Source organism: Geojedonia litorea, from assembly GCF_042654525.1.
GTDB lineage: Bacteria > Bacteroidota > Bacteroidia > Flavobacteriales > Flavobacteriaceae > Geojedonia > Geojedonia litorea.
The window spans coordinates 1-115,343 of the sequence record NZ_JBHSGP010000008.1; the positions used below are offsets into that span (position 1 = coordinate 1).

Annotated in this window: 103 protein-coding genes and 3 tRNA genes (1 of these 106 running past the window's edge); 39 read left to right on the forward strand and 67 right to left on the reverse strand. The window is 35.8% G+C overall.

The genetic code is table 11. The features are described 5' to 3' along the window. The 3 genes from ACFO5O_RS04525 to ACFO5O_RS04535 form a co-directional block, all read right to left on the reverse strand. Window positions 1-1,719: HYR domain-containing protein (locus ACFO5O_RS04525; RefSeq protein WP_387961349.1), on the reverse strand; the 1,719-nt coding region annotated here is incomplete at its 3' end. 496 nt (window positions 1,720-2,215) lie between these two features. Then, a complete protein-coding gene (locus tag ACFO5O_RS04530) occupies window positions 2,216-2,479 on the reverse strand; it encodes a T9SS type A sorting domain-containing protein (RefSeq protein ID WP_387961350.1) in 264 nt (87 codons plus the stop codon). Window positions 2,480-2,501: 22 nt separating this feature from the next. Then, on the reverse strand, window positions 2,502-3,041 hold the full coding sequence (locus tag ACFO5O_RS04535) for a hypothetical protein (protein WP_387961352.1): 540 nt from the start codon (window positions 3,039-3,041) through the stop codon (window positions 2,502-2,504). Between the two features lie 519 nt (window positions 3,042-3,560). On the opposite strand from ACFO5O_RS04535, the gene ACFO5O_RS04540 reads away from it, so the two are divergent. From ACFO5O_RS04540 to ACFO5O_RS04585, 10 genes are all read left to right on the forward strand, one after another. Next, on the forward strand, window positions 3,561-4,418 hold the full coding sequence (locus ACFO5O_RS04540) for a TolB family protein (RefSeq protein ID WP_387961353.1): 858 nt from the start codon (window positions 3,561-3,563) through the stop codon (window positions 4,416-4,418). 685 nt (window positions 4,419-5,103) lie between these two features. After that, on the forward strand, window positions 5,104-6,708 hold the full coding sequence (locus ACFO5O_RS04545; protein ID WP_387961355.1) for a tetratricopeptide repeat-containing sensor histidine kinase: 1,605 nt from the start codon (window positions 5,104-5,106) through the stop codon (window positions 6,706-6,708). A gap of 3 nt (window positions 6,709-6,711) precedes the next feature. Further along, entirely contained in the window at window positions 6,712-7,377 is a 666-nt protein-coding gene (locus ACFO5O_RS04550; protein ID WP_387961357.1) for a response regulator, read from the forward strand. A 738-nt stretch (window positions 7,378-8,115) separates the two neighbouring features. Continuing rightward, the gene (locus tag ACFO5O_RS04555) at window positions 8,116-8,841 is read left to right on the forward strand and encodes a hypothetical protein (protein WP_387961358.1); all 726 of its coding nucleotides are present in this window, start codon (window positions 8,116-8,118) and stop codon (window positions 8,839-8,841) included. A gap of 63 nt (window positions 8,842-8,904) precedes the next feature. Further along, window positions 8,905-9,078 carry a hypothetical protein gene (locus ACFO5O_RS04560; RefSeq protein WP_387961360.1) on the forward strand — a complete coding sequence of 58 codons (174 nt, stop codon included), beginning with the start codon at window positions 8,905-8,907 and terminating at the stop codon, window positions 9,076-9,078. Between the two features lie 156 nt (window positions 9,079-9,234). Continuing rightward, entirely contained in the window at window positions 9,235-9,873 is a 639-nt protein-coding gene (locus ACFO5O_RS04565) for a ribonuclease H1 domain-containing protein (RefSeq protein WP_387961362.1), read from the forward strand. 3 nt (window positions 9,874-9,876) lie between these two features. Next, window positions 9,877-12,030 (forward strand): UvrD-helicase domain-containing protein, encoded by a 2,154-nt coding sequence (locus ACFO5O_RS04570; RefSeq protein ID WP_387961364.1) that lies wholly within the window; start codon window positions 9,877-9,879, stop codon window positions 12,028-12,030. A 183-nt stretch (window positions 12,031-12,213) separates the two neighbouring features. Next, entirely contained in the window at window positions 12,214-13,572 is a 1,359-nt protein-coding gene (gene dcm, locus ACFO5O_RS04575; RefSeq protein WP_387961366.1) for a DNA (cytosine-5-)-methyltransferase, read from the forward strand. 4 nt (window positions 13,573-13,576) lie between these two features. Further along, window positions 13,577-14,995, forward strand: a complete 1,419-nt coding sequence (locus ACFO5O_RS04580; protein ID WP_387961368.1) for a Sau3AI family type II restriction endonuclease — start codon at window positions 13,577-13,579, stop codon at window positions 14,993-14,995. Between the two features lie 702 nt (window positions 14,996-15,697). Beyond that, entirely contained in the window at window positions 15,698-16,420 is a 723-nt protein-coding gene (locus ACFO5O_RS04585; protein WP_387961370.1) for a tetratricopeptide repeat protein, read from the forward strand. Between the two features lie 417 nt (window positions 16,421-16,837). Here the strand turns inward: ACFO5O_RS04585 and ACFO5O_RS04590 are convergent, their stop codons facing one another. The 3 genes from ACFO5O_RS04590 to ACFO5O_RS04600 form a co-directional block, all read right to left on the reverse strand. Further along, window positions 16,838-17,149: a hypothetical protein gene (locus tag ACFO5O_RS04590; RefSeq protein WP_387961372.1), complete on the reverse strand. Its 312-nt coding sequence runs from the start codon at window positions 17,147-17,149 to the stop codon at window positions 16,838-16,840. 207 nt (window positions 17,150-17,356) lie between these two features. Next, window positions 17,357-17,563: a hypothetical protein gene (locus ACFO5O_RS04595; protein WP_387961373.1), complete on the reverse strand. Its 207-nt coding sequence runs from the start codon at window positions 17,561-17,563 to the stop codon at window positions 17,357-17,359. Between the two features lie 225 nt (window positions 17,564-17,788). After that, window positions 17,789-17,862 (reverse strand) — tRNA-Met (locus ACFO5O_RS04600). Window positions 17,863-18,001: 139 nt separating this feature from the next. On the opposite strand from ACFO5O_RS04600, the gene ACFO5O_RS04605 reads away from it, so the two are divergent. Then, complete coding sequence (locus tag ACFO5O_RS04605; protein WP_387961375.1) at window positions 18,002-18,394, forward strand: START-like domain-containing protein; 393 nt, start codon at window positions 18,002-18,004, stop codon at window positions 18,392-18,394. Between the two features lie 54 nt (window positions 18,395-18,448). Then, window positions 18,449-19,297 carry an aminotransferase class IV gene (locus ACFO5O_RS04610; protein WP_387961377.1) on the forward strand — a complete coding sequence of 283 codons (849 nt, stop codon included), beginning with the start codon at window positions 18,449-18,451 and terminating at the stop codon, window positions 19,295-19,297. Here the strand turns inward: ACFO5O_RS04610 and ACFO5O_RS04615 are convergent. From ACFO5O_RS04615 to ACFO5O_RS04635, 5 genes are all read right to left on the reverse strand, one after another. Beyond that, entirely contained in the window at window positions 19,294-19,854 is a 561-nt protein-coding gene (locus tag ACFO5O_RS04615) for a YqgE/AlgH family protein (RefSeq protein WP_387961378.1), read from the reverse strand. The genes ACFO5O_RS04610 and ACFO5O_RS04615 overlap by 4 nt on opposite strands. Window positions 19,855-19,966: 112 nt before the next feature. Further along, the gene (locus tag ACFO5O_RS04620) at window positions 19,967-20,239 is read right to left on the reverse strand and encodes an HU family DNA-binding protein (RefSeq protein ID WP_119028640.1); all 273 of its coding nucleotides are present in this window, start codon (window positions 20,237-20,239) and stop codon (window positions 19,967-19,969) included. A 194-nt stretch (window positions 20,240-20,433) separates the two neighbouring features. Next, entirely contained in the window at window positions 20,434-21,384 is a 951-nt protein-coding gene (fmt, locus tag ACFO5O_RS04625; protein WP_387961381.1) for a methionyl-tRNA formyltransferase, read from the reverse strand. Beyond that, window positions 21,381-23,282: a RecQ family ATP-dependent DNA helicase gene (locus tag ACFO5O_RS04630; RefSeq protein ID WP_387961383.1), complete on the reverse strand. Its 1,902-nt coding sequence runs from the start codon at window positions 23,280-23,282 to the stop codon at window positions 21,381-21,383. Before ACFO5O_RS04630 ends, fmt begins: the two co-directional genes overlap by 4 nt. A gap of 2 nt (window positions 23,283-23,284) precedes the next feature. Next, complete coding sequence (locus ACFO5O_RS04635; RefSeq protein ID WP_387961385.1) at window positions 23,285-23,824, reverse strand: AAA family ATPase; 540 nt, start codon at window positions 23,822-23,824, stop codon at window positions 23,285-23,287. A gap of 91 nt (window positions 23,825-23,915) precedes the next feature. Here ACFO5O_RS04635 and ACFO5O_RS04640 point away from each other — a divergent pair, with 91 nt between their 5' ends. From ACFO5O_RS04640 to murA, 3 genes are all read left to right on the forward strand, one after another. Next, window positions 23,916-24,209 carry a DUF493 family protein gene (locus ACFO5O_RS04640; RefSeq protein WP_387961387.1) on the forward strand — a complete coding sequence of 98 codons (294 nt, stop codon included), beginning with the start codon at window positions 23,916-23,918 and terminating at the stop codon, window positions 24,207-24,209. Between the two features lie 87 nt (window positions 24,210-24,296). Beyond that, entirely contained in the window at window positions 24,297-24,950 is a 654-nt protein-coding gene (locus ACFO5O_RS04645; RefSeq protein WP_387961389.1) for a DUF4290 domain-containing protein, read from the forward strand. Between the two features lie 8 nt (window positions 24,951-24,958). Then, window positions 24,959-26,266 carry a UDP-N-acetylglucosamine 1-carboxyvinyltransferase gene (murA, locus tag ACFO5O_RS04650; RefSeq protein WP_387961391.1) on the forward strand — a complete coding sequence of 436 codons (1,308 nt, stop codon included), beginning with the start codon at window positions 24,959-24,961 and terminating at the stop codon, window positions 26,264-26,266. 26 nt (window positions 26,267-26,292) lie between these two features. Here murA and ACFO5O_RS04655 read toward each other — a convergent pair whose 3' ends face one another. The 8 genes from ACFO5O_RS04655 to ACFO5O_RS04690 form a co-directional block, all read right to left on the reverse strand. Next, window positions 26,293-27,180: a PIG-L family deacetylase gene (locus ACFO5O_RS04655; RefSeq protein ID WP_387961393.1), complete on the reverse strand. Its 888-nt coding sequence runs from the start codon at window positions 27,178-27,180 to the stop codon at window positions 26,293-26,295. Between the two features lie 30 nt (window positions 27,181-27,210). Next, a complete protein-coding gene (locus ACFO5O_RS04660; protein WP_387961395.1) occupies window positions 27,211-28,653 on the reverse strand; it encodes an amidohydrolase in 1,443 nt (480 codons plus the stop codon). A 70-nt stretch (window positions 28,654-28,723) separates the two neighbouring features. After that, the gene (locus tag ACFO5O_RS04665) at window positions 28,724-30,028 is read right to left on the reverse strand and encodes a cryptochrome/photolyase family protein (protein ID WP_387961397.1); all 1,305 of its coding nucleotides are present in this window, start codon (window positions 30,026-30,028) and stop codon (window positions 28,724-28,726) included. Then, window positions 30,025-30,489, reverse strand: coding sequence for an SRPBCC family protein (locus ACFO5O_RS04670; RefSeq protein WP_387961398.1), 465 nt, complete (start codon window positions 30,487-30,489; stop codon window positions 30,025-30,027). Before ACFO5O_RS04670 ends, ACFO5O_RS04665 begins: the two co-directional genes overlap by 4 nt. Continuing rightward, window positions 30,489-30,953, reverse strand: coding sequence for a TspO/MBR family protein (locus ACFO5O_RS04675; RefSeq protein ID WP_387961400.1), 465 nt, complete (start codon window positions 30,951-30,953; stop codon window positions 30,489-30,491). Before ACFO5O_RS04675 ends, ACFO5O_RS04670 begins: the two co-directional genes overlap by 1 nt. Further along, window positions 30,950-31,465, reverse strand: a complete 516-nt coding sequence (locus ACFO5O_RS04680; RefSeq protein ID WP_387961401.1) for a glutathione peroxidase — start codon at window positions 31,463-31,465, stop codon at window positions 30,950-30,952. The genes ACFO5O_RS04675 and ACFO5O_RS04680 overlap by 4 nt, the downstream gene beginning before the upstream one ends. Before the next feature lie 30 nt (window positions 31,466-31,495). Beyond that, window positions 31,496-32,179 (reverse strand): SDR family NAD(P)-dependent oxidoreductase, encoded by a 684-nt coding sequence (locus ACFO5O_RS04685; protein ID WP_387961403.1) that lies wholly within the window; start codon window positions 32,177-32,179, stop codon window positions 31,496-31,498. A 21-nt stretch (window positions 32,180-32,200) separates the two neighbouring features. Continuing rightward, on the reverse strand, window positions 32,201-33,625 hold the full coding sequence (locus ACFO5O_RS04690) for an SDR family oxidoreductase (protein WP_387961405.1): 1,425 nt from the start codon (window positions 33,623-33,625) through the stop codon (window positions 32,201-32,203). Between the two features lie 162 nt (window positions 33,626-33,787). On the opposite strand from ACFO5O_RS04690, the gene ACFO5O_RS04695 reads away from it, so the two are divergent. The 4 genes from ACFO5O_RS04695 to ACFO5O_RS04710 all read left to right on the forward strand — a co-directional run bounded on the left by ACFO5O_RS04695 (window position 33,788) and on the right by ACFO5O_RS04710 (window position 38,807). After that, complete coding sequence (locus ACFO5O_RS04695) at window positions 33,788-35,050, forward strand: NAD(P)/FAD-dependent oxidoreductase (protein WP_387961407.1); 1,263 nt, start codon at window positions 33,788-33,790, stop codon at window positions 35,048-35,050. 104 nt (window positions 35,051-35,154) lie between these two features. Further along, window positions 35,155-35,997 carry a DUF2911 domain-containing protein gene (locus ACFO5O_RS04700; RefSeq protein WP_387961408.1) on the forward strand — a complete coding sequence of 281 codons (843 nt, stop codon included), beginning with the start codon at window positions 35,155-35,157 and terminating at the stop codon, window positions 35,995-35,997. A gap of 176 nt (window positions 35,998-36,173) precedes the next feature. Next, the gene (locus ACFO5O_RS04705) at window positions 36,174-38,075 is read left to right on the forward strand and encodes a helix-turn-helix domain-containing protein (protein WP_387961410.1); all 1,902 of its coding nucleotides are present in this window, start codon (window positions 36,174-36,176) and stop codon (window positions 38,073-38,075) included. Window positions 38,076-38,282: 207 nt separating this feature from the next. After that, window positions 38,283-38,807: a nicotinate-nucleotide adenylyltransferase gene (locus ACFO5O_RS04710; RefSeq protein WP_387961412.1), complete on the forward strand. Its 525-nt coding sequence runs from the start codon at window positions 38,283-38,285 to the stop codon at window positions 38,805-38,807. A gap of 138 nt (window positions 38,808-38,945) precedes the next feature. Here ACFO5O_RS04710 and ACFO5O_RS04715 read toward each other — a convergent pair whose 3' ends face one another. From ACFO5O_RS04715 to ACFO5O_RS04750, 8 genes are all read right to left on the reverse strand, one after another. Beyond that, on the reverse strand, window positions 38,946-39,929 hold the full coding sequence (locus tag ACFO5O_RS04715) for a Gfo/Idh/MocA family protein (RefSeq protein ID WP_387961414.1): 984 nt from the start codon (window positions 39,927-39,929) through the stop codon (window positions 38,946-38,948). Beyond that, the gene (locus ACFO5O_RS04720; protein WP_387961416.1) at window positions 39,913-41,601 is read right to left on the reverse strand and encodes a sodium:solute symporter family protein; all 1,689 of its coding nucleotides are present in this window, start codon (window positions 41,599-41,601) and stop codon (window positions 39,913-39,915) included. Before ACFO5O_RS04720 ends, ACFO5O_RS04715 begins: the two co-directional genes overlap by 17 nt. A 116-nt stretch (window positions 41,602-41,717) precedes the next feature. After that, entirely contained in the window at window positions 41,718-44,249 is a 2,532-nt protein-coding gene (locus ACFO5O_RS04725) for a PIG-L family deacetylase (RefSeq protein ID WP_387961418.1), read from the reverse strand. Window positions 44,250-44,329: 80 nt separating this feature from the next. Then, entirely contained in the window at window positions 44,330-44,866 is a 537-nt protein-coding gene (locus tag ACFO5O_RS04730) for a mechanosensitive ion channel domain-containing protein (protein ID WP_387961420.1), read from the reverse strand. Between the two features lie 120 nt (window positions 44,867-44,986). Further along, window positions 44,987-45,577, reverse strand: coding sequence for a Maf-like protein (locus ACFO5O_RS04735; protein ID WP_387961422.1), 591 nt, complete (start codon window positions 45,575-45,577; stop codon window positions 44,987-44,989). Further along, complete coding sequence (locus ACFO5O_RS04740) at window positions 45,577-46,494, reverse strand: geranylgeranylglycerol-phosphate geranylgeranyltransferase (protein ID WP_387961424.1); 918 nt, start codon at window positions 46,492-46,494, stop codon at window positions 45,577-45,579. Before ACFO5O_RS04740 ends, ACFO5O_RS04735 begins: the two co-directional genes overlap by 1 nt. 48 nt (window positions 46,495-46,542) lie before the next feature. Beyond that, entirely contained in the window at window positions 46,543-47,073 is a 531-nt protein-coding gene (locus ACFO5O_RS04745) for a KdsC family phosphatase (RefSeq protein WP_387961901.1), read from the reverse strand. Continuing rightward, window positions 47,063-47,821 (reverse strand): Rossmann-like and DUF2520 domain-containing protein, encoded by a 759-nt coding sequence (locus tag ACFO5O_RS04750; RefSeq protein WP_387961426.1) that lies wholly within the window; start codon window positions 47,819-47,821, stop codon window positions 47,063-47,065. The genes ACFO5O_RS04745 and ACFO5O_RS04750 overlap by 11 nt, the downstream gene beginning before the upstream one ends. A gap of 61 nt (window positions 47,822-47,882) precedes the next feature. Here ACFO5O_RS04750 and ACFO5O_RS04755 point away from each other — a divergent pair, with 61 nt between their 5' ends. Together ACFO5O_RS04755 and ACFO5O_RS04760 are read left to right on the forward strand one after the other, a co-directional pair. Then, window positions 47,883-48,275, forward strand: coding sequence for a group III truncated hemoglobin (locus ACFO5O_RS04755; protein ID WP_387961427.1), 393 nt, complete (start codon window positions 47,883-47,885; stop codon window positions 48,273-48,275). 101 nt (window positions 48,276-48,376) lie between these two features. After that, window positions 48,377-51,574, forward strand: coding sequence for a cytochrome c biogenesis protein CcsA (locus ACFO5O_RS04760; protein WP_387961429.1), 3,198 nt, complete (start codon window positions 48,377-48,379; stop codon window positions 51,572-51,574). A gap of 1 nt (window position 51,575) precedes the next feature. Here the strand turns inward: ACFO5O_RS04760 and ACFO5O_RS04765 are convergent, their stop codons facing one another. From ACFO5O_RS04765 to ACFO5O_RS04775, 3 genes are all read right to left on the reverse strand, one after another. Continuing rightward, the gene (locus ACFO5O_RS04765; protein ID WP_387961431.1) at window positions 51,576-52,292 is read right to left on the reverse strand and encodes a DUF3307 domain-containing protein; all 717 of its coding nucleotides are present in this window, start codon (window positions 52,290-52,292) and stop codon (window positions 51,576-51,578) included. Beyond that, complete coding sequence (locus ACFO5O_RS04770; protein WP_387961433.1) at window positions 52,286-52,888, reverse strand: transcriptional regulator; 603 nt, start codon at window positions 52,886-52,888, stop codon at window positions 52,286-52,288. The genes ACFO5O_RS04765 and ACFO5O_RS04770 overlap by 7 nt, the downstream gene beginning before the upstream one ends. Window positions 52,889-53,024: 136 nt before the next feature. After that, window positions 53,025-53,699, reverse strand: coding sequence for an HAD family hydrolase (locus tag ACFO5O_RS04775; RefSeq protein WP_387961435.1), 675 nt, complete (start codon window positions 53,697-53,699; stop codon window positions 53,025-53,027). Window positions 53,700-53,894: 195 nt separating this feature from the next. On the opposite strand from ACFO5O_RS04775, the gene ACFO5O_RS04780 reads away from it, so the two are divergent. The 4 genes from ACFO5O_RS04780 (at window position 53,895) to ACFO5O_RS04795 (ending at window position 57,463) form a co-directional block, all read left to right on the forward strand. Further along, window positions 53,895-55,301, forward strand: a complete 1,407-nt coding sequence (locus tag ACFO5O_RS04780; RefSeq protein WP_387961437.1) for an MATE family efflux transporter — start codon at window positions 53,895-53,897, stop codon at window positions 55,299-55,301. Window positions 55,302-55,341: 40 nt separating this feature from the next. Then, the gene (locus tag ACFO5O_RS04785) at window positions 55,342-56,514 is read left to right on the forward strand and encodes a trans-sulfuration enzyme family protein (RefSeq protein ID WP_387961439.1); all 1,173 of its coding nucleotides are present in this window, start codon (window positions 55,342-55,344) and stop codon (window positions 56,512-56,514) included. Between the two features lie 91 nt (window positions 56,515-56,605). Continuing rightward, window positions 56,606-57,328 carry a bacillithiol biosynthesis deacetylase BshB1 gene (gene bshB1, locus ACFO5O_RS04790; protein WP_387961441.1) on the forward strand — a complete coding sequence of 241 codons (723 nt, stop codon included), beginning with the start codon at window positions 56,606-56,608 and terminating at the stop codon, window positions 57,326-57,328. Window positions 57,329-57,387: 59 nt separating this feature from the next. After that, window positions 57,388-57,463, forward strand: a tRNA-His gene (locus ACFO5O_RS04795). Between the two features lie 149 nt (window positions 57,464-57,612). Here the strand turns inward: ACFO5O_RS04795 and ACFO5O_RS04800 are convergent. From ACFO5O_RS04800 to ACFO5O_RS04820, 5 genes are all read right to left on the reverse strand, one after another. Beyond that, entirely contained in the window at window positions 57,613-59,205 is a 1,593-nt protein-coding gene (locus tag ACFO5O_RS04800; protein ID WP_387961443.1) for a M28 family peptidase, read from the reverse strand. A gap of 149 nt (window positions 59,206-59,354) precedes the next feature. Further along, on the reverse strand, window positions 59,355-60,386 hold the full coding sequence (locus ACFO5O_RS04805; protein WP_387961445.1) for a M28 family peptidase: 1,032 nt from the start codon (window positions 60,384-60,386) through the stop codon (window positions 59,355-59,357). Window positions 60,387-60,466: 80 nt separating this feature from the next. Then, window positions 60,467-60,796: an FUSC family protein gene (locus tag ACFO5O_RS04810; RefSeq protein WP_387961446.1), complete on the reverse strand. Its 330-nt coding sequence runs from the start codon at window positions 60,794-60,796 to the stop codon at window positions 60,467-60,469. A gap of 7 nt (window positions 60,797-60,803) precedes the next feature. Then, window positions 60,804-61,580, reverse strand: a complete 777-nt coding sequence (locus ACFO5O_RS04815; RefSeq protein ID WP_387961448.1) for a DUF3108 domain-containing protein — start codon at window positions 61,578-61,580, stop codon at window positions 60,804-60,806. Window positions 61,581-61,693: 113 nt separating this feature from the next. Then, window positions 61,694-61,778 (reverse strand) — tRNA-Ser (locus ACFO5O_RS04820). Window positions 61,779-61,930: 152 nt separating this feature from the next. On the opposite strand from ACFO5O_RS04820, the gene ACFO5O_RS04825 reads away from it, so the two are divergent. Continuing rightward, complete coding sequence (locus ACFO5O_RS04825; protein WP_387961450.1) at window positions 61,931-62,560, forward strand: NAD(P)H-dependent oxidoreductase; 630 nt, start codon at window positions 61,931-61,933, stop codon at window positions 62,558-62,560. Between the two features lie 16 nt (window positions 62,561-62,576). After that, window positions 62,577-63,770, forward strand: a complete 1,194-nt coding sequence (locus tag ACFO5O_RS04830; RefSeq protein ID WP_387961451.1) for a DegT/DnrJ/EryC1/StrS family aminotransferase — start codon at window positions 62,577-62,579, stop codon at window positions 63,768-63,770. A 5-nt stretch (window positions 63,771-63,775) separates the two neighbouring features. Here the strand turns inward: ACFO5O_RS04830 and ribB are convergent, their stop codons facing one another. The 5 genes from ribB to ACFO5O_RS04855 all read right to left on the reverse strand — a co-directional run bounded on the left by ribB (window position 63,776) and on the right by ACFO5O_RS04855 (window position 70,432). Continuing rightward, entirely contained in the window at window positions 63,776-64,924 is a 1,149-nt protein-coding gene (gene ribB, locus ACFO5O_RS04835; RefSeq protein ID WP_387961453.1) for a 3,4-dihydroxy-2-butanone-4-phosphate synthase, read from the reverse strand. A 29-nt stretch (window positions 64,925-64,953) separates the two neighbouring features. Continuing rightward, on the reverse strand, window positions 64,954-66,936 hold the full coding sequence (locus tag ACFO5O_RS04840) for an LptF/LptG family permease (RefSeq protein ID WP_387961455.1): 1,983 nt from the start codon (window positions 66,934-66,936) through the stop codon (window positions 64,954-64,956). 11 nt (window positions 66,937-66,947) lie between these two features. Continuing rightward, a complete protein-coding gene (gene lolA1 / locus ACFO5O_RS04845; protein ID WP_387961457.1) occupies window positions 66,948-67,598 on the reverse strand; it encodes an outer membrane lipoprotein periplasmic chaperone LolA1 in 651 nt (216 codons plus the stop codon). A 14-nt stretch (window positions 67,599-67,612) separates the two neighbouring features. Beyond that, on the reverse strand, window positions 67,613-70,000 hold the full coding sequence (locus ACFO5O_RS04850; protein ID WP_387961459.1) for an FtsK/SpoIIIE family DNA translocase: 2,388 nt from the start codon (window positions 69,998-70,000) through the stop codon (window positions 67,613-67,615). A gap of 63 nt (window positions 70,001-70,063) precedes the next feature. Then, a complete protein-coding gene (locus ACFO5O_RS04855) occupies window positions 70,064-70,432 on the reverse strand; it encodes a diacylglycerol kinase family protein (RefSeq protein WP_387961903.1) in 369 nt (122 codons plus the stop codon). A gap of 152 nt (window positions 70,433-70,584) precedes the next feature. Between ACFO5O_RS04855 and ACFO5O_RS04860 the strand changes: the two genes are divergently transcribed. After that, on the forward strand, window positions 70,585-72,027 hold the full coding sequence (locus tag ACFO5O_RS04860; protein ID WP_387961461.1) for a pyridoxal phosphate-dependent decarboxylase family protein: 1,443 nt from the start codon (window positions 70,585-70,587) through the stop codon (window positions 72,025-72,027). A gap of 39 nt (window positions 72,028-72,066) precedes the next feature. Here ACFO5O_RS04860 and pheT read toward each other — a convergent pair whose 3' ends face one another. Further along, window positions 72,067-74,493: a phenylalanine--tRNA ligase subunit beta gene (gene pheT, locus ACFO5O_RS04865; RefSeq protein ID WP_387961463.1), complete on the reverse strand. Its 2,427-nt coding sequence runs from the start codon at window positions 74,491-74,493 to the stop codon at window positions 72,067-72,069. A gap of 158 nt (window positions 74,494-74,651) precedes the next feature. Between pheT and ACFO5O_RS04870 the strand changes: the two genes are divergently transcribed. Then, window positions 74,652-75,863, forward strand: coding sequence for a peroxiredoxin family protein (locus ACFO5O_RS04870; RefSeq protein ID WP_387961465.1), 1,212 nt, complete (start codon window positions 74,652-74,654; stop codon window positions 75,861-75,863). Between the two features lie 5 nt (window positions 75,864-75,868). Here the strand turns inward: ACFO5O_RS04870 and ACFO5O_RS04875 are convergent, their stop codons facing one another. Then, on the reverse strand, window positions 75,869-76,285 hold the full coding sequence (locus ACFO5O_RS04875) for an SRPBCC family protein (RefSeq protein ID WP_387961467.1): 417 nt from the start codon (window positions 76,283-76,285) through the stop codon (window positions 75,869-75,871). Between the two features lie 202 nt (window positions 76,286-76,487). On the opposite strand from ACFO5O_RS04875, the gene ACFO5O_RS04880 reads away from it, so the two are divergent. After that, window positions 76,488-77,591 (forward strand): DUF2911 domain-containing protein, encoded by a 1,104-nt coding sequence (locus ACFO5O_RS04880; protein ID WP_387961469.1) that lies wholly within the window; start codon window positions 76,488-76,490, stop codon window positions 77,589-77,591. Between the two features lie 50 nt (window positions 77,592-77,641). On the opposite strand, the gene ACFO5O_RS04885 is transcribed toward ACFO5O_RS04880, so the two are convergent. Then, window positions 77,642-78,079, reverse strand: coding sequence for a DUF4440 domain-containing protein (locus ACFO5O_RS04885; RefSeq protein ID WP_387961471.1), 438 nt, complete (start codon window positions 78,077-78,079; stop codon window positions 77,642-77,644). Window positions 78,080-78,099: 20 nt separating this feature from the next. Then, on the reverse strand, window positions 78,100-80,202 hold the full coding sequence (recG, locus tag ACFO5O_RS04890; RefSeq protein ID WP_387961473.1) for an ATP-dependent DNA helicase RecG: 2,103 nt from the start codon (window positions 80,200-80,202) through the stop codon (window positions 78,100-78,102). Window positions 80,203-80,297: 95 nt separating this feature from the next. On the opposite strand from recG, the gene ACFO5O_RS04895 reads away from it, so the two are divergent. Continuing rightward, complete coding sequence (locus tag ACFO5O_RS04895) at window positions 80,298-81,203, forward strand: patatin-like phospholipase family protein (RefSeq protein ID WP_387961475.1); 906 nt, start codon at window positions 80,298-80,300, stop codon at window positions 81,201-81,203. Next, window positions 81,200-82,111: a patatin-like phospholipase family protein gene (locus tag ACFO5O_RS04900; RefSeq protein ID WP_387961477.1), complete on the forward strand. Its 912-nt coding sequence runs from the start codon at window positions 81,200-81,202 to the stop codon at window positions 82,109-82,111. The genes ACFO5O_RS04895 and ACFO5O_RS04900 overlap by 4 nt, the downstream gene beginning before the upstream one ends. Here ACFO5O_RS04900 and ACFO5O_RS04905 read toward each other — a convergent pair whose 3' ends face one another. Both ACFO5O_RS04905 and ACFO5O_RS04910 read right to left on the reverse strand, forming a co-directional pair. Continuing rightward, window positions 82,112-82,633 carry a DUF7935 family protein gene (locus ACFO5O_RS04905; protein WP_387961479.1) on the reverse strand — a complete coding sequence of 174 codons (522 nt, stop codon included), beginning with the start codon at window positions 82,631-82,633 and terminating at the stop codon, window positions 82,112-82,114. Between the two features lie 11 nt (window positions 82,634-82,644). Beyond that, on the reverse strand, window positions 82,645-83,916 hold the full coding sequence (locus tag ACFO5O_RS04910; RefSeq protein ID WP_387961480.1) for an amidohydrolase: 1,272 nt from the start codon (window positions 83,914-83,916) through the stop codon (window positions 82,645-82,647). Between the two features lie 152 nt (window positions 83,917-84,068). Between ACFO5O_RS04910 and ACFO5O_RS04915 the strand changes: the two genes are divergently transcribed. Both ACFO5O_RS04915 and ACFO5O_RS04920 read left to right on the forward strand, forming a co-directional pair. Further along, complete coding sequence (locus tag ACFO5O_RS04915) at window positions 84,069-86,378, forward strand: ATP-dependent helicase (RefSeq protein ID WP_387961482.1); 2,310 nt, start codon at window positions 84,069-84,071, stop codon at window positions 86,376-86,378. Between the two features lie 7 nt (window positions 86,379-86,385). Continuing rightward, window positions 86,386-87,006 (forward strand): L-threonylcarbamoyladenylate synthase, encoded by a 621-nt coding sequence (locus ACFO5O_RS04920; protein WP_387961484.1) that lies wholly within the window; start codon window positions 86,386-86,388, stop codon window positions 87,004-87,006. Window positions 87,007-87,080: 74 nt separating this feature from the next. Here the strand turns inward: ACFO5O_RS04920 and ACFO5O_RS04925 are convergent, their stop codons facing one another. The 4 genes from ACFO5O_RS04925 to ACFO5O_RS04940 form a co-directional block, all read right to left on the reverse strand. Then, the gene (locus tag ACFO5O_RS04925) at window positions 87,081-87,938 is read right to left on the reverse strand and encodes an OmpA/MotB family protein (RefSeq protein ID WP_387961486.1); all 858 of its coding nucleotides are present in this window, start codon (window positions 87,936-87,938) and stop codon (window positions 87,081-87,083) included. Between the two features lie 94 nt (window positions 87,939-88,032). Then, window positions 88,033-89,022 (reverse strand): glycosyltransferase family 2 protein, encoded by a 990-nt coding sequence (locus ACFO5O_RS04930; protein ID WP_387961488.1) that lies wholly within the window; start codon window positions 89,020-89,022, stop codon window positions 88,033-88,035. Beyond that, window positions 89,019-89,645, reverse strand: a complete 627-nt coding sequence (locus tag ACFO5O_RS04935) for a DUF998 domain-containing protein (RefSeq protein WP_387961490.1) — start codon at window positions 89,643-89,645, stop codon at window positions 89,019-89,021. The genes ACFO5O_RS04930 and ACFO5O_RS04935 overlap by 4 nt, the downstream gene beginning before the upstream one ends. 13 nt (window positions 89,646-89,658) lie before the next feature. Then, the gene (locus ACFO5O_RS04940; protein ID WP_387961492.1) at window positions 89,659-90,102 is read right to left on the reverse strand and encodes a type I restriction enzyme HsdR N-terminal domain-containing protein; all 444 of its coding nucleotides are present in this window, start codon (window positions 90,100-90,102) and stop codon (window positions 89,659-89,661) included. Between the two features lie 103 nt (window positions 90,103-90,205). On the opposite strand from ACFO5O_RS04940, the gene holA reads away from it, so the two are divergent. Beyond that, the gene (holA, locus tag ACFO5O_RS04945; RefSeq protein ID WP_387961494.1) at window positions 90,206-91,210 is read left to right on the forward strand and encodes a DNA polymerase III subunit delta; all 1,005 of its coding nucleotides are present in this window, start codon (window positions 90,206-90,208) and stop codon (window positions 91,208-91,210) included. A gap of 23 nt (window positions 91,211-91,233) precedes the next feature. Here the strand turns inward: holA and ACFO5O_RS04950 are convergent, their stop codons facing one another. From ACFO5O_RS04950 to ACFO5O_RS05000, 11 genes are all read right to left on the reverse strand, one after another. Further along, entirely contained in the window at window positions 91,234-91,704 is a 471-nt protein-coding gene (locus ACFO5O_RS04950) for a DUF1572 domain-containing protein (RefSeq protein ID WP_387961496.1), read from the reverse strand. A 4-nt stretch (window positions 91,705-91,708) separates the two neighbouring features. Continuing rightward, window positions 91,709-92,401 carry a class I SAM-dependent methyltransferase gene (locus tag ACFO5O_RS04955; RefSeq protein WP_387961498.1) on the reverse strand — a complete coding sequence of 231 codons (693 nt, stop codon included), beginning with the start codon at window positions 92,399-92,401 and terminating at the stop codon, window positions 91,709-91,711. A gap of 37 nt (window positions 92,402-92,438) precedes the next feature. Further along, window positions 92,439-92,918, reverse strand: a complete 480-nt coding sequence (locus ACFO5O_RS04960; RefSeq protein WP_387961905.1) for a hypothetical protein — start codon at window positions 92,916-92,918, stop codon at window positions 92,439-92,441. Next, window positions 92,918-93,301 (reverse strand): DoxX family protein, encoded by a 384-nt coding sequence (locus ACFO5O_RS04965; protein ID WP_387961500.1) that lies wholly within the window; start codon window positions 93,299-93,301, stop codon window positions 92,918-92,920. Before ACFO5O_RS04965 ends, ACFO5O_RS04960 begins: the two co-directional genes overlap by 1 nt. A 63-nt stretch (window positions 93,302-93,364) precedes the next feature. Continuing rightward, complete coding sequence (locus ACFO5O_RS04970) at window positions 93,365-94,966, reverse strand: class I SAM-dependent methyltransferase (RefSeq protein ID WP_387961502.1); 1,602 nt, start codon at window positions 94,964-94,966, stop codon at window positions 93,365-93,367. A gap of 85 nt (window positions 94,967-95,051) precedes the next feature. After that, window positions 95,052-97,460, reverse strand: a complete 2,409-nt coding sequence (locus ACFO5O_RS04975) for an alpha-ketoacid dehydrogenase subunit alpha/beta (protein WP_387961504.1) — start codon at window positions 97,458-97,460, stop codon at window positions 95,052-95,054. Window positions 97,461-97,614: 154 nt separating this feature from the next. Then, a complete protein-coding gene (locus ACFO5O_RS04980) occupies window positions 97,615-100,398 on the reverse strand; it encodes a gluzincin family metallopeptidase (RefSeq protein WP_387961506.1) in 2,784 nt (927 codons plus the stop codon). Window positions 100,399-100,629: 231 nt separating this feature from the next. After that, a complete protein-coding gene (locus ACFO5O_RS04985; protein ID WP_387961508.1) occupies window positions 100,630-101,319 on the reverse strand; it encodes an LOG family protein in 690 nt (229 codons plus the stop codon). 184 nt (window positions 101,320-101,503) lie between these two features. Then, complete coding sequence (locus ACFO5O_RS04990; protein WP_387961510.1) at window positions 101,504-101,671, reverse strand: lmo0937 family membrane protein; 168 nt, start codon at window positions 101,669-101,671, stop codon at window positions 101,504-101,506. Window positions 101,672-101,783: 112 nt separating this feature from the next. Then, window positions 101,784-104,615, reverse strand: coding sequence for an excinuclease ABC subunit UvrA (gene uvrA / locus ACFO5O_RS04995; RefSeq protein ID WP_387961512.1), 2,832 nt, complete (start codon window positions 104,613-104,615; stop codon window positions 101,784-101,786). Window positions 104,616-104,775: 160 nt separating this feature from the next. Further along, window positions 104,776-105,141 (reverse strand): hypothetical protein, encoded by a 366-nt coding sequence (locus tag ACFO5O_RS05000; RefSeq protein ID WP_387961514.1) that lies wholly within the window; start codon window positions 105,139-105,141, stop codon window positions 104,776-104,778. 133 nt (window positions 105,142-105,274) lie between these two features. Here ACFO5O_RS05000 and ACFO5O_RS05005 point away from each other — a divergent pair, with 133 nt between their 5' ends. Then, entirely contained in the window at window positions 105,275-105,799 is a 525-nt protein-coding gene (locus ACFO5O_RS05005; RefSeq protein ID WP_387961516.1) for a hypothetical protein, read from the forward strand. A 22-nt stretch (window positions 105,800-105,821) separates the two neighbouring features. Here the strand turns inward: ACFO5O_RS05005 and ACFO5O_RS05010 are convergent, their stop codons facing one another. From ACFO5O_RS05010 to ACFO5O_RS05030, 5 genes are read right to left on the reverse strand one after another with little or no spacing between them, the layout of a single operon-like run. Beyond that, window positions 105,822-106,931: an AbiH family protein gene (locus tag ACFO5O_RS05010; RefSeq protein ID WP_387961518.1), complete on the reverse strand. Its 1,110-nt coding sequence runs from the start codon at window positions 106,929-106,931 to the stop codon at window positions 105,822-105,824. Between the two features lie 27 nt (window positions 106,932-106,958). After that, window positions 106,959-107,675, reverse strand: coding sequence for a hypothetical protein (locus tag ACFO5O_RS05015; RefSeq protein ID WP_387961520.1), 717 nt, complete (start codon window positions 107,673-107,675; stop codon window positions 106,959-106,961). After that, a complete protein-coding gene (locus ACFO5O_RS05020; RefSeq protein ID WP_387961522.1) occupies window positions 107,675-108,574 on the reverse strand; it encodes an ATP-grasp domain-containing protein in 900 nt (299 codons plus the stop codon). The genes ACFO5O_RS05015 and ACFO5O_RS05020 overlap by 1 nt, the downstream gene beginning before the upstream one ends. Before the next feature lie 6 nt (window positions 108,575-108,580). Further along, entirely contained in the window at window positions 108,581-110,293 is a 1,713-nt protein-coding gene (ggt, locus tag ACFO5O_RS05025; RefSeq protein ID WP_387961524.1) for a gamma-glutamyltransferase, read from the reverse strand. Beyond that, complete coding sequence (locus ACFO5O_RS05030) at window positions 110,277-110,885, reverse strand: acyl carrier protein phosphodiesterase (protein ID WP_387961526.1); 609 nt, start codon at window positions 110,883-110,885, stop codon at window positions 110,277-110,279. The genes ggt and ACFO5O_RS05030 overlap by 17 nt, the downstream gene beginning before the upstream one ends. Before the next feature lie 78 nt (window positions 110,886-110,963). Between ACFO5O_RS05030 and glmM the strand changes: the two genes are divergently transcribed. Together glmM and ACFO5O_RS05040 are read left to right on the forward strand one after the other, a co-directional pair. After that, entirely contained in the window at window positions 110,964-112,352 is a 1,389-nt protein-coding gene (glmM, locus tag ACFO5O_RS05035) for a phosphoglucosamine mutase (RefSeq protein ID WP_387961528.1), read from the forward strand. Window positions 112,353-112,377: 25 nt separating this feature from the next. Continuing rightward, on the forward strand, window positions 112,378-113,880 hold the full coding sequence (locus ACFO5O_RS05040; protein ID WP_387961530.1) for an aminotransferase class V-fold PLP-dependent enzyme: 1,503 nt from the start codon (window positions 112,378-112,380) through the stop codon (window positions 113,878-113,880). On the opposite strand, the gene ACFO5O_RS05045 is transcribed toward ACFO5O_RS05040, so the two are convergent. Further along, window positions 113,881-114,771, reverse strand: coding sequence for a lysophospholipid acyltransferase family protein (locus tag ACFO5O_RS05045; RefSeq protein ID WP_387961532.1), 891 nt, complete (start codon window positions 114,769-114,771; stop codon window positions 113,881-113,883). A 62-nt stretch (window positions 114,772-114,833) separates the two neighbouring features. Between ACFO5O_RS05045 and ACFO5O_RS05050 the strand changes: the two genes are divergently transcribed. After that, window positions 114,834-115,343 carry the 5' portion of a rhomboid family intramembrane serine protease gene (locus ACFO5O_RS05050; protein ID WP_387961534.1) on the forward strand. The gene runs 141 nt beyond the window's last position, so the window shows 510 of its 651 coding nt (coding positions 1-510); it begins with the start codon at window positions 114,834-114,836; the stop codon falls past the right edge of the window.

Genomic DNA, 115,343 nt, shown 5'->3' on the forward strand with positions numbered 1-115,343 from the left:
AGTTCCAATAGGGAATGTTGCACCCGAATTATGTGAGCTTGTAAAAGAAGTCACGCCACAGTTATCTGCAGCGGTTGGTGCTGTCCAGTTTACAACGGCATTACAACCAGAAGCGTCTGTACCTTGTAAGATATTTGAAGGACATCCAGAGATTACTGGATTAATGTTATCAGAAACAACAAGGTCAAAATTACAGTTTACCGAATTAGAGTTTCCATCGGTAACCGTAAGGGTAATATTAGTAGTGCCTGTAGTAACCACCGTTCCGGCAATAGGAGATTGCGTAACAGTAGCAGTTCCACAATTATCGGAAGCCGTAGCTAATCCGGTATAATCAGGAATCGTAAAGTTACAAGATGCATCTACATTGCCTGTTTGATTTCCAGGGCATGTGATTGTTGGGTTTGTATTGTCAACTACGGTAATTGTAAACGAACAATTTGTAGCGACAGAATTACCAGCGGCGTCAGTATAAGAATAGACGACTGTGTAAGGCGAACCACTTACATTCAAGGAAGTGCCACTTGCAGGTCCAGAGACTAAAGTTGCAGTTCCAGTTCCGTCACAATTATCATTAAATGTAGGCGGGGTATAGTTTACAGTGACTTCACAATTTGCACCGCCATCATCATTTGTATTAAGAGTTATATTAGAAGGGCAACCAGCTAAAGTCGGCGCAATGTTATCAGAAACAACAAGGTCAAAATTACAGTTTACCGAATTAGAGTTTCCATCGGTAACCGTAAGGGTAATATTAGTAGTACCTGTAGTAACCACCGTTCCGGCAATAGGAGATTGCGTAACAGTAGCAGTTCCACAATTATCGGAAGCCGTAGCTAATCCGGTATAATCAGGAATCGTAAAGTTACAAGATGCATCTACATTGCCTGTTTGATTTCCAGGGCATGTGATTGTTGGATTGACAGAGTCTTCAACTGTCACAGTTGCTGTGCATGAGTCTGTTTGACCAACAGTGTCTTCAACAGTTAAGGTTACCGTAACAGGTGTTCCTAAATTAGAGCAGTTAAAAGTATCGATATCTATACTCCAGCTTACAATTCCATTATCATCGGTACTTCCATTGTCAATGTCACTTGCAACAATACTTGCATTTCCTGAAGCATCTAATTGTACCGTAAGATCTTGGCAAATTGCAGTTGGAGGATTATCTACGCTAAAAGTGGCCGTATAGTTTGAACCTCCAGCATTGGCGAAATGGGTTGAGGACCCGGCAATATAAGTGAAATCAGCATGTGTATAAATCTCTAGATAATAAGTTCCAGAAGGGAGACCATTAAGAACGTCAATATTTGCCCCTGAACTTTGCCAGGTCTGGTCAAAGCTAGTGCCACCACAATATAGTGTTGTGCCATCGTTATTAAAATGAAATAATTCTGTTGAAGAGAAACCAGGTGGAGTATCAGTAGTTAAATAAATCCTGTAATTTAACCAACCATTTAAGATGTCGTCAGTATCGCATTTATAAGTTTTGTTCTGACCACCATTTAAGATTAAGGAATTAGTAGGCGTGAAAGTTCCTAAATTTAATCCATTAAAATCTGTATTACCTGTCGTCGCTTGCAAATCGTAATAGGTGTTACCACTACCATTAATATTTAAAATTGCGTAACTCTCAAAAATATTAGACTGGGTAAAACCAAGATTTGCTATAAAGGTAAAAATTACCAGGAGAACGTAGTAGGTGTAATGTTGTTTCATATAGCGTTCTTTTTAAACGTAATCCATTAATACTTAATTCAATGTTTTTAAACTAAAGATTAATTAATGATTACTACTGCTATTAATTTTCAATGAGGGGTATAACAAACTTACAATGACATTCGTTTAAAATGAAAAATTATCGTTGAACTACTAATTTTTACTTTAATCGAATTTTATTATTCAATCTAGTTTAATTCATTCTCTTACAATTGATTAAAATAACACAAATGTCAACGTAATCTGTCATAATATTTGAGCTAATATAGAAAATTATTTTACAAAATATCTATGAAATGCAAAAAACATCGACAAAACGCATATGTCCTTGCAGAATTCATGTCTAATTACAAATTAAAGTGGTTATAATCAAGTACTTACTGATAATAAAAAATTTTAGGACTATGAAATTGACAGAAAATGTAACTTTTGAAGTTTATTTTCCTACAAAAGTTAAAACAAAAACAGCTAAATTATAGAGCAGCGAATAAAAGAATTACAAAACCAGCTTCTTTTTTAGTACAGCATTAGAATTTGTATCCTTAATCTCAAGAACATAAATGCCAGTGGGCAGTGTTTCGTTTTCAATGACATACGTATCTTGATTTGTGGAGCCTTCTTTGATTTTTTGTCCGGTTATGGTATATAAGGTAAAATCGGTAGCATCTGGTAAATTATATAAGGCAATGCTTTTGTGTAAGGCGACAATTTTTAATTTGTTTAGGGACAGATCATCATTACCAAGGGTATTATCTGTCATGATCGCAGTATTTGGAGTTGCCTCATAAGCATAACCTGTGATCGCCCAGCCTGAACCTAGGGTAATTTCCAGAGCTAGGTAAATTGTAAACCGACACTCTGGCCCAACCATAATGGATTTGACCGCTTATACTAAAACGCAGACCTAAAAATTTGTCAGTTGTTGGGTTGCACCAATCACTATTATAAAATCCGCAATTTTGAAAATTCAATATTTGTGATCCTAAAGGATCTGCAGGAAACCAAGTGGCCTGAGCACTACTCACCATCACACCAGAATTTAAGGCAAAAGGATAAATAAAACCACTAGAACTACTCCCTAATATGGCTGCATTAACCGAGGTTGGTTGTACAAAAAGATTATTGCCAGCTTGATTAAACTCGAACTCATTTGGTGCCTCGTTATTCATATCTAATGCGTAAGTAGCAGCGTCTGCATGTGTTGTTCCTAAGGGGGTGTAGACTACTTGACCTGAAGCATCTGCAATACCAGTTATAGCCGCTGTTAGGGCTCCGTATTGTGAGAGTTTTTTGGAGTAGTTTTTTGGAGTAGTTTTTTTCATAATCACAATAATATAATTAAAATATTTTAGTCTAAAAATTGGTTTGAGCACACAAAATTTGATATGCAGCACTAAAGTATTGATTTATTAGCGATAATACAAATTCGATTAATGAACCACTAAAATAATCGACAAAAGGAACCGAACTTTTGAAATCCCAAAATGGGTTTAATAGAATTTTACAAAAGTTAAAATATGATTATCAAATACAGAACATAAGTTGTGCTTCTATTTCATTGACTGAACAGATCTTTTATTTTACGAGTACAATTAAAAAACAATAGATTAGTAATGAGTAAAAAATGTACAACAAAACAGTGAATAATTTATTTAATATGTTGTTTAAACTTTTTGAATTCTTAGTCTTTAGCCTATAAATTCATGCTTTTACAATAAAGACTTCGGTCATCGTCTAATTTTTTCATATTTTTAAAAACCCATCACAATAACCACCACTAAAACAAGGATTAGGTAACATATATGAATTGCGTCAAACGATATTCCCTCACTATCTTCATCATGCTGTTTAGCGGCTCTAGTTTTTTACAGGCCCAAGGTTTTAAGGAAGAGCAATTAACCAATTCGGCTTATGACAATCGTTATGCCAGTTACAATCATGAGGGTAAACAAATCATCTTCGAATCTAATCGCAGTGGGCGCTGGCAAATCTATAGCATGGATATTAACGGTAACAGCCAAACGCGTGTTGTTTCTAGTAATGCTAACGATCGCCGACCCAGCTGGCATCCCTATGAAAATAAGATTGTTTTTGAATCTGACCGGAGTGGTGTCAACCACATTTACACCTATGATTTTGACACCAGGGAACTCCAAAAAGTGCCTATCCCCTTAAATGGTAATAAGTCGCATGCCTATTTTGCCCCTAATGGCAAAGAAATTGTGTTCAATTATAAAGTAAGTGATCAAAATTTTAATATTCATAAGGTGGGCCTCAATGGCAAACGCTTGCGGACTTATGTCAACAATGCCTACCAAAATATGTATCCGCGCTATTCACCTATGGGAGATGCCATTCTGTATTTTTCCAGAAAACATACCAAACGTGAGGCTGACGAAATTTATGTGTTTAATATCTATGCCCGAAAGGAAAACCGTTTAACCAACTCACCATTGCATCAAACCTATGCTTCGTATTCTAATGGTGGCACCCAAATTGCTTATGTGGCTTCTATGGAAAACGCCCCAACAGAGATTTATATGATGACCAAGGAAGGCAAGAGCCAACGCCGCATCACCTTTAATAGCCATCCCGATACCTTGCCTAATTGGTCACCCCAAGATTTTAATCTGCTTGTTACCCGTACCATTAATGGCCATGATCAGATTATTAAGATTCTTTTAAAAGAAGAACTTTAAGCATCATCAGGCCTTTACATACACTCTTCATAGAGTATCCATAGGGTATCTATAAGGTAGCTATAGGGCAGCTATAGAAAAGGTATAGAGTAGCCTGCTATTGATTGGGCTTATGTTCGGCTTATGTTCGGCTTATGTTGGGCGTATCTATACTGAAACTTTAGCCTAGTTGTTCCATATTCTAATCCTCCTTGAAACTTTAAGGTCTACCAATTTTAAAGATGTAGATTCAGGAATAACCCATCCTAAATTGCCAACCCACTTGTAGTTCCGACACCGTCGGAATTTTGGCGATTTGCAGACCTAACGAGCGGGAGCCTTTACTTAATAATTAAACACAAGAATTAAAGAGCGATTATAATTAATAACCAAAACCCTCATGTATCAACGCGAGAGGTACGCAGTAAGGTCCTTAAATCGACTTGATGTTTTGGTTCATTTTGCATCAAGGTAAAATGAACAATAGAACAGAAATTAATCATTATTTAATCTTGACTTTTTTGGTGCGTCACACCAAATCTTACCTGCCCCGAGCCTAGTCTCGGGGTCAAAGGGTGATCAAGCTAAAAAAACCGAAAAGAAGCCTCACAAAAACCTATACAGATTACAAATTAACTAGTATTTTAGAGGGATGAAATGGAAACACCTAACATCCCTCTTCTTATATAGTAAATTATTCATTCTAATGGTCTTCACCATGACCATTCTACATGCCCAAACGCCAACAGATAGCGTGGTTTATTATGAAAATCTGGTGACACATCCACAAGACGTCAACCATCTCCCAAAAGCTTATGTCTTTTTCAATACCCAAAAAGAACAGGCAGAGCAACAACAGGACACCATGTCGCAAATGTTTAGCCTATTTCAGTTGGCCCGAATTGCCTATAAAAGCGGTTCCTATTTTGATAGTGAAAGTGCAGCGGTAGATGCTTTAAAATTATTGGATACCCAAGAAGAAAATGAGTATAACAGGCACTTCCGCAAAAGTCTTTACACCCAATTGGGCATCCTGTATCGCGAACAAAACAATAATGCCAAGGCCATTGACTTATATCATAAAGCACTCGCCATAGCCAACACTACCCGCGATAGCACAGTGATCTATAACAATATATCCAACATCCATAAAGATGCTGACGATTATAGCAATGCCAAAAGTGCTATTTCTGCTGCCTTTCAATTATTGCCACGGTTAAAGGATAGCCTTATGTATGCTTTGGTTTTAGATAATATGGGATTTTTAAAATTCAAACTTCAGGAACCGGATGCTTTAGAATTAATGTTACAGGCCTTGGACTTAAGAACACAACTCAACAATAAAGCGGCACTTTACCCCAGTTATAAAAATTTGGCACTGTATTACGCTGAAAGTGATAAGGTTCAGTCCAAACACTATGCCCTAAAAGCCTATGAAGTAGCCAAGGCCATTAACAGTGCATCCTACAAAGAAGATGCCCTAGCCTTATTGGTAAGCATGAGTTCAGATCCTTATAGTCTAGAATATAAAACTTTAAACGATAGCCTAACAGCGGCCAATACACTCCGGCAAAATAAGTTTGCCCTCATGAAATATGATGTGTCCGAAAAGGAACGTCAGGCACAGGCAAGTGTTTTACAATCACAGCAAGAGAAATCTAAACGTCAGCTCTTTCAAATCATTGCTCTAGCTATTGCCTTAATTTCGGTGTTGCTCTATTTAGCTCTTAAAGCAAAACATAAAAAGGACAAACTCCAGCAAGTGTATCACACCGAGTCGCGCATTTCGAAAAAAGTACATGACGAAGTTGCAAATGAGGTGTATCATGTCATTACTAAAATACAGGGTACTGCTAAAAGTGACGAGGTATTAGACGATTTAGAGCAGATCTACAACAAAACTCGCGATATTTCAAAAGAACATAGTGCCCTAGATGTCACCGATAAGTTCAGTGAGCTGCTTAACGACCTGCTCTTAAGTTATAAAACCGATACTACCACCATCATTACCAAAAACCTTTCAAAAATCCATTGGGAGCAAATTCCCGACCTCAAGAAAACGGCGCTGTATCGGGTTCTTCAGGAACTAATGACCAATATGCGAAAACATAGCAAGGCCAAGGTGGTGCTGGTTAGTTTTGAGCAAAGCAACAAAAACATTCACATCCTGTATAAGGATAATGGTATTGGTAGCCAACTGCAAAAAGGCAACGGACTCACCAATGCGGAAAACCGTATTAAATCTATTAATGGAACGATTATTTTTGAGTCAGAAGTCAATAATGGCTTTAAGGTTAAAATCAACATATAGAGGATGTTTACAAAAGTTTTGGTAGCAGAAGATATGGACGATATCAACAAGGGGATCTACAATGCCCTTACCGATTTAGGCGTGGCCAAGATTCACCAAGTACAGTACTGTGATGATGCCTATCTCAAATTCAAAAAGGCCAAATTAGAACAAGAGCCTTACCAGTTACTCATTACCGATATGTCCTTTAAAACGGATCACCGCCAACAGCAGTTAACTACGGGTGAAGCACTCATCAAAAAATTGCGGGACGAAGACCCCAACCTCAAGGTGCTGGTCTATTCCATTGAAGACCGACTGCAAAAAGTACGTATGCTTGTTAACCAGCAACATATCAATGCCTATGTGTGCAAGGGCAGGCGAGGGCTCACCGAACTTGTTAACGCCGTAAGCGCCATCGCCAATGACCAGCGTTACCTTTCTCCCGAAGTTAAAAATGCCCTCAACCCAAACAACGATTTGGAAATTGACGAGTACGACATTCAACTCCTTACACAACTAGCACAAGGCTTATCCCAAGACGAGATCAGTCATCTTTTTTCTAAAAATAATATCACCCCAAGCAGTTTAAGCTCCATTGAAAAGCGACTTAACAAACTCCGTATTCAGTTTAAGGCCAATAATGCCATCCATTTAGTAGCCATAGCCAAAGATTTAGGGCTTATATAGCCTTTTTAGTTTTTATCCCGTTGATAAATCAAGCTAATGCGAAGCAAACAAGTATCAACAATTCAGTAATTAATCAACCCACTTGCAGTTCCGACACCGTCGGAAGAATGACGATTTGCAGACGTAACGAGCGGGAGCATTTATTTAATAATTAAACACAAGAATTGAAGAGGGATTATAATTAAGAACCAAGAATATTCATGTAATAACGCGAGAGGTACGTAGTAACGTCCTTAAATCGTCTTGACTTTTTTGGTTCGTTTTTTGGTCAAGCAAAAAATGAACATAAAATATTAAGAATAAGAATAATGGTTAAGTCTTAATATGCCTCACCCAAAACTTACCTACCGAAGCATAATCTAGGAGTCGAACGGCGGTCAAACAAAAAATTTTCACACCTCTACGGTTACCCGTAAGGAAACCTAGCCCCTTTAGTATAATATTGTAATGCTATTAATTTAATAATAAGGGTTATCCTTTTAGAACTCTGTGTAATAAAAAAACACAGAGTTTTTTTATGCCTTATACTGTGGTAAACCGTAAGGTTGACAACAACCAATGCTATAATTTCACACTGTTGTTTATTAATTCATGAGGGTGAATGGAGTTTGCAGGTCCTTAGCTATGGGGACCTGCTTTTTTTTGTAGCTACGGGTTTCCGTAAGGAGACTTCCCGTATTCCTTTTATTTTTAGACGTCATAAACAATGCAATGTAATAACCCTTTAAAATATCTATCATGCGCAAACTCATTCTACTATTATTAATTACAACTTATTTTACACCGCAACACATAAAAGCTCAAAACGATGGAGCCGCAGTGGCAGCCGTTGCCGGTGGTCTTTTAGCTATTGGTGCAGGTATTGCTGCTATAGAACAAATGAAAGAACAAGCCGAATTAACAGCAACCGAATGGGTGCTGTCAAATCAGGAACAGATGACTAGCTTTTCTTTAAAAACGTTAGACTTCGATGGCAAAAAATTAAAAGATATGTCATCAGTCTCTGTAATTTCCTTTAAAATTCAAGAGTTTGAGCCAATGGATAAACCAGAACTTAATGGCAAAAAACAGGTGTTGTTTGGGTTTACTAGTCATGGATGGATCAATGAATACGGTATCGATTTTAATAAAGTGAGATGGTTTTTAATTGATGATGCTGAATGGATGAATATGATGGTGGCATATGCACAGGTGGCCTCTGGCGAAAAGGACAAAGCCCTGTTACAAAAAACCTTAAAAACTGGAAAAGTGGTCAACAAGGGCGTAAAAGCAAAAGGAGGCATGGAAATTCCCTTCTACAAATTGGAAGGTGATATGTATGTGGTGACCGATTATTCTCAAGACATGAAATTGTTGTACAACGAACGCTCCTTGGGGATTTATTTAAAGGAAACACATGATCTGGTCCAAATAGGGCGTGGTGATATCATTAAAATACATGAATTCTTTTTTGAGGAAGATTAAACAGCTTTAAAGAGCTTAGTGATGAATTACTAGTACCTAAACCAAACCCACTATGAAAACAATATGCATTGGTTTAATGCCTCTCAATTGGAGTTTTATGTCAACACCTCGGCCATAGGCAAGTTGTTTATACGCTATAATTTTATTACCGAATTAGAAGATTGGGATAATAATTACTCACAATTTCAATTTGGCTATTCCTTTTACCTCCTTAAACAAAATGGGAAGATAAAATAACCAATTTTGATTATCCTACTAAGTGGAATTTTTTACTAAAAAATATTAAATGATTTTCTATTTTTACAACGAGTCAATTAACAAACTCATCTAACTTGTAAGTATGATTAAACGGGTTTGTTTATAACATTTTGAATGCAAGTTTGATATAAAATAGTGAGTAAAAAGAAGAAAAAATATTACGTGGTTTGGAAAGGTGCTAAAACAGGAATATTAGAATCATGGGAAGAATGTAGAGAGTCGATTCATGGTTTTAAAGGTGCAGAATACAAATCTTTTACAACTCTTAATTTAGCACAAAAAGCGTTTTCTGAAAATTATAGCAATTATAAAGGTAAAACTATATTTGAAAGCACATTATCAAAAGAACAATTGGAATTAATCGGAAAACCTAACTTAAATTCGGTTTCAGTTGATGCTGCTTGCAGTGGCAATCCAGGAACTGTTGAATATCAATGTGTAGATACAAATACTAAAAAACAAATATTCCATTTTGGCCCTCTTCACGAATCAACTAACAATATTGGAGAATTTCTTGGTTTAGTTCATACTTTAGCACACCTAAAGAAAACTAATGATAAAAGACCAATATATACAGACAGCAAAACGGCTATAAGTTGGGTGAAAGATAAAACTTACAGAACAAGTCTTGAAAAAAATGAAAAAAACTCTAAATCATTTAAACTCTTAGATAGAGCTGTAAAATGGTTAGAAGAGAATCAGATTGAAAATAAAATTCTTAAATGGGAAACCCAGGCTTGGGGAGAAATTCCAGCTGACTTTGGAAGAAAATAAATTATGCAAAACACTAAAACCAATTTAAGCGGGCTAAGCGAAAAACAAAGACAAGCAGTTGTTTCTGAATGCAAGAGGCTTCTTGTCCTTGCAGGGGCAGGTTCAGGCAAGACCAAAACTTTACTTCAAAAGCTAATTTATCTTATTGAAGAGAAGGGAGTGAATCCAAATAATATTTTGGCAATTACTTTTACAAAAAATGCTGCAAATGAAATGCTTGACAGATTAATTATTTCAGCAGACGACACTGAAGAATATGTTGAGATTCTGGCTGATAAAAATCGGACCTCTAAAGAGAAAGAAACTGAACGTTATTTTTTTGCCAAAAAGCATAAATGGATTGACAATCTAACTTTAAAGACCTTTCATAGTCTTTGCTACGGTATAATTCGAAATTTTGGTGTAAACGAGTTTGACAATAAGTTTAAAATAATTGGAGACACAAAAGCAACAGATGATGAATTCGCTAAATATTCAGCTACAGAAACGGCTTTTGAAGTAATTCATAAAATCATTATTGAGAATTGCGAATCCAATGAGTATCTGCTTAATTTAAAACGATATATTTTGGACTATATGATTGACAAAATACATATTGAGAAAGACAATTCCCTTTTACTGCCTAAAGATGGAAAGTTTTATACAACATTAAATGGGGATAAAGTTCGTTCAAAATCAGAACAATATATCGCTGATTGGCTGTACCGGCACAGTATTAAATTTGAATATGAACCAATTGTAAATTTCAGGGATTTTAATTTTAGACCTGACTTTTTCATTCCTGAAGCTAATCTATATTTGGAGCACGTTAGTGATAAAAGCTATCCAACTAAAGGTAAGGAACAACAATTCAACAAAGCCAATAAACTATTAGTCAAAACATTTGAGCACCAAACGAAGGATTCTGCTTTATTCAATTTGACGTTAGATAGAATTGTTAAGAATAGACTTCCCTCAAATTACCATTTCTCAACAGCATTATCTTTTGAAGAAGAATTCAATTCATACCATAAAGAAGTTAAAGACTTTTTACGTCAAACAATGCGAGTTATTGATATGGTTAAAGTTGAAAACTTACCGACTAAAATCATATTAGAAAACTCACAAAAAGATCAACATGAAAGAGTGCGAGATTTTTATAAACTATCCGTCCCAATAATTGAACAATACCGATCATATTGCACTAACAAATCATATTTAGACTTTAATGATATGATTACTAGAACTATATCACTTTTTAAAAATCATAGGGAAATAGCCGAAAAGTTTAGAGAAAAATATGAATACATTTTAGTAGATGAATTCCAAGATGTTAATAATTTACAAGTAGAATTAATCAAACTTCTACTTAATGACAACAATCAGCTGTTTTGTGTTGGTGATGACTGGCAAAGTATATACGGTTTTAGAGGTTCAAATGTTGATTATATTGTGAATTTTGAGAGGCATTTCAAAAATTCTGAAACGATAAAATTGAGTATGAATTACAGAAGTTCCGAACACATAGTAGGGGCAAGTAATGAGGTTATCAAACACAATAAATTCAAAGTTGATAAAGATATCCGTTCAAACAAGAAATCGAGTAGCAAAATTCATATTTATGCAGGAAAAGATGAAGCCGAGAATATAAACTATGTAATAGATCAAATTCACAAACTAAAAGATAAGGGTTATACAAAAGAAGACATTCTTTTTTTGTATCGCAGAAGCAAAATGTTTAGTCCATATTTTGAAAGATTCAAGCAAGAACGGATTTTTGTAACAGGCAAGACAATTCACGCTTCTAAAGGACTTGAAGCCAAAGCTGTTTTCATAATCGGACTAACTGAAGGAAATGGGGGATTCCCAGATATTTGGATGGAGGATAGAATTTACCAGGTCATAAAGGAGTCAAATCATAATTTATTACTAGAAGAAGAAAGGCGGTTGTTTTATGTTGCAATCACAAGAGCAAAAGACGATTTATTTATAATTACAGAAAAAGGTAATGAGTCAAGTTTTTTAAAAGAAATTCCAGAAGACTTTACTTTTAAAACGAGTGTTCCATTTAAGTCTGTAATCGAGGAAATTAAGCTATGTTCTAAATGTAATAATCGATTAGACGAAGGATTTGCTTTCTGTCCATATTGTGGTGAAGAACAAAAATTAAATGAATAAAAAATTATTTAAAATCCAACAATAGGTATTAGCTATTGAGTGAAGGAATAATAAAAATATATAGACAAAGAGTATCCTACATAGCTGTATTTGTCAACATCTATAAAAAAAAATAAATGTTAATATATTTCGGTTGTAATTCGACATAAATAATCATATTTTGGTCATCAAAATTATAGATTAATGAATAATAAATTACGGGTTGTAGAGCTATTCGCAGGAGTCGGGGGATTTAGGCTAGGTTTAGAAGGTTGGAAAGGACTATCATCTACATCTAATTATAAAAATAAACTTAATCAACATTACGAAATTGTTTGGTCGAATCAATTTGAGCCCTCCACTAAAAGACAGCATGCATCAGAAGTTTATGAAGAAAGGTGGGGTAATAAACATCATTCTAGGGAAAATATAGAAGTTGTTATAGAAAAAAAGTTTAAGAACATACCTCAACATGATCTTTTAGTTGGAGGCTTTCCTTGCCAAGATTATTCAGTTGCTACAACTCTAAAAAACTCTAAAGGATTAGTTGGAAAAAAAGGTGTGCTTTGGTGGAGTATTTACAACATTCTAAAAGGTCAAGGCGATAACGCACCAAGCTATTTGTTTTTAGAAAATGTGGATAGGTTATTGGTTTCTCCAGCTTCGCAAAGAGGGAGAGACTTTGCAATTATGCTTTCTTGTTTAAATGAATTAGGTTATGCTGTTGAATGGAGAGTTATTAATGCAGCAGATTACGGGATGCCACAAAGAAGAAGAAGAGTCTATATTCTTGGATATAGAAAAGGCACTTCAATTTACCAAAGAATAAAAAATACTTCAATAAAGAATTTCATTTTTCAAAATGGGGTTCTTTCAAAGGCATTTCCAATAAAGAATTTTGAATATTCAATCGTATCTAGAGGAATAGATAATGATATTCAATTATTAACCAAAGAATTTAATTTAGAGAAAATTAAGAATCCATTTTTTAATACAGGCTTAATGTTGGATGGAACGTATCATACTGCAAAAACAGAACCGAATTATTATGGTGAAATAACTAACCTTGGAGATATTGTTATAAGACCATTGAGTGAAATCGATAAATCATATATTATTAATCCTAGAAAAAAGCTAAAAGAACCTCTTGTCAAAGTGCAAATTGATGGTCGAAAAATGGTGTTAAATACGGAGCTCGATATGTGGAAATATTTAAAAGGTACAAAAAAAGAGTATAGACGAAATAAGGCACTTGGATATGATTATCAATATGCTGAAGGAGCAATGTCATTCCCTGATGAACTAGATAATCCGTCAAGAACAATTATTACGGGAGAGGGAGGTTCAAGTCCTTCACGCTTTAAGCATGTTATAGTTCAAGAAAATACTTATCGTAGATTAATGCCAAGTGAACTTGAAAAATTAAATATGTTTCCAAAAAATCACACTAAATTAGATGGTGTTTCTGATACAAAAAGAGCTTTTTTGATGGGTAATGCTTTAGTTGTTGGTGTTGTTGAGAAAATAGGACAGGAGTTATACAAACAAATCAATTTATATTAACTAAATGTATAATATAAGTTCTTCAGAGTCCATTATTAGTTATGCCAAAATGCTTAAAGATAAAACTTTGAGACAAATTTGTGAACCCGAAATTGAAGAGCATCATTATAAAGGCAAAGGTAATTTTGGTCAATTATTAGAAAAGTATTATTTCGGTTATGAACCAAATTCAGCTTCTGAACCAGATTTTTTTGAGGCTGGTATTGAATTAAAATCAAGTCCTCTTAAAGTATTAAAAAACGGAGAAATTCGTTCAAAAGAAAGACTCGTCTTAAATATCATAAATTATTTAGAAGTCCATAAAGAAGAATTTGAATCAAGTACTTTTTGGAAAAAAAATGCCCATTTACTTCTAATATTTTATCTGTACGATAAAGATTTAGATATACTTGACTATTACATAAAGCTAGTCGATGAATGGAAATATCCATTAGAAGACTTAAATATCATTAAACGTGATTGGAAAATTATATCTCAAAAAATAAAGGATGGGAAAGCACATGAATTATCAGAAGGTGATACATTCTATCTTGGGGCTTGTACTAAAGGATCCACTTCATTAAAATCATTTAGGGAACAACCATTTAATAGTCAAAAAGCAAAACAGAGGGCTTATTCTTTAAAACAAGGTTATGTTAATCATATTATCGCGAAAATTGCTCACGAGGAAATAGCTGTTTATGGAAAAATAATTAAGAAGATTGAAATTTTAAATAATGAGAATTCGATTGAAGATATTGTAATTTCAAAGTTTCGGCCCTTTTATGGAATTAACGACTCAAATATTGAAGCTAAATTAAATCTGAAAGTAAAAAAATCGAAGCAATATTATTCATCATTGTCGAAAGCAATACTTGGTGTTGAAATAGATAAAGAAATTGAAGAATTTCAAAAAGCTGAAATAGAAATTAAAGCAATAAGAGTAGAGGAGAATAATTGCATAATTCAATCTGTATCTTTTCCTGCTTTTAAATTCAAGCAGATTTATGAAGAAAGTTGGAGAGATAGTGAATTAAAAGATTTGATTGAGAAGAAATTTTTATTTGTATTTTTTAAAAAAAATAAATTTGGATATTATCTAGATAAAGCTAAGTTTTGGAATATGCCTTATAAAGACAGAAATGAGTTTAGAATGATATGGTTGAAAACAAAAAAAGTGATTCAATCTGGAAACATTTTTAAAGATTATGCTCGTGATAAAAATGGAAATATTCGATATTCTAAAAAGGGTCATCCAATAAGAAAAAATAATCTACCTAAATTAAAAGAAAGTAGAGTTTGTCATGTAAGACCCCATGGAACAGATTCAACTTTCACATACCCTTTACCAGTAGAAGACAAAAAACTTAAAATAATCGAATATAGTAGACAATGTTTTTGGTTAAACGCAAGTTATGTTCGAGATGAAATATACTTGAAATAATATTATTTAATCTCTCATACTAGTCCTGTTGACACCTACCTCAAATCCTTAAAACAAAACCCCTCCAGCACTTCTCCTTGACGCTTTTGGATTTTATTAAAGAAAATAACGCTTAAGTTTAAAACTTTAGTCCAAGAAAAGTGTGGGTCAACCCTATAGCTCATGTATAGCTAGTGTATGGCTAGTGTATGGATAATGTATGCTAGAGGCATTTCGGCATAAAGGGTTAAAAGCGGCATAGACCAACAAAAAACGGCAAAAACCGGCACATTGTTGCAATGGAGATGCTTCAGGCGCTTCGCCCTCTGTATGACAACAAAACGCCCTGTCATGCCTGCGCAGGCAGGCATCCACTTGATAAGAAGATTTACCCTTGGTTAATCAATCGGTTGCTTCACTACTAAAACCCATTCAACACCGCAAAAAGGGACTTCAGAAGTAACAACATTATTGTATCTTTAACAAGACTAACTAATGCTCACCATTATGTCAAAACACCTTATCATCTTTAGTATAGCCCTGCTGCTTTTCAGCTGCAACTACCAAGAAAAAACCATGACCCCAAACGATGTTAAAATAGATACCCTCCAAGGCACCTCCTTTTTACAAAAACCCTTACTACGTCGGCAGGTCAATCCAGAGCAGGATTCGCTCGCCATTGCCAAGTATCTCACAGCCTTGACCAACTATACCAAAGATAATATGAATCCCGATCACATCATCTGGCTGGGGCGCCGCAAGGCCTATTTGGGCGATTATAAAGCCGCCATTAATGTGTTTACTGAAGGCATTGCCAAGTTTCCAAATGATGCACGCTTTTACCGCCACCGCGGACATCGCTACATTAGCACACGACAACTCGATTTGGCCATCACCGATTTAGAAACGGCAACACAGCTCATCAAAGGTAGTGACGATGTGATAGAACCTGATGGCATTCCCAATCGCTTGAATCAACCCCTGTCTAGTTTGCACACCAATACCTGGTACCATTTGGGTTTGGCCTATTATCTCAATAACGATCTAAATAAGGCGTTAGGTGCTTTTGAGCAATGCCTTAAGGCCAGTAAAAATGACGATATGATCGTGGCGACCTCACATTGGATGTATATGATACTTCGCCGTTTGCAGTTACCTGACGAAGCAAATAGGGTGTTGCAAGACATCCATCAGGATATGAACATCATTGAGAATGTGGCCTATTACCAATTGCTGCTCTTTTATAAGGGTGAATTAAGCGAAGCCGAGCTCACAGGAGCAGACAGTCTGGGATCGAATGAGGCCGTACATTATGGTGTGGCCAATTGGTATCATTATAATGGCGACATAGAGGAAGCACGAAAGCGGTATCAGCAACTTGTCGATACGGGTAACTGGGCTGGTTTTGGCTATATCGCTGCAGAAGCCGATTTGAGTAGGATGTGAGACATGGTCACATTGAGCCTGTCGAAATGTGATTCCGAGAAGCAAAATTGTATTGAGAAGCGTGCCTAGTGCTAAAGTTCTCGATACATCCCGCCAAGGGCGTACCACTCGAACTGACAAAAATCGATTTCATTGTCACATTGAGCCTGTCGAAATGTAGTGAACAATCAAAACTCATTGTCACATTGAGCCTGTCGAAATGTAGCCAACAATCCAAAATCATTGTCACATTGAGCCTGTCGAAATGTGATTCCGCGAAACAAAATTGTATTGAGAAACGTGCCTAGTGTCAAAGTCCTCGATACATCCCGCCATGGGCGTGCCACTCGAACTGACAAATATCGATCTCATTGTCACATTGAGCCTGTCGAAATGTGATTCCGCGTAGCAAAATTGTATTGAGAAGCGTGCCTAATGCTAAAGTCCTCGATACATCCCGCCATGGGCGTGCCACTCGAACTGACAAATATCGATCTCATTGTCACATTGAGCCTGTCGAAATGTAGCCAACAATCCAAAATCATTGTCACATTGAGCCTGTCGAAATGTAGCCAACAATCCAAAATCATTGTCACATTGAGCCTGTCGAAATGTAGCCAACAATCCAAAATCATTGTCACATTGAGCCTGTCGAAATGTGATTCCGAGAAGCAAAATTGTATTGAGAAGCGTGCCTAGCGCTAAAGTTCTCGATACATCCCGCCATGGGCGTGCCACTCGAACTGACAAAAATCGTTCTCATTGTCACATTGAGCCTGTCGAAATGTGATTCCGAGAAGCAAAATTGTATTGAGAAGCGTGCCTAGCGCTAAAGTTCTCGATACATCCCGCCATGGGCGTGCCACTCGAACTGACAAAAATCGTTCTCATTGTCACATTGAGCCTGTCGAAATGTGATTCCGAGAAGCAAAATTGTATTGAGAAGCGTGCCTAGCGCTAAAGTTCTCGATACATCCCGCCATGGGCGTGCCACTCGAACTGACAAAAATCGTTCTCATTGTCACATTGAGCCTGTCGAAATGTAGCCAACAATCCAAAATCATTGTCACATTGAGCCTGTCGAAATGTAGCCGACAATCCTAAATCATTGTCACAGAGATTTGCCTCCGGTAATCCAGTAGGATGCTTCGACAGGCTCAGCATGACAAAATAGACCAGTGTGTCATGCCTGCGCAGGCAGGCATCCATTATAGTTTGTTGATATTCTAAAATAGAGAGATTTACCTTCGGTTATTCCATTGGGGGAAGATTTTACTCTAAAGCCCAATAATGCTTTGATACTTTTTTATGCCAAGCCTTTTAGACCATAATCGGCCTTCAGTTTTAAACATAAAAAAACCCATCACGGCTGTAATGGGATTTTTTGTGTAGCGAGAACGAGACTTGAACTCGTGACCTCCGGGTTATGAATCCGACGCTCTAACCAGCTGAGCTACCTCGCCAAGGATTTTTCAATGCGGCTGCAAATATAAAAACAAAATCATAGACATCAAACATTAAACTGCTAATTTATTTTTTGTGAAATAAGTTTTAAACTATCTAATTTAATGTATATATTGAGCAAGATAATTTATGTTACCTATGGAAGATAAAATCAAATTTGAGATGGAGTTTCCAATCCATGCCTCACCACAATTATTGTTTCAATACATTTCAACGCCTTCTGGACTATCAGAGTGGTTCGCAGATAATGTGAATTCCCGCGGCGAATTGTTTACATTTATCTGGGATGGCAGTGAGGAACAAGCTAGGCTCTTAAGCAAAAAATCTGGCGAACGCATCAAATTTAGATGGTTAAGTGACGAAGAAGACGAGGCTTCGTATTATTTTGAAATCCGCATTCAAGTGGACGAAATCACCAAAGACGTCTCCTTGATTGTTACCGATTTTATTGACGAAGATGAAATTGAAGAAGCTAAAATGCTGTGGGACAACCAAATTTCAGGTTTAAAACAAGTTCTGGGATCGGCCTAGCCATGCTGCAAATAAATGATATCTTTGTCTCGATTAAAACTCGAGACTTTTTTTATGCTGAATCTAAACGGAACACTGGTCAATACGGCTACGGGGCAACTGTCTATTAATAATCGCGGGTATGCTTTTGGGGATGCACTATTTGAAACCCTAAAGGTTCTAGATGCTAACATTTTATTCTGGGAAGACCATTACTTTCGCCTAATGGCCTCTATGCGCATTTTACGTATGGAAATCCCCATGAATTTCACCATGGAATTTCTAGAACAGGAAATCCTAAAAACCGTTGAAGCCAATGGTTTATCGTCGCAAGCAGCACGTGTAAAACTTACGGTAGATCGGGGAGAAGGTGGGAAATACAAGCCTTTAGAGCAAGTGGTAAATTATAATATCGCTGTGGAAGCATTAGATGCCCCCATGTATGGTATTGCAGATCACTTCAACTATACGATAGACTTGTATAAGGACTTTTTTGTAGCTCCAGGTCTCTTGTCAACCCTAAAAACCAACAATAAAATCACCAATGTGCTGGGTAGTATTTATGCGCAGGACCATCAATTAGATAATTGTTTGCTTTTGAATACCAACAAACAGGTGGTAGAGGCCCTTAATGGGAATCTGTTTTTGGTGAAAGGACAAACCGTTAAGACACCACCTTTAGCAGACGGTTGCTTAAAAGGCATTATGCGAGGGCAAATCATGGATTTTATTACTAAAGATGCACATTTAGAATTGGAAGAAGCCTCTATTTCTCCATTTGAATTACAACAGGCTGACGAATTGTTTATTACCAACGTTATTACAGGTATACAGCCCATTACGAACTACCGTAAAAAAAGCTATACGCAAGAGGTATCAAGAGCCTTGCTCACTAAATTAAATGCAAAAATTAGATTGGCCTAGTTGTAACTAGGGTTTTCGGGGGCATTAGACCATATGGAATAGTCACCACCAAGCTCTAGCATTTTTTCTTTCCAGAACAGATGTTCAGACTTGCTGATGATATCGCTTTTGTAGACGTTTTCAGAAACAATCCATGAATTCAGCTCTAATTCCTTTTCTAATTGGTTAGGCTCCCAACCAGAGTAGCCCAAGAAAAATCGGATTTCAGAATCGGTAATGCGACCTTCATTGATGAGGTCTAATACGGTATCAAAATCACCTCCCCAATAAATACCCAAGGAAATTTCAATGCTGCCCGGAATCAATTCAGGGATTTTATGAATGAAATAGAGGTTGTCCTGCTCTACGGGGCCACCGTTATAGACCTTAAATTCGGCTTCGGTTATAGGTACCAAGTCTGAAAGGGTATATTCTAAAGGTTTATTAAGTATGAACCCAATAGAACCTTCAGTTGTATAATCGGCTAATAAAATAATAGAGCGATTAAAGGACATATCACCAATAATGGAGGGTTCAGCTATAAGTAAATGTCCCTTTTTTGGCTTTGAGGTAATCATAATTACAATGATTTTGAATTAAATCTAAAACTTTTTATTCTAAAAACCAATATTTTTAAAAAATAAAAGGCCTGCATAATTGCAGGCCTAATCTATAAGTTTTCAAATATTACTAGTTTACAGCACTACTTAAATCAGATCCAGCTTTAAACTTTACAACGTTTTTTGCTTTGATTTTTATTGCCTTACCAGTTTGTGGGTTTCTTCCTTCTCTTGCAGCTCTTCTAGACACTGACCAAGATCCAAATCCTACTAAAGATACACGTTTTCCTTTTTGTAATGCGCCTTCAATATCAATTAGTAATGAATCTAATGCTTTCTTAGCAGCCGCTTTAGTAATTCCAGCGTTTTCTGCCATGCCATTGATTAAATCTGTTTTGTTCATAAAATTTAATTTAAATGATTAATAAATAGTTGGGTTCAAACCATTTGCTTAAACCGTATACAAATTTATACGGATAATCCGTTCATGCAAGTAATAGCAAGGGAAATGCGGGGTTTTGTTGATAACTTGGGGCATTTGTTAATAACGGGAATGTATTTCGTCGATGTTTTCAAAAACCTACTAAAAACAGGGGTTTAGAGCAGTTTGGCATCGGCTTCAAATTGAAAACCGTTTAAAAGCGATTTGCTGTCCATTTTTCGCTTTCCAGGCAACTGAAGTTCTAACACCTTCATATAGCCACCATTAACCGCTACAAATAAGGCATGCTCTTTAATTTGAATGCAACCAGGTTCTAATTGGTGATGGGCTTCCTCTTTTTCAATTGCAAATAGTTTGACCGTTAATAAATCATCGCCATTTTTGAGATAGCACCATGCCGAAGGGAATGGGTTAAGGCCTCGAATCTTATTGTAAATAGTATCTAAAGGGGCGCTCCAATCGATTTTACAATTATCCTTGTTTAACTTGTAGGCTGTTTTTAATTCGGCAGTTGGCGCCTGTAGGGTGGTGTTCACTTCTCCACTGGCAATGTGGTTTACAGTTTTGAGCACTAGGGCGCTTCCTAGATGCATTAATTTATCATGTAAACTGCCCACAGTTTCATCAGGCTCAATGCTAGTGCTCTCTTGCAGGATGATAGCACCGGTATCAATTTTGTCATCAATAAAGAAGGTGGTGACGCCTGTGGTCGTTTCGCCATTAATAATCGCCCAGTGAATAGGCGCCGCACCACGGTAATTGGGAAGCAATGAGGCATGAAGATTAAAGGTGCCATATTTGGGCATTTGCCATACCACTTGTGGTAACATTCTAAAGGCTACGACAATTTGAAGATTGGCTTGCAAGGCCTTTAATTCTTTTATAAAACCCTCATCCTTTAAATTGGTAGGCTGTAAAATGTTTAGGCCTTTAGATCTAGCAAATTGCTTTACCGCCGACTCTTGTAGTTGACGGCCACGTCCTGCAGGCTTATCAGGTGCGGTAATCACACCTACAATGTTATAGTCATGTTCAATAAGTGTTTTTAGGCTTTCAACAGCAAAGTCAGGTGTGCCCATAAACACAATTTTTAAGGGATCTCTCATGTGTGTTTTAATTTATACAAATTACTTGCCGTTAATTCAATAATCTCATGTTCAAGCAAGGTCTTTAAAACGTCCAAAATTACAGCTTCTTCATGAATTAATTGATTCACCATAGCTCGCGACGAGAGGGGGGTCGTTTCTAAAGCTAAAATTATATCTCGTTGCACGGTTTTAAAGTCTGGCTGTACTTGTTTTTTTTTGGTGAGGCATACCGAGCATATCCCACAATTTACAGTATTTTGCTCACCAAAGTAGTCCAATAATTGAATGCTTTTACAAACACTATCATTATCCACATAGTCAAGCACTGCTTGTAATTGCTGGGCTTTTAATTCGTGTTGCTGCTCCACAATCTTGGCAATTCTATGGATGGTTTTATCGTCTTCACGAGGTTGTAGAAAGGTGATTTCGGAGTCGGTATTGGAGAAACTAAAATCTACCATACCGTCTTTTTCTAGTCGTTTCAAGGATGCGATCACCTCATTTTCGGCCAAACCTGTCTTTTTAGTGATCAGTGCAATATCAATGTTTAAAAGATGCTCAAAAATACCGCCATAGGTTCTTAAAATGGTTTTAATTAGGAGTTCTAAACTGGGATAGGTTTCTAAATACTGAAAGAGGACCATGTTACTAACCTTAAACTGTAACTTGGTACTGTAATTAAATTGCTGTGATAATTTTAAGATACTCGTTCGGTCCAAGACTTGTATGGCATTATAGGCAATTTTAGTGTTGAATTGATAGGTGGTACAAAAGGCATTAAAATTGAATTGATGCGTGGTTAACTCGCCTTCACCATAAGAGATCTGAAAATAATTACAGAGTTTACGATAGATGGTTTTTAGAATATCGACCGTTGGGAGGCTCTTTAAAAACTGATTTTTTAAGCTATTCGCATCAGAAGCGTTTTTCAAGATCACCGCATAGGCCGTTTCATTATTTCGTCCGGCGCGTCCAGCTTCTTGATAATAGCTCTCCAAACTTTCGGGTAAATTGATATGAATAATGGTCTTAACATCGGCTTTGTCAATGCCCATACCAAAGGCGGTAGTGGCCACCATTACTTGCGTGCGATCACTTAACCACGCTTGGAGTCGCTCCTGCTTTTGTGCATTGGGGATACCACCATGAAAAAAGGTGCTCGAGATGTTTTTTGAGGCCAGCTGATTACTCATCTCTACAGCAGCTTTTCGGCTTCTAACATATATGATGGAAGGACCTGGGTAAGCCTTTAATATTTGCTCTATTTTATAGGTCTTATCTTCGGTGTTTAATACCTGATACGCGATATTGGGTCGGTTAAAAGAGGCCTTAAAAACTTTTGGAGAAAGTAGATCAAGCGATTCTATAATATCTGCAATAACCCTAGCCTTTGCGGTGGCTGTAAGGGCAATTAGGTTGACGCTAGGGTGCAGCTGTCTCAAGATGGCAATATGCTTATAGGCGGGCCTAAAATCATTTCCCCATTGCGAAATACAATGGGCTTCATCCACAGCGATTAAGTTTACGGGCATTTGTTCAATACGTTGCTGTACAATGTCCTGCTGTAAGCGCTCTGGAGAGAGGTATAAAAACTTATAGTTACCATAAATGCAATTGTCCAAGAGGGTATCCAGCTCGGCATAGCTGATGCCACTCGTTATGGCCATGGCTTTAATACCTTTCTGGTTGAGGGTATTCACCTGGTCTTTCATCAAGGCAATTAAGGGAGAGACCACAATACATAGCCCATCTTTGATCAATGCCGGAATTTGAAAACAAATGCTTTTTCCGCCTCCAGTGGGGAGTAGCGTAAATACATCTTCATTGTCAAGTACAGCATTAATGATATCCTCCTGCAAAGGTCTAAAGGAACTGTGATTCCAATAGCGTTCTAAAAGGGAGAGCGGATGTGCCATGGTTACAGAATTAAAGCCTCTAGAATGAAATCGGTACGGCGCTCAATGCTCCCAAAAGGCACATCAATTAACTCATACTTAAAACCAGCGTAGGTCTTTAAAAGGTGTTCGTGTATGGCAATGGCCTGTTCAAAGTTTTCGTAGCGTTCGGCATCACTGGTAAAAATGTCTTGCCAAGGAGCAAGTACAAATACCTGATCATAGCGGTGCGTTTGACAAGCTTCATTAAAGGTAGATGGGTAGTCTAAATGAACATAGTCCATATAGGCCAGTACATCTGGAAGCCCACGATCTAAAAATACCTGTTTGGCTTTGGTTTCCCCTGCGGCCTTAAATTGTTGAAGGCGACCTTCTAAAAGGAGTTCGCTAAACAATAAAGGCTCGGTTAAAAACAACTGTTCAACCCCATTGGCACGGGCTTCTAGAGTCACCTGACGTGAAATCTCATCAAAACATACAAAGCCGCGTTGTTTAAGTGCGTTGATGAGTGAGGACTTCCCCGTTCCCGGACCTCCGGTGATGACAATGCGTTTTGTGTTCAAATTGGCAAGATTTTGGATGTAAAATTCGGAATTATATTCATGAATAAAAAATGTAAAGTAAAATGTATCTTTGCAAAATATAAATCCACATATGAGCAATTCACAAAACCCCGAAGAATTTTATAAAAAATTAAGAGCACAATTATATGAAACCGCGAGCTGGCCATCAGAGTATTTGTATAAATTTATTGTACCAACCCGTAAAGATAAGATTGAACAAATAGAAGACCTTTTTAATAATATTGGCGCAGTGATTAATACTAACGAGTCCAAAACTGGTAAATACACCAGTGTTTCGGTGAATGTCACTATGGAAAATCCAGATGCTGTGATTTCAAAATATAAAGAAGTAGCCTTAAAGGTTGAAGGCGTAATTTCTCTTTAAAAATTCATTAGGCTAAGTATTTTTTTGTATTTTGCACACGTGCAGAAGGACTTCATGCCACATTTATAAATACTACACAAAACTTACATGTTAATAGACGATTTAGAATATAATACAGAACGGGAGCATTTAATTATTCCCGAATACGGCAGGCATTTACAGAAAATGATCAATTATGCAAAGCAATTGCCTACCAAAGAAGAACGCAATAAAGTATCAAAAGCCATTATTTCGGTTATGGGAAATCTGCAACCACACTTACGTGATGTGCCAGATTTTCAGCATAAGCTTTGGGATCAGTTATTTATTATAGCCGATTTTGAGTTAGATGCCGATTCTCCCTATGAAAAACCATCAAGAGAAGAATTGCAGGCCAGACCAGAGCCTTTAAAATATCCGCAAAACCATCCCAAGTACCGCTTTTATGGTAATAATATTAAAACCATGATTGATGTTGCTAATACTTGGGAAGATGGTGATCTCAAAGACGCTTTGATTTACACCATTGCCAACCATATGAAAAAGTGCTTTTTAAACTGGAATAAGGATACTGTAGAAGACGATGTTATCTTCAATCATCTACGAGAACTCTCTGGAGGAAAGATTGATTTAAAAGAAAGTGAGGAAGATTTAACCGATGCCACAAGCCTCATGCGCAGTAAAAAGAAGCATAGTTCTGGAGGTAGTTCCAACAAAAAATCCCACCACAAAAAAGGCAACCGTAACCGTAAACGCTACTAAATTTTTTCATGGCAACATTTATCATTGAAGGAGGTCACCAACTCAAGGGTAGTATTCAACCTCAAGGTGCAAAAAACGAAGCACTTCAAATTCTGTGTGCAGTATTATTAACGCCCGAACTTGTCACCATTCATAATATTCCTGACATTGTTGATGTCAATAAACTTATCGCTTTATTGCAAAATTTGGGAGTAAAAGCTAATAAAATAGCTAAAGGATCTTATACATTTAAGGCCGATGAGGTTAATTTAAAATATCTTGAATCTCCAGAATTTAAAGTCGATGGCCGTGGGCTGCGTGGGTCTATCATGATTGTTGGGCCGCTTTTAGCCCGCTTTGGTAGAGGTTATATTCCTAAACCCGGCGGTGATAAAATTGGACGTCGTCGTTTAGATACTCATTTTGAAGGGCTCATAAATTTGGGAGCCAAATTTAGATATAGCAAGGAAGAACAATTTTACGGTGTTGAGGCCAAGCGTCTTAAAGGCACCTATATGTTGCTAGAAGAAGCCTCCGTAACCGGAACCGCCAATATTGTGATGGCAGCGGTTTTAGCAGAAGGTACAACCACTATTTACAATGCTGCCTGCGAACCTTATTTGCAGCAATTATGTAAAATGCTGAACCGAATGGGCGCCAAAATTTCGGGCGTAGGTTCGAATATGTTAACTATTGAAGGTGTAGAAGCCCTTGGCGGTACAGAGCACCGTATGTTACCCGATATGATTGAAATTGGTAGTTGGATTGGACTTGCGGCCATGACCAAAAGCGAACTGACTATTACTAACGTAAGCTGGGATGATTTGGGAGTTATACCTAATGTATTCAGAAAACTAGGAATTACAGTTGAACGTCAGGGTGATGATATTCATATTCCGGCGCATAAAAACGGTTACGAGATTCAAAGTTTTATTGACGGCTCTATTTTAACCATTGCCGATGCCCCTTGGCCAGGTTTCACACCCGATTTATTGAGTATTATTTTGGTAGTTGCCACCCAAGCTAGAGGAAGTGTTTTAATCCATCAAAAAATGTTTGAAAGCCGTTTGTTCTTTGTAGATAAATTGATCGATATGGGCGCCAAAATTATTTTGTGTGATCCACATCGTGCAACCGTTATTGGTCATGATTATAAATCGACTTTAAAGGCAACTACGATGACCTCTCCCGATATTAGAGCTGGAGTTTCCTTACTCATTGCAGCCTTATCTGCTAAAGGAACGTCAACCATCCATAATATTGAACAGATTGATCGAGGTTATGAAAATATTGACGAACGTTTGAGAGCCATTGGCGCTAAAATTAAACGTGTTTAGTTAGAAGATAATTCGCCGTATTGCGATTAATCGTTTTCTAATTCTGCAAGCCGGACCTCTCTAAAATATTGCCGTCCAATCCATGCATTATGACCTGCATCCCAAGTGCTGTTATGAAAATGGTCGGAAAGCCCAGAGGCTGTGGCGCCCCAAGTTCCTGCACTGATAAGAAAATCGGCATCAAAACTGTTTATAGGTTTTTTATTGGTGGCGTATTCTTCATACAACCTTACCGATTCAAGACCTAATTTTCGAGCCACCTTTTGCATGATAAAGGAAGACGTAAGATGATCGGAATGGTCTTCAGGATTACGTTCAGCATTCGTTTCTGCTATATTTAAGGAGACTTGACCTAAACCATTAGATTCATAGTTTAATAGCTCACTTAAGGTAGTTACCAAATCATCTAGAGACTGATATGCTGTACTTTGATCAATTGCTATTAACTCTGGGACAGAACCCTCGTAAAAATATTTTAAACTGCTATGCTGATGCAAAGGATAGCCAACACCAGTATAATTCCCATCGGGTAATCGTAAAAAGTAGGCCACAGCGTTAGCATAACTGTATCGTAAAATGAGATGCCCATTGATTAAGACATGAGTTTTGTTCATGTCAGTACCTTGCTTTAACTGATGGTTTATAGCATTACACATAAACCGAATAGCGCGTAAACTGCCTTCTTCACGCGCTTTATAATAACTTGTACATCCTGTGCCACAGCCTGCATCACCAGCTGTAGTGTGTAAAAATATGACCTTATTTTCTGGATTTTGTAAATCCTTGTAAGCATTTGGATTCATGAATAACTGCCAATCGTCAGGATGTGCAGAAACATAAACTTGGGTGTTTTGTGAATGAAGAAAACCTGTGCCCAAGGCTAGGAACAATAAAATACAGATCATTCGAATCATAAGCAAGGAAGTATTTGTGTTTTAAATAAATTAATTCCCTTTTTGATCAATTGGCGGCGGACCGTCTGGAACCATAGCTTCATACACTTCATCACCTTTTCGTTCTTTGTATTCCGCCTTTACTTTAGCTATGAGTTGAGGTTGCTCAAACAAATCGGCCATAGTCATAGCCATGGCTTTTGAGGCATAGATCATGCCTTTGTGACCAATGCTCATGCCACCACATGCCACTACGGCCCAAGAATGCCACGGTGTATCTTTAGGCGCCGTAGTAACCTTTAAATTGATGTTGGGAACATTCCAACTCACATCGCCCACATCGGTTGAACCACCACCAGGATGCTCTTTAGTGGCTTCTAAAGGATGTATTGCACTGTCCATGCCTATCTGTGGTTTACCGGTCGATTCCTGTATTTTTTTACCAAAGGCAATTTCTTCGTCTGTATAAGTAATGGGGCCTAAAAGTTCTAAATTAGATTGCATGATTTTACCGCCTTCACGATTGACCAAAGTTTCATAGATTCCTGAAATCAAGGAGACTTTATAATCAACATTCGCCATGATTGCGGCTCCTTCAGCCATCTTCTTTAAATGTTCATAAACAGGAAGCATTCCAGAGCGTTTGGTATCTCTTACACGCATCCACAGTCGCGCATAATCGGGTACCACATTTACTACTTGACCACCATCTTGGATGTGGTAATGCATACGAACCGTAGGTTGTACATGCTCTCTGTAATAATTAACACCTGTGGTGTATAACTCAAGAGCATCAGAAGCCGAACGTCCGTTCCATGGGTCAGCTGAAGCATGCGCTGCCTGCCCGTAAAATTCAATCTTAAAATCAACCAAGGCTAAGGTGCTTTGCACATCAGCTTCAATGTTAGCCATAGGGTGCCAGCTAATATTTACGTCAACATCGTCCCAAAGTCCAGCTCGCACCATCCAAATCTTTCCAAAATATTTTTCTTCACTAGGAGTACCAAAGAATTTGACTGTGCCTTTAAAAGTCCCATTTTCTATCTGTTCCTTGATGGCAATTGCGGCTCCTAAACTGGCGGCGCCAAATAAGTTATGGCCGCATCCATGTCCAGGATCACCTTCTCTGATTGGGTTTTTGGTAGGAACGGCTTGTTGTGATAAGCCCGGAAGCGCATCAAATTCGCCTAATACACTAATTACGGGTTTGCCTGAACCATAGGTGGCTACAAAGGCCGTAGGCTCTTCAGCTACGCCACGTTCTACTGTGAAGCCTTGTGCTTCGGCATAGTCTGCCAATAATTTTGAGGATTGATTTTCTTCAAAAGCAGTTTCGGCCAAAGCCCAAATCTCGTCACTGATTTCAATGAGCTTAGCTTTGTGTTTTTCAACAGAGGCAATAATGGCCTTTTTAGTTTTGTTGAGTTTGTTCTGTGAAAAGGAAAATCCAGTAGTTAGAAGTAAGAGGATAATCAGAGTTTTTTTTGCTGTCATTAGGTGATGGATTAAATTTCTTAAAGATAAGATTTATTCCAAAACTATAACACTTATTGAACAGGTGTGATTAATCTAAAGCAGCTTTATAAACCTGTAAACAGCGTTCTCTTGCCATTTTATGTTCCACAATGGGCTGCGGATAGGTGAGTTCTTGATATTCGGGCACCCATTTTTTGATATAGATGTGTTTTTTATCAAACTTATCAATTTGGGTTGTGGGATTAAAGATTCGAAAATAAGGTGTCGCATCTACACCGCTGCCAGCAACCCATTGCCAGTTTCCGATGTTACTAGCTAATTCATAATCATGTAATTTTTCGGCAAAATAGGCTTCGCCCCAACGCCAGTCGATCAATAAATGCTTGCATAAAAAACTGCCAACCAACATACGCACACGGTTGTGCATGAACCCAGTTTGATTAAGCTCCCGCATTCCAGCATCAACCAATGGGTATCCAGTTTTACCTTCGCACCAGGCGTTAAACTCTTCTTCATTGTTGCGCCATTCAATACGGTCATATTTAGGTTTGAAACTTTGGTGGACCGTATGGGGAAAATGCCACAGAATTTGCATAAAAAATTCCCGCCAAATCAATTCTTGCCAAAATATTTCATTAGATTCAGCTATGGCTTTTTTTATCATTTTACGAACACTCACAGTGCCAAATCGTAGGTGTGGACCTAATCTAGAGGTGGCATCCTTTGCCGGAAAATTTCGTTTGGATTCGTAGTCCTGAATAAGAGTAGGTGTTACGGTGTAATCCTCGATACTTTGATTAGACGTTTCAAAACCGATATCTGTCAAACTTAAGTTAGGCAACCGCGAATGTTTTACGAGATTGTTTAGATACGAATTGGTATAGTAAATCTCCAAATCGATAGTTTGGAATTTAGCCTTCCAGGTTTTCATATAAGGCGTATACACCAGATACGGGTCACCATTAGCTTTTACAACCTCGTCTTTTTCAAAAATGACCTGATCTTTGTAGGATTTAAATTCAATATTGTTTTTTATAAGAAATTCCTTTATTTCGGTATCCCGTTGGGTAGCATAAGGCTCATAATCGTGATTGGTAAATACCGTTTTAATAGTATAATCACTAATAAGTTGCTTGAAAATTTCTAAAGGTTTTCCATGGAAAAGGGCTATGCTGCTTTCATGCTCGTCTTGAAGCGTTTGCCTCATAACTTGAAGCGTGTTATGAATAAAGGTCACACGAGCATCATCCTTTGGAAGGTGATCCAAGATAGTGGTGTCAAAAATAAAAATGGGCATTACGGGATATTCCGCATTTAAGGACTTGTAAAAACCTAAATTGTCATCGAGCCTCAAATCGCGTCTAAACCAGAATATGTTAATGGATTGTTTCATTTATAAGTTCCAAATAGCTCTTCCAGTTTTTGAGTTCTGTAATTAAATATTTCTTCTAGTTTAGGCTTCACTAAAATAGGATGTACCATTTGACCTATAAATCCGAGAGGTAATTTATAATCTATGATATCTTCCATTTGCACACCGCCTTCAATTTCTTTTAAAAAATGTTTGTGATGCCAAAGTGCATATGGGCCAAAACGTTGCTCGTCAACAAAATAGTTATGGTCTATAACATGCGTGATTTCGCTTACCCATTTGGTTTTAATGCCTAACACAGGAGTAACCATATACTGAATGATTTGACCTGCATACATAGGCCTATCTGCTCCTGATTCAATATTAAATCCCATATAATCAGGGGTGATTGTTTTTAAGTTTTGCGGATAAGTGAGAAACTCCCATGCACGTTCTAAAGAAATGGGTAAGTTTTGAGTTTTGTGTAAGGTGTAGATTTTCATTAATTATAGAGTAGGATATAGGCATTTAAAGAGGTTGCAATACATAACCAAATCATATACGGCAGCAAAAGATATCTGATATATTTAATAGAATCTATTCTGTATTTAAAGAAAAAATAAAAGAGGACTAGGGTTAGTGCGCCAATAACCAACAGTCCTAAACTTACTTGATGAAGGTTAAAGAACAAATAGTTCCAGATAACATTTAATAATACCTGAATAGAAAACAAGAGGCGTAAATATCTTGAATTATAATCTTTAAAAAGAAATGCTAGATAAATTGAAAAGCAGATCATTATTGTAGTCCATGCGACTCCAAAAACCCATCCAGGAGGAGTCCAAGGTGCTTTATTAAGATCCAAATACCATTGAGAACTAGGGCCATTATCCATTAACCAGCGTCCTAAAGCCAGACCTCCAAAATTAATAATAAGAAACACCACTAAAAATTTTACTATTTTCATTTTAAATGTTTAGTGATTTTACTGCTTAAAATTCTTGATGTTGAAAGGTAATAACCAATTAACTCCCCAGTTTTCCCAACCAGATATTTTTGAAAATTCCACTGAACTTTTGAGCTTGAACTACTATTTTTGTTTTTATCTGTTAACCATTGATAAAGTGGGTGTTGCGCTTTTCCTTTAACGTCTACTTTTTCGGTCAATAAAAAGGAAACCCCATAGTTTTTTTCACAAAACGTCTGTATTTCAGACGCCGATCCTGGTTCTTGACCACCAAATTGATTGCAAGGCACTCCAATAATCATTAATTGGTCTTGATAGGTGTCATATAATTTTTGTAAATCTTCATATTGACCTGTAAAGCCGCATTTTGAAGCCACATTAACAAATAAGATGTATTTCCCTTTAAATTCTGAAAGGTTAATAGATTCTCCGTTTAGGGCATTTATTTTGATGTCATAAATGGATTCTGATGGTTGGTTTTTTGACGTTGCAGTGTTGGACATTGAAAACATAAGGTACGATAGTATTAAAAAATTGATGGTTTATAGTTTAAAGGTAACAATGCCGCAATCCATTTCAAAGACTTGACCTGAAATTGAGGCTGCTTTTTTTGATAATAAGAAATCGGCCATTCCAGCCACTTCTTGTGGGTTTAAATATTTTTTTAACGGATGTCTGTCGGTTATGGCGTCTTTCATCTTGTCATTTCGAAGTAATTTTGATGCTAAATCGGTATTAGTAACCGTTGGTGCAATGGCATTAATACGAATGGTTGGAACTAGCTCCGCTCCCAAGGATTTAACCAAGCCCTCAACTCCTGATTTCGCGGTAGCAATGCTAGCATGAAAAGGCATTCCTAATTTAGTAGCTACAGTACTAAATAGAAGGATAGAGGCCTCTTTTCCATTTTTTAAACTGGGTAAATAGTTTTGTATGCTCTTCACCGCTCCGAGCACATTGATTTCAAAATCGTCTCTAAAATCATCAAGATTTAATCGGGAAATTGGTTTGAGATTAATACTACCGGGGCAGTAAATGAGGCCGTCTGCTGTTTCAATAACAGGCAAGTCGTCTATAAGTACATCACAGCTGTGATGCTCTAAATTTTGATGACTTATACGCGGATAATTTCTGCTGATATTGATTACCTTATGCTTAAGGAGTAACATATTAGTAATGGCCCTTCCAATACCTCTACTGCCTCCAATGATAATAAATGTTTTCATTTGTGTATTGTATTCAAATTATTAAACGGTAACTAGTTTTTTAATCATTCCATTGAATATCATTCCATGAAATGGAAGTACGCTATACCAATAAAGACGCCCCGCTAACCCTCTAGGTCTAAACGTTGCCGTTTGTTTTAAAATGCCGTCTTCAATTACAAATTCTAACCAGGCTTCTCCTGGTAATCGCATTTCGGCATAGAGTAGAAGTTTTTGTTTGGATTTGTCAGCAAAAATAACGCGCCAAAAGTCAAGGGCATCTCCTGCCTGTAATTCGGTTGGACTGGTTCTTCCTCGACGTAATCCAATACCTCCGACTAATTTATCGATGTAACCTCTAAATTTCCATAGAAAATTGGCATAATACCAGCCATTGTCGCCTCCTATAACCCAAATTTTTTCCATGGTTTTGAAGGGTGATGTTACTTTAGCTGCCTTATGGTCTTTATAACATCCGTAGGTAGGTACATTGACATACTTATGTAGACTATTTTTTAATCGTCCGCTGCTAACCATAGAGTCTTTCCAACTAGAAATAATACTATTTTGTTCAATTTTTTCAAAAGCATGTCTAACGGCTTCCTTATAAGAAATAGGTTGAATACCTAAAAAGCTGTTAATGGCACTAGGTTTTCCAATAATTTGTACTCCCATACTATCAACCAAGGTTGTAGCTAATTTGTATGAAGTTGAGGTTACAAAATATAACCAATAGGACGATAATTTTGGTGTCATTACAGGAACCGTAAGGATATAACGTTTTAATTGGCGAACATCGGCGAATTGTAATAACATTTGCTTGTAGGTTAATACTTCAGGTCCAAAGATGTCGTAAGACGAATTATACAGTAATTTGTTCCCAACAGCTTTGGAGAGATATGACAAAACATCCCTAACAGCTATTGGTTGTGTTTTTGTATTTAGCCATTTTGGGGCAATCATTACGGGTAATTTTTCTACTAAATCTCTAATAATTTCAAACGACGAACTACCTGAACCTACAATTATTCCTGCTTTAAAAATAGTAGTGGCGTAGAAATGGGAATGCAATAATTCTTCAACATTTTTTCTTGATTGTAAGTGTTTGGAGAGACGATCTTCGTTAGTAATGCCACTTAAGTAAATAACTTGGCGTACCTGTGTAGTTTCTATATAAGCTTTAAAATGTTTGGCGCAAGTCTCTTCCAAGGTTTCAAAATCTTTAGAAGAATTAGACATAGAATGAATGAGATAGTATGCTACTTCAATGTCCTTTGGGATATTTTTTAGGGTTTTGGGCTTCAAAAAATCGGCTTCTACAATGTCTATATGATCCTCCGTTAAATAGTTGCGATCAGCCCTTAGTTGATCTCTTACTGCACAAACAACATGATGACCCTCGTTTACTAACAATGGTATTAAACGTTTTCCGATATAGCCTGTGGCTCCTGTAACAAGAATTTTCATACTTGAATTTATAATGATATGGCAAAGGAGGGGGTAACAAAGATACAATAATGTTTAACAAAAACTAATAAAAGTTAAACAAAAGTGAATTTTGGGCTTCTATAATTTCAATAGTTATAAGTCATTTTTATTAATATCTTTAGGCAAATTAAGATTGAAACAATGAACAAAAAACCAAGAATAGTGGTGATTGGTGCAGGATTTGGAGGGATAGCCATGGTAAAAGCTTTTAAAAATAAAGCGGTCGACGTGTTATTAATAGATCAAAATAATTATCACAATTTTCAACCTCTAATGTATCAGGTGGCCACAGGAGGTCTAGAACCGTACAGTATTGCTTATCCGGTTAGACGCATATTTAGAGGCTATCCAAATATAAAATTTCGAATGGCTAAAGTCGAGGAAGTGGATTGTGAGTTTAAACTGGTTAAAACAAGCATTGGTGATTTTCCATATGATTATTTGGTTCTGGCGACAGGCAGTGAAACCAATTTTTTCAATTTTGATCCCATTAGAGATCAACTCATGACCTTAAAATCGATTCCTGATGCTTTAAATATTAGAAGCTTTATTTTTCAGAATTTGGAAAAAGCACTGGCCAAGCCAGCTAATGAAACATTAGATGAGATATTAAGTGTAGCTATTGTTGGAGGTGGACCAGCGGGAATAGAGATTGCAGGTGCTTTGGCAGAAATGAAACGTTATGTGATACCAAGAGATTTTCCAGATTTAGATATTTCTAAAATGAAAATTAATTTATATGAAGCCAACAGTAAGTTGTTAAAAGTGATGTCTGAAGAGGCCTCTGCTAAAAGTTTGGCGTATTTATTAGACCTAGGAATAAATGTGCATTTAAATTCTAGAATTAATTCGTACGATGGGGATCAGCTTATTGATGTGGCCGGTAATGTATTTTATACAGATACGGTTATTTGGACCGCAGGTGTTAAAGGGGCTCCCGTTAAAGGACTACCTCTGGATAGTATTGTTCCTGGGAATCGCATAATGGTTGATGAGTTTAACAAAGTAAAGCATACAGATGCTGTTTATGCTATTGGTGATGTTGCCTGTTGTATAACACCCGAAAACCCAAGAGGTTTACCTATGTTGGCTCCCGTAGCCCAACAGCAAGGACGACATTTAGTTAAAACCTTATTAAATCTAATTCATAACAGACCAATTCGAGCATTTAAATATAAAAATCGTGGCTCTATGGCTACTATTGGTCGAAAACGCGCTGTTGTAGATTTACCTCGTTGGAAATTCCAAGGCGCATTTGCCTGGTTTGTTTGGATGTTTGTCCATATTATGTCTTTAGTGGGCTACCGAAATAAAGTAGTGGCCTTTTTAGATTGGGTAGCAAATTACTTTACCTATGACAAACCGCTAGGGTTAATTATTAGACCATTTAAGCGTATGCCATAACTTAAAACCATATCTTACCTATTTTTAAGGTTTTGTTAACAAATAAAGGACCTTACAATTCGTAAATTTATAACCATTAATCTAATCAATAATTCAATTATATTATGAAAAAATTACTATGTATCATTGCTGTGTTGGCAGTATCTTTTACTGTAAATGCACAGATTCAAACACCCGCACCTAGTCCGTCTGCAAAGGTGGAACAAACAGTTGGTTTAACCGATGTCACTTTAGAATATAGCCGCCCAAATATGCGCGGACGTACTATTTTTGGCGATTTAGTGCCTTACGGGAAAGTATGGCGAACAGGGGCCAATGCTCGTACCAAGATAACATTTAGCGATAATGTAACTGTTGGAGGTAAAGAACTTAAAGCAGGTTCGTATGCAATATTTACAATACCTCAAAAGACTTCTTGGGATGTTGTATTTTATTCAGAAACTGGAGGCGGTATTCCATCTGAACTTGATGAAAGTAAGATTGCAGCAAAAGTTAACGCAGAAGTGTATGAAATGCCTATGAAAATAGAAACATTTACCATGACTTTTGATGATCTATCCAGTGGTTCGGCCGTTTTAGGAATGCTTTGGGAAAATGCCTATGTTGGCGTAGAGTTTAAAGTACCTACAGATGCTAAAGTATCGGCAGCTATTGATAAAACTATGAAAGGTCCTTCAGCTGGCGATTATTATTCAGCGGCAGTGTATTATGCCGATGAAGGTAAAGACATCAATCAAGCCAAGACATGGATGGAAAAAGCCATTTCAATGATGGAAACCCCTAGATTTTGGCAATTAAGACAACAGTCATTAATTTATGCCAAAGCAGGTGATAAAAAAGCAGCGATTGAAACTGCAAAAAAATCATTAGCTGGTGCTAAGGAAGCGGGCAATGACGATTATGTTAAAATGAACATGGATTCTTTAAAGGAGTGGGGAGCGATGTAAAATTTATTGTATAAATATTGAAAACGCAACTATTATAGTTGCGTTTTTTTTTGACATCAACTCTCAATATTATTATTAATCGATTAAAATTTAGTATCTTACAGTAATCTCTCCAGCTCTATTATTTGAATTTTATCTTCTTTTATTAGTAAAGCAAAATAACCAACCGGCTTTCCATGGACCAGACGTTTTTAAAGCAGTTAGATGAGCTTATCGAAACCCATTTGGAGGACGAGCAGTTTGGCGTGGAGCAGCTGGCAGATGCAATGAGCTTAAGCCGTTCTCAACTTCACCGTAAGTTAAACAACCTTACAGGAAAGTCTACAAGTCAATATATACGTGAATTTCGATTAGAAAAAGCTATGGAAATGTTGCAGCAAAACGTTGCCACCGCTTCAGAAATAGCGTATCGCGTAGGGTTTAGTAGCCCTACTTACTTCAATACAAGTTTTCATCAATACTATGGTTATCCTCCTGGAGAAGTCAAGTTCAGGATTCCATTGGAAGAAGAAGATGAGAATGAAGTTCAATCTTCAAATGAAACCTATGATACTGTTACTATAAAAAAAAGGTTTTATAATTTGAGAACCTATATTATCGGTGCATTGGCTCTAGTGTTGGTCGTGACTTTTAGTTATTATAATTTCATAACTTCTGAAAAATCAACAACAGAAGAAGAAAATAAACCAGTAATTATACCTGAAAACTCCATAGCCGTATTGCCATTTAAAAATATGAGTGGTAGTCCCGAAAATGAGGCTTTTTGTGACGGTATGACAACAGCCATTATATCGCGGCTTTCAAAAATAAAGGGCATCAATAGAGTAATTTCGCAGACTTCAATGATGAACTACAAGGACCAACAAAAGTCGATGACGGTAATCGCTAACGAATTGGATGTACACTATATATTGGAGTCAGGATTTCAAAAGTTTGGAGACTTAATAAAGATTAATCTGCAATTGATTGAAGGCAATTCAGATAACCTGGTATGGTCTGAAGTATATGAAGGGCAATTTGATTCTATCTTCCAAATTCAGGCTAGGGTTGCTGAAATGGTGGCCAATCAATTAAATGCAGGAATTACCGATTCTGAGAAAATTCAAATCCAGCAGAAAATGACCAACAATATTGAGGCCTATGAAAATTATCTTAAAGCAGAGCACCTACATACGGTATACTCACTAAATAATATTATAGCATCTCGAAAATATTATGAAAAGGCAATAGCATTGGATTCCTTGTTTGTTGAAGCCTATGTTAGATTAGGAACGACTTATGCCTGGGAAGGTTTATGGTTTGGTAATCTTAAAAAGAATGTTGCTGATAGTTTGGCGGCTCCCTATTTTGAGAAGGCTTTAAAAATAGATCCAAATAGTAGAGCCGTTTTGGGTCATTTGTCTGGCAAGAATTTTTTTAATTGGAATTTTAAAGTTGTAGATTCTTTAACCAATGTCATAAAACTAAGTGATCCAGATTATCAGTTTTATTTTTTTGATATCACACAAGGTCGCTTCAAAAAAGTCATTGAAACCTATGATAAGGTCAGAAAATCTTATAATTCTTCCTTTACAGGAGATTTTTGGGTAGTCTATGCTTATTTGTTAGAGGGCCAACCCGATATAGCGTTGGAACTCATGGACGAAGCTTTACAATTTACTCCCTTAAGGGAACAATTTTATGATCACTTTGGTAATGTATATTTGGCCATGGGAGATTATAATATGGCCGTAGATTTGTTGGAAATTGGGCTTCAGATTTCCGACAAACGTCATGCTTCCATGGTAATTCATCTAGCATTGGCAGAGCATTATCTTGGAAATAAGAACAAGTCGTTAAAATTATTAAAAGAGGTAATCGATAGAGCTAATGCGGGAGAACCAAATATCAATGTTATGGTAGCTCATTATTATGCGCGTCTTGGAAAAAATGATGAAGCTTTTAAATGGTTAGACATTGCCTATAAGAAACGTGAAGTCGATTTGATTTGGTTAAAAGCAGATCCTAACCTTAGACATTTAAAGGACGATTATAGATATAAAGACCTAGTCAAAAGAATTGGATTTTTAGATTATTAATTAATTTCTTGGTTATACAATTTATTTATTATAAATAACACATAATCAAATATTTACATGTGTTATGCAACATAACTTATAATCTTTAAATTATGTCCTAAACACTTCAAAAAATACTTTATAACATTTGCAACATGACTGTTAAGTGGAGTATTCTAGATTATAGCATCTTTGAATAAGCTATTAATAATCTTAAAATTTAAAGTCATGAAAAATTTTGTAATTGGTTTATTTTTAATTGGTTTAACCAGCCTAGGGTTTTCTCAAAACAAGAATGAAGAAACCGAAGAAGTAAAATTAGAAGATGTTGTGGTGTCCACAAATGTAAATTTGGAGTACCTCAGTAAAGTGCAAGACAAAACAATGTCAGAACATGTAAAATCTTTGGAGAATGAAGCTTCAAGATTCGATGTAAAAACAACTGATAAATTTGATGGTAGACGTGAATCCTTTAAAACTATATTTAGAGGCACGAAAGGATATATTATTGCAACCTACGATAAAGAAGGGAAAATCATAAAAACTTCAGAGAAGTACAAAGACATCAAACTTCCAGTTCCAGTTAGAAACTCTTTATTTATTGAATTTCCAGATTGGGATGTGGATAATACTACCTATGTTGTTTCATACTATGATAAAAAGGACCCAAAGAAAGTTTACAAAGTAGAAATCAATAAAAAAAATAACATTAAAACGCTTAAAATCGATTCTGATGGTACTATCAAGGATTGATGACCGCCTAAAGTCGTTCCTATATATATTTATGAGTAGTTAATTAATATTTTTTAAGTGAATGGCATTAAACAAAATCCCGCATAAATTGCGGGATTTTTACTTAGTATTCAATGTATTAATGATCTCATCTATTCGTTAGTCATACTTCAAATTTATGACCTTACGTACATCATCTAAAGTTCTAATCAACTGTTCACTAATTTTAAAAGTCATGATATCACTTTCTGTTTTCCCATCTCTTAATAGTTGATTAAAATGTTCAATTTCATAATTGTAACCAAAGGTTTGAGTTGGAAAGTCAAGTGTATTGGTAGTACTGTTTAATAGTGTTGTTATTGAAGTTGGTTCATGAAATCGCTTATTCAATAGTAATGTTCCATGTTCGCAATGAATGTGAGCCTCGGTTGGCGTTTCTTCTAACAGGGTGCTTTTTAAATGTGCTGTTAAACCATTTTTATAATGAAATGTAACAGTACACGATGCGTCTGCTCCATTTTCAAAAAAAGTAGCTTGTGCTTCAATATGATGAGGAGATCCTAAAATAGAAAGTGTAGCGAAAATGGGATAAATCCCAATATCCAAAAGGCTTCCTCCACCCAATGATTTTTTAAATAATCTGGAATTGTCATCAAAGGGTCTACTAAAACCAAAATCCGCCTCTAAACTTGTAATATCTCCTAATGTTTTTTCTTTTAAAATTTTTAAGGAATGTTGAAAATGTGGCAGAAATGCTGTCCAAAGTGCTTCCATGAGAAGTACTTTCTCCGCTTTTGCCACCGAAATCATTTCAGAAACTTCTTCGAGATTCATCGCGAAAGGCTTTTCGCATAAAACTGCAATACCCTTATTCAAACATAATAGACTATGTTCTTTATGGAACGCATGGGGTGTAGCAATGTAAACCGCATTAATTTCTGGATCTTCAGCTAAATCGCTGTACGAATTATAGGCTTTTTTTGCTTGAAATTTTGTGGCAAACTCATCAGCTTTCATCTGTGACCTTGACGCAACTGCATAAAGCTCACAATTAGAAATAGTATTAAGATCTTGCGCAAATTTATGAGCTATTTTACCTAGACCTATAATTCCCCATTTAATCTGTTTAACCTTGTTTGCCATTAAGCTTGTGAGTTGATTGCAGAATTAAAGCCAACACCATGACCATAATACAGCCCAACAAATTTAACCATAAATAAGGAAGCCAATCTAAGTACCACACCATAATTATTAATACTTGGGTGATGATGGCCGCAACAAATACAGCGCGCCCTTTGACATAATTAACAAAAAATGCTAGAAGAAAAATTCCTAATACATTGCCATAAAAGATGGAGCCGATTATATTGACCAATTGAATAAGGTTGTCAGCTAAATAAGCCACACAAGCAATTATAATAGCCAGAATTCCCCAACCAAGGGTAAACCATTTTGTGGCTTTTACATAGTGAGATTCGTCTTTGTCTTGAGCAAAATTTCGCTTGTACAAATCTAAAGAAGTGGTTGAAGCCAAGGCATTAAGCTCACTTGCTGTGCTAGACATTGCTGCACTTAAAATTACAGCTAAAAGCAAACCAATTAAGCCTCTTGGAAGATTGTTGAGGATAAAATGAATAAATACATAATCCTTATCATTAGTTTCAATACTCACAAATTTTTCATCGGCTGATTTTTGAATCAATAGTTTTGCAGCTTCACGATTAGCTTTATCAGCTTTGTTAGCCATATCAATTGCTTCTATGTAGCTGGCATCGTTGGTTTCGGCATAGGCTTCAATCAATGTTTTTTTATCATTAAAAATTTTGGCCTGTTCTTCTTGAAGGATTTTATAGTCCTGAGCAAAACTCGAATCTAAAATTGCGTTTTCGGCTGCTGGATTAAAGTTGATAGGCGAAGTATTAAATTGATAGAAAACAAACACCATTATACCAACAAGCAAAATGAAAAATTGCATTGGAACTTTTAGAAGACCGTTAAAGATCAATCCCATTTGCATTTCCTTTACAGATTTGCCTGACAGATATCGCTGTACTTGGCTTTGGTCGGTACCAAAATAAGATAGTGCTAAAAACGTTCCGCCAATTATACCACTCCATACCGTATAGCGATTCTCTAAATCGAAAGAAAAGTCAAGAACATCCATTTTACCACTTGCACCAGCAATTTCTAATGCTTTTGTGAAGGTGATATTCGCCGGTAGATAACTAATGATTAAAAAGAAGGCCACAAACATTCCTGTAAAAATCACAGCCATTTGATGCTTTTGCGTAATACTCACTGCTTTAGTACCTCCTGAAACGGTATATATAATAACTAATATGCCTATAATGATATTAAGGTAGGTGAGATTCCAACCTAATACTGCCGACAAGATTATGGCAGGCGCAAAAATGGTAATTCCTGCTGATAATCCCCGTTGAATTAAGAACAAAATTGCCGTTAAGCTTCGTGTTTTTAAATCGAATCTATTCTCAAGAAATTCATAGGCCGTATATACTTTTAAGCGATGGTATAAAGGAATAAATACCATGCAAATAATAACCATAGCCAAAGGCACACCAAAATAAAACTGAACAAAACCCATCCCGTCATGAAAGGCTTGTCCAGGGGTAGATAAAAACGTGATGGCACTGGCCTGTGTAGCCATAACCGATAAGCCAATGGTCCACCAACTAGACGAGTTCCCACCTCTTACATAATCTTGTACGTTTTTACGTCCTCTCGTTTTCCAAGTTCCGTAACCAACAATGGTTAATAATGTTCCTGCTAATACAATCCAATCTAATATCTGCATGCTCTAAAAGGATTTCATGATGAGGTAAAACACAACGAAATAAAGAATATTTGCGATAAGTACCAGTGAGTATAATTTTAACCAGGGTTGTTTTCGTGGTGTATGTGCATTCATAATTAGTCGTTTAGTTTTTGGGTTGTATTGATATTGTCTTTTCCAATGGACAGCATATTAGCAAATAGGCGATAAGCACCTGAAACGCCTTCAGGAAATTCCCTAAAGAAACTTAAGCCTGTATAGATGTAGTGACCTTTTCCATGTTTAGCTACTAGCAAGCTTCCATTTTTTGCAGACTCACCAGTATCATTCATTGATAATAGTGGTGTGAATTCATTGGACCACTCATCTGGAAAATACAAACCACGTTCTTGAGTCCATCCCTCAAAATCGGCTTCAGTGATTTTATTAGGGAAATTAAGTAATTCGTGATTTGGGTTTAAAAAGCGAACTTTGGATTGTTCATCTGTGACCCGATCTCTGGATATTTTTAAATCATAAGGAGCTAATTGATCAACTTTTAATCTAAAATTGGTATTGTACTGCACTATTAAATTACCGCCGTTTTCAACAAAATCAAAAAGCTGTTGTTGTTTGTACTTTAAGGCATCTACCGTATTATATGCGCGTATGCCCACAACAATGGCATCGAATCTACTCAATACTTCAGGAGTGATTTCTTCAGGTTTAATTATGGCAACATTATAGCCAATTTGACGCAAACTCTCCGGAACCGTATCGCCAGCACCTTCAATATAACCTATATTTTCACCTTTTTTTGCAATGTCTAATCTTACCACTTTACTTTCACTTGGTAATAATACCGTTTGAAATGGGATATGATCGTAATCAATTTCAACCAATTCTCTAGTGTAAACGGCATCACCGACGTGAACCATAGGTGTTATTAAGCCTTCACTTTGAACTTTAGGTGGAATTACTGTAAATACTAAAGTTTGTTCTTGACCCTTATTGGCGATGGCTATTTTTTGTTGTTCGGGATAAACATTCCAATCCTTTGGATGCGCAAGTTTTACATAGCCTTCAAGATTGTCTTTTCCTGCTTTTACAGCCACTTTTATTTCTTTTTGTTGATCATTTTCAAAAATGATCACCTTTTCTACCGCTTTGGCGGTTGCCTCCGGAATAATCTCAAACGGCTTATACACTTCTCCTTTTACAGGATCATTAGTTTTGTAAACAAGGGGTCTGATGAATTCAATAGGGGTTTTCTCTATTTCCAAAGTAAAGGTGGCAGTATAGGCTCTAGGTGTTTCTGGAAGGCCAATGAGTTGCTCATCTTTTACGGCATACATTCCTAAAGTTCCTTTGCTCGTTAGCCAGTAAGGTGTGGTTGGCGCCTGATTTTTGGAAATTAAAAGTGTATCCTTGAGTTGTTCTCTTTCATTATTAGCTAATGTGAATTGCTTATAGAGCTTTTTGTCTAGTCGATCAGTGATTTTCAAATTTGTAAAAACAATAGTTGCAGCGCTTCTGTTGATCATTTCAATAGTAACAGGAACTTTTGAATTGTTAGTTGCTTGATTGGTGTTTGCCACGACCTCTAAATAGAGTCCAGCACAGGCCGCTATAATAGATTTGATTTCTTCAGTTTTTATAGCTCTCCAATGCTCATTATCTAATTGTTGGATTAATTTATAAGCTTCCACCAATTTTGGAATAGATGCAGAAGGATTTCTAAAATCGAAATTATTTTGAACTTCAGAAAGTATTTCACCAATCACTTTTCCGCCTTTTACACGATTCCATGACGTATCAATTCCGTCAAATACGTTGGTTTTGTCCTTTGGCAAATCGCCTTTAATAAGTTCAATATATTCGAGTTCTTCACCACGTGATCCAGTACTTCCAAAGCCTTGCGATTTGTGTGCACTTCTACTTAATGCGGCTATTTCTGGGTTACTCAATCCACTTGAAGGAAAATAAACACCTGTGTCTAACTCCAGCAAGTTGGATTTATCGGCCTTTTCAAAATTTTCTTCACTTCCATAAAACCACCAGCTAGTATTAAAAAAAATGCGTTTGGGTTGCCAAGGTTGAAGGTTTTTCAATTGATTAGGATAGGCTGTAGATTTTCCAGCTAAATCAAAAGCTTCTACGCTTAACATCGCCGAACCTGTATGGTGACCATGCGTGCTTCCGGGCGATCTGTGATCAAATCTATTTATAATAATGTCAGGCTGAAACTTTCTGATAAACAAAACGACATCACTCAAAACTTCATCTTTATTCCAGATACTAAAAGTTTCGTCGGGGTGTTTTGAATATCCAAAATCATTAGCTCGTGTAAACCGCTGTTCTCCGCCATCAATACGTCGTGCTGCCAATAATTCTTGGGTGCGAATAACACCTAATAATTCCCGGAGTTCAGGTCCTATTAAGTTTTGACCTCCGTCACCTCGTGTTATGGATAAGTACGCCGTTTGCGCTTTTACTGCGTTGGACATGTAGGATATAAGCCGTGTGTTTTCATCATCAGGATGTGCCGCAACATATAATACCGATCCTAAAAAATTAAGTTTTTTTATGGATTCAAATATTTCGGAACTACTAGGTTTATTGGGTTGTTGTGCGTTTAAAAGAGAAGATGAAAAAAGAAATAAAAATAAAAAACGTAAGGTGTTTTGCATGATTCATTCAGTTAGCCAAAAACCAAATATAGCAAAGTAATACTGCCCGAAAGCCTGTTTTAATGTTTCTTTAACGTTGCTTAAATTAAGTCAGTGCCATCTTCAAAATCTTCAATTGCATCCTTTTCCACTAAGGTTACAGCTTTCTGAAGCATAAGATTGTTTGGGTAAGTAACGAGATCTCTATTGTCTAAACGAAGATGTAATTGAAATGCTCTAATGTCTTCTATAACACCTTCAATAGGAAAATCCTTATCATGAATTTTTATCTTGTCACCCACTTTATATGGAAAGGAGAAAAACATGATAATACCCGAAGTAATGTTGCTTAAAATAGACCAAATTGCAAAAAGACCAATTCCTATAACCGCAAATACTGATGAAAAAATCACACCCCAGTCTTTCATTTCGGCGCCAAAAATAAAGGATTCAATAATAATGGCGATAAGGAATAAGGTTACTGTAACGTAACGGCAAATCAAATGAATTCTGGCTTCATTTACACCACTTTTTCGACCTATTTTTTTGATGAGTGTATTGACAATAAGTCTAACAATGACTAGAAATAATAAAACAAATCCACTTACAATAAGTTCCGTTTGAATTGATTCGAGCATTTAAATGGGCTTTAAAATTAGAAGCACAAAGATACATTAGAAAGTTGAAAAAAATTAGTTTAAAACTAGTGAATATCTTAAACTTTTATTAATTATTGGCCTTGAGTTTTATACTATATTCTATGAGTTGGCGATGCTTATTAGGGTTTTGTAAACCAAATGCGTAGGTAAGCCCATCACATTAAAATAAGAACCTTGAATGGCGGTAATTCCTATTTGGCCAATCCATTCCTGTATACCATAAGCACCAGCTTTATCAAAGGGTTGGTAATTAAGGATATAGTAATTAATTTCTTCGTCAGATAATTCCTTAAAGGTTACTTGAGTTGTTACATTCACCGTTTTTTGAAGTTGCGTCGTCGTAAAACACACCGATGTAATGACCTCATGGGTTTTTTCACTCATGGACTTGATCATCGCAAAAGCTTCAGAAGCATCCCGCGGTTTCCCCAAAGCTTTATTTTCATGCCACACAATGGTATCGCTGGTAATGAGAATATCATTAGCATTGAGAGTGTCCTTGAATGCCAACGCCTTGAGTTGTGCCAAATAATCACTGATTTCAAAATGTCGTAATCGTAAAGGGTAATCTTCTTTTACTGGTTTCAATCGTACCACAAAATCCAAACCTAAATCCTTGAAAAATTGCTGGCGTCTTGGAGAGCTAGAAGCTAATATGATTTGATATTTGGAAAGGCTGTCGTTTAGCATTAAGTTATTAAAATGTATTTGTACAACACTAATGACAACATGCCAAAAAGCATAACTAATTTTAACATGCTACTAATATGATGAAACTCTTTTTTTGTTTCGGCATTAAACGATTTAATGCTGGTATAAATCAATGGCGCTATGATGAACACTAAAAAATAAACTAAAGCAAGTTGCTGTTTATATAAATAGGTGAGCATATAATACACCACAGCTAAAATAGGCAGGAGCGTGAGTGTAAACAATATTTTAGTGGCACGTTCACGTCCAATAGCTATAGGCAGGGTATTCATTCCAGCTTTATAATCGCCATCAATATCTTCGATATCTTTTGCGAGTTCGCGAACCAAATTGATGATAAATGCAAAAACAGCATAGTCTAAAAGTATTTTGAAAAAGGTGAGTTGGGTTTCCTGATTTTCGGGCGTTATAACGGGGAGCAATTCAAACAATCCTACTATAAGAATACTCAAAGCAACTAACAACGAAATGACAATATTGCCAACCAATAGAATTTGTTTTAAGTAGGACGCATAAACATAAAGCAATGCCGATATCACCACAAAAAGGGCGAAAAATCCACTTTTCCCAACCATATGTGATAAGTAATACCCTATACCAACACCAAGGAAATTAAAAATTATAAAAAGGTAATTTGCTGTTTTTTCGGAAATGGTTTTTCCAATGATGACCATGTTGGGTTTATTTACTTTATCGGTTTCAACATCATAAATATCGTTGATAATGTTTCCTGCCGCTGCGATGCAAATTGTTGAAAGAACCAATAAGGAAAACCCAAATCCATTTAAGGTTATGGTTACTCCAAAAGGCTCAAACAAAGCATACTTGATGAGGATTTGCACCAATGCAATCATAAGTAAATTTCTCCAGCGAATGAGGTTTAGAATGTTCAGCATTTAGTTTTTGGTTTGTAGTTGTATGCAGCTTTTAAAATGGAACTAAATTTAATCATATTTAGCATCAAAATTACCATTCCATTTTCCTTGAACCTTAAGCACTTGTTCAATCACATCCCTTACTGCGCCCTTGCCGCCGTTTTTGTGGGATACATATTTTGAAATTGCCTTAATTTCGGGAACAGCATCTTGTGGACAGGTAGGTAACCCTATGAGTTTCATGACTGGGTAATCTGGAATATCATCACCCATATAAAGTACATTTTCAGTTTTTATATTATTAGCGTTGAGGTATTCGTGTAACTGATTTATTTTGTTGTGAGCGCCTAGGTAAATATCCGTAATCCCCAATCCTTCTAATCTTACCCTAACACCTTCATTGGTGCCTCCAGAGATTATGCAGATTTTAAATCCGGCTAATAATGCAGTTTTCATTGCAAAGCCATCCTTGGTATGCATGGTCCGTAGCATTTCACCGGAAGTGGTTAATAGAATAGTACCATCAGTTAACACGCCATCGACGTCAAAAATGAAGGTTGTTATATGTTCTAAATATTCTTTATAGCTTTTATCTTCCATGAGTTTTTTTAATAGCATTGGTTAAAAGTTGGTATATCGCTTTGTGATCTTGATGTTCTAATAGCTTGAGATGTTTTTTAATTGTTTTTTTATCATTACGTTTTGCTGGGCCTGTTTGCGCCATGTAGGGTGATATATGTTGCACCTTTTTTGCTGTTTCTAGGATTAGCGGTTTTAAAATATCAAAATCAATACTTTTGGCGTCACTAATTTCATGTGCAACCCTATAAAGCTGATTGGTGAAATTATTCACAAATACGGCCGAAAGATGTAGCGTTTGTCGCTGTTCGGTATTGATTTTGTAATAAGTACTACCAAGGGCTTTGGCTAAAGTTGATAATGTTTTGAAATCTTCTTTTTCAAGTGTTTCAATACATATAGGAACATTTGAAAAATCCAATTCAGAAGATTTTGAAAAGGTTTGCAGCGGATACAATACACCACGTTTATGTTTTTTATCGAGGTCATGAATGCCAACACTTCCAGAAGTATGAACTACCAAGCGGTTTTCAAAAGGCAAAGCTATTGACAGTGGTTTTACCGCATCATCACTTACAGCTATAATGTAAACGTCAGCTTCAACCAAATCATTAAGGTTATTGGTAATTGAAACTTGATTTTTATAGGATTCAATAGATGGAAGACTTCGGTTATACCATTGACGAAGGTCCACGTTTTTGGCCTTATTTAACGCATGGTATAAGTGAGTAGCAACATTGCCGGCACCGATAAGTACAACTGAAATCATGATGCTAAAATAAGTAAGTATTGCATGATATAAAAGCAACAAAGTTTATCTTTGAGTAATTATGAGTAAAAACGATATCAGAAACCGCGAGGATGTATTTCTGCTAGTTACAAAATTCTATGAAAAAGTAAGGCAGGATACTATCTTAGGACCATTTTTTAACGAAACCATAACCGATTGGGATAGCCATTTAGACCAACTTACTACGTTTTGGGAATCGAGCTTGTTTTTGAAAACAAAATATTTAGGAAACCCATTAGAAACTCATATAAAAATAGATAGAGACCATAATCATACCATAACCGAATTGCATTTTGGCATTTGGCTCAATATATGGTACGAAACCATAAATAAATATTTTGAAGGTGATTATGCTGAAAATGCTAAACGTAGAGCCAGAAAAATGGGAACTTTTCTTTATCTCAATATCTTTCAGGCACGAACAAATAATTAAGAAAATAGATTGTGATTTTGTTTGTTTTTTGGATACAATTAACATGTTTAACCCAACAAAAAAGCTTAAATTTGCACGATTAAAATTAGAAGCTTCTCAAAATGCCTAAAACACTTTCTAATATTCTATTTTCAACGCGACTTACAGCTATTTTATTTATTGTTTTCGCAGTAGCCATGGCTACAGGAACATTTTTAGATGCTGGTCAAGAAACTTCACCAACTCCATACACTAGAGAACTTATTTATAATGCCTGGTGGTTTGAAGCAATAATGGTGTTTTTTACCATAAACTTTATAGGTAATATTTCAAGGTATAAGCTCTATAAAAAAGAAAAGTGGGCAACCTTAACGCTTCATGTTGCGTTTATCTTTATTCTAATTGGGGCATTTGTGACACGTCATATAGGTTATGAAGGTATGATGTCCATTAGAGAAGGTGATACTGAAAACACTTTTTTATCTCGTGAAAATTATATAACGGCTTATATTGATGGCGATTATATGATTAATGGTGTACAACAGCGATTAGTGCGTGAGTTTCCTGTTGACTTTTCTGAACGTTTGAATAATGATTTTAAAGAAGAAGCTAGCTACAATGGTCAGATAGTCACGTTTGAATTAGAAAAATTTGTAGCAGGTGCTGAAAAAGATATTGTTCCTGATGAAAATGGTGAGGCTTACTTAAAAATTGTTGAAACCGAGGGAGGACGACCACACAATCATTTTTTAAAGGATGGTGAAGTACAAAGTATCCATAATATCTTGGTGTCGCTCAACAAACCTGAGATTGGTGCTATCAATATCACATCAACAAACGAAGGTTTGTTTATTGAATCGCCGTTTGAAGGTGAGTATATGACGATGGCTACGATGGCTACAGGCAAATTAGTGAAGGATTCACTTCAGCCTTTAGTTTTAAGATCACGTTATGTGATTGGAAACCTTCAAATGGTATTTCCAAAGCCTGTAGTAAAAGGTACTTTTGATATTGTAAAAAAGCCCGAAATCTTAAAAGGTGATGAAGAAGGTTTGGTGCTTAAAGTAACTTCTAACGGTGAAACCAAGAATGCATTGCTATTGGGAGGTCAATATATAAGCAATCCCTTCGAGCAGATTGAAGTGGGCGGTTTAGAAATCGCACTTAAATATGGCCCTAAAGTTAGAGAACTGCCATTTAGCGTGAAACTTAATGATTTTATAGCCGAACGCTATCCAGGGACAGAAAACAGCTTTTCTGCTTTTGCGAGCGAAGTCACTGTTTATGATTCCGAAGAAGGCGATTTTAACTACCGTATTTTTATGAACCATATTTTGGAGCATAAAGGTTATCGTTTATTTCAGGCAAGTTTTGACTCTGATGAGAAAGGTTCAAAGCTATCCGTCAATCATGATTTCTGGGGGACTTGGATTACCTATTTTGGGTATTTTATGCTATACTTTGGTCTGATGGCTATTCTTTTTGATAAGCATACACGGTTTGCCGATTTAAAACGCTTTTTAGAAAAGGTAAAAGCTAAAAAGGCTAAAATGCTAACGCTTATTGTGTTGTGTATTGGACTTCAAGGGTTTTCACAACACACTCCAGATGATGGGCACGATCATCAGGCGCCAACCAAACCAACAAAAACCCAAATAGATTCCATAATTAGAGCGAATATTACCCCTAAAGCACATGCTGATAAGTTTGGGAGTTTGGTAATTCAAGATTATGGTGGGCGAATGATGCCCATAAATACCTTCGCATCAGAAGTGTTACGCAAAGTAAGTAAACAGGATACTTATGAGGAATTTGATGCCAACCAGGTGTTACTCTCTATGCAAGAAAGCCCGTTGTTTTGGTATAACGTTCCCATTATTTATTTAAAACCAAAAAAAGGAGATTCCATTAGATCGATTATAGGTGTTGATAAAAATGCAAAATATGTAGCATTAACCGATTTTCTTACTGAAGATGGAACCTATAAACTAGGTCCTTATTTAGAAGAGGCTTACGCAGCTCAAGTTCCAAATGGGTTTCAAAAAGAATTCAAGGAAACCGATCAAAGAGTCAATTTGTTGTATAACACCATAGAAGGGCGTTCTATGAAAATATTTCCGGTACCTAATGATGATAATAATAAATGGATTTCGCCAGTAGAATATCGTGAGGAAGGGTATAAAGAAAGCCTAAAAGACACACTTTATGGAACTTTTATCAACAACGGATTTAATTATTACATTTCGGAGTTGTATAGAGCAAAAACAACCAAGGATTTTTCTTCAGCCGATAATTTATTACAAGGATTTAAGAAAAATCAGCAAAAATTAGGTGCTGAGGTTATGCTTTCTGACCAAAAAATAGAAACAGAGATACTCTACAATAAGTACGACATCTTTAAAAAGCTATTTAGTTGGTATCTATATGCAGGTACGTTTTTATTTCTAGCCTTAATAATCCAAATATTTAAAGAGCGTAATAAACTTATTAATTTAAGTGTTGCTGTTTTTAAGTGGATTATTTTAGGCTTATTCTTGTTGCATACTGCAGGCTTAATTGTGAGATGGTATATTTCTGGTCATGCGCCTTGGAGCGATGCTTATGAATCGATGATTTATGTAGCCTGGGCAACTATGTTTTTTGGTTTGGCGTTTGGACGCAAAAGTGACCTTACCATTGCATCAACAGCCTTTGTAACGGCCATGCTATTAATGGTTGCGCACTGGAGTTGGATGGATCCTGCCATTTCAAATCTGCAGCCTGTATTGGATAGCTATTGGTTAATGATTCATGTGGCGGTTATTGTAGCGAGTTACGGGCCGTTTACATTAGGAATGATATTAGGAGTAACATCTTTATTGTTGATGATTTTTACCACGTCTAAAAACAAGGAAAAGATGGCCATCAATATTAAAGAACTTACCATCATCAATGAAATGGCCTTGACAGTTGGTTTGGTGATGCTTACCATAGGAAACTTTTTGGGTGGAATGTGGGCAAATGAAAGCTGGGGGCGTTATTGGGGATGGGACCCAAAGGAAACTTGGGCCTTAATTAGCATCATGATATATGCCTTTGTGATTCACATGAGATTGGTGCCAGGACTTCGCGGACGCTTTGGTTTTAATTTAGCAACTATTGTGGCGTTTTCAAGTATTATGTTTACGTATTTTGGGGTTAATTTTTACTTGTCCGGGTTGCATTCATATCAATCGGGACAGCAAATAGCAAGTTTTCAAATAATCTCGATTGCTGTTGGGTTAGTGGCAGTATTAAGTATTTTGGCTTACAGAAAATATGCTAAATATTACCAAAAGTAATCTAGATGAATTCCAGAACATAGAGGTAACAAAGGCCAAATGCAATGGCTAGTCCAAAGCTAATCAGAGTTCCAATTAAAATGTATTCTGTTAGTTTTCGGTCTTTGGCTCTAGATAAGTCTCCAAATCTAAACACGGATTTGGCCGCTATTAAAAACCCTATGCCTTCCCAATAGTTCATGATGATGAAAGCAAATACAAAAAGACGCTCGAGAATACCGATGTAGGCACCTGCATCTGCAAGGGATTCCTCATTCATATCTTCCTCTAATTTCCATTTTGAAATAATCACTTTCATGATAATTGAAGATACTTTTGTGATACAAATTATACAGGTCACAAACAAAAGTAGTTGCGTTGTGAATAAAGTATCCAAATCAATAGTATATGGTTCGTATAATCGAACTACTAGTGCGATGACTATGAGATGTGCAAGCTGATCAAGTCCAAATAATAAGCGCTGTTTACCTTTCGTACTGAGATGGAGTTTTAAAACATCTATCCCAAAATGAGTTACAATAATAATCAGTATTCCTAACCAGTAGTAGAAGTCAGCCTTTAGGACCACTATTACTGCTAATAAATGCACCAGTATATGCCAATACAAATATTTAGAACGGTGCTTATTTGCTTCCTTGTCTTTTACCCATTTTAAAGGTTGAAAAACAAAGTCGCCAATTACATGAGCGAGGAGAAGTTTAATAAATAAAGCTAACATAAGGACTGTATTTGAGCATTATAATATTGAATAAGTTTAGTTAATTCATCATACCCCGCTCGCTTCAAGACTTGACTAATATTGCCCTGAGTTTCTCCAAACAACTCAGCAAGCTGTTGTTGGTTGAATGAAGGATGTTCTAAGCTTGCTTTTACCAAAAGCGACATTTTTGGTGTCCAATTGGTTAAGGTAAGTAAGGCTAATTCTAACATTAAATTTAGCTGAATGTCGAATTCATTAAAGGGTGATTTAATAGCTAGTGTTGTTTTTTTTAACTGTTCAAAACACTCTCCTGAATTTACAAAAGCACTCCCATTAGACTCGGTAATGTGTTTAGAGCTATATGTTTTTTCTCCAATACCAATCGCTAAACGCACATCCATTTTTTTGAATTGTTTTAGACTGGCTTTAATTAGAATGGCAGCTTCGAGCGCGTTATCTGGATTTAACTCCAATTGAAAACTGTCACCTCTATAGATTTCCCAATGTTCAGGAGTATCTCCATAACGTGTTAGTGTTTTTTTAAGAGCGTCAAGCCATATTTTTGGCTGATGTTCTTTAGAGTTTATGATATCTCCTGTAATTACACTTGTCATTATAATGGCTTCTTATATCAAATGTATCTTTTTTTTATGAGAAATACAAAAATATTATTAAATAAGCTAATAATGATAAATATTATTAAATAAGCTAATAATTAAAAATATTAGATGTTATGTATTGAATTTCAAATTAATGAACAGAGGCGTTGTTAAAAAGCTTACGTAAATTTTCAGATCTAATGGTATTGAAGTTGTCAATAACCAAATCGGCTTCAGAATAATCCTGATTTTTAGAATTCGGACTTTTAAAGCCAACACAAAATAAATCCGCCGCTTTTGCAGCTTTTATACCATTGGTTGAATCTTCGATAACCAAACATCTCGAGTTTTTATACCCTGTGGCTTTTGCAGCGTTGATAAAAATTTCGGGATGCGGTTTAGAGGCTTTTAAATCTGCGCCACTCATTTTGGTCTTAAAATAAGCATCAAGGTCAAAGCGTTTAAAAATTTTATCAATATTAGGCATAGAAGCCGAAGAGGCCAAAACTAGCGTCATACCGTTTTGGTGGTAATCTTTTATGAGTTCAAGAACACCTTCAATAAGCTTCAAATCTTTATCATTTTCAAACAGGAAATTAAAGTGGTCTCTTTTAATGTCCACTAAAGTTTGAGGGCATAAAGGAAGTTTGAAATGCTCACACAAGCGATTACAAATATTATATGTAGATTGTCCGGTAAACGACTCATAAAGTGAATCGGACACATCAATATTCACATCTTTAAACATTAAACGATAAGCTTTGTGATGAAGAGGTTCGGTGTCAACAATAACCCCATCCATATCAAAAATGACTGCTTTTATCATGGGTTGGTTTTTTACGAAGATATTAGTTTTCTGAATAAATGATGGCATCCATTTTGAAGTTTTGGAATTATTTCCCACTTTTGTAAAACTATGATTGTTTAAATTATATTTCAGGAATTAAGTCACAACACTTTCGTGACATTAACTGCCAGGTCATTTCTAACCTGGTAATGTCTATTTTTTAATATAATTAGTATGCAATCAGAACGACTTTCCATAAAACAAATTTTTAAACATTTTATTAGTGCTATAAGAGGTAAAGAACAGGATTTTACTACAATCAGTATTAGACGGGCCATTTTTATGCTCTCTATACCCATGATCTTAGAGATGCTCATGGAATCGATTTTCGCTATAGTGGATATATTATATGTATCTCAAGTAAGTGTTAACGCTGTGGCCACTATTGGTTTAACTGAATCTGTAATTACTTTAGTTTATGCAGTTGCTATTGGATTAAGCATGGCGGCGACTGCTATCGTCGCTCGCAGAGTTGGTGAAAAAGATATTAAGGGTGCGTCTCAAGCTGCAGTTCAGGTTATTTTTCTTGGCGTAGTTGTCGCTGCTATTGTTGGGGTAATTGGTGTGATTTATGCCAAGGATATTTTGGCATTGATGGGTGCTGAACCTGATTTAATAGCCGAGGGATATGGCTATACTCAAGTGCTTTTAGGAGGAAACGTTACCATAATGCTCCTGTTTTTAATCAATGCTGTTTTTAGAGGTGCAGGAAATGCATCTGCGGCCATGTGGACATTGATTTTGAGTAATGGATTGAATATTATACTCGATCCTATATTCATTTTTGGCTTTGGACCTGTACCTGCTTATGGGGTAGAAGGGGCAGCAATAGCTACTACAATTGGTAGGGGAACAGCAGTAGTATTTCAACTAGGAGTGCTTTTTTACGGATACACAAAAATTAAAATTCATTTCAGGGACTTGGTTTTGCGTGTTGGGGTCATGTTCAACCTTATTAAGGTGTCGTTAGGAGGAATAGGACAATTTTTAATTGGTACCTCGAGTTGGGTGTTTTTAATGCGAATTATGAGTGAATTTGGCAGTGAAGTGCTTGCTGGTTATACTATAGCTATTAGAGTAATGATGTTTACACTGATGCCCGCATGGGGAATGAGTAATGCTGCTGCCACACTTGTAGGACAAAATCTTGGAGCAGATCAACCTGAACGCGCCGAGCAGTCGGTGTGGAAAACAGGAAAATACAATGCTTGGTTTATGGGCTTGGTTTCAATAGTTTATCTTGTGTTTGCACCTCAGATTATTTCGTTGTTCAATACAAATCCAGATGTTCTTAAATACGGTAGTCTTTGCTTAAGGGTAATTGCAGCCGGCTACATTTTTTATGGTTATGGTATGGTTGTGATCAATTCTTTTAATGGAGCAGGAGACACCAAAACACCAACTTATATCAATTTTATCTGTTTTTGGCTGTTCCAATTGCCGATAGCCTATCTTATGGCCATTACTTTTGAAATTGGTCCTGTAGGCGTATTTTCTGCAATTACACTTGCCGAAATCGCTATTGCTGTTATCGCCATTATATGGTTCAAGAAAGGTCATTGGAAGTTGGTTAAAGTTTAAAGATTATTTGTAATTTTAAATCGAATAAACATATTATATTATGTCTAAAAGTAAATTTGGAACCAATACCATTTGCACTCATGTTGGCGAAGTGTTAGATGAGCAATTCAAAGGGACGGTTTCACCAATTTATATGTCTACGGCCTACGCTTTTGACGAGGTAGATATAAAGCGCTATCCACGTTATTTTAACACTCCTAATCAGGAACAACTTGCTAAAAAAATAGCGGCCTTGGAACATACTGAAGCTGCTTTGATTTTTGGTTCGGGAATGGCGGCCATTAGCACCATGTTTTTAGCCTTTCTTCAGAAGGGTGATCATGTCGTAGTTCAAAACACGATTTACGGAGGGACCAACAACTTTATAAAGGAAGAACTACCTAAATATGGCATTGAGTATACGTTCACTAACGGATATGAAGTTTCTGAATTTGAAACGGTGATTCAATCAAATACAAAATTGATTCATATTGAAACACCTTCAAACCCATTATTAACCATAACCGATTTAAGAGCTATTGCGAAACTGGCAAAATCAAAAGGCATTATTACAACTATTGATAACACATTTGCTAGTCCAATTAATCAAAATCCAATTGATTTTGGTATCGATGTCGTAATGCATTCTGCAACCAAATACCTTGGAGGGCACAGTGATATTTTGGCTGGTGTAGTAACCAGTTCAAATGAAAACATGGAAAAAATTTGGCAGGTAGGACGAAATTTAGGTGGCAATTTGAGTGACTTTATGGTTTGGATGCTAGAACGAAGCATGAAAACTTTAGCTTTGCGGGTTAAAGCTCAAACTAGAAATGCTAAACGATTAGCAAAATACTTAAATCGTCATGAGGACGTAAAATGCGTCTATTATCCAGGTCTTAAAAGTCATCCGCAATATGAATTGGCAAAATCCCAAATGAAGGGATTTGGAGCCATGCTATCTTTTGAATTGGCCGATGGTTTGGATGCTTTAGCTTTTCTAAAAGAATTAAAGTTGATAAAATCTGCCATGAGTTTGGCTGGTGTAGAAAGTACAATGGTGTCACCGTATTTAACTTCGCATGCACTATTAACACAAGAGGAACGAGATGTTATTGGAATTAGTGATCGTTTGATTCGATTTTCTGTAGGTATTGAAAATAAAAAAGATTTAATTTCAGATATTGAGCAAGCGATTTTAAAGGTTAAAACTTCAAAATTAAAATTGCACTGATGAGAAAAGAACGCTTTAGGGCGCTTGTCGAAGATATTTCAAAAATATATTGGCTAGTACCTATTATAAAATTTAATAAGGAAGGACATTCATGAAATTAGATATATTGGCTTTTGGAGCCCATCCAGACGATGTAGAACTTGGTTGCGGGGCTACACTTGCAAAGGAGATTGCCAACGGAAAAAAAGTTGGAATTGTTGATCTCACTAGAGGTGAGTTAGGTACTAGAGGTACTGCCTACATAAGAGATCAAGAATCTCAAGATGCAGCTAAAATTCTAGGAGTTGCTATTAGAACTAATATGGAATTTGCCGATGGTTTTTTTGTCAACGATAAAGCACACCAAATAGAACTTATTAAAATTATTCGTAAGTATCAGCCTGAACTCGTTATTTGTAATGCTATTGATGATCGACATATTGATCATGGTAAAGGAAGTAAATTAGTAAGTGATGCCTGTTTTTTAAGTGGATTATTAAAAATTGAAACTAAATTTAATGATAGCGCAGAGCCACAAAAACCTTGGAGGCCAAAACAAGTCTATCATTACATACAATGGAAAAATATAGAACCCGATGTGGTGGTAGATGTGTCGCATTTTATAGATACCAAGATGGAAGCAGTTTTAGCTTATAAAACGCAGTTTTATGACCCAAAAAGCCAAGATCCTGAAACCCCAATATCTAGCAAAAATTTTAGTGATAGTATTGTATACAGAGCAAGAGATTTGGGAAGACTAGTAGGCGTTGAATATGCTGAAGGCTTTACAGTTGAACGGTTTCCTGCAGTTAATAGTCTTTTTGACTTAAAATAATATTTAAAAATCTTTGTAGAAAAAAGGAAATCATTTACATTTGCAGTCCAATTGAAAATGGTGGTTGTAGCTCAGTTGGTTAGAGCATCGGTTTGTGGTACCGAGGGTCGTGGGTTCGAGCCCCATCTTCCACCCAAAAGTTTAAAGCCTTTCGAGTTATCGAAAGGCTTTTTTTGTGAAGAGATCTTATAGTATTTAAGAGTTTAAGCCTTAGTAACTATAGAAAACAAAAAAGTCTTTCAATGTTAATTTTTGAAAGGCTTTTGTTTATCTAAAATAAAAGTTTAATTCACTTCTTGAGCCTTATCAACCACGACTTTATTAGCTCTATTAGCAACTTCCCAAGCGGTATAAAACACTAATCGTGTTCTATTTTCTAATAAATCATATTCAATTTTATCTGGTGTGTCGCTTGGTTTATGATAATCGGCATGAGTTCCATTAAAATAAAATATAATGGGAATGTTGTTTTTAGCGAAGTTGTAATGGTCAGATCTGTAATAAAAACGATTAGGATCGTTTTCATCATTGTAGGTGTAATCTAAAGTGATATTAGTGTATTTTTTGTTAACGGTTTCAGATAATTTGTGTAAGTCGGTACTTAACTTATCTGAACCAATAAGGTAAATATAGTTTCTGTCACCATTACGTTTAGGGTCGATACGGCCAATCATATCAATATTTAAGTTAGCCACAGTATTCTCTAACGGGAAAATAGGATCATAATCGGTGTAATATTTTGAGCCTAAAAGTCCTTTTTCTTCCCCAGTAACGTGTAAAAATAAAATGGAACGTTTTGGACCATGTCCTGCATCTGCTGCTTTTTTAAAGGCTTCAGCAATTTCTAATATAGCTATAGTTCCAGAACCATCATCATCAGCACCGTTATAAACTTCACCATTCTTGATGCCTTCATGGTCTAAATGTGCCGAAATCACCACTATTTCATTTGGAAAATCTGTTCCTTTTATAAATGCCACTACATTTTCTGAAGAAACTTCTTCACTATTTCCTTTTACATCAATACTTATTGAAGTTTGGATTGTTTTTGGTGCAGCGTCATCGAGGATTTTAGCGTAAAGGGCTTTTCCTAATTTCTCTGTTACTAAAAACTGATATAACTCTGCTTCATTACTTTTAAGAGAAATTCGACCTGCATTTGATGATTTAGAGGCTGCTTCGTAGTAATACGCTAATCTTTTAAAGGAATCGTTGTCATCCATCAAGATTATAGCTTTAGCACCTTTTTCCTTGGCTACGTTTCCTTTAGATGCTCTTGCTTGTCTTCCATTAACCCACTTTGTAGTTTCTTTTGTTCCAGATGTCACATATGTGCCATCAGCATTTTTGGGTTCTCCAGATTTAATCAACACCACTTTTCCTTTAACATCTAAATTCTTGTAACTGGAGTAATTTTCGTCTTCAATTCCATAGCCTGCATATACAATTTCTGAAGCGTCTATAGTTGTTGAAGCAGCACTACCTATAGCAATGTAATCTTCATAATTTTTGAACTCTGTACCATTTATAGAAATTGCAACTTCAGGCAATTTTTGCTTTTCTAAAGGGACTTCCTGAAAATAATCATCACCAGACAAGGGCGAAGCTATTCCCATATTCATATATTGTTCTTTTAAATAATTGACCGCCTTTTTTTGACCAGGCTCGCCTGTTTCACGACCTTCAAATTCATCTGAGGCATAAACGTAGAGCATTTCTTTAAGCTCCTCGGCCGTAATGGTATTACCATAAATAGTGGGATTAGTACCTACAACTTCTGGAGTTTGAACCGCAACATCATTGGTAGAGTTTTGGCGGGTTGAACTACAGCTTAAAATTAAGGCTACTAAAAAAATAGGAAAAATTACTTTTTTCATTGTTAAGACAAGGTTTATTATTTGATGACTATTAAGTCTTAGATGTGCGAATTAAGTATTTATTTTAATCGCAGTCGCGATAATACAAAAAACATAGAAGACTGTAAATTGTTTGTATACTCTTTTAACAAACTTTAACAGCTTAAATACTAAATTTTGTCAACCGAAATACGATTGTTGGAATTTGCTAAATACCATGCTGTAGTAAAAATAAGTTGTGTTCGCTTTTGTAAAAGCGCGTAATCCAATTTGTCAGGAGTATCAGTAGGTTGGTGGTAGTCTTCGTGTTCTCCATCAAAATAAAAAATCACTGGGATATTATGCTGGGCAAAATTGTAATGGTCAGATCTGTAATAATAACGATTGCCATCATTTTCACTGTTGAATTTGTAGTCTAAATTGAGATGTGTAAATAGATTGTTAGCAGCCTCAGAAATGTAATGCAATTCAGTGCTCAAACGGTCGGCACCAATAATATAGACATAATTAGGGTCTTCTTGGTGAAATTTATCAACTCTCCCAATCATATCCATATTTAGGTTCGCGATTGTATTTTCAAGTGGAAAAATGGGATATTTTGTATAATATCTAGAGCCTTCAAGACCCTCTTCTTCACCAGTAAAATGTAAAAAGAGAATACTTCGTTTAGGGCCGTAGCCATTTTGTTTTGCTAATTGAAAGGCTTGGGCCATTTCTAATAGGGCAGCAGTACCAGAACCATTGTCGTCTGCGCCATGATATACCTGATTGTTCTTCATCCCAAGGTGGTCGGCATGACTAGAGATAATGAGAATCTCATCAGGATATTTAGAACCCTCAATATAGGCTACAATATTTTGTGAGCCTTCAATATCGCTAAAAAAGAAAGATTTTGGGATATGCTGAAAATAGGTATCTCCTAATGGCGATAAAATGCCTTCATTTAGATAAAAGTCTTTAAGATAGTTTGATGCTTTGTTAAAGCCAATATCTCCAGTTTTACGGCCGTAGAAAGAATCCGAAGATAATATGTAAACGTGATCTTTGAGTTCTTCAGAAGTTATTGAGTTGGCATAATTACCTATACGTTCTACATTTTCAAAGACTATACTGTCTTTAATGTTTTGAATCTTTTCCGTATAACGTATGGTTGCACATGAACCCACAAGTGATAATGCAGATGCAAAAATGAATACTTTCATGTAATAATCCCCTAAATTTCAGCCAAATAAAATAAAAAAAACACTAATATCGAAGGAATACCTTGTTTATTTTAGAGTAATTATTCATCTAGTTCAATTTCCTCTAATATCTCTAAAGCGTCTTGTTCTGATTCAGATTCTTTTTGAATCATCTCTTCAGTATCGCCAACTTCAGCTACTGTAAACACACTTTTATAGGTAGAAAGTGAAATAGCGATAATAGTCAATAAAAATACAAGCTGAATAGACTTTTTAGGCAATTGTTTTTGCTTGGCAAAATAAAAGGCAATTAGCCCAAACACTAATGCTGCAATAGATGGGATATAAGCGATTTTGAATAAAGGTGTCACTGATAAAATCACCGCCAAAATTGAGGCTATAAATCCTAATACTACAAACAGATTTCTCATAATTAAATTAGTTTTTTAACCCAGTTGCCGACTTTATTTTAAGCTCTCCGCTACCAACCGCTATTTTAAATTTAGCATAAACAGGTACTTTATTCGCATCTGCTGTTAACCATAGTAAATTGTCATTACTTCCCTTTAAAATAGTGCTGTTGTCCAAAGATATGGCCAGTTTATAACATTCTTTTTCACCTATACTTGTTGAAATAGTTTCTTTACCAATAAGCTTAACTTTTATGGTCTTTTCTTCATTGTCAAATAGAAAAGTAAAATTTTGTGTGTCGCCAGGTTTTGCTTTATGAATATCTAAATTTCTAATATGATAAATAGTTGAGACAATATCTTTTGTGTTTTTACCAATCTTCACATTTTTTTTTTCTTCAATATTTCCTGAACGCTTCTTTTTACGCATAATGCTTTCAACATTTTGCGATTTATGGTTGTACTTATATTGTTCAAACTTATTATAAGTACCTTCATTAATATCACGCTTGTATAAATAAGGCGTTAAGGTTGTTGGGCTCACATAACTTTCATATAGGTCTCTTATTTTGAAATAACTATCAAAACTGCTATACGTTGCTGCAGAACATTTAAGTCGTAGCAGTGTAGAACTTGAAGTTTTGACTTCACTTGTCTCCATGGTGACTTGGGCAATTTCGGTGAGTAGGCCGGACATATTATATGAAGCCGAGAAGGTTAATTTTTCTCCAGAGCCAATCGCATTATTTTGAGCGCCTACTACGAAAGGAAAAAAAATGATAAAAAGTACAATAGATCGAAGCATAAAATTTAGTTTGTTGATATAACGCATTTATTAGCATTTATTATGCCAAAGGTATTATTCTTTTTAGAGAATAAAAAAACGCTCCATTTAGTAATGAAGCGTTTAGTTTTTTGCGGAGAAAGAGGGATTCGAACCCCCGGAGGTGTGACCCTCAACAGTTTTCAAGACTGCCGCATTCGACCACTCTGCCATTTCTCCTTTAGCGGTTGCAAATATAGAACCCTTTTTTATTTCTTTCAAATAAAAGCTGTAAATTTTTAAACAAAATATAGAAGCATTGAATTTATTTATCAATCTAATGCGACATCTATGATATCATATATTACTTTTGTGGAAAGATTGAATTTAAGATGGACATCATTAATCATTTGAAATGGCGCTACGCAACTAAAAAGTTTGATGCAAAAAAAATATTATCGGACCATAAAATTAATATTCTTAAAAAGGCATTTAATTTAACAGCGACCTCTTTTGGACTACAAACCATAAGTATGGTCATTATTTCTGATAAAGCAATGCGAGAGCCTTTGTTAAAACATTCTTATTATCAAAAACAAGTCGTTGATGCATCACATTTATTAATAATTTGTATTCAAGAAAACATTACTGATGATGATATTGATATGTTGTTTGATAATACAAAGTCCATTAGAAAAACGCCAGAACACATATTGGCACCTTATCGAAGTGATCTCAAACAGTTAATGAAAGAAATGACCATAAAAGAGCGTCAAGAATGGTCTATTAAACAGGCTTATATAGCTTTAGGAAACCTAATGACTGTTTGTGCTGTTGAAGAGATTGACTCCTGCCCAATGGAAGGCTTTTCCTCTGATGACTATGACGAAATATTTAATTTAAAAGAGAAAAATTTAAAATCGGTTTTATTATTGCCTGTAGGTTATCGAGCAGACGATGACATGTTTGCCGACTTTAAAAAAGTACGTAAACATATTACCGAAAGTATAATAGAACTTTAGTAAAAACATAATCAATATGCCAGGATTTGAACTTTTTGGACAGGCTGAACGCACCCATGTAAATGATGTATTAGACAATGGTGTACTAATGCGCTATGGTTTTGATGGTATGCGCAATGGACATTGGAAGTCTAAAGAACTTGAAGTTGAACTTCAAAATACTTTAAAAACCTCTTATGTGCAATTAGTGTCCAGTGGTACTGCAGCTGTTTCAGTAGCATTAGCGGCCGCAGGTATTGGAGCAGGAGACGAAGTGATTATGCCGACATTTACTTTTGTAGCCAGTTTTGAAGCCATTATGATGGTAGGAGCTATTCCTGTATTAGTGGATATTGATGATACTTTAGGCCTCGATCCTATGGCTGTAAAAGCGGCAATTACTTCAAAAACCAAGGCCGTCATGGTCGTCCAAATGTGTGGCAGTATGGCCCATATGGATGCCTTATGTAAAGTATGCGAGGAAAATAATATATTGTTAATTGAAGATGCTTGTCAGGCTATTGGAGGAAGCTATAATAATAAGCCTCTAGGTAGTATAGGCGATTTAGGCTGTTTTTCATTCGATTTTGTAAAAACTATAACTTGTGGTGAAGGTGGAGCAGTGGTGACCAATAATAAGGATTACTATATGAATTCTGACCATTTTAGTGACCATGGTCACGACCATGTTGGTAGTGATAGAGGCGCAGAATCCCATCCATTTTTGGGATACAATTTTCGTATTTCTGAATTACATGCAGCAGTTGGATTGGCACAAGTGAAACGTTTGCCAGAATTTTTAGGGATTCAAAGGCATAATTATACTGTGTTGCGGACGGCATTATCGCAAATTCCTGAAGTTACATTTAGAACTGTACCAAATGGCGGGGAAGAAAGTTATGCCTTCTTGAATTTTTTCTTACCTGATTTAGAATCTTCTAGAAGAGCTTCAAAAGCGCTTAAAGAAGCTGGAATTGATGGCTGTTTCCATTATTACGATAATAATTGGCACTATATTAGAAAATGGGAGCACTTAAAGGAAATGAAATCTTTATTTCCAATTTCAAAAGAATTAAAGGAAGGATTATCGTATCTTGAATCAACAGACTTTTCACAATCAGACCGCTACATAGGACGAAATATTTCGTGCTTGATAAAACTCTCTTGGACTGAAGACGAATTGAAGAAGAGAGCTGATAAAATGGTAGATGTTATAAAGCGTGTAATTTAAATATTTTAATACCTAACATACTCAATTATTTCCAAGCCATAACCAATCATACCCACACGTTTGGTTTGTTCGCTATTGGATATTAAACGTAGTTTGTGAATGTTAAGGTCATGAAGAATTTGTGCACCGATTCCAAAATCTTTGTGATCCATCTCTATTCGCGGAGCTTTGACCACTTCACCTTCAATTTGACTTTCTTTTAAAATGTTCAAACGCTTTAAAAGGTTCATGGATTGTGCCTGTTGATTAATAAAGACAATAGCACCTTTGCCAGCATCATTAATCACTTTAAACATATCGTCGAGTTTTTCATCGGCGTTGTTAGTCAGAGTACCCAGAATATCATTATTTACTAAAGTTGCGTTGATTCTAGTTAAAACGGGTTCATCACTCAACCAAGTTCCTCTAGTAAGTGCGATATGTATTTGATCATTGGTTGTTTGGTTGTAGGCTCTTAAACGAAACTTACCAAAACGGGTTTCTATATCAAAATCTTCTTTCTTTTCAATCAACGAATCGTGCTCCATACGGTAGCGCACTAAATCTTCAATAGATATGATTTTTAGATCGAATTTTTTTGCCACTTTAAGTAGTTGTGGCAATCTAGCCATAGTTCCATCTTCATTTAGTATCTCTACCAAAATCCCTGCAGGTTTATAGCCTGCTAATCGCGCAAGGTCAACGGCAGCTTCGGTATGTCCAGTTCTTCGCAATACGCCACCATTTTTAGCTCTTAACGGAAAAATGTGTCCTGGCCGACCTAAATCTTGAGGTCTTGTTGTTTCATCGACCAAAGCTTTAATGGTTTTAGCTCTATCATGAACAGAAATCCCTGTGGTACATCCATGACCAATCAAATCTACCGATACAGTAAATTGAGTATGGTGTAAAACCGTATTATTCTGGACCATCATATTAAGATCTAATTCACGACATCTATCCTCTGTTAGAGGTGCACAGATAAGTCCTCGTCCGTTGGTTGCCATGAAATTTATCATTTCTGGAGTTACCTTTTCAGCGGCTGCGATAAAATCGCCTTCATTTTCTCGATTTTCATCATCAACTACAATTATAACTTTGCCATTTCTTATATCGGCAATGGCTTCTTCTATTGTATGTAATTTGATTTCTTGTGGCAAGGTTGTAGAGCTCATGTAAATTAAAATGTATGCAAAGATATGGCTTATTTTATATTTTCCGAACAACTTCTGCTCAAGTCTTCCTTGAGTTTGTTTTTAATGAAAAAATGGGCAAGCATGTAAAAAGGAAAACCAAAGGCCATCATTAAAGGATGAATTCGCTTTAACTTAACGTTCGTTCTAGTGTAAAATTTTGAAATTTTAATCGAAACTACTGCAAAATAAAATAGGTATAGACCTAAACCAATGAGGCTTAAATCTATGGAAGCTGCAGCAAATTCAGGTAATTTATTGTTTTTGAATACGAAGTGTAATATTAATAAAATGACCCCAATACTATACAATACTAATGCAAATTTGGAATACGCTATCCCATCTTTTACTGTTGCAGTAGAATCAACATGATTAGTATCTACAGTGAGACCTTTTAATTCTAGTTCTTCAATTGAAATACCACGATCAAGCAATGTGCTATAGGCTACAGATTTTACACTTGCAGCATAATTATGGTGTCTATAATTTTTAATAATGTCAACAAGTAAATCATTATCAAAATTGATAAAGGCATTGGGTTCAGCTGTTCTAAAATTAGAATCAGAATCTTTCTGAATTTTTATTTTCAAAAATTTCTTTATAGGATCTAAATAGGTGTCAAATTCAAATAAACCACGATCTTTTGTAGCTCTACGTGTTAAAAAGATACTTAAGGGTAACATGATCAACGTTGATAGCCATGTGCCTAATACAGAACTAAACGATCCGTCTTGCGAACTGTTTTTTGCAAAAATGCCTATGAAGTGATAAGTTAAAAATAATAAAATAGCAATGACCAAAGGTAATCCAATTCCTCCTTTTCTAATGAGTGCCCCTAGTGGTGCACCAACAAAGAATAAAATGATACAAGCCAGCCCTAAAACGTATTTTTCGTGAAGCGATATTATATGTTTATTTAAATTTTTGGTGGTTGCCGCAGCAACAGTTTTTTTTGATCCAATAATCTGTGTAGTGCTACTCGCCGTGTTTTTGGCTAAATTTAAAAGTTGAATTTTGGTGGTTGTATTGAACAAACTTAAAATGTCACCATTGAATAAAGTATCTTTCTCTGGGGTAATGTTATCATTTAGATTGGCAAAAGAAGTTCTATTGTAAAGCGAACTTGAAAAATCTTTTAATTCTTTAGATTTACTGTCAACTAAACTATCAATAGTGTAGTTTAGTTCTTTGATATCTAGCATGCTAAAGCGGGTATCGTAACTTTTATCTTCTAAGTCAACATTATTGATGCCTTCTAAATCTACATTAATAGCATATTCATCAAAAGTACTTTTTGCATGTGGTTTCTTTACGGCTTCTCTAGGGTCTTTAGACAATATTTCGTCATAATAATTTCCATCATAGAGTACCAGTTGTAAAATATTGGACTTCTCACTGCTGATAAGCTCGCCAGTTTTAGAGGCTATCACAGTATAATTACCTGGGCGTTGCGGTTTTTTCTGGTGAATAATAACGTTTTTTAAGTACTGCCCACGATCGCCACTTTTCTCTTCTACCTTAATATTGTAATCACCAATTTGATTGAATTGGCCTTCAGCAATGGCCATGGCAGGTTGAACTTTGGCAATGTTTTTTCTTAAATTATAAAAATTGAAATTTGCCCAAGGAATTACGTTGTTAGAAAAAATGAAGGTGACAATTCCTAAAAAAACGATAAAAACGCTTAAACTTCGCATGGCGCGCTGCAATGAAATTCCGGTTGATTTCATGGCGGCAAACTCATAGTTTTCAGCAAAACTTCCAAAAACCATAATTGAGGCCAATAATATGGTTAGTGGTAATATTAAAGGAATTAGGGTAGGAGTAACATAAATTAGAAATTTTAGAATCACATCAACGGCCAAATCCTTACCTGCAAGCTCACTAATATATAACCAGATAGACTGTAAAATAAAAATGAGCATGAGTATAACAAACACGCTCAAAAAAGTCTTTAAGTAGGTCGTTAATATGTACCTATCCAGTATTTTCATTTAGTGGTGGCCTAATCTAATTTATTAATGTAGTAGTCCTTGTATTTGCTTTTATCAAATTTAAATAAGGATTTTGAGATAGGCTCGTTGGTTTTAAAAGAATTAACAGTTAAGGTAGTTCTTGTTCCGTTTTTGCCAATTTCAATGAGATTATAAATATGTTTTGTTGTAGCGTCAATACCTAAAAGTACTTGTTTTATTTCTGAATTGGTATCGATTGGATTAAGTTTTACATACTGAATTTTTCGCCCTTTTACATCTTGAACTATATCCATGGCATAAGTGTAGCCTTCTTCGTAAAAGGAAAGCATTTTGCTTGGTGTTATAGTGTTTTCATCTTCTGTATTATCTGAAGAGATGGTAACTTCTTCATCTTCGGGGTTAATGGTATACATGGTTTTACCATCAAAAATTCTAGTTACTCCCAAAATATTTAGTACATATTTTTCACCTTCAATCACCACATCTCCTCGTGTCACCTGATTAATGTTTTCGCTAGTATTCTCTAAAGCATATTTAAATTCGATCGAGATATTGTCGTAGCTTTTAACTTTCTTTGATACCTCATTCAACAAGGCTTTTGCTTTATTGGCATTTTGGCCAAAACTAATTAAGCCTACAGCAAATATTCCTAAAATCAATATTTTTTTTACGGTTTTCATAATATGATAATCCTTTAAATTCCTTCGTTTTCTAAATGTTTGTCTAAAGCCGCTAAATCAGGAATCAATACCTGTCTGGCTTTACTGCCTTCAAAGCCTCCAACTATTCCAGCGGCTTCTAATTGATCAATTAAACGACCGGCTCGGTTATAACCGAGCTTAAGTTTACGTTGTAATAACGATGCAGAGCCTTGCTGCGCGGTAACAATAACTTCAGCAGCTTCTCTAAATAATTGATCTCTATCGGAGATATCAATATCAAGACTTGTGCCACTTTCCTCACCAACGTATTCAGGTAACAAATAAGCTTCAGGATAAGCTTTCTGACTTCCTATGAACTCTGTAATTTTATCGACCTCTGGTGTGTCTACAAATGCACATTGAATTCTTATTATATCATTGCCTTGGGTATAGAGCATATCTCCACGACCAATAAGTTGGTCAGCGCCTGATCCATCTAAAATGGTTCTTGAATCTATTTTGGATGTTACCCTAAACGCAATTCGGGCTGGGAAATTCGCTTTAATAATTCCTGTAATTACATTAACAGAAGGACGCTGTGTTGCAATAATTAAATGAATACCAATTGCTCTAGCAAGTTGAGCCAATCGGGCAATTGGTGTTTCAACCTCTTTTCCGGCAGTCATGATCAAATCGGCAAACTCATCTACGACCAAAACTATATAAGGCAGAAATTGATGGCCTTCGTTCGGATTTAGTTTTCGTGCTTTAAACTTTTCATTGTATTCCTTGATGTTACGACACATGGCATTTTTAAGCATTTCGTAACGGTTGTCCATTTCAATGCACAAGGAATTTAAAGTGTTGATAACCTTGGTGTTGTCTGTTATAATGGCATCTTCACTATCGGGCAATTTAGCCAAATAATGACGTTCAATTTTGTTGAACAGCGTAAGTTCTACTTTTTTAGGATCAACTAGGACAAACTTAACTTCGGCTGGATGTTTTTTATAAAGTAAAGAGGTTAGTACAGCATTTAGTCCTACTGATTTACCTTGACCCGTTGCACCTGCCATTAATAAATGGGGCATCTTTGCCAAATCTACCACAAAGGTTTCATTGCTAATAGTTTTACCAAATGCAATTGGCAGCTCCATTTCCGATTTCTGAAAACGTTGTGCAGCAATCACTGATCGCATGGAAACGATGGTCGCATTTTTGTTTGGCACTTCAATGCCAATGGTTCCTTTCCCGGGAATTGGAGCGATAATACGGATACCTAAAGCCGAAAGTGATAAAGCGATATCATCTTCAAGATTCTTGATTTTGGAAATCCGAATCCCAGCATTAGGAACAATTTCATAAAGTGTTACGGTTGGTCCAATGGTCGCTTTTATGTTAGAAATACCAATATTGTAATTTCCTAAAGTCTCTACAATCCTGTTTTTATTTTCTTCTAACTCTTCTTGATTAATGGTAATGCCTTCGGTTTCATATTTATTTAATAGGTCTAAAGGCGGAAATTGATATTTACTCAGCTCTAAAGTTGGATCGAATTGACCAAAATCTTCAACGAGTTTGTTAGAAAGGTTATCGGTCTCTGAAATTTCTTCTTTAGTGGCTTCAACTTCAATATTTAATTCATCTTCATCTGGAGTCACTTCCACTTTTAATGGGGCTGAAGGTTGTTCTCTCGTGGAATGTTTTTCGATTGTAGGTTTTGCCTGTTCTACATTAAGTTCAAATGCCGATTTGATGTCTTCAGCTTCAGCAGTTAAATTATTATCTAAAGCAATGCTTCGGTCGCCGTCTAGTATTTCATCAGAATTAAAATCACTTGAGATGTCTTTCTTCGCACGTCTAAATAGATTGACAAAGCTTTGGCCAGTGACTTTAAATCGAATCGCTAAATAGGTTATTAAACCAAACAAGAGTAGGAGGGCAGTACCAATTTTACCCATATAATCCTGAAAAAAACTATTCATTTCAAAACCAATAGTTCCTCCTAAAACGTCATAGATATTTGCGAAAAATCCAAAAAATATGGAAAGCCATATGGCTATAAGTGTTCCCCAAATCCAATGTTTACGCAATTTAGATTTGTTAATGTCTAGTGTGATATAAACACCGGTCAAAAATATTAGACCAGCAAATATAAACGAGGCAATTCCAAAGCCTTTGGTAATAAACAAATCACTTACCCAAGCACCAAGCTTATTTAACCAATTCTCTGCTTTGACATCACGAGATGACAGTTCTGTTAGTGTGCTCTGGTCTACTTTACCTGTAAAGAAAAATGATAAAAAGGCAATAAATAAAAGGATGCCAATAATAATTAGCAAGCTGCCAAAAATTAGTTTTTGTTGACTTGATAGTTTAAAATTTGGCTTTTTTAATTTTGAAGTAGTATTGCTTTTAGTTTTGGTTTTCTTCTTCGCCATCAACGCTTTGTTAGATTGAAACAAAAATACAAATTACTAACGTTTATCCTAACGGAATTAGTATTAAAAAACTTTAGGAAAGTAAATCACGATAGCCCCAATAACGGCGGCTATTGAAGCAATAAATACGGCACCAGCAGCAATATCCTTTATGCGACCAATTGCTAGGTCATGTTCCGGATGAATATAATCGGCAATATATTCTACAGCTGTATTTACGCCTTCAATACTCATGACAAGACCAATAAATACAATTTGAAACAACCATTCGGTTTTAGAAATATTAAAGTAAAATCCAGCAATAGTAATTAAAACCGCAATAACGAACTGAACTTTAATACTCGATTCTGTTTTCAATAAATACCAGGCACCTTTAAATGCATAGCCTACGCTTTTTGCACGGTTCAATAAAAAGGATTCTTTTTTCGTCATTGTTTTAGTATTCGCTTTTGCCGAACTAAAATTAAAAGCCAAAATTAAGGATAATTTCAATTCAAAATTAATTTTCATTTAACTTATAAAGTGTTTTTGCTGTGCTATTGAATTTATTTCTCATAAATTTAGGCAGACAAAGAAAATGTACAATGAGTGAATTAAAAGAAACAATCATTGCATTACAAGCCCAATCAAAAGCATTGGAGCCCGATGAATCTGTAAGAAACAATTATGTTTCAAAAGTGCATGACTACGCAAATCAATTTTTAAATAGCCTGTCTCATGCTCCTGCATATAATTCCTCAAATGAGACGCAAGGTATTTTTCAAGTGAATGGTAATAAAAAATCTATAACCGAAATACTTGATATTTATACTGCCGAAGTTGCTCAAAAAGGCATTAACGCAGCCTCTGGTTCACATTTGGGTTATATACCTGGCGGTGGAATTTATACATCGGCATTAGCTGATTATATTGCTGATGTTACTAATGAATATGCGGGGATGTATTATGCATCTCCTGGAGCCGTGGCTATGGAAAACGAGCTGTTAAATTGGTTAAAATCCATTTTTGGTTTTCCTGAATCTGCAATTGGTAATCTTACTTCTGGAGGTTCTATTGCCAATTTAATTGCCCTTGCGGCTGCTAGAGACAAGTATAGTGTAACAGCTCAACGTATCCCCAAAAGTGTTATTTATGTAAGTAACCAAGTGCATCATTGTATTAACAAGGCGCTTCGTATTATTGGTTTGGTTGAAGTTATTGTTCGGCATGTAGATCTAGATGAGGCTTCAAGGATAAATCCTGACGATTTAGAACAAAAAGTCAAAAGTGATCTTGCTAATGGCTTATTCCCATTTTTAGTTATAGCATCTGCTGGAACTACAGATACCGGTGCTATTGATCCATTAGAACCTATTGCAAAAATTGCTAAAGCATATAATTTATGGTATCATATTGATGCCGCTTATGGCGGATTTTTTGTTTTAACCGAAGAAAAAAGAACGCTATTGAAAGGTATGGCTTTGGCCGATTCGTTGGTTGTAGATCCGCACAAAGGTCTGTTCTTGCCTTATGGTATTGGCGCTGTTTTGGTTAAAGATAAGGAGGCCGTTTACCATTCCAACCATTATCGTGCTAATTATATGCAGGATACCTTGAATGATGATTCACCAATAAATCCGGCTGATGTATCTCCAGAACTTACAAAGCATTTTAGAGGCTTTAGAATGTGGTTGCCATTACAACTACATGGCATTGAACCATTTGTTGCATGTTTAAGAGAGAAATTGCTGTTGGCTGCATATTTTAGAGCAGAACTTTTAAAACTCGGATTTATGCTAGGTCCTGAACCCGATTTGACGGTCAGTTATTTTTGGTATTCTACCGGGAATGATCAAGAAAATGAATTCAATGAACATTTAATGAAAGAAATCCATAATGACGGTGAAGTCTTCTTAAGTTCGACCAAAATCTCTGGTAAGTTTGTTATTCGTATTGCAGTACTCTCGTTTAGAACTAAACTGGAAACAATTGACCGTGCCATTAAAATGATTGATAAGGCTTTAACTAAAGTTAAGGCTGTTTTTTGATAGAAAAAAAACCTTTTGAATTTTCAAAAGGCTCTTGATTTATCGCAATTCTGCACCCAATTCTTTTTCAAAATTACTTTGCAGTTTTTTCATGATTTTATCAATCTGCTTATCTGTAAGTGTTTTGTTTTCATCTTGAATAGTAAAACTGACAGCATAACTTTTCTTTCCTTTTGGAAGATTTTTGCCTTGATACACATCAAACAAATCCACTTCTTTTAGTAGTTGCTTTTCACTTTGAATAGCGATGTTGTAAATTTGATCAAAACTAATGTTGTCATCTAATAACAACGCAAAATCTCTACGTACTTCAGGATATTTTGGTAGATCTTTAAATACAACCGAATTGTTTTTTGAAAGCTGAATGACATTATCCCAATTGATATCAGCAAATAAAACTTCTTGACCAATACCAAAGTGTTTCAAAATCTTCTTTTGAACGATTCCAAATTCTACCAAGGTGGTTTTACCAGATGAAAGTAATAAACCTTCACTTAACACATCGTTGGTAACCGGAGAAGATTTAAGTTGACTTAATCCAAGCCGTTCAAACAAAGCTGTAATTGTCCCTTTTAAATAAAAGAAATCACTTTTTTTAACAGTGTTAGTCCAACGGTCATTGTTGCGATCTCCTGTAATAAATAGCGCTAAACGTTTTAGTTCTTCTCTCTTTCCATTGTAATTGTGATAAGTTTTACCAAACTCGAATAATTTCAAGTCAAGACGCTTTCGATTAAGATTATAACTTACCGCTTCTAAGCCCGAAAATAATAGACTTTGACGTAAAACACTTAAATCTTGGCTTAAAGGATTCAGCATTTCAACATTATGCGCTTCATTTAATTTAGGACTTAAGGCAATGTATTTAGGAGATGTTAGTGAATTAGACATGATTTCATAAAATCCTTGAGATGCTAATTGGTCTCCAATGATATTCTGTAATTTATAATCTTCAAAACGCGAAGTTTGTGAGATTGAAGCATTTAATTTTTCGGTGGTTTTAATGTTGTTATAACCATAAACCCTTAAAATTTCTTCAATAACATCAGCTTCACGTAATACATCATTTCTATAAGCAGGTATAGTTAAGCCTAAACCGGTTTCGGTGACGTTATTAATTTTTATATCCAAAGACATTAAGATGCGCTTAATAATTTCTCTAGGGATTTCCTCACCAATTAATTTTTTGGCATTTTCAAAACTTAATCGAACTTGATAATCTTCAATCTTTTTCGGATAGATATCAACAATATCACTCGTGATTTCTCCGCCAGCGACTTCTTGAATAAGTAAAGCAGCGCGTTTAAGGGCATATTCTGTGATGTTAGGATCAATACCGCGTTCAAATCTAAATGAAGCATCAGTGTTTAAACCATGGCGTTTCGCCGATTTACGAATACTCACCGGATTGAAATAAGCGCTTTCAAGGAAAATACTTGTTGTGCTTTCAGTAACGCCCGACGTTACACCTCCAAAAACACCTGCAATACACATGGGTTTCTCGGCATCGCAAATCATTAAATCCTCCTCATGAAGTTCACGTTCAATATCGTCTAATGTTTTGAATTTAGTACCTTTTGGTAGCGTTTTAACAACAATTTTGTTGCCTGCTATTTTCACGGCGTCAAAGGCGTGTAATGGCTGTCCTAATTCGTGAAGTACATAGTTAGTAATATCAACCACGTTATTTTTTGGTGTTAATCCAATAGCTTTTAATCTATTTTGAAGCCAGGTAGGGGACTCTTCAACCTTCAATCCCGAAATTGTAACACCACAATAACGTGGAGCCAAATTCTTATTAACTACATCAATATCAATTTTTAAGGTTCTGTTGTCAACATGAAACGAACTAACCGATGGTGTAATAAGTTCTTTTTGGATGTCTTTTTGAAGTAATCCCGCTTTAAGGTCTCTAGCAACTCCATAATGACTCATGGCGTCGGCCCGATTAGGAGTCAATCCAATTTCAAAAACATGATCATTTTCAACGCTAAAAACTTGAGATAGCAATGTGCCAGGTTGAAGTGCGTTGTCGAGAACCATAATCCCATCGTGAGATGAACCTAGGCCCATCTCGTCTTCAGCGCAAATCATTCCATGGCTTTCTTCGCCTCTGATCTTCCCTTTTTTTATAGTCCAAGCTTCGCCGGTTTCAGTATATAAAGTTGTTCCAATGGTAGCAACTGGTACTTTTTGTCCAGCAGCGACATTTGGCGCGCCACAGACAATCTGTAATGGATCGCCCAAACCAATGTTAACGGTTGTAACTTTTAAACGGTCGGCGTTGGGATGTTGCACGCAAGTCAAGACTTCACCCACAACAATGCCTTCGAGAGCTCCTTTTACGGATTGAAAAGCTTCAATACCTTCAATTTCTAATCCTAAATCTGTTAACAGTTCTCCAGTTTGTTCTGGAGACCAATCTGTTTTAATGAATTGTTTTAACCAATTATATGAAATCTTCATTATCTTGCTTTAACGTCTAAAAATTTATCAGCCAAAGGGCTGATTACAAATTCGGCGTAAAGATAATAATACTGAATAGTTATAGAAACGGTAAATAATTTTTATTTGTAAGTATTTTGTCTTTATTTCGATTAAAATTTGAAAACCCTCAATCCATTATGCGAAAAATTCTTGGTATACTACTCATTATAGTTTCTTTTAGCTGTAAAAAAGCACCTGAATATGTTTTAAAAACTGGGGACTGGCGCGCTGAACTTCAGGTGTCAGAACAAGAAACTCTTCCTTTTAATTTTGAAGTTACCTCACCCAATAGTTTGAAAATTTTTAATGCCAGTGAGGTTATTTTTGTTGATGAAGTATTCTACAGCAATGATTCCGTGCGAATTAACATGCCTGCTTTTGAAGGTTATATTTCCGCAAAAATTAATGATAATACACTTCAAGGTGGCTTTATCAAAGAAAGCTTGGATAGGGTCGTGCCTTTTACGGCAACATTTGGGGTTACTCAACGCTTTGATGTGAAGGATGAAGCAACTGCCAATGTTGCTGGACGCTGGGAAATGGTTTTTAGTAAAGATGTGGTAGACGATGAATACATCGCTTTGGGCATATTTGAACAAGAAGGCTCTAAAGTGACCGGAACGATCAGGACAACAACAGGTGATTATAGATACCTCGATGGTGTTATGGATGGAAATACCATGAAGTTATCGGCATTTGATGGCGCGCATGCCTTTTTGTTTACGGCTAAAGTTAGTGATAGCAGCCTCGTAGGTACTTTTTATTCAGGAAATCATTTTAACGAACCCTTTGAAGCTCTACGTAATGAGAATTATGAATTGCCCGATGCTAATACGCTTACGTTTTTGAAGGAAGGCTATGATACTTTAGAATTTTCCTTTCCAAATACTTCTGGAGAACTGATTTCTTTAAGCGATATACGATTTAAGAATAAGGTGGTTATAGTTCAAATTATGGGGAGTTGGTGTCCTAACTGTTTGGACGAGAGTAAATTTTATTCAGAATATTATAATAACAATAAGGATAAAAACGTCGAATTCATAGCGTTAGCTTTTGAGTATGCTAAAACAAAAGAAAAGGCTTTTAAAAGTCTAGAGCGTCTTAAAGATGAAATAGGAATCACCTATCCAATTGTTTTAGCTCAATATGGAACTTCAGATAAGGCTAAAGCACAAGAAAAATTACCTATGTTGAATCATATCTTGTCCTATCCAACTACAATTTATATCGATAAGAAGGGTAAAGCAAGAAAAATTCATACCGGATTTAACGGGCCTGCTACTGGTGATAAATATGTTGAATTCAAAAACGAATTTGAAACCTTTGTAAATCTGCTTTTAAGCGAATAAGAGGCTTAATTAGTCTCGACATAGTTTTTGAAATTATTTAAAATTTGTTGCCAACCTGCTTTTTGTAGGTCTATTGGGTTTTGATTTTCGGCATCAAAAGTCGTTGATACTTCTGTTTTTTCTTCCAAGTTAGCAAAGGTTGTACTAACATACCTGCCATCTTGCATTGTAAATTCAATTTTCTTAAATGGAATAACTTCTTTATAAATACCTTCAAAATCAAAACCAAAGCTACCGTCTTTAGCTTCCATCCTTGAGCTTAATTTCCCGCCAACTCTCAAATCGTTTTGAGCCTTTGGGCAATGCCAGTTATCTGAAGCGAAATTCCATTTGGTGATATGTTCAGGAGTGTTGTAATAAGTCCAAACTTTTTTGGTGTCAGCCGAAATGGTTGCTCCAATTGTTATTTTAGTGGGATTCATGAAATAAATATTAAATGTTTCAACTTTAATTCATATTCTAAATTTAAAAAAAAGTCATCATACCAATGATTTATAGTCATAACTAAACAATCTTAAAAAACAGTTAATTAACAAATAGCGGATTGGATTTAACACAACACTAACAACTAGGGTGCGTTTTTGCGGCTAATTTGGAGCAATAAACTAATCTAAACAATCAAACATGATGCAAAACAACCTAATTAAATTTGTGCTTTGTGCAGTGTTATCTGTTTCTTCCAATAGCTTTGCACAACTGAATACACCAAGAGGTAGCCAAAGAGCAACGGTTACTCAAAGAGTAGGAACTACCGATATATCTATAGATTATTCCAGACCAAGCGTTAACGGCCGCGAAATATGGGGGCAATTAGTGCCTTATGGCATGAATAACTTAGGATTCGGAACATCAACAGCTGCACCTTGGAGAGCAGGTGCTGATGAAAATACCACCATTACGTTTGCGAATGACGTAAAGATTGAAGGAAAATCGATCAAAGCGGGGACTTATGGTTTGCACATTGAGGTAAAACCTGACGACAAGGCAACACTGATCTTATCAAATGACACGAAAGCTTGGGGAAGTTTTTTTTATGACCCAAGCCATGATGCCTTACGTGCTGATATTATAACTAAAACAGTTCCACATAGAGAATTGTTAACTTTTGAATTCAATACAGTTACTCCAAATTCCGCCATAGCTTCTTTAGTATGGGAGAAAAAAGAGTTTCCATTCACTATTGAAGTAGATGTGCCATCAATCGTTCTAAATGATTTTAGGGAACAACTTACTGGTCAATCTGGTTTCCTGAGGCAGTCTTGGGAGCAAGCCGCTAATTTTGCATTAAACAATGGAGCTAATTTAGATGAAGCTTTAGGCTGGATTAATAATGGCATTGAAGGGCAATTCTATAGTCAAAAAACCTTTGCAAACCTTCAGATTAAATCTCAAATACTTGATAAAATGGGTAAGGCTACTGAGGCGGCTGCCTTAATGGATGAAGCCTTACAATTGGCAACTATTTTTGAGGTTCATCAATATGGTAGAATACTTATTGCTCAAGGAAAAAAAGATAAAGCTTTACAAGTTTTTAAAATGAACGCAGAGAAGCATAAAAATACATGGCCGGTAGATGTTGGTTTGGCTAGAGGGTATTCAGCTCTAGGAGATTATAAGAAAGCTTTAAAACATTTAAAGATAGCAATGACAAGGGTTCCAGACGAAGCTAATAAAGTGGCTATCGAATCCAATCTTGCAAAACTTGAAAAAGGTGAAGATATCAATTAAAAAACGTTCAAATATGTTTTGAGTCCAACGGAAGTTGGACTTTTTTTGTTTTAATCCCAAACATATTTCCAAGATCCGTTTTTTTGACGCTTCCAAACGGAATGAAAAATTCCTGTATCTGTATGTTCTATTCCTGTAGAATCTGTATATTTAAATTGATACTCTCCATAAGTATATCCCAAGTCTCCAGATTTTGATACATCAATAAAGTCAGGCGTCCAAGTCAGATTTTTTGAGTTCATACCTTTGTAACGTTCATCTATGGCCTTTTTTCCAATAATAAGTGCATTGTTTCTCATTAATACTGCATCTTCATCTGCAAAGGCAACGAAAGCCTCATGCAAGCCCTTTTCTTTTACTAAAGCAGCAAATTGAGTCTCGGCATCTAGTATTTCTGCTTTCCACTGCACTGTAGAGTCTTTAGTTTTAGGGGTACAAGCGCCTAAAGTGAAAAGTAGTAATAAAGATTGAAATAAAATATGTTTCATAGTTGAATGAGATTGATGATTTAACTTATATAATTCCAAATGTTTTTGTATTTACTTAACTGCTTATAGGTGTTTAAAATTGGTTTATGTTCTGGGTTAGCAAGTGAAGGATCACTGTTTAATATTTTTTTAGCGTAATAACGCGCGCTTTGTAAAATATCCTTGTCTTTAACCACATCAGCAATTCTCAAATTAAGAACACCACTTTGCTGGGTTCCCATGATGTCTCCTGGACCTCGTAAACGAAGATCAACTTCGGCAATCTCGAATCCATCGTTGGTGCGTGTCATGGTTTCTAAACGTACTTTACTATCATTACTTAATTTATGACTAGTCATTAAAATACAATAGCTTTGTTCTGCGCCTCGTCCAACACGACCACGTAGCTGATGTAATTGTGAAAGTCCAAAACGTTCTGCACTTTCAATGACCATTACCGAAGCATTAGGCACATTAACCCCAACTTCAATAACTGTTGTGGCGACCATAATTTGAGTCTCACCCTTAACAAATCGCTGCATTTCGTAATCTTTATCGGCAGCCTTCATTTTGCCATGGACAATCGAGATTTGATATTCGGGTTTAGGAAAATCGCGCTCAATACTGGCATAGCCATCCATTAAATCTTTATAATCCATGGTTTCGCTTTCCTGGATTAATGGGTAAACAATATATACCTGTCGTCCTTTTTTAATTTCATCGCGAATAAATGCCAATACTTTGAGTCTATTTTTATCATAACGATGTACTGTTTTGATGGCTTGTCTACCTGGTGGTAATTCATCAATAATTGAGATATCTAAATCGCCATAAACAGACATTGCCAATGTTCTAGGAATTGGAGTGGCCGTCATAACCAAAATGTGTGGAGGCGAGGTGTTTTTTTTCCATAATTTACTTCGTTGAGCCACTCCAAAGCGATGCTGTTCATCGATAATTGCAAGGCCTAAATTTTTAAATTTTACCTTATCCTCGAGTAGGGCATGAGTCCCAATTAGGATCTGTAATTCTCCATTTTCTAAAGATTTGTGAATTTCTCTTCTTTCTAAAGTAGTACTTGAACCAGTTAATAGTTTAATGCTGATATTCAATTGATTACATAGTTCAATTAAACTATTATAGTGCTGGACTGACAAAATTTCAGTCGGCGCCATTAAACAAGCTTGAAAATCGTTGTCAAGTGCGATTAACATTGACATTAGAGCGACAATGGTTTTACCGGAACCCACATCGCCTTGTAATAATCGGTTCATCTGTGCATTGCTCCCGAGATCGGCTCTAATTTCTTTTATGACGCGCTTTTGAGCATTGGTTAAATCAAATGGTAAGTGGTCTTTAAAAAAGGTGTTAAAATAGTTGCCAACGTTTTCAAAAGTAAACCCCTTTATTTTCGATTTATGAATTAAATTTTTCATTATCAATTGCAATTGAATGTAGAAAAATTCTTCAAACTTTAATCGGAATTGTGCTTTGGCTAAAAGCTCTTGATTTTTTGGAAAATGGATATTAAATAATCCCTCGCTTTTTGAAACTAATTTAAGTTCTTGCAATAGAGAACTCGGAAGTGTTTCAACAAATTTACCTTTTGTTTCCAAGAACAGCTGTTGCATGATATTATTCACAACACGGTTTGTGATTCCTTTATTGGTTAGTTTTTCGGTAGAAGGGTAAATGGGCTGCATCGCCGACCGCAAATTGCTCTCATGATCTTCCAATAATTCCATTTCGGGATGAGGCATGTTAAAAACGCCATTAAACCAATTGGTCTTGCCAAAAACAACATATTTGGTGTTGAGTTTAATGCTATCCCTGATCCATTTATGGCCTCTAAACCATACTAAATCCATTATGCCAGTCTCATCTTTGAAAGTGGCAACTAACAATTTGCCTCGCTTTTGGGGAAGTTCTTTAAATCCGGTAATTACACCAATAATTTGCACTTCTGCAGAGTTGCGCTGTAAGTCGTTAATCTTATAATACCGTGTTCGGTCCAAATACCTATTTGGAAACAAGTTGATTAAATCCTGATAAGTGTGAATACCTAGCTCCTTACGAAGTAAATCAGCCCGATTTGGGCCTACGCCTTTGAGATAATCGATTGGAGTTTGGAGATTGGTGTACATATAAACGAAAATAAGTTTTAAACTTGAAACAAAAAAGCAATACGTTTTGAGTATTCAGAAATTGTTCTTAGATTGTGTATAGATTTCTTAAGTCTATGAAAGCATTGGTGATTTCAGGCGGTGGTAGTAAAGGCGCTTTTGCCGGTGGTGTGGCTCAATATTTAATTGAGCACAAGAAAATCGATTATGATATTTTTATTGGCACTTCAACAGGAAGCCTTTTAGTGTCGCATTTAGCGTTGAAGAAGGTTGAAGAAATAAAGCAAATCTATACCAACGTCACTCAAGATGATATTTTTAGCAGTTGTCCATTTTTAATTAAAAAGAAACACGGCATTGAGACTATTAAGATTCATCATGTCAATGTATTGAGAAATCTGCTAAAAGGAAGTAAAACCTTTGGTGAAAGCTATAATTTAAAACAGCTTATTAAAAATAAAATAAGCATAGAAGATTTTAATACCTTAAGGCAAAGCCGTTTAGATGTTGTGGTTACGGTTTCAAACTTGTCTTTAAATCAAGTTGAATATAAATCAATTGCCGATTTTGATTATGAAGAGTTTTGTGAATGGGTTTGGATTTCGTGTAATTATACGCCTTTTATGACATTAACCAAAAAAAATGGCTGTGAGTATGCTGATGGAGGATTAGGGTCAATGGTACCTATTGAAGAAGCTATAAAGCGAGGTGCGAAGGTGGTGGATGCTATTATTTTGCAAACCGAAGTTTCGCAATTAAATAGAATGCCTTCATTAAATGCGTTTTCATTGTTAACAAATATGTTCGCATTTATGTTGGACCGAATAGAAAGTCAAAACATTAGAATTGGTAAGTTTGTAGCGTCAAATTCTAATGCAATCATCAACTTTTACTATACTCCAACAGTTTTGACTACAAATTCTTTAATTTTTCAAAAAGATAAAATGACACAATGGTGGCAACGCGGTTTTGAGTTTGCAAAACACAAAAACGAAGGCGTAAGCCCACTAGAAAGCGAATGAGAGCACTTGTAATTTCAGGAGGAGGAAGTAAAGGTGCATTCGCAGGAGGTGTTGCTCAGTATTTAATACAAGATCTTGGAAGAGAATATGATATGATGCTAGGAACCTCTACAGGAAGTTTGTTGGTGCCACATTTATCGCTAAACAAGATTGATAAAATTTACAACATCTTCACCAATGTGCAACAGCATGATATTTTTAGCGTGAGTCCTTTTGTGCAACGCAAAAAAGGCGATAGAGAATTTGTATCCATCGACTTTGTGAACTCGCTTTGGCAATTTATTAAAATGAAACGCACTTTTGGCGAAAGCAAAGCTTTAAAACGAAATATAAAACGAAATTTTTCAAAAGATGAATACGATAAAATAAGGGCTACTAAAGCTGATGTGGTGGTGACGGTGTCCAATCTTTCCAAAAACTCGGTAGAGTACAAATCTATACATGATTTTAGCTATGAGGAGTTTTGTAATTGGATTTGGATTTCGTGTAATTACATTCCGTTTATGTCTTTAGCAAAGGTGGATGGTTATGAATATGCCGATGGTGGATTGGGATGCGTAGTTCCAATTCGTGAAGCCATTAATCGAGGTGCTACTGAAATTGATGCTATAGTTCTTGAAGCCGAGCATATGGAACGAACCAAGGTTTTGGGAAAGAATCCATTTTCGTTAATGATCAATCTTTTCGGTCATTTGCTCAATCAGGTTGAAAAACATGATATAGTTATTGGGAAATTGGCCGCAAAATCTAAAAACGCCCAGCTTAATTTGTATTATACACCCACAAGTCTTACCGAAAATTCTTTGATTTTTAGCAAACGCCTAATGGAAGCTTGGTGGCAACAAGGCTACGATTATGCTAAAGCAAGGCACAGTTCTAATGAGTCTAATGAGTTGCGAAAAGTTTAATTACCACATTTCGCTTACTTCCTGTTTAATAAATGATAGTGCAGCATCACTTGGTGCTCTGCGCTCCATCATTTCCATCAAAACAATTTCCCTTAACTTATTTGCGGTATCAGTTTTTTCAAGCAAACTGGCTTTTCTTAGCAATTGAATTGTAGCGTTTTTTGCAGCGGTTATAATATTCCAGCATTCATCAGTCATGTAGATTTGCTGTGATAAATTGTGTTCATATTCTTGTTCAATTGTTGCTATAAGTAAAGATTCATAATCTTCTTTATTTGAAGTATTTGGAACAACACGAACAAGCAATTTGGATGGTGTTATTCGCTCCAAAAACAAAGCCATACGTTCATAGGCTTGAAGTCGTAAAGGCATGGCCGTTACCTGCATATCTTTATGTAGTAAAAAGCGTCTGCGTCCATCTTCATTTTTGGTGTGTTCTTTAAAAAAATAATAAGCTATTATACCTGTAATTAAGGCAGGGATGGCAAATAAAAATAGGTCAACAATTTTCTCTGGATCCATAATTTACAATTTTAGTTTTGACGCAAATAATCAAATGTCATTTGTGTAAGGGTTTTAACGCCTAATAGCAATCCACTTTCATCAATCTTAAAATCTGGTGTGTGATGTGGAAAAGCTTCTGTATTACCTGGTGTCATTCCTCCTAAAAAGAAATAAAACCCTGGCACAATTTCCTGGAAATAAGAAAAATCTTCACCGCCAGTGGTGGCTTTCATGATTTTGACATTCTCATCACCAGCAACCGATTTTAAAGTTGGAATCATTTGCTCTACCAATTGGGCATCATTATAAGTGATTGAGGTGTTATTTTGAAAAGAAATGCTTGCTTCACCACCATAAGCTTTGGCTAGTGTTTCGGTCATTTCGGTCATTCTACGAATGATCATGGCTTTCATATCTGGATCTAAAGTTCGCACTGTACCAATCAATTCAGCAGTTTCGGGTATGATATTAAATCGAGTGCCAGCTGTTATTTTACCAACCGTAATTACTGCGGGTTCAACTAATAAATTAGCCTCTCTACTAATAATAGTTTGAAGTCCATCAATAATTTTAGCAGATATTAATATGGGGTCTACACCAGACCAAGGTTGTGATCCATGACTTTGTTTTCCATTTACCGTAATCACAAAACGCTCTACAGCGGCCATAATACCACCAATTTTATATTTTAGTGTACCAACAGGAGTTTCGGAGTTGATATGTAAGCCAAAAATGGCATCTACTTTTGGGTTTTCTAAAACGCCCTCTTTAATCATTAATTTGGCGCCGCCTTCTTCTCCTGGTGGTGGACCTTCTTCCGCAGGTTGAAAAATGAATTTTACAGTTCCATGAATATCCTCTTTGTGTTTAGACAAGATTTCGGCTACTCCCATTAATATGGCAGTATGCGTATCATGTCCACAGGCATGCATAACCCCTGTTTCGGTATTTAGAAATGTGGTACGCACTTCAGATTTGAAAGGTAAATCGTTGCGTTCTGTAACAGGTAGTGCATCAATATCGGCACGTAAGGCAACTACTTTCCCCGGATGGTTTCCTTTTAAAAGTGCGACAACGCCTGTTTTGGCAACTCCTGTTTGCACCTCAAATCCTAAAGATTTTAAATGGGCAGCAATTTTTTCTGCGGTTTTGAATTCTTGATTAGAGAGTTCAGGATTTTGGTGAAAATGGCGTCGCCATTCAATGACTTTTGATTCAATTGCAGCATAGTCCTGATTTAATTGTTGTTGTGCAAATGTACTGGCACAGGTTAAGGTCACAAGAAATGATAGTATTCGCATAGGATATATTATAAGTATTAATTTTGGATGCCTAAATATATTCAAAATTTAGGAAAGCCCTTTTTTTAAATGTGATTGTTTATAATTATTCATAAAAGGCTTGTCCTAAATAGTCAACAATACTTATTTTCACAGTCTTAAAATTATTGAAATTGGAAAAGTATTTGAGTCAGTTAAACGATGCGCAATTGGCGCCAACACTGCAAAAGGATGGTCCTATGATCGTTATTGCTGGTGCGGGGTCTGGAAAAACACGAGTACTGACCTTTAGAATTGCTTATTTGATGAGTCAAGGTGTAGATGCTTTTAATATACTGGCACTAACTTTTACCAACAAAGCGGCTCGAGAAATGAAGTCTAGAATTGCCTCCATTGTGGGTGATAGTGAGGCTAAAAACTTATGGATGGGAACCTTTCACTCGGTTTTTGCCAAAATTTTGCGATTTGAAGCTGACCGATTAGGGTATCCTAGTAATTTCACTATTTATGATACCCAAGATTCACAACGCCTCATTTCGGCTATAATTAAAGAGATGAAGCTAGATAAGGATATTTATAAATACAAACAAATCTATTCGCGTATTTCGTCCTATAAGAATAGTTTAATTACTGTAAAAGCCTATTTTAATAATCCAGAGCTTATTGAAGCTGATACTGCAGCAAGACGACCACAACTTGGAGAAATTTATAAGGAATACGTGAATCGTTGTTTTAAGGCTGGAGCTATGGATTTTGATGACTTGCTATTAAAAACCAACGAGTTGCTAACCCGTTTTCCAGATGTTTTGGCAAAATATCAAGACCGGTTTCGATATATCTTGGTAGATGAGTATCAAGATACCAATCACAGCCAATATTTAATAGTCAGGGCCTTGTCTGATCGTTTTCAGAATATTTGTGTTGTAGGTGATGATGCGCAGAGTATTTATGCCTTTAGAGGTGCTAACATTAATAACATCTTAAACTTTCAGCGTGATTATGACGATGTTAAAACTTATAGATTAGAACAAAATTATCGGTCGACTAAAAATATTGTAAACGCTGCAAATTCCATTATTGATAAAAACCAGACTAAACTTGATAAAGTCGTTTGGACTTCGAATGAAGAAGGTTCAAAAATTGTGGTCAATCGGTTAATGACCGATGGTGACGAAGGCCGTTACGTGGCAAGTTCCATCTTTGAGAATAAGATGCAAAATCAGTTGAAAAATAACGATTTTGCCGTGCTGTATCGTACCAATGCACAATCGCGTGCTATTGAAGATGCATTACGAAAGCGAAACATTCCTTACCGTATCTATGGCGGCCTGTCATTTTATCAACGTAAGGAAATTAAAGATGTGTTGTCATACTTGCGCATGGTGATTAATCCTGCAGATGAAGAAGCCCTTAAACGCGTTATTAATTTTCCGCCTCGTGGCATTGGTCAAACTACTATTGATAAGCTTATAGTTGCTGCCAACGGGTATAACCGTTCTATTTTTGAGGTAATGAAGCATATTAACAAGACCGAGGTCAATGTGAATGCTGGCACAAAAACGAAACTTCAAGATTTTGTGACAATGATTGAAAGTTTTCAGGTCATGAATCAAACCGCTAATGCGTTTGAACTTGCCGAGCATATTACTAAAGCTTCAGGGTTGATAAAGGAGTTTAATAAAGATGGAACTCCTGAAGGTGTTGCCAAGATGGAAAACATTGAAGAGCTTTTAAACGGTATGAAAGATTTTGTTGAAGGTCAAAAGGAATTAGCTGATACTACAGGTTCTCTAGCTGAATTTCTTGAAGATGTGGCTTTAGCAACCGATTTGGATAATGATAAAGGAGATGACGATCGTGTGGCTCTAATGACTATTCACTTGGCAAAAGGTCTTGAGTTTCCATATGTCTACATCGTTGGGATGGAAGAAGATTTATTTCCAAGTGCTATGAGTATGAATACGCGTAGTGAGCTTGAAGAAGAACGTCGTTTGTTCTACGTGGCATTGACGAGAGCTGAAAAACAGGCTTACTTAACCTATGCTTTATCAAGATACCGTTGGGGAAAACTTATTGATGCTGAACCTAGTCGATTCATTGAAGAAATAGATGATAAATACCTTGATGTAATTACTCCAGTTGACGATCGTAGGCAAAACCCAATGTTATCTGCAGATATTTTTGGGGATGTTGAACCTAGTCAAATTCGTTTTAAACGACCTGTTCAAAAGAAAAAAGAGAAACCACCTAAATTTATTCCCCCTGCAAAATTAAAACCACTTAAAAAATCTAATGGTGACCATGTTAATTTATTTGATGGTAAATTAGCGGTTGGTAATATTGTTGAACATTTGCGTTTTGGTAAAGGAGAAGTTTTGAAGATTGAAGGCGTAGGGGCTGACGTAAAAGCCGAAATCAATTTTGAAAATGGCGGTGTAAAAAAACTGTTATTGCGTTTTGCAAAATTAGACGTAATTGGATAATTAAGCTATGGCCGAGTTTATTAGAATATATGAAGAAAACCCTAACTCTAAAGAGATAAGTAGGGTAGTTAAAGTTCTTAAAGAAGGCGGACTTATTATTTATCCAACAGATACCGTTTATGGATTAGGTTGTGATATTACCAATCAAAAAGCTTTAGAACGTGTGGCGAGAATTAAGAATGTAAAGCTAGAAAAGGCAAACTTTTCGTTTATATGTCATGATTTGAGTAATTTAAGTGATTATGTAAAACAAATTGATACCTCTACCTTTAAAATCTTAAAGCGTGCACTTCCTGGGCCATACACATTTATTTTGCCTGGCGCAAAGACCTTACCATCTGCTTTTAAAAAGAAAAAAACTGTAGGTATTCGAGTCCCTAACAATAACATAGCATTAGAGATAGTACGCCAATTAGGTAATCCTATCATTTCAACATCTATTCGTGATGAAGATGAAGTATTAGAATACACCACAGATCCAGAATTGATTCTAGAAAAATGGGATAATTTAGTGGATTTGGTTATTGATGCGGGGTATGGCGATAACCAACCTTCAACGGTAATCGACTTGTCAGAAGATCAGCCTTTGATTGTAAGAGAAGGAAAGGGAAGTTTGGAAATCTTTTAAAGATGGGGAAATCTATAAAAATAAAAAAGCTCAATCTATAGATTGAGCTTTTTTATTTTTTTCAGCACTCTGAATTAGTTTCCAGCAGAAAGATTCTTCATTTCTTTTTCAACCATTTCATAGAATTGGTCAATTTTAGGAAGAACTACAATACGTGTACGTCTGTTTTTTGCTCTGTTTTCAGCAGTGTCATTTTCAACCAATGGCACATAATAACTACGGCCAGCAGCAATTAATTGTTGAGGATTTACTTTTAAATCTTCTAACACTCTAACTACAGAAGTTGCGCGTTTTACACTTAAATCCCAGTTGTCTAGTAAAGGATCTTTTTTGTAAGGAACGTTGTCTGTGTGAGCTTCAACCATTGCTTCAAAGTTTGGTTTGCTGTTGATAACTTTAGCAACTTTAGCTAAAATTTCTTTAGCTCTTGAAGTCACAGTGTAGCTCCCACTTTGAAATAATAATTTGTCTGCAATAGAAATAAATACTACACCTTTTTCTACATTAATTTCGATGTCTGGATCGTTGATACCAACTTCTCTCTTTAAACTAGTAACAATAGCTAAAGTAACACTATCCTTTTTAGTTAAAGCATCTTGTAAACGGGTGATTTTTAAATCTTTTTCTTTTAAACTTTCTAAAGATCTTTCAAGGTTTTCAGCACCTTTTTGAGTCAAAGTGGTTAAATTTCCTTTAGTATCAATTAAGTCTTGATTAGTTTTACGCATATCTGCAAGTTGTTCTTGTAAGCCTTCAAGTCTTGCTACAGCAGCAGACTTTTCAGACAAACAGCTGTTTAACTTAACAGTTGCTGTATTCAATAGGTCTTGTGTTTCTTTTTGTTTCGCCTCAAGTTCAGCATACTGCTTTTTAGACACGCATGATGCCAATACCAACAGAGATGCAACACTCAATAACATTAGTTTTTTCATAATAAGTTGTGATTAAATAATTGTTAATTTAATAGACCAAAATTATTGAAAAAACAATAGCTTGATTAGGCATTAACAAAAAATTTAACACTTTTTATAAACAATTGAAAGTTTTGCATTGTTTAAGGTAATACGACGTTATAATTGATGACTTTTCGTAGTAATTTTCTCTTTTGTTTGCTGACTTTCTAAACTTTAACAAAGTTTTTATTTTTTTATAAAAAGCTACATGTGCTTTAAGTATGGCAAGGGTATGTTTAGGCTTTAGTTCTAATAGGAATTTTATACCTGCAATTCCGTCCAATATTAATCTTGTCACCACCATAAACAAGATATTTCCATGTGCATTTTTAACTAGAGTATATAAACTGTTTCTGAAATTTAGGTAAGTTTTATGTGGGCTGTTAGTTTTAAGTGTAGCACCACCTACGTGATAAATGCAAGAGTCTCCAATATATTTGGTCGTATAACCTAAATTAAAGGCTCTCCAACACAAATCAATTTCTTCCATATGAGCAAAAAAGGATTCATCAAAACCATTCAATTCATCAAAAACAGATTTTCTAATAAAAAAACAAGCACCTGAAGCCCAAAAGATCGTGGCGTTTGTAGAGTACTGACCTTCATCAGGTTCAATGGTGTTAAAAATGCGTCCTCTGCAAAATGGATATCCAAATTTATCAATAAATCCGCCAGCAGCTCCTGCATATTCAAAATGAGACTTTTTCTTAAAATCTAATATTTTAGGTTGAATTATCGCAGTTTCCGGATGCGTTTTAAATTCAGTGATAATGGATTGTAGCCAGTTTTGGGTAACTTCAACATCACTATTTAATAGGCAAAAAATATCTGCATCTATTTGATTTAAGGCATCATTATAACCTTTGGCATATCCACCATTTTGTTTATTCTGAATAACTTTTACCGTTGGAAATGTAGTTTTAATAAATGTAACAGAATCATCGGTTGAAGCATTGTCAGCTACGTAAATGTCAGCTGGTTCAGAATAGCTAATCACCGAAGGTAAAAAAGTTTGAAGTAACTCTTTCCCGTTCCAGTTTAATATGACAACAGCTAACTTCACGAAGTTTTATAGTTTTTCAAAAAAAATGAACAATAAATAACCCAAACTAAAATACAGCCTTCAATTATGCGTTGGTATAAGCCTATAAAATCGTCTTCATAATTATTAAAAAAAATAAAGACAAATAATAGAGCGATCCCACCAAGGGTTAAAGATATATTAGAAAATCTAGTACTATTAGCCCAGTTTTTAGATCCCAACCCAATAAAAATCAAACAAAGAGGCACAATTAAATACGTGAGACCTCCAGAAATATTATGAATTACCTGTGACAGACTAGGATGAATAAAGGTTTTGTTACAGCCTGCATCACAAGGGAATAAACTCACAATCAGGGTGCCAAGTCCGTAAAACAATGCAAATCCTAAAAAGCCCCAATTGGTTAGATTAGATTTTGGAAAAATTCTTAATGCTAATAATCCAAATAAAGTAAGAGCGATAGAAGATGGGATAAAACCATAAAACCTTAATTGGAAACCATATTCGGTATCAATGGCATAACTTTCACTAATAAGATTTTCAATGTGACTGTAATCAGCTATCATAAAACCACCTATTAACGCTGTAACGATAAATAGCGATGCGCCTATAATTCCCAACCAAAATATTCTATTTGCGATCATAAATCAATACTAGTTACTTATACGACGGGATTTCCTCCAAAAACGTGTAACACTCTTGATCAAAATCCATTTGACAATAATAATGATTAATTCCGTTAGTGACCATTAAATAACTGGCGTTTAAAGTTAAGTTATATCTGGCAATTTGATCAAAGGTGTCTTGATTAATCAGGATATTAGGTGATTTGCATTCGACAATTAAATGTATACTTCCGTCTGGATTAAAAACTACAATATCATAGCGTTTTTTAAGGTTGCTGACTTTCAGTTCTTTTTCAACATTGATAAGTGATTTAGGATATTTTTTATGATGAATTAGGAATTGAACGCAATGTTGTCGTACCCACTCTTCAGGTTGTAAAACCACGAATTTTTTGCGAATTTCATCAAAAATAAGCGGTTTATTTTCGCTATTTTTGAAACGAAATGAAAACTTTGGAAAGTTTAGCTGCTGCATAAAAGATTCATCTAATCTTCCAAAGGTAAACTACAATATTCAAATACCAAATCCCTATCTATAAAATTGGAGATTGGTTCTTGAAAATTGAATATAAGAAGCTTTGGAAGACGTAAAACAATTAGTTGATGACATTAAGAAAGGTAAATTGAAACCCATTTACTTTTTAATGGGCGAGGAACCCTATTATATTGATAAAATATCAGGTTTTATTGAAGATAATGTACTGTCTGATGAGGAAAAGGGTTTCAATCAAATGACCCTTTACGGTCGCGATGTCACTATAGATGATATTGTTAGCAACGCCAAGCGTTTCCCTATGATGGCACCATATCAAGTAGTCATTGTGAAAGAAGCCCAAGATTTATCACGAACTATTGAAAAGTTGGTCGATTATGCCAATCAACCCCAGCCATCCACCATTTTAGTGATCAATTATAAATACAAAACTATTGATAAGCGAAAGAAACTTTATAAAAGTTTACAAGAGGTAGGTGTTGTATTTGAAAGTAAAAAGCTTTACGATAATCAGGTGCCCGATTGGATTAGACGTACATTATCAGGCCAGGATTATACCATTGCTCTAAAAGCTTCGCAAATGTTAGTGGAATTTCTTGGTACAGATTTAAGTAGGATTTCGAACGAATTAGATAAGCTAAAAATAATTTTACCAAAAGGAACTGAAATCACCCCAGAGCACATTGAAGAGAACATTGGTATTAGTAAAGATTATAACAATTTTGAGTTACGCAAGGCGGTTGGGCTTCGCGATTCGCAAAAGGCTTTTAAAATTGCTCAATATTTTGGAGACAATCCAAAAGACAACCCAATGATTGTAACCGTATCATTGCTGTTCAATTTTTTTAGTCAGTTGTTGCATTTTCATGGGCTTCATGACAAAACGCCTCGTAATGTGGCCTCTGCTTTAAAAGTGCATCCTTATTTTGTAAATGAATATATTGATGCCGCCCGTAATTACCCCATGAAAAAAGTGAGTGCTGCGGTATCCACGCTTCGAGAGTTTGATGTTAAGGTGAAAGGTGTTGGCTCTAATGCAGTGCCTCAAGGCGATTTGTTAAAAGAACTATTGGTAAAGATTATGATCTAATCTTATTGGGCTATCTACATGTTTTATTTGCTTTCAGCAAGCATTTTTTTAATAAGTACAATCTGTCCTAAATGATAATAGCTGTGCTCAATCATGGCTTGAATATTAATATAGTAATTACCGTATTTTTCTTCGACAAAAGCAGACATTATGCGTTCGTCAGGCATTTGTTCGACTAAATGTGCGAAAGTTTCAGAATCCTTCCAGAGCTTATCTAAACGCTGATCCCAGTCTTTTTTTGAGTTAATTGGAGGGGCATCAAAGCTATATTTATCTTTAATATCTAGTGTGCCACCGTTTAATACGTTAACTAATCCTTCAATATAATAATGGATGTGAAAGGTTAAAGCTGCAATGGTATTTAATGAACCAATTTTAGTATTCGCATCTTTCCATGAGACATCAGATAATTGTGTTTTAAAATTGGTAGCCACCCAGGTGCCACTCAAAATTACGTCTCTAAACTGATTTGAAATTTGTTTGGATAAGGTCATAGGTTTAGTTTTGATTTTTAAACGCCTTTAAATGCACCCAATGCTTATCATAGATTGAAATTTTGAAATTTATAAAATGGGCTTCTTTCAGCCATTTTAATTGTTCATCTAAACTATCAGGATGGTCATAGGTTTTATAATGATCCATTATCCAGTCCCAGGTTTCTTTGTGAGATGGATCAGCTACTACAAATTTATTCCAATTTTCTAGTAGGGATTGATGTTCTTTTGCCTTTCTATTAACCATGAGATCACTATAAGAAAACACACCGTTTGGAGATAAAGCTTTATTGATTTGCCTGAAAATAAATTGTTTATCTTTTGCATGACAATGGTGTAAGCTAAATCCAGCTACAACCATATCAAAGTGATTATTTTTAAATTCATAATCCTGAAAATAGGTTTGCACATAACTTTTGTTTTCAAGGCCAAAATAAGACTTGCACAGTTCGAGCATTTGGTCTGAAGCGTCCAAAAGTGTATAATGTGCTTCAGGAAATTTCTCCAACAGTTTGGAAGTAACATTACCGTTTCCACAACCAAGATCGAGAATACGTTTTGGGTGAAAATCTGTAGGAATATCTAGTGTAAATTGCGACAATAACTGAAGGTAATAGGGTACGCATTTTACCATATCATCCGTATAATTTTTAGAGAATTCGTTGAATTCTGAAGCAATGTTATCCTGTAGTTTCATGAATTTAAAGATAAATAATTCTTTCAACTTTCTCTTATCATTTTTGCCTGATCTCTTCAGCTTTTAAGTGGTAATCATATTGAAGATCTTCATGTAAGGTTGAGGCGATCTTCTTTATCATTGCCATTTGACGTTCAAAAATATTTGTCAGTGTTACATTATGGTCAATAGAAGGTTCAAAAGATTTTAATTTATCGCAGAAATAAAGTAGGAGTTCAACTTCAGTTTCTTTTTTTAAGGAGTATCGGGCAAACTTTTTAATGCTTCGCAATATCTTCCTGACACTTTTTTTAATGTAGAAATAGCTTTTGGTATTGATAAGTTCAAATTGCTCATCAACATGGCTTTTTACTGTTTCTATGTAGCCGTTCTCGTCATGAGATTCGAAAAGCAAATAGGTGAGCAACTCCTTATTTTCTTTTTTGAATTTTGCGAGTCTTAAGCAGAGCTCCATTAGCTCTTCAGTAGAGCGATGTTGTAGTTCTTTCTTAATATTAGCTACAGTAACTGCTTTCATCATTTGCGTTTTATCTCATCAACTGAATACTTTCCAGCACCAGCCAGAAAAATTACTATAAATGCAATTAAAAATAAAATTGCACGCTCTTTAGTTCTCAAGTTATCTTCGGCGTGGATAACGAAGGCTGCAACTATCATAGTTATGGCCGCTGGAATTGCCGCTAATTTAGTTTTAAAACCTATAATAATAAGTATTGGTGCAACAACTTCACCTATAAGTGCGAGGATTAGAGACGCAGTGTCACCAATTCCTATTGGATCGGTGAACTTGATAGGGCTTTCAAAGAGTTTGCTGATTTTTGGGATACCATGGGTTAACATGAAACCACCAAAACCAAGACGAAGAAGAAGTAATGCTAAATTTATAGAGTTGCTTTTCATGATATTGGGCTTTTTGTTATGTCGTATTAGGCTAAAATAACCTAAAAAATATAACTCACCCAATTAGCCCTTTAACAAATTCACACTCACTGTGGCCAATTTGCTATCAGGAAACTTTGAAAAATACTGTTGTTCAGGGGTTAATCCTGCCTCTGTTGCAATTTTATTAAACACATCAACTTCTACAATATACTGATCGCTATAACCGTGCGTTGCATCATAAGCAGTTGCTGCAGTTTTACCAATATGTTGAGCCGTTAATTGAGGGTCTAGAGTGTGCAGTTCAATAATTAATAGTCCAAATCGTTCCACATAGGGTTTCCATTTTTTAAAATGATCTAGTAAAGAGTCTTCCACCAAATTAGTACTTATACGCTGTCCTTGAAATGCATAGGCGCCAGTAGAGCTACTGATGCGATTTGTTATTTCTTGCGGATTTTCCCAAATGCGGTTATGATCTAAAAAGGTGCGTACATTTAAAAGGTCTTTTAGATCTATATTGTAATCATCCTTTAGGTCTTTTGCCAATAAATCAGGTCGTCCAATATCGCCCCAAATCACTTTGGCCCAAATATCCGATTTGATCAAATTGGCTCGTGTCACTTTTAAAGCAGCCTGATTAAAATCGGCGCCAACCAATAATAAGGGATGCTCGTCTAGTAATTTGCCACGAACGGTTTTGTATTCAATCACGTCAAAAATATGCTGAATAAATGCCCCGTTACCACAACCCATGTCTAGAATGCCTTTTGGCTGTTCGTCTATAGGTTTGTTAAACAATTCAATAACAACATCGTCAATCACTTTAAAGTAAGTTGAATGAGCGCCACCACTGCCCCAAACATTCATTTCTCGATCTACATGTTTCTCTTTTTCGTCGGGCGAATCGGTCTTGAGAATCAACGGATTTCCAAACAAAAGTTCGTCCAATTGTAAAAACGTTGGTAAATAGGAAACCGTAACACCATAGGCACTGGCACGTTTGGCAAAGAATAGGCCTTGTTCGGTAAATTGATAGGTATTCTTTTTCTTTATAAACCACCCTAAATAACTTAAAAAGTCAAGAATTTTTTTGAAGCTTTCAGGATCTTTGTGGTATTCTTCCGCTGTAAATGATGCTTCCATAAAATATTTATGGAACAAGCCGTTTAATCCCAAAAGTACAATGATTGGCCCTATAATTACACCTTCGATGTGTTTTAGTACCTGATATTCAATTGTGTTTTCTTGGCAGTTCTCCAGCCCAAATCGGTTTTCGTAGGCGTTAAAAACGCGCTCTAAAGCTAAAAAAGCATCTGAACCAATACGTTCTTCTGGGAATTTAACCGAATATTTTAAAAGTGCGACAGGATCTTCATATAAAGCTACAAGGTCAAAAGCCTTTTTACTATTTTGATTAAGTTCAAAAGCGACTGTATCCTTCAAATTGTCTAAATACTGAACCAACCAACCTTGAGAACATAACAAACGGAGAGCGACATTTAAATAGCCTTCATTGGCCTTAAATGCCTCAGTGACTTGTTGAAGTGAGACTTGTTTGTGTTTCAATAGATAAGCGAGTACACCTTTTCTGTGAAGCGAAAATGCCGTTGTAGCAATGGCAATGCCATCTAGATGTCTAAAGATGGTACCTCTAAATTGTTCTCTATCAGATTTAGTGAGCATAGTCAATGTTTGTATCTAAATATAACGAAAAAACCTTTCAGATGAATTGCTGAAAGGTTCCTTGCTTATTTTCTAATTTTATTGTTTATCTAAATTTAGGATAATCGGCAGGATTTACCTCATGCATCATGTGGTAAACAGATTCAAAAATATCTTCAAGAGAAGGTTTTGAAAAATAATCGCCATCTGTACCGTAAGCAGGACGATGAGGTTTTGCCGTTAGTGTTTTAGGCTGACTATCTATAAACTGATAAGCATTTTGCTCGTTAAGGACTTCATTCAATATATAGGCTGAAGCACCCCCAGGGACATCTTCGTCAATCACCATAAACCTATTTGTTTTTTGGATACTTTTTAAGATGTCATGATTAAGGTCGAAAGGTAATAACGATTGAACATCGATAACTTCGGCATCAATACCAACTTCTAATAATTCTCGTGCGGCTTTTTCTACCATATTAAGCGTAGAACCATAAGATATTAATGTGATATCAGAACCTTCTTTAACAGTTTCTATAACACCAATTGGAGTTCTAAATTCGCCTAAATTAGAAGGCATTTTTTCTTTTAAACGATAACCATTCAAACACTCAATGATAAGCGCAGGTTCGTCACCAAGAAGCAGCGTATTATAGAACCCTGCAGCTTTAGTCATATTTCTTGGCACTAAAACGTGAATGCCTCGAACTAAATTTAGAATTCCACCCAATTGAGATCCAGAATGCCATATACCTTCTAATCGATGACCACGAGTTCTCACTATTAATGGTGCTTTTTGCTTACCTAAAGTTCTGTATTGTAATGTTGCTAAATCGTCACTAATGATTTGAAGTGCATACATTAAGTAATCGAGATATTGCACTTCGGCAATAGGTCTCAAACCTCGCATGGCCATACCAATTCCTTGACCAACAATTGTGGCTTCGCGTATACCGGTATCAGCAATTCGTAATTCGCCATATTTTTCCTGAAGGCCTTCTAATCCTTGATTAACATCACCAATATTTCCGGTGTCTTCACCAAAAATTAAAGCTTCTGGGTATTTACTGAAAATGGCATCAAAATTATCACGTAGAATTAACCTGCCATCAACATCTTTGTTATCTTCATAGATAGGCAAAATTTCATCGATATTGAGAACAGAAAGATCTGACTCGCTATACAAATGCGAACTATATTTAGGTTGAACATTCTCAAGATAGCTATTGACCCAAACTTGCAAAGTGGTTTTAGCCGAAGAATCTTCAGAAATGGTATAACGCAAGGCTTTCCTAGCTGCAGAAATCACATCTTTTCGGATGGGTTCATTAATGGCTTTTAGGTCTGCTATTAGTTTTTCTATAAAAACTTTATTAGGACTCGAATTAGCAAGATCACTCATAAGTACAAGTGCTTCCTGTAATTCCCTTTTTATAGGCTTTAAATAGGCCTCCCAAGCTGCTTTTTTACCCTCTCGGACTTCCTTTTTGCAATTTTTTTCTAAAGCATCCAAATCATCTGCAGAGGCAATGTTATTCGCTAGCATCCATTCGCGCATTTTATCAATGCAATCATATTCTGCCTCCCAGTTTAAACGCTCTTGACTTTTATAGCGTTCATGCGAACCAGATGTAGAGTGGCCTTGCGGTTGAGTCAATTCCACCACATGTATCATTACAGGCACATGTTCTTCACGCGCAATTCGTTCTGCTTTTTGATAGGTTTCAATCAAGCTCACATAATCCCAGCCATTGACTTTTAATATTTCGTAGCCTTTTCCATTTTCATCGCGTTGAAATCCTTTTAAGATTTCCGAAATATTTTCTTTGGTGGTTTGATGCTTGGCATGAACCGAAATTCCATATTCGTCGTCCCAAATGCTAATGACCATAGGGACTTGTAAAACACCTGCGGCATTTATGGTTTCAAAAAATAAGCCTTCACTCGTACTGGCGTTACCAATTGTACCCCAAGCCACTTCGTTTCCTTCACTGGAAAACTTTGTGGTATCGATACCTTCAACATTTCTGTAAATTTTAGAAGCTTGCGCCAAGCCTAATAAACGTGGCATCTGACCTGCGGTAGGCGATATGTCGGCGCTGGAGTTGTATTGATTTGTTAAATCTTTCCAATGGCCTTGATCATTTAAACTATGTGTTCCGAAATGTCCACCCATTTGTCGACCGGCCGACATAGGGTCAGCAATAATACTTGTATGGGCATACAGTCCTGCAAAAAATTGTTGTACAGTAAGCTCTCCTAAAGCCATCATAAAGGTTTGATCTCGGTAGTAACCAGAACGAAAATCTCCTTTTCTAAACACTTTGGCCCAGGCCAGTTGAGGCACTTCTTTACCGTCGCCAAATATTCCAAATTTAGCTTTTCCGGTGAGTACTTCTCTGCGGCCTAGTAAACTACATTCTCTACTTGTAACTGCAACCTTGTAATCATTGACGATTTCTGATTTGAAATCTTCAAAACTAATTGCTTTACTAGTTTTAGAATCTGTTTGCATAGCGGCTTGTTTTCTTGAGTGCAAATTTAGATAAAGTTTCTATGTTTTACAACGTCAAATAATGTTATATAATTAATAATATATCAAAAAAAAGAGACATTTATTAACATTTTCTTATTTAAAGGTTAAGAATTAAGATTTTGTTAAGAATATTCTAATACCAACGTCTTCGGAATAAACCTAATAATACTTTAGGGTCTACCGTGAATTTAAAACGAATTTTTTCATCGTAATTAGGTTGACCAATTTCCCAGCCTAAATTAGAATACACAGGAAAATAGACTTCAAAATAATCAGTTACCAAATTTAACCTTATACCAGAATCATAAACAAAAACTGGATCTGAATATTTATTTTTAACCAACCCAATGTCGCCATATGCTTCAATATAGCGCCAAAGCGTTGTGCTTGCATTTATTGTTGTTAACCACTGATTGGCAAATGGTGTATCTAATTTAGATTTAAATCCGCCTTCGGCAATGATGATTTGCTGACTAAAAATACCAGAAGCTTCAGACCGCCCTAAATAGGCATAGTCAAATAAATAATCGGTTGGTCGGTCGAGTGCAAAGCTGAAATAATCTGAAGTAATGTCGGTTTTATTGTAAAGAAAACTTCCTGCGAAAAATCTAAAATTAAACTGTCTGTTTCGTTGTGAAAGCTTGCGATATTCATAGTTAAACGACACCTTACCAAATTCTTTAGAGAACTGAATATCGGAATACCATTTTGAATAATTAATCAATCCAGGGTTAGCATCAATGTAACGAATATTGAAAACAGCGTAATCAGGCTCTTCTGTTAGTACAACGCTATTCTCTCCAATATTTCTCGAGATGTCCAAATATCTGAAGTTAAGCGATTGAAACTCGTTTGATCTAAAGTTGGAATCATCTCTAAAATTGAAAGTTAGGTTAGGAGAGATGAGTGTAAAAAAAGCATCTTGGGCATATGAAGCGTAATTTCCATAGATACCATAAACAATGTTGTAGAGATTTTTATTTTCAATATCCTGTGAATAATAGACTTGCGCACTACCTGTTACTGTTTTGGAATTTGTTGAGTATTGCGGCGCGAGATTATAGATGAATCGTTTTCTAAGTACCGTTTTATTATAAATTTTTGCACCTATATTAAAGCCGTCGTAAATGTTATTAAATTCTACTAGTGGCATTAAAAACACTTGATTGTAATTTGGGTCTTCAATATCTTTGAACAATCTAAATTGTAAAGGTTTATTATTAAAAAAGAAGCCTTTTAACGATTTCCAATTGTCTCTTAAATTATATTCCGGGATCGAGTTATCATAATTAAGTACCAACTTATCAATACTGTCTTTAGGAATAGTAATTGTTTTACTTCCTTTAATGTGCTCCACCCAGGTTTTTGAGACTACAGAGTCGTTTCTTAAAGCAAAAAGCGAAACGGGCATATCATTATCTCGTTTGTTTTTTACAGTAAGCTTAATGGAGTCGTTTGTTTTTTTGACATCCCTAATTTTAAAGTCAATTTTTTTTCTTGTGGTCAAATAATCCGTAAAAAACCAATCAATGTCTTTTGAAGTGCGTTGTTTTAGAAAACTTTCAAAATCATTTGAAGAGCTAGGCTTAAGTTTGAATTCCTTAATGTACTCCTTTATGGTTTCTTCTAAAATATTTGAATTGATGAAATCGTCGAGATACTGTAATCCAATTCCTGACTTATATTTTCCAGCTATATTGGCGTTGAATTTAATTAAAGAATCCTTTGCCATGGTCAAAGGCTGGTCTCTATTAGTTCGTGCCATTTGCATGAAAAACAAGGTGTATTGTTCATTAAAATTCAAATCGGCAGCATGAAATGAACGAATTCCCCAAACATTTGCCAAAGTTCCCAAGAGTTTCATGTCGGGATAATTTTCTTTGACATATTTCATTAAAAAATAGATTTGCAATCCTTCTTTAAGCCAATAATCGGTTCTGGGATTTATGAGCAAAGTGTTTTCTAGATAACTGTTTAGTGCCGTTTTTAAAACTTTTAATTCATATTGAAAGTTATCAGGAAAAGGTCTAATAAAATCGGGCAGTTGGTTAAGCCCGTATAAAGGGTCTTTATTATATTCTATTTCAGTAATTAAAAGATTGTCATGAGGGTATGGACCTATATTGTCGGTCATAAATTTCGCAATATTATCGACAATCATTCCTTTTTCTGGAGCTGTAATGCCTTTATCTTCAATATTGGTGTACAGTGTTAGAAAATCGGTTTTGAAGAATTCAAAATTGCTGAACTTTAATAAGGATAGTTCAGAATTTATACGGTCTTTACCGTTTAAAATAGCAATCTGTGTGCTGTCTTTAGGATTAAGGTTTAAGAGATTTAACTCCGAAATTAGCTTGTAATTTTTAGGGTATTCAATGATGAATGTATGGTCAGCTTTTGGGGTGTACAGGTCATCTAAATTTTTGTTGCTGTAATACTGCCACTCACCATCATAGACAGAAGGCGTGATGTACCAATATTTAAGATTGAATTCTGAAAATTTAGAAACCCCATAGTTTGTAAAGGTATCACTAGGGACTAACACGTTGTACACCAATGAGAATGAAAAAGATTCATTTGGTAATAATGGTGCGTTTAAAACTACTTTTATGACATCGGGATGTTCTTTACTTCTTGAATATTCAAGGTCGCTATTTTGCTTGTCTACAATTGAAATGATGTTAGTATAGCCACGCTCGTCATTTTTAGCAAAATGAAATTTAGTACTAAACTCTTCAGCAAATCGCTTGGCTAAAGGTGTGCTTTTAGTTGAATAGGCATTGTTCCAGTCGTTAAGGTAGATGACGTTGAGTGTATCTGTACTTGAATTTTGATAAGTTATGTCCTGTTCAATTGAAATGATATGGTTCAATACATCAAACTTTGCTTTTAAGTCAATACGATTTTGTCCAAGCATATGCCCAAAACAAAAAAGTAGCAAAACAAAATGTAGTTGAGATTTCAATATGGTATGCAAGGTTTATAGGTTAAGTACATCAATTAAGTGCTAATATAAAATACAATTTATTACAAACAAGTAAAGATGTGTAGATTATATACCGAATTTTTTTCGAGACTGGTTTTAAAAATCCCCAAATTAATTCAACAAAACACTAAAGTTAATCCAGCAATAGCCAGTATAACTCAATTAAAAATTAGGACTTAAACGGAATTCTTTGTAGAAATTATCAAGAATTTGCAAGACTTCTTCAGCAGAGTCCACAACATGAATTAGGTCGAGATCTTTTTCACTGATATTGTTGAATTTTCCTAACAGCGTAGATTTTACCCAATCTAATAGGCCTTCCCAGAATTCGGTTCCCACTAAAATGATTGGGAATTTTTCAATTTTATTAGTTTGAATTAAGGTAAGGGCTTCAAACATTTCATCTAAAGTTCCAAAGCCGCCCGGCATTACCACAAAACCTTGAGAATATTTTACAAACATTACTTTTCGTACAAAGAAGTAATCAAAATCTAAACTTTTATCAGGGTCTATATAAGGATTGTCATGCTGTTCAAAAGGTAATTCAATATTTAATCCCACAGAGGTTCCACCTCCAATATGTGCACCTTTATTACCAGCTTCCATAATTCCTGGTCCACCACCAGTGATTACACCGTATCCATGGTCGACAATTTTTTTTGCAATCTCTTCGGCTAATTTGTAATATTTATGATCTGGTTTTGTTCTTGCCGAACCAAAAATAGAAACACAAGGTCCTATTTTACTTAATTTTTCATAACCATTTACAAATTCACCCATGATTTTGAAAATAGCCCAAGAATCGTTGGTTTTAATCTCATTCCATCGTTTGTGGTGTTGTTCACTTCTCATATATTATCTTTTTAACCTATTCATTAAAACAAATTTAAAAGAATTTAATTGATGTTGCGGGTTATTTAATGAAATTGAATTGCCTTTTATTCTTTTGACTTGAAGAAGCTATTGTATAGCCATAAAAAAGGGCTAACTAATTTAAGTTAGTCCTTGCATCATTATATAGTAGGGGTGGATCTGTTTAAAGCGGTTTACGGCCTGATATAATATTATACAGGATTACAATAATTGCAATAACTAATAAAACATGGATTAGACTACTGGTGGCAATACCTTCAACAATGCCAAAGAACCCTAAAATCCAAATCACAATACAAACCACGGCAACTAGCCAAAGAATACTTCTCATAATGAACGGTTTAAAAATTATTACTGTAAGGTAATGATTATTTGCTATTTCCTTGCTGAAATGTTATAACAATCTAAAGCAAAGGCATGGTTGGTTTGTGCATTTAATTGATTTAGTTTAACTCCTTTTTCAGGAATTGCGCCGTGTAACTTTTCTTATTTTTAATCAACTCTTCAGGAGTGCCTTTGGCTACTATTTCGCCTCCTCCTTTGCCACCTTCATAGCCAATGTCAATAATGTAATCCACCGTTTTAATCACATCTAAATTATGTTCAATAATAAGCACCGTATTTCCTTTGTCAACTAGTTTATTAAGGACATTCATCAACACTCTAATATCTTCAAAATGAAGCCCAGTTGTGGGTTCATCTAAAATATAAAAGGTGTTACCAGTATCGCGTTTACTTAATTCGGTTGCTAATTTTATGCGTTGTGCTTCACCGCCAGAAAGCGTTGTACTCTGCTGCCCCAAAGTGATATAGCCTAGCCCCACATCTTTAATAGTTTTTAGTTTTTTGTGAATTTTTGGGATATGCTCAAAGAATTCAACGGCTTCATTAATGGTCATGTCCAAAACATCGCTTATAGATTTGCCTTTGTATCTGATTTCCAAGGTTTCACGATTAAAACGTTTACCTTGGCAGGTTTCACATTCCACATAAACGTCTGGCAGAAAATTCATTTCGATTACACGTAATCCACCTCCTTGACAGGTTTCACATCTACCTCCTGAAACATTAAAACTAAAACGCCCTGGTTTATAACCACGAATCATGGCTTCAGGAATTTTTGCGAATAAGCTTCTAATCTCACTAAAGGTACCAGTATAAGTTGCAGGATTACTTCGTGGCGTTCTACCAATAGGGGATTGGTTAATGTCAATAACTTTATCTATATGTTCTAATCCTTTAATGCTTTTGTATGGCATCGGTTTTTTGACACCATTAAAGTAATGCGCATTAAGGATAGGGTAAAGGGTTTCATTGATCAACGTTGACTTACCGCTTCCTGAAACACCGGTAACTCCAATCATTTTACCTAATGGTAACTGGATGGATACATTTTTGAGATTATTTCCTGTACACCCTTTTAATTCGAGTACATGACCGTTTCCAGCGCGTCGCTGTTTAGGAACTTCAATACGTTTGGTGCCGTTTAAATAATCGGCAGTTAAAGTGTGATGTGATTTTAGTTCGTCAGGTGAGCCAATACTTATAATTTCTCCACCATATTTTCCGGCTTTTGGACCAATATCAATAACATAATCGGCATGCTCAATCATGTCCTTGTCGTGTTCTACAACAATCACCGAATTACCTATATCTCTTAAAGAAAGTAATGATTTAATTAATTTTGCATTGTCGCGCTGATGGAGACCGATGCTTGGTTCGTCAAGAATATAGAGTACACCTACCAATTGTGAACCTATTTGAGTAGCCAATCTAATGCGTTGTGCTTCGCCACCCGAAAGCGATTTTGAGCTTCTGTTTAATGACAAATAGTCTAATCCAACATCTAATAAAAATTGTAATCGGGTTCTGATTTCTTTTATAATTTCTTCAGCAATCTGCAACTGTTTATCAGATAAGTGACTCGATAATTCATCAAACCATTGTGAAAGGTCAATAATATCTTTATGAGCAAGGTCGGCGATATTTTGTCCATTAATTTTGAAATAGAGTGATTCCTGCTTTAATCGAGACCCTTGACATTCATCACACTCCACCTTATCCATATACTCTTTAGCCCATCGTTTTAATGAGGTAGAATCTGTATTGTTATACTGGCTTTCAATAAAATTGGCAACACCTTCAAATTCTATTTTGTAATCGCGAGTGACGCCCAAAGTTTTACTTTCTACTGAAAATTTTTCGTTACCACCATACAAAATCATTTGTTTGGCTTCGTCAGGGATGGATTTGTAAGGATCACTTAATTCAAATTTGAAACGTTGTGCGATAATTTCAAATTGCTTAAAAATCCAGCTATTTTTTTGAGGACCATGTGGTGCCAAAGCTCCATTTTTGATGGAGAGGGACTCATCTGGAATAATCTTTTTCTCATTTACCTGATATAATCGACCAATCCCATTACATTTTGAACACGCGCCTTTTGGGGAATTAAATGAAAAATTATTGGGTTCGGGGTTGGGATAGGATATTCCTGTTGAGGGACACATTAAATTACGACTAAAATACCGTACTTGATCAGAGTCTTGATCGAGCACCATAAGTACATCATCACCATGATACATAGCTGTATTGATGCTCTCTGTTAAGCGCTTATCATTATCGGTACTCCCATCAATTTTTAGGCGGTCAATAACAATTTCAATATCATGAGTTTTATAGCGGTCCAATCGCATGCCTTTGACCAAATCTTTTACTTCACCATCTGTTCTTACCTTCACAAACCCTTGTTTTGCAATTTGCTCAAATAATTCACGGTAATGTCCTTTTCTAGAACGAATCACTGGCGCTAAAATAGAAATGCGTTTATCTATAAAAGCTTCAGTAATAAGCGTTTTAATTTGCTCGTCACTATAACTTACCATTTGCTCACCCGTATTGTAACTGTAGGCATCGCTTGCTCTTGCAAATAATAAGCGCAGAAAATCATAGATCTCGGTAATTGTGCCAACGGTAGAACGCGGTGATTTGCTCGTCGTTTTTTGCTCAATGGCAATGACAGGAGAAAGACCGTCTATTTTGTCCACATCAGGGCGTTCCAAGCCGCCTAAAAACTGTCTAGCATAAGCCGAAAAGGTTTCAATGTAACGTCGTTGGCCTTCGGCATAAATAGTATCAAAAGCCAATGAAGATTTTCCACTACCTGATAAACCTGTGATGACCACTAGTTTCTCTCTAGGTATGGTCACATCAATATTTTTAAGATTGTGAACTCTTGCTCCTTTTACTTCTATTTGTTCTTCAAAATGGCTCATATTGTGGCAAAGTTGCAAAGGTACAATTTTAGATGTTAAATTCATCAGTAAGGCTATATGGGTATTAGATAAAAAAAAGTATTGGTTAGAGACCAATACTTTTCCCTATTCCCCTAATTGATATAAATTTAATGGGGTTTTAATTGAATTACTGTGGTAGTTATAAAGTTGACAATTCGCCCGACTTTATTGCTTGTTCATAATTGGCATTAACCTGTTTTAAAAAGCCAAAGAATTTTTTGCCACTTTTTGCCTCTAATTTTACATAAATGGTTCCGTCGTTTTTTGTACTTACGTCTTTAACGACTACATGTTCTCCAAGAACACTGTCGTAATTAGCAACGCCACCACGCTTAACTATAAAATTTAGTTTGGGGAAGTCGATGTGACTGTAACTTTGCTTTGAAGGTTCTTTAATTATTAATACATCTCCTATTTTTGGGAGGTCATCTACGGATTGTTGACTATTAGTAGCATATCCGTTAGCAATAAAGACTAATGTGATAAATAAAAATACTTTTTTCATGGTTAATGGTTTATTATTTAAACAAAAATAATAATGAAAATTTGAATCAAATACGTTTTTAAGATTTGTTAACTATTTTTCTTAAACAGACAATTGTTTACTTTTGGAATGGAATATTAATATTTTTAAAAATATGAAATTATTAGGAATTAGCTCAAGAATAGATCACCCAGAATTTGGTAAAGGGGTGATTACGAACGTTACATCAAAACATTATTGGGTCACCTTTATAGAACGTGGATTGGAAACTATTGATTTAGATAGTGAGTTTGAAGTCATTGAAGCTGCCGAGGATGATGTAGATACGGTGAGTTTTTATGAAGTAGAACGCAGCTTAAAATCGATATTAAAAAAATGGAGCGATGTGTCTGAAGTTGTTAATATTGCTGATAAATGGAAAGGCGGTACACTTATCATGCAGCCAGGAGATCCAAATTTAAAAGCCAATGAAGTACCTATTGATACCTTTTTTCATAAGATTACTATGGTTAGAGATCGACTACGTGTAATGGAGCAAAAAATAAATAGTAGTAATCTCGATGAACAGGAAAAAATAGATTTGCAACAATATATCACACGATCTTATGGTAGCTTAACCACTTTTAATGTATTGTTTAAATTGAAGGATCACAATTTTGTGGGGCAGAAGGGAACCTAATAAATTAATTTAAAATCTGGTTCTAGGTACTTGGGAAATAAATTGAGTCTTCAAAATTCACTATTTTTAAACGTGCTATTTCATCTGGAATAATTCTGGAGGCTGCCATTGTAAGAGTTGTAAATGCCCTTTCAACTTGTTTCTGATTGCATTCTTCTGAATTATCACCTAATTTATCTGTTCTTTTATATAAGTGTATTTTTTTACAATTCGTTGAGATAAATAATTCCTGAAGTAAAGTCTTATCTGTTAAACCCAATGAATGACCTAGAACATGTACTTCGTAAGGCTCTTTAGCCGTTACAATTTCTCTATACAAATTTTGATAAACAGAATTTAGCAAATACTTGTGCGTTTTGAAATGTTCCAAATATTTATCTTCTCCAACATCTTTGATGTCTTGGTATTCTTTGTCTTTGTCGTTTCCATAACCAAAAATAATTTCATCTTTTAATGTGCCATGAATAGGATAATAAAAACATATGCTATTTCCCGATAAGTTATACTGTTTAATTGTATCTGTATAATTAAAATTAATAATGACTAGTTCACCGTTTAGAAAGTTATGTCCTTTTTTTAAATTTTCGAAAAAGAGTCCAATTGAACTATTTTTTTCAACCACCACTGAAATTAAATACTTCTTCAATAAGTTTTTTATTTCACTAAATTCGAAATTTAATGTATCTAATTGCGATAAGTAAGTGTCAGAATAATTAGAACTTTTATGTTGATGATAAATCACTTTAAGGTAACGGTAAAAGGTGTCTTCTATGTTAAACCAATATTTTGACTTTTCCTTAAACAATTTTCTTAACAATTTATTTGATAAATGCTCTAACCAAGCATCCATGTTGCGAAGCATCATTTCATAACGCTTTTGTTCATCAAATTCTAAAACTCCAAATAAATTCCATTTTGTTGAATGAGTTAGGTCGTTTTCTGTAAATACACAGTATTTGCTTCTTTCAATTATCGAAGGTTCAAAAAAAGCCGTATTTCCATCTTCATTTAAATAACTTATAAGATCGGGAACTAAAACTTCTTTCAAAAGATATTCTGAAAAATCTATAAAACTAGTAGGAGCTCCATGAGCTAAATCAAAACCATTACCTATTAATAAAACTGTTCTCATTAATACTTTGATAATTTAATAATTATTTTACTCTTGTCCTTTGATATCTGTAATTTCAATCCCTAGAAATAAGATTTTATGCAGTGTAGGCAATTGAGCACCAGAACTTGTAGTTGTCCAATCACCCCATGAGGCTTCTAATCCACCAATTGGAAGTGTAGACACCCACATTCGAAAGCTATTAGGTTTACCCGTGGGATCTAAATGCCATAAGTAGGAATCTCCGGGTGTTGTACCGCCAGAAGTGTAAGTAACTAGAAGTCCTTGTTCACCATTATCAAGGTTTACTAAACTGCGTTTTGTGCCTTTATCAAATACTTTATAGGGAGCAACCAACCAGAATGAATCATTATTGAAATAATTTAATGCTTTATTAATAAGATCTTTTGACATATCGCCATCTACAGCAAAATTATGAACATAAGCAGTACTCAATTTAGGATCTTTTAAATTGAGTTCAACTTTATAGTCTTTCCAATAAACGGTACAGATATTTTTGTTTTTTTTCCATTTGTAATAACGCCTTTTTTTAAATACCCATTCAATATAGTTGGTGTTTTCATAGGCTTCATGGTCTAAAGCATCAAGCATTTTATGGGCCAAGATATCGGCCTGTTCTGGTTGGCCGCCTACGGGCAGATCTTCATCGTATTTGAAATAGATAAATCCGAAGAACAACAAGCTAGGAAGTGTCAAAAATATGATGACCCCAGCAGTGATTTTTAATATCTTCTTAATATTCATTAGAGTTGTTCTTTTAATGCTTTGGCTAGTACATTTGCCGCCTCAACGTGGTTTCTAAACCAAAGCTCGGGTTCAATGAGTTCTAATTCAGATAAAGCAATTTTCCCGTTATTATCAGTAAATATATCTACTCTAGCGTAGATAGGCAATTCTGGACACGCTTTTACGGCTTGTTCTGAAAATTGAATCTCATCATTTGTAGGTACATAGTCAAAAACAGATCCTCCAAAATCATCCTGTACCCTAAAATCGCCTGCTTTTGCTTTTTTTAGAACAGCATGTGTAAATTGACCATTGAACACCATCATAGAAATTTCGCCTTTACTTACAATACTGTATTGAAAAGGCTGAAGCATCATAGCTTCATGTTCAATTAGCTTTTTATATACATCTTCATAATCAGCTATGCTTTGCGCATTGAGTTTATAGGTGTGTCTGGCTGCTCCAGAAATACAAGGCTTTAGAACGGTTTCCTTCCAACCTAAATGATTATGAAGGTCTTCGAGTGATCGAGGATCTTTTTGTTCGATAAAATAAGTTTCGGCAATAGTTACACCATTTGCTTTTAAATCTTGTAGATAATGCTTGTCGATATTCCAACGGATTAGGTTTTCAGAATTAAAAGCTCTAGTGACCTTTGTTACTTTTGATAACCAGTTTGAGAACTCTTCAAACCGGTCAAAATAGTCCCATGTGGTTCTAAATAGGATGGCTTTAGTAGATGACCAATCAAAATTAGGATTGTCCCAAGCTAAACGCAGGGTTTTCAGCCCTAATTTATCTAAAGCCTCTTTTACCAAATAATCTTCATAAAACACATTGTGCTTGTAAGCATTGGTCTTCGAATCTTCAAGATACCGCTGGTCGGTTAATAAAACGAGGTCGTAGCGCTTGTTCATACACCATTAAAAGCCAATTGCTGTATCGTCACCTCGCTTATCTGCACCACCTTCTAAAGTGCCGTTATCTAATACAAGAATGGCATCTACTTTTCCTATAACTGGAGTACGGCTCTCATTAATGGGGTAGCCTAGTTGTTCTAGCTGATGTTTAAATTGAGAACTAAAGCCCTTGGGTTCCAATCGTATTTCATCAGGGAGCCATTGGTGATGAAATCGGGGTGCATTTACTGCCTCTTGCATGGTCATACCAAATTCTTCAACATTTAAAATAGTTTGTAATACCGATGTGATAATGGTAGAGCCTCCAGGAGTACCTACAACCATATATAACAAACCATCCTTCTCTACAATAGTTGGGGTCATAGCGCTCAACATTCGTTTCTCGGGGGCAATGCTGTTGGCTTCGCCACCTACCAATCCATATACATTTGGAACTCCGGGTTTACTGCTAAAATCATCCATTTCATTGTTAAGGAAAAATCCAAGTTCATCAACATATAATTTTGAGCCATAGCCACTGTTTAATGTTGTAGTTACCGCTACGGCGTTTCCAAATTGGTCAACAATAGAGTAGTGGGTGGTCTCTTCACTTTCATAACCGAGAATTTCACCGTAGCTAATGCTGTCAGATGGCGTCGCTTTTTCAAATGAAAAATCAGACATACGCTGTTGCAAATACAAGTCACTTAATAAGGTTTTGGTAGGAATCTCTACAAAATCAGGATCGCCCAAAAAGTAACTGCGATCGGCATAGGCACGTCGCTCGGCCTCTGCAATAACTTGAACTGTTTTTATTGAATTGTGACCATAGGATTTAAGGTCGAAAGGTTCAATCATTTTCATGATTTGAGCCATACAAATCCCGCCACTAGATGGTGGACCCATAGAAATAATTCTTAAATCTTTGTAGTGAAACGTAATGGGATCCCGCCATTTACTTTCGTAAGCAGCCAAATCTTCTGTGGTAATTATTCCGCCTTTGGCTTGCAAGTAATTAACCAGTATTTCACTGGTTTTTCCCTTATAAAATTCATCCCTTCCGTGTTCTGCTATACGTGCTAAGGTTTCGCCTAATTTTATGTTTTTTAAGGTGTCACCTGCTTTTATTCTATTCGAAAAAAGGATTTCTTTTTCATTGACGACCTTGAAAATACTGTCGTATTCTTCAAAGCGTTCCTGTTGCATTTTGGTTACAACGAAGCCTTTATTAGCCAAATCTATAACTGGCTGAAGAATTTCTTTTACAGGTAGCTTTCCAAACTTCTCATGGGCCTCAAAAACCCCTGCAACTGTTCCAGGAATGCCTACTGCAAATGATCCAACAGTACTTTTATTTTCTATAACCTTACCATCTTTGTCCAAATACATATCACGTGTTGCGGCTTTAGGTGCCTTTTCTCTATAGTCTAAAGAACCAATATCGCCATTGGCCAAACGATAAACCATAAATCCGCCGCCGCCTAAATTACCAGCGTAGGGATAACTAACGGCAAGCGCCATTTCAGTTGCCATCATTGCATCAAAGGCATTGCCACCTTTCGCCAAAATATCACTACCTATTTTTGATGCTTCACTTCGTGCAGATACCACCATAGCTTTAGAGGTCACAAGTCCGCGTTGCGATTCTGTAGTAACAGATTGGGTTGTAGTTTCTTTACAGGAAATAAAGAGTCCTATGGCAAGTAAGAGGAATAAAGATTTAATGTTGTACTTCATAGATTTTATGGATTTCAATAAGTTTTTGTTTTGAAAATGCCATGAGTTCTTCAAAGAATGAGGTAAATTCATTTTCAAACTCAATATAGAATTTTTTTAATTCGGCGGTTGCTTCATTCATTTTTGATACGTGTTTTGTACGTCTGTTCATACCATTCAACACCCTTTGTATACCTTCAATTTTAGAATAACTCAACAACCAATTGTCGGTCATCATAAATGGCAATAATTTTTGGATACGTGCTGGAAGCATTTCAAAATTGACTTCCATCATCTCATAAAATTCTTCAACATAATTGGCAAGAGGAACTTCTGAATAATTTTTCCAGTTCTTTGCCAAAAAATGATCGTACAAAATATCGACAATCACACCGCTGTAATGGCTATAGTTTTTGTGCAAACGCTTGGTGCTCTGCCTTACAATGGGATGCGCATCTGTAAAGGTATCAATTTCACGATGCAATAGAATTCCTTTTTGAACATCTACAGGGTACTTTTTATAAGATTTACCTCTAATACCATCTGCGATGAAATTACCAAGGGTAATCAAATCATTGTCTCCAGAAAGATAGATGTGTGCTAAAAAATTCATTGGCGTAATTTACAAAATACCATTAAAGAAATACGATTATGAAATGGTATATTTGTGCTTTAATTTGAAAAGGAGCTTATGACTTTAATAAAATCAATTTCAGGAATACGTGGCACTATTGGTGGTAAAATGGGTGATAATCTTACGCCTATTGATGCGGTAACCTTTGCAGCCGCTTATGGTACTTGGATTAAAAACCAGCGTCAAAAAGAAAATTATCGTGTAGTTGTAGGTCGAGATGCCCGAATTTCTGGAGAAATGATTCAAAGTTTGGTCATGCAGACTTTGGTAGGATTAGGAATACATGTTATAGACCTTGGTTTATCTACTACTCCTACGGTGGAAGTTGCGGTACCTATGGAACATGCCGATGGCGGTATTATTTTAACGGCCAGTCATAACCCAAAACAATGGAATGCATTAAAGTTATTAAATGCTAAAGGTGAATTTTTAAATGGGGAAGAAGGCGCTATTATTCTGGCTATTGCAGAGCAGGGTAATATTAGTTTTGCCGATGTTGACAATCTAGGTAATATCACAAAAAACCAAGCCTATATAGATTTGCACATTGACGAAGTTTTAGATCTAGACCTCGTAAATGTTAAGGCCATTGAAAATGCAAAATTTAAAGTGGTGGTTGATGGCGTGAATTCAACAGGTGGAATTGCTATCCCTTTGTTATTGGAGCGTTTAGGTGTACATCCTGTTAAATTGTATTGTGAACCCAACGGACATTTTCCGCATAACCCCGAACCTTTAAAAGAACATTTAACCGATCTCTCCAATGCCGTTGTAAAAGAGCGAGCCGATTTTGGAATTGTTGTTGACCCAGATGTTGACCGCTTGGCATTTATGGATGAGAAAGGGGAAATGTTTGGCGAAGAATATACCCTTGTAGCTTGTGCCGATTATGTATTGAGCAAGACACCAGGTAACACAGTGAGTAATATGAGTTCTACGAGAGCCTTGAGCGATGTTACCAAACAGCATGGTGGTAATTATGAAGCCAGCGCCGTTGGAGAAGTTAATGTTGTAGAACTGATGAAAAAGAACAATGCCGTGATAGGCGGAGAAGGGAATGGCGGTATTATTTATCCTGAACTGCATTACGGAAGAGATGCCTTGGTTGGTGTTGCACTTTTTTTAAGTTTACTTGCTGAAAAAAAGATGAGTGTCAGTGCATTGAGGGCGAGTTATCCTAATTATTTTATGAGTAAAAAGAAAATAGAATTAACGCCTAGTTTGGATGTTGATGGCATTTTAAAATCTATGGAAGCCCGCTATAGTCATGAGAAACTGACTACAATTGATGGTGTGAAAATTGATTTTTCTGATAGTTGGGTGCATTTACGCAAAAGCAATACCGAACCTATTATACGCATTTATACGGAAGCACCTTCACAAGCAGATGCGGATACTTTAGCCGATAGAATTATTTCTGAAATAAAGGCCATAGCGAATATTTAGTAACTTTGATTGAAGTTTTAAACTTATGATGCATACCGAAACCCATACCAAAGACGTTTCTAATCTCGAACAGTATTTCCAGAAGTTTAGAAAGCATATAATTGGCATAGATCAGGAGTTTAGATCTCCTTTTGGGGTACAGAAAATTATCTATACCGATTGGACGGCTTCTGGCCGTTTGTATCGACCAATTGAAGAGAAACTATGTAATGAATTTGGTCCTTTTGTGGCGAATACGCATACAGAAACTACGGCTTCAGGTACAGCAATGACCAAGGCCTATCATAAAGCCCGTCAAATTATTAAGTCGCACGTAAATTGTAATGCAGATGATGTACTCATAGTTTCAGGTAGTGGGATGACCGATGCTGTGAACAAGTTTCAGCGTATTCTAGGATTGAAAGTTCCAGAAAACCTTCAGAAGTTTACTAAAGTTCCTGATGAGATTCGTCCAGTGGTTTTTATCACGCATATGGAACACCATTCCAATCAGACTTCGTGGTTAGAAACTATCGCCAAAGTGGAAGTAATTCCGCCAGGAGAGGAAGGGCTATTCAGTTTAGAAAACTTGGAAGCCTTATTACATCAGTATAAAGATCACACCTTAAAAATTGCTTCGGTAGTTGGTGGCTCTAATGTTACAGGAATTCAAACACCTTACCACGACATTGCTAAACTCATGCACCAACATGGAGGTGTGTGCTTTGTGGATTTTGCCTGCTCGGCTCCCTATGTCGATATCAACATGCATCCCGAAGACGATGAAGCATATTTAGATGCCATATTTTTCTCTCCCCATAAATTTTTAGGTGGACCAGGAACTTCAGGTGTTCTGATATTCAACAAAAAATTGTACAACAATATGATTCCTGATTGCCCAGGAGGTGGCACTGTAAGTTGGACCAATCCTTGGGGCGAACATAAGTATATTGATAATATTGAAGATAGGGAAGATGGTGGTACGCCAGGATTTTTGCAAACTATAAAAACAGCATTGGCCATTAAGCTCAAGGAGCAGATGGGCGTTGAACAGATACTGAAACGTGAGCATGAAATTATGTCCACACTATTTAAAGAACTTAAGGGCGTTGAGCATCTCAACATTCTTGCAGGACAACATGAGGATCGATTAGGTGTGTTTTCATTTTATATTGATGACTTACACTATAATCTAGGCGTAAAGTTGTTGAATGATCGTTTTGGGATACAAACCCGAGGAGGTTGTAGTTGTGCTGGGACTTATGGTCATTATTTACTTCATGTGGATTATGAAACCTCTCACGAGTTGACCCAGCAAATCTCGATTGGCGACCTAGTGAGTAAACCAGGTTGGATTCGTTTGTCTATTCACCCTACCACTACAAACGATGAAGTGGCTTATGTTTGTGAAAGTATCAAGGCTTTGGCAAAGCATCATAAAGACTGGGCAAAGGACTACCGCTATGTGAGTTCGAATAATGAATTTGTTCATTATGCCAGCAATCCAGAAACTGAAGACACACCTGTCAATAAGTGGTTTGAGCTTTAATTATTGAAACTTTTCAGGGACTTTGTCGCGATGTTTCCATCGTTTGTGGGTCCATAAATAATATTCGGGTGCTTCGTGTATCTGTTCTTCTACCAGTTTCAAAAAGAGGTCCGTAATCTCGTAGTCCTTATAGGCTTTAGGATCGGTCGTAATGGTTTGAAAAGTGGTTTCATAGTGACCGCGCTTTAACCGCTTTACACTAAAAAATACAACAGCCATATCCAATTTTTTAGCTAACATTTCTGCGCCCGTATGTACTGGGACTTTTATGCCCATAAAATTCGCCCAATGAAATGCTTTCTGCGCTTTAGGTGACTGGTCAGAAGCAAAACCACTAATGGTTAGTTCTCCGTCTCTTTTGGCTTGAATTAATGTTGGAATGGCTTCTTTGGTTGTAATTAGAGAGGTATTGTATCGAGCTCTGATGCGTTTGACGAGACGATCAAAATATTTGTTTGCTAAACGTTTATAGATGCCATACCCTTTGTAGTTAATATACTTTTGAAAAATAAAAATCCATTCCCAACTACCATAATGACCACACATGAGTACAACGCTTTTATTCTTTACTTCTAACTCCTGAATCAATTCAATGTTGGAAAAGGTCATACGCTTTTTCATTTCAGCTTCAGAAATGGTCATGGATTTAATGGATTCGACCACCATATCACATAAATGATGGTAAAACGTCTTTGTGATTTGGTTAATCTCTTCTTTTGACTTCTCCGGAAACACCAAGTTTAAATTCTCTTTTACGGTCTTCTTACGATACCCGAAAATTTGATAAATGAGGATAAACAAGCCATCTGAAAATGCATACAAAGCTCTAAAGGGAAGCATTGAAATAAGCCACAAAAAGGGATAAACTAGAACGTAAGCAAGAAATTGCATTTTTTAATATTAGATTTGCAGCAACAAATATATATTATAATCTATTTATACGTTTAAAGTTTATGGGTAATTTAAGTTTGGTTACTGTTATTATAATTGCGGCCAATGTATTGGTTTCTTATAAAGGATTTGGAGATTACGGATTTTTTGAGCGCTACAAGTTTAATGTAGGTAGCGTGCGACGCGGAGAACAAATCAGGATGTTTAGTTCTGGGTTTTTACATGTTGATACTACGCACTTGCTTTTTAACATGTTAACTTTTTACTTTTTTGCTGATGTGGTCCTCTCGTATGTTGGCAATCTCAATTTTGTTATTATTTATATAGCGAGTTTAATATTAGGGAACTTATTATCCCTTTACTTCCATAAAGACGAGTACCATTATAGTGCCGTAGGAGCTAGTGGAGCTGTGACAGGAATCTTGTATGCTGCTATTTTATTAGAACCCGGCATGAGTTTGTATATGTTTTTTATCCCTGTGCCAATACCTGCTTATATCTTCGGAATTGGCTATTTGCTATATTCGATTTACGGCATGAAACGACGTGTGGGCAATATTGGTCATGATGCG

What these genes read in the sequence shown, in the direction of transcription:
- ACFO5O_RS04530 (WP_387961350.1), bottom strand. Translation starts at nt 2,479, where the DNA reads ATGACAGATAATACCCTTGGTAATGATGATCTGTCCCTAAACAAATTA.
- ACFO5O_RS04535 (WP_387961352.1), bottom strand. Translation starts at nt 3,041, where the DNA reads ATGAAAAAAACTACTCCAAAAAACTACTCCAAAAAACTCTCACAATAC.
- ACFO5O_RS04540 (WP_387961353.1), top strand. Translation starts at nt 3,561, where the DNA reads ATGCTGTTTAGCGGCTCTAGTTTTTTACAGGCCCAAGGTTTTAAGGAA.
- ACFO5O_RS04545 (WP_387961355.1), top strand. Translation starts at nt 5,104, where the DNA reads ATGGTCTTCACCATGACCATTCTACATGCCCAAACGCCAACAGATAGC.
- ACFO5O_RS04550 (WP_387961357.1), top strand. Translation starts at nt 6,712, where the DNA reads ATGTTTACAAAAGTTTTGGTAGCAGAAGATATGGACGATATCAACAAG.
- ACFO5O_RS04555 (WP_387961358.1), top strand. Translation starts at nt 8,116, where the DNA reads ATGCGCAAACTCATTCTACTATTATTAATTACAACTTATTTTACACCG.
- ACFO5O_RS04560 (WP_387961360.1), top strand. Translation starts at nt 8,905, where the DNA reads ATGCATTGGTTTAATGCCTCTCAATTGGAGTTTTATGTCAACACCTCG.
- ACFO5O_RS04570 (WP_387961364.1), top strand. Translation starts at nt 9,877, where the DNA reads ATGCAAAACACTAAAACCAATTTAAGCGGGCTAAGCGAAAAACAAAGA.
- dcm (WP_387961366.1), top strand. Translation starts at nt 12,214, where the DNA reads ATGAATAATAAATTACGGGTTGTAGAGCTATTCGCAGGAGTCGGGGGA.
- ACFO5O_RS04580 (WP_387961368.1), top strand. Translation starts at nt 13,577, where the DNA reads ATGTATAATATAAGTTCTTCAGAGTCCATTATTAGTTATGCCAAAATG.
- ACFO5O_RS04585 (WP_387961370.1), top strand. Translation starts at nt 15,698, where the DNA reads ATGAATCCCGATCACATCATCTGGCTGGGGCGCCGCAAGGCCTATTTG.
- ACFO5O_RS04595 (WP_387961373.1), bottom strand. Translation starts at nt 17,563, where the DNA reads ATGCTGAGCCTGTCGAAGCATCCTACTGGATTACCGGAGGCAAATCTC.
- ACFO5O_RS04605 (WP_387961375.1), top strand. Translation starts at nt 18,002, where the DNA reads ATGGAAGATAAAATCAAATTTGAGATGGAGTTTCCAATCCATGCCTCA.
- ACFO5O_RS04610 (WP_387961377.1), top strand. Translation starts at nt 18,449, where the DNA reads ATGCTGAATCTAAACGGAACACTGGTCAATACGGCTACGGGGCAACTG.
- ACFO5O_RS04615 (WP_387961378.1), bottom strand. Translation starts at nt 19,854, where the DNA reads ATGATTACCTCAAAGCCAAAAAAGGGACATTTACTTATAGCTGAACCC.
- ACFO5O_RS04620 (WP_119028640.1), bottom strand. Translation starts at nt 20,239, where the DNA reads ATGAACAAAACAGATTTAATCAATGGCATGGCAGAAAACGCTGGAATT.
- fmt (WP_387961381.1), bottom strand. Translation starts at nt 21,384, where the DNA reads ATGAGAGATCCCTTAAAAATTGTGTTTATGGGCACACCTGACTTTGCT.
- ACFO5O_RS04630 (WP_387961383.1), bottom strand. Translation starts at nt 23,282, where the DNA reads ATGGCACATCCGCTCTCCCTTTTAGAACGCTATTGGAATCACAGTTCC.
- ACFO5O_RS04640 (WP_387961387.1), top strand. Translation starts at nt 23,916, where the DNA reads ATGAGCAATTCACAAAACCCCGAAGAATTTTATAAAAAATTAAGAGCA.
- ACFO5O_RS04645 (WP_387961389.1), top strand. Translation starts at nt 24,297, where the DNA reads ATGTTAATAGACGATTTAGAATATAATACAGAACGGGAGCATTTAATT.
- murA (WP_387961391.1), top strand. Translation starts at nt 24,959, where the DNA reads ATGGCAACATTTATCATTGAAGGAGGTCACCAACTCAAGGGTAGTATT.
- ACFO5O_RS04655 (WP_387961393.1), bottom strand. Translation starts at nt 27,180, where the DNA reads ATGATTCGAATGATCTGTATTTTATTGTTCCTAGCCTTGGGCACAGGT.
- ACFO5O_RS04660 (WP_387961395.1), bottom strand. Translation starts at nt 28,653, where the DNA reads ATGACAGCAAAAAAAACTCTGATTATCCTCTTACTTCTAACTACTGGA.
- ACFO5O_RS04665 (WP_387961397.1), bottom strand. Translation starts at nt 30,028, where the DNA reads ATGAAACAATCCATTAACATATTCTGGTTTAGACGCGATTTGAGGCTC.
- ACFO5O_RS04670 (WP_387961398.1), bottom strand. Translation starts at nt 30,489, where the DNA reads ATGAAAATCTACACCTTACACAAAACTCAAAACTTACCCATTTCTTTA.
- ACFO5O_RS04675 (WP_387961400.1), bottom strand. Translation starts at nt 30,953, where the DNA reads ATGAAAATAGTAAAATTTTTAGTGGTGTTTCTTATTATTAATTTTGGA.
- ACFO5O_RS04680 (WP_387961401.1), bottom strand. Translation starts at nt 31,465, where the DNA reads ATGTTTTCAATGTCCAACACTGCAACGTCAAAAAACCAACCATCAGAA.
- ACFO5O_RS04685 (WP_387961403.1), bottom strand. Translation starts at nt 32,179, where the DNA reads ATGAAAACATTTATTATCATTGGAGGCAGTAGAGGTATTGGAAGGGCC.
- ACFO5O_RS04690 (WP_387961405.1), bottom strand. Translation starts at nt 33,625, where the DNA reads ATGAAAATTCTTGTTACAGGAGCCACAGGCTATATCGGAAAACGTTTA.
- ACFO5O_RS04695 (WP_387961407.1), top strand. Translation starts at nt 33,788, where the DNA reads ATGAACAAAAAACCAAGAATAGTGGTGATTGGTGCAGGATTTGGAGGG.
- ACFO5O_RS04700 (WP_387961408.1), top strand. Translation starts at nt 35,155, where the DNA reads ATGAAAAAATTACTATGTATCATTGCTGTGTTGGCAGTATCTTTTACT.
- ACFO5O_RS04705 (WP_387961410.1), top strand. Translation starts at nt 36,174, where the DNA reads ATGGACCAGACGTTTTTAAAGCAGTTAGATGAGCTTATCGAAACCCAT.
- ACFO5O_RS04710 (WP_387961412.1), top strand. Translation starts at nt 38,283, where the DNA reads ATGAAAAATTTTGTAATTGGTTTATTTTTAATTGGTTTAACCAGCCTA.
- ACFO5O_RS04715 (WP_387961414.1), bottom strand. Translation starts at nt 39,929, where the DNA reads ATGGCAAACAAGGTTAAACAGATTAAATGGGGAATTATAGGTCTAGGT.
- ACFO5O_RS04720 (WP_387961416.1), bottom strand. Translation starts at nt 41,601, where the DNA reads ATGCAGATATTAGATTGGATTGTATTAGCAGGAACATTATTAACCATT.
- ACFO5O_RS04725 (WP_387961418.1), bottom strand. Translation starts at nt 44,249, where the DNA reads ATGCAAAACACCTTACGTTTTTTATTTTTATTTCTTTTTTCATCTTCT.
- ACFO5O_RS04730 (WP_387961420.1), bottom strand. Translation starts at nt 44,866, where the DNA reads ATGCTCGAATCAATTCAAACGGAACTTATTGTAAGTGGATTTGTTTTA.
- ACFO5O_RS04735 (WP_387961422.1), bottom strand. Translation starts at nt 45,577, where the DNA reads ATGCTAAACGACAGCCTTTCCAAATATCAAATCATATTAGCTTCTAGC.
- ACFO5O_RS04740 (WP_387961424.1), bottom strand. Translation starts at nt 46,494, where the DNA reads ATGCTGAACATTCTAAACCTCATTCGCTGGAGAAATTTACTTATGATT.
- ACFO5O_RS04745 (WP_387961901.1), bottom strand. Translation starts at nt 47,073, where the DNA reads ATGGAAGATAAAAGCTATAAAGAATATTTAGAACATATAACAACCTTC.
- ACFO5O_RS04750 (WP_387961426.1), bottom strand. Translation starts at nt 47,821, where the DNA reads ATGATTTCAGTTGTACTTATCGGTGCCGGCAATGTTGCTACTCACTTA.
- ACFO5O_RS04755 (WP_387961427.1), top strand. Translation starts at nt 47,883, where the DNA reads ATGAGTAAAAACGATATCAGAAACCGCGAGGATGTATTTCTGCTAGTT.
- ACFO5O_RS04760 (WP_387961429.1), top strand. Translation starts at nt 48,377, where the DNA reads ATGCCTAAAACACTTTCTAATATTCTATTTTCAACGCGACTTACAGCT.
- ACFO5O_RS04765 (WP_387961431.1), bottom strand. Translation starts at nt 52,292, where the DNA reads ATGTTAGCTTTATTTATTAAACTTCTCCTCGCTCATGTAATTGGCGAC.
- ACFO5O_RS04770 (WP_387961433.1), bottom strand. Translation starts at nt 52,888, where the DNA reads ATGACAAGTGTAATTACAGGAGATATCATAAACTCTAAAGAACATCAG.
- ACFO5O_RS04775 (WP_387961435.1), bottom strand. Translation starts at nt 53,699, where the DNA reads ATGATAAAAGCAGTCATTTTTGATATGGATGGGGTTATTGTTGACACC.
- ACFO5O_RS04780 (WP_387961437.1), top strand. Translation starts at nt 53,895, where the DNA reads ATGCAATCAGAACGACTTTCCATAAAACAAATTTTTAAACATTTTATT.
- ACFO5O_RS04785 (WP_387961439.1), top strand. Translation starts at nt 55,342, where the DNA reads ATGTCTAAAAGTAAATTTGGAACCAATACCATTTGCACTCATGTTGGC.
- bshB1 (WP_387961441.1), top strand. Translation starts at nt 56,606, where the DNA reads ATGAAATTAGATATATTGGCTTTTGGAGCCCATCCAGACGATGTAGAA.
- ACFO5O_RS04800 (WP_387961443.1), bottom strand. Translation starts at nt 59,205, where the DNA reads ATGAAAAAAGTAATTTTTCCTATTTTTTTAGTAGCCTTAATTTTAAGC.
- ACFO5O_RS04805 (WP_387961445.1), bottom strand. Translation starts at nt 60,386, where the DNA reads ATGAAAGTATTCATTTTTGCATCTGCATTATCACTTGTGGGTTCATGT.
- ACFO5O_RS04810 (WP_387961446.1), bottom strand. Translation starts at nt 60,796, where the DNA reads ATGAGAAATCTGTTTGTAGTATTAGGATTTATAGCCTCAATTTTGGCG.
- ACFO5O_RS04815 (WP_387961448.1), bottom strand. Translation starts at nt 61,580, where the DNA reads ATGCTTCGATCTATTGTACTTTTTATCATTTTTTTTCCTTTCGTAGTA.
- ACFO5O_RS04825 (WP_387961450.1), top strand. Translation starts at nt 61,931, where the DNA reads ATGGACATCATTAATCATTTGAAATGGCGCTACGCAACTAAAAAGTTT.
- ACFO5O_RS04830 (WP_387961451.1), top strand. Translation starts at nt 62,577, where the DNA reads ATGCCAGGATTTGAACTTTTTGGACAGGCTGAACGCACCCATGTAAAT.
- ribB (WP_387961453.1), bottom strand. Translation starts at nt 64,924, where the DNA reads ATGAGCTCTACAACCTTGCCACAAGAAATCAAATTACATACAATAGAA.
- ACFO5O_RS04840 (WP_387961455.1), bottom strand. Translation starts at nt 66,936, where the DNA reads ATGAAAATACTGGATAGGTACATATTAACGACCTACTTAAAGACTTTT.
- lolA1 (WP_387961457.1), bottom strand. Translation starts at nt 67,598, where the DNA reads ATGAAAACCGTAAAAAAAATATTGATTTTAGGAATATTTGCTGTAGGC.
- ACFO5O_RS04850 (WP_387961459.1), bottom strand. Translation starts at nt 70,000, where the DNA reads ATGGCGAAGAAGAAAACCAAAACTAAAAGCAATACTACTTCAAAATTA.
- ACFO5O_RS04855 (WP_387961903.1), bottom strand. Translation starts at nt 70,432, where the DNA reads ATGACGAAAAAAGAATCCTTTTTATTGAACCGTGCAAAAAGCGTAGGC.
- ACFO5O_RS04860 (WP_387961461.1), top strand. Translation starts at nt 70,585, where the DNA reads ATGAGTGAATTAAAAGAAACAATCATTGCATTACAAGCCCAATCAAAA.
- pheT (WP_387961463.1), bottom strand. Translation starts at nt 74,493, where the DNA reads ATGAAGATTTCATATAATTGGTTAAAACAATTCATTAAAACAGATTGG.
- ACFO5O_RS04870 (WP_387961465.1), top strand. Translation starts at nt 74,652, where the DNA reads ATGCGAAAAATTCTTGGTATACTACTCATTATAGTTTCTTTTAGCTGT.
- ACFO5O_RS04875 (WP_387961467.1), bottom strand. Translation starts at nt 76,285, where the DNA reads ATGAATCCCACTAAAATAACAATTGGAGCAACCATTTCGGCTGACACC.
- ACFO5O_RS04880 (WP_387961469.1), top strand. Translation starts at nt 76,488, where the DNA reads ATGATGCAAAACAACCTAATTAAATTTGTGCTTTGTGCAGTGTTATCT.
- ACFO5O_RS04885 (WP_387961471.1), bottom strand. Translation starts at nt 78,079, where the DNA reads ATGAAACATATTTTATTTCAATCTTTATTACTACTTTTCACTTTAGGC.
- recG (WP_387961473.1), bottom strand. Translation starts at nt 80,202, where the DNA reads ATGTACACCAATCTCCAAACTCCAATCGATTATCTCAAAGGCGTAGGC.
- ACFO5O_RS04895 (WP_387961475.1), top strand. Translation starts at nt 80,298, where the DNA reads ATGAAAGCATTGGTGATTTCAGGCGGTGGTAGTAAAGGCGCTTTTGCC.
- ACFO5O_RS04900 (WP_387961477.1), top strand. Translation starts at nt 81,200, where the DNA reads ATGAGAGCACTTGTAATTTCAGGAGGAGGAAGTAAAGGTGCATTCGCA.
- ACFO5O_RS04905 (WP_387961479.1), bottom strand. Translation starts at nt 82,633, where the DNA reads ATGGATCCAGAGAAAATTGTTGACCTATTTTTATTTGCCATCCCTGCC.
- ACFO5O_RS04910 (WP_387961480.1), bottom strand. Translation starts at nt 83,916, where the DNA reads ATGCGAATACTATCATTTCTTGTGACCTTAACCTGTGCCAGTACATTT.
- ACFO5O_RS04920 (WP_387961484.1), top strand. Translation starts at nt 86,386, where the DNA reads ATGGCCGAGTTTATTAGAATATATGAAGAAAACCCTAACTCTAAAGAG.
- ACFO5O_RS04925 (WP_387961486.1), bottom strand. Translation starts at nt 87,938, where the DNA reads ATGAAAAAACTAATGTTATTGAGTGTTGCATCTCTGTTGGTATTGGCA.
- ACFO5O_RS04935 (WP_387961490.1), bottom strand. Translation starts at nt 89,645, where the DNA reads ATGATCGCAAATAGAATATTTTGGTTGGGAATTATAGGCGCATCGCTA.
- ACFO5O_RS04940 (WP_387961492.1), bottom strand. Translation starts at nt 90,102, where the DNA reads ATGCAGCAGCTAAACTTTCCAAAGTTTTCATTTCGTTTCAAAAATAGC.
- ACFO5O_RS04950 (WP_387961496.1), bottom strand. Translation starts at nt 91,704, where the DNA reads ATGACCTTATCCAAACAAATTTCAAATCAGTTTAGAGACGTAATTTTG.
- ACFO5O_RS04955 (WP_387961498.1), bottom strand. Translation starts at nt 92,401, where the DNA reads ATGAAACTACAGGATAACATTGCTTCAGAATTCAACGAATTCTCTAAA.
- ACFO5O_RS04960 (WP_387961905.1), bottom strand. Translation starts at nt 92,918, where the DNA reads ATGAAAGCAGTTACTGTAGCTAATATTAAGAAAGAACTACAACATCGC.
- ACFO5O_RS04965 (WP_387961500.1), bottom strand. Translation starts at nt 93,301, where the DNA reads ATGAAAAGCAACTCTATAAATTTAGCATTACTTCTTCTTCGTCTTGGT.
- ACFO5O_RS04970 (WP_387961502.1), bottom strand. Translation starts at nt 94,966, where the DNA reads ATGCTCACTAAATCTGATAGAGAACAATTTAGAGGTACCATCTTTAGA.
- ACFO5O_RS04975 (WP_387961504.1), bottom strand. Translation starts at nt 97,460, where the DNA reads ATGCAAACAGATTCTAAAACTAGTAAAGCAATTAGTTTTGAAGATTTC.
- ACFO5O_RS04980 (WP_387961506.1), bottom strand. Translation starts at nt 100,398, where the DNA reads ATGCTTGGACAAAATCGTATTGACTTAAAAGCAAAGTTTGATGTATTG.
- ACFO5O_RS04985 (WP_387961508.1), bottom strand. Translation starts at nt 101,319, where the DNA reads ATGAGAAGTGAACAACACCACAAACGATGGAATGAGATTAAAACCAAC.
- ACFO5O_RS04990 (WP_387961510.1), bottom strand. Translation starts at nt 101,671, where the DNA reads ATGAGAAGTATTCTTTGGCTAGTTGCCGTGGTTTGTATTGTGATTTGG.
- uvrA (WP_387961512.1), bottom strand. Translation starts at nt 104,615, where the DNA reads ATGAGCCATTTTGAAGAACAAATAGAAGTAAAAGGAGCAAGAGTTCAC.
- ACFO5O_RS05000 (WP_387961514.1), bottom strand. Translation starts at nt 105,141, where the DNA reads ATGAAAAAAGTATTTTTATTTATCACATTAGTCTTTATTGCTAACGGA.
- ACFO5O_RS05005 (WP_387961516.1), top strand. Translation starts at nt 105,275, where the DNA reads ATGAAATTATTAGGAATTAGCTCAAGAATAGATCACCCAGAATTTGGT.
- ACFO5O_RS05010 (WP_387961518.1), bottom strand. Translation starts at nt 106,931, where the DNA reads ATGAGAACAGTTTTATTAATAGGTAATGGTTTTGATTTAGCTCATGGA.
- ACFO5O_RS05015 (WP_387961520.1), bottom strand. Translation starts at nt 107,675, where the DNA reads ATGAATATTAAGAAGATATTAAAAATCACTGCTGGGGTCATCATATTT.
- ACFO5O_RS05020 (WP_387961522.1), bottom strand. Translation starts at nt 108,574, where the DNA reads ATGAACAAGCGCTACGACCTCGTTTTATTAACCGACCAGCGGTATCTT.
- ggt (WP_387961524.1), bottom strand. Translation starts at nt 110,293, where the DNA reads ATGAAGTACAACATTAAATCTTTATTCCTCTTACTTGCCATAGGACTC.
- ACFO5O_RS05030 (WP_387961526.1), bottom strand. Translation starts at nt 110,885, where the DNA reads ATGAATTTTTTAGCACACATCTATCTTTCTGGAGACAATGATTTGATT.
- glmM (WP_387961528.1), top strand. Translation starts at nt 110,964, where the DNA reads ATGACTTTAATAAAATCAATTTCAGGAATACGTGGCACTATTGGTGGT.
- ACFO5O_RS05040 (WP_387961530.1), top strand. Translation starts at nt 112,378, where the DNA reads ATGATGCATACCGAAACCCATACCAAAGACGTTTCTAATCTCGAACAG.
- ACFO5O_RS05045 (WP_387961532.1), bottom strand. Translation starts at nt 114,771, where the DNA reads ATGCAATTTCTTGCTTACGTTCTAGTTTATCCCTTTTTGTGGCTTATT.